Source organism: Flavobacterium procerum, assembly GCF_042431625.1.
Taxonomy (GTDB): Bacteria; Bacteroidota; Bacteroidia; order Flavobacteriales; family Flavobacteriaceae; genus Flavobacterium; species Flavobacterium procerum.
The window spans coordinates 1-115,343 of record NZ_JBHLYW010000011.1 but is presented as its reverse complement, the minus strand read 5'-3'; the positions used below and the strand labels follow the sequence as shown (position 1 = coordinate 115,343).

General features: G+C 33.2%; 110 protein-coding genes (1 of these 110 running past the window's edge). 88 read left to right on the top strand and 22 right to left on the bottom strand.

Translation table 11 applies throughout. The features are described 5' to 3' along the window. The 7 genes from ACFFLS_RS18325 to ACFFLS_RS18295 form a co-directional block, all read left to right on the top strand. Positions 1–117, top strand: partial view of a hypothetical protein gene (locus tag ACFFLS_RS18325; protein ID WP_379683561.1) — the 3' portion only. 696 nt of this gene lie to the left of the window's left edge; only the last 117 of its 813 coding nucleotides appear in the window; the start codon falls outside the window, past its left edge; its stop codon occupies positions 115–117. Positions 118–134: 17 nt separating this feature from the next. Next, complete coding sequence (locus ACFFLS_RS18320; protein WP_379683560.1) at positions 135–1,382, top strand: ATP-grasp domain-containing protein; 1,248 nt, start codon at positions 135–137, stop codon at positions 1,380–1,382. Between the two features lie 7 nt (positions 1,383–1,389). Then, positions 1,390–2,304, top strand: coding sequence for a glycosyltransferase family 2 protein (locus ACFFLS_RS18315; RefSeq protein WP_379683559.1), 915 nt, complete (start codon positions 1,390–1,392; stop codon positions 2,302–2,304). A 3-nt stretch (positions 2,305–2,307) separates the two neighbouring features. After that, a complete protein-coding gene (locus ACFFLS_RS18310) occupies positions 2,308–3,507 on the top strand; it encodes a phenylacetate--CoA ligase family protein (RefSeq protein ID WP_379683558.1) in 1,200 nt (399 codons plus the stop codon). A 232-nt stretch (positions 3,508–3,739) separates the two neighbouring features. Next, on the top strand, positions 3,740–5,002 hold the full coding sequence (locus ACFFLS_RS18305; protein WP_379683557.1) for a cation:proton antiporter: 1,263 nt from the start codon (positions 3,740–3,742) through the stop codon (positions 5,000–5,002). A 206-nt stretch (positions 5,003–5,208) separates the two neighbouring features. Then, positions 5,209–6,384: a hypothetical protein gene (locus ACFFLS_RS18300; RefSeq protein ID WP_379683556.1), complete on the top strand. Its 1,176-nt coding sequence runs from the start codon at positions 5,209–5,211 to the stop codon at positions 6,382–6,384. A 2-nt stretch (positions 6,385–6,386) separates the two neighbouring features. Next, positions 6,387–6,875 carry a hypothetical protein gene (locus ACFFLS_RS18295; protein ID WP_379683555.1) on the top strand — a complete coding sequence of 163 codons (489 nt, stop codon included), beginning with the start codon at positions 6,387–6,389 and terminating at the stop codon, positions 6,873–6,875. Between the two features lie 33 nt (positions 6,876–6,908). Here the strand turns inward: ACFFLS_RS18295 and ACFFLS_RS18290 are convergent, their stop codons facing one another. The 11 genes from ACFFLS_RS18290 to ACFFLS_RS18240 form a co-directional block, all read right to left on the bottom strand. After that, positions 6,909–8,318, bottom strand: coding sequence for a hypothetical protein (locus ACFFLS_RS18290; protein WP_379683554.1), 1,410 nt, complete (start codon positions 8,316–8,318; stop codon positions 6,909–6,911). 129 nt (positions 8,319–8,447) lie between these two features. Further along, complete coding sequence (locus tag ACFFLS_RS18285; protein ID WP_379683553.1) at positions 8,448–9,107, bottom strand: SanA/YdcF family protein; 660 nt, start codon at positions 9,105–9,107, stop codon at positions 8,448–8,450. Between the two features lie 125 nt (positions 9,108–9,232). Further along, the gene (locus ACFFLS_RS18280) at positions 9,233–11,260 is read right to left on the bottom strand and encodes a M3 family metallopeptidase (RefSeq protein ID WP_379683552.1); all 2,028 of its coding nucleotides are present in this window, start codon (positions 11,258–11,260) and stop codon (positions 9,233–9,235) included. 324 nt (positions 11,261–11,584) lie between these two features. Further along, positions 11,585–11,812, bottom strand: coding sequence for a hypothetical protein (locus ACFFLS_RS18275; protein ID WP_184165664.1), 228 nt, complete (start codon positions 11,810–11,812; stop codon positions 11,585–11,587). Between the two features lie 161 nt (positions 11,813–11,973). Next, on the bottom strand, positions 11,974–12,459 hold the full coding sequence (purE, locus tag ACFFLS_RS18270; protein ID WP_073418297.1) for a 5-(carboxyamino)imidazole ribonucleotide mutase: 486 nt from the start codon (positions 12,457–12,459) through the stop codon (positions 11,974–11,976). An 86-nt stretch (positions 12,460–12,545) separates the two neighbouring features. After that, positions 12,546–13,121: a hypothetical protein gene (locus ACFFLS_RS18265; protein ID WP_379683551.1), complete on the bottom strand. Its 576-nt coding sequence runs from the start codon at positions 13,119–13,121 to the stop codon at positions 12,546–12,548. Positions 13,122–13,123: 2 nt separating this feature from the next. Then, on the bottom strand, positions 13,124–14,431 hold the full coding sequence (locus ACFFLS_RS18260; RefSeq protein ID WP_379683550.1) for an AAA family ATPase: 1,308 nt from the start codon (positions 14,429–14,431) through the stop codon (positions 13,124–13,126). An 81-nt stretch (positions 14,432–14,512) separates the two neighbouring features. Further along, positions 14,513–15,670: a 5-(carboxyamino)imidazole ribonucleotide synthase gene (locus tag ACFFLS_RS18255; RefSeq protein WP_379683549.1), complete on the bottom strand. Its 1,158-nt coding sequence runs from the start codon at positions 15,668–15,670 to the stop codon at positions 14,513–14,515. Positions 15,671–15,931: 261 nt separating this feature from the next. Further along, entirely contained in the window at positions 15,932–16,483 is a 552-nt protein-coding gene (locus ACFFLS_RS18250; protein ID WP_379683548.1) for a HEAT-like fold family protein, read from the bottom strand. 24 nt (positions 16,484–16,507) lie between these two features. After that, positions 16,508–18,553: a TonB-dependent receptor gene (locus tag ACFFLS_RS18245; RefSeq protein WP_379683547.1), complete on the bottom strand. Its 2,046-nt coding sequence runs from the start codon at positions 18,551–18,553 to the stop codon at positions 16,508–16,510. A gap of 397 nt (positions 18,554–18,950) precedes the next feature. After that, the gene (locus ACFFLS_RS18240) at positions 18,951–20,222 is read right to left on the bottom strand and encodes a PQQ-dependent sugar dehydrogenase (protein WP_379683546.1); all 1,272 of its coding nucleotides are present in this window, start codon (positions 20,220–20,222) and stop codon (positions 18,951–18,953) included. A gap of 183 nt (positions 20,223–20,405) precedes the next feature. On the opposite strand from ACFFLS_RS18240, the gene hpt reads away from it, so the two are divergent. From hpt to obgE, 4 genes are all read left to right on the top strand, one after another. Next, positions 20,406–20,936, top strand: a complete 531-nt coding sequence (hpt, locus tag ACFFLS_RS18235) for a hypoxanthine phosphoribosyltransferase (RefSeq protein ID WP_379683545.1) — start codon at positions 20,406–20,408, stop codon at positions 20,934–20,936. A 66-nt stretch (positions 20,937–21,002) separates the two neighbouring features. Continuing rightward, a complete protein-coding gene (locus tag ACFFLS_RS18230) occupies positions 21,003–21,575 on the top strand; it encodes an adenylate kinase (protein WP_379683544.1) in 573 nt (190 codons plus the stop codon). A gap of 201 nt (positions 21,576–21,776) precedes the next feature. Next, positions 21,777–23,051 carry a hemolysin family protein gene (locus tag ACFFLS_RS18225; RefSeq protein WP_379683543.1) on the top strand — a complete coding sequence of 425 codons (1,275 nt, stop codon included), beginning with the start codon at positions 21,777–21,779 and terminating at the stop codon, positions 23,049–23,051. Positions 23,052–23,138: 87 nt separating this feature from the next. Continuing rightward, positions 23,139–24,140 (top strand): GTPase ObgE, encoded by a 1,002-nt coding sequence (gene obgE / locus ACFFLS_RS18220; RefSeq protein ID WP_379683542.1) that lies wholly within the window; start codon positions 23,139–23,141, stop codon positions 24,138–24,140. A gap of 74 nt (positions 24,141–24,214) precedes the next feature. On the opposite strand, the gene ACFFLS_RS18215 is transcribed toward obgE, so the two are convergent. Then, complete coding sequence (locus ACFFLS_RS18215; protein ID WP_379683541.1) at positions 24,215–24,745, bottom strand: outer membrane beta-barrel protein; 531 nt, start codon at positions 24,743–24,745, stop codon at positions 24,215–24,217. 489 nt (positions 24,746–25,234) lie between these two features. Between ACFFLS_RS18215 and ACFFLS_RS18210 the strand changes: the two genes are divergently transcribed. Further along, entirely contained in the window at positions 25,235–27,379 is a 2,145-nt protein-coding gene (locus tag ACFFLS_RS18210) for a S46 family peptidase (protein WP_379683540.1), read from the top strand. A 78-nt stretch (positions 27,380–27,457) separates the two neighbouring features. On the opposite strand, the gene ACFFLS_RS18205 is transcribed toward ACFFLS_RS18210, so the two are convergent. Next, a complete protein-coding gene (locus ACFFLS_RS18205) occupies positions 27,458–33,787 on the bottom strand; it encodes an alpha-2-macroglobulin family protein (protein ID WP_379683539.1) in 6,330 nt (2,109 codons plus the stop codon). A 133-nt stretch (positions 33,788–33,920) separates the two neighbouring features. Between ACFFLS_RS18205 and ACFFLS_RS18200 the strand changes: the two genes are divergently transcribed. Then, positions 33,921–34,607 carry a tetratricopeptide repeat protein gene (locus ACFFLS_RS18200; protein ID WP_379683538.1) on the top strand — a complete coding sequence of 229 codons (687 nt, stop codon included), beginning with the start codon at positions 33,921–33,923 and terminating at the stop codon, positions 34,605–34,607. Between the two features lie 58 nt (positions 34,608–34,665). Here ACFFLS_RS18200 and ACFFLS_RS18195 read toward each other — a convergent pair whose 3' ends face one another. Beyond that, entirely contained in the window at positions 34,666–41,130 is a 6,465-nt protein-coding gene (locus tag ACFFLS_RS18195; RefSeq protein ID WP_379683537.1) for an alpha-2-macroglobulin family protein, read from the bottom strand. 219 nt (positions 41,131–41,349) lie between these two features. Between ACFFLS_RS18195 and ACFFLS_RS18190 the strand changes: the two genes are divergently transcribed. Beyond that, a complete protein-coding gene (locus ACFFLS_RS18190; RefSeq protein ID WP_379683536.1) occupies positions 41,350–42,705 on the top strand; it encodes a UDP-N-acetylmuramate--L-alanine ligase in 1,356 nt (451 codons plus the stop codon). A gap of 113 nt (positions 42,706–42,818) precedes the next feature. On the opposite strand, the gene ACFFLS_RS18185 is transcribed toward ACFFLS_RS18190, so the two are convergent. Continuing rightward, positions 42,819–43,448: a DUF1287 domain-containing protein gene (locus tag ACFFLS_RS18185; RefSeq protein ID WP_379683535.1), complete on the bottom strand. Its 630-nt coding sequence runs from the start codon at positions 43,446–43,448 to the stop codon at positions 42,819–42,821. A gap of 96 nt (positions 43,449–43,544) precedes the next feature. Here ACFFLS_RS18185 and radC point away from each other — a divergent pair, with 96 nt between their 5' ends. Genes radC through ACFFLS_RS18170 form a run of 3 tightly spaced genes read left to right on the top strand, consistent with a single transcriptional unit; the run spans position 43,545 to position 45,685 of the window. Further along, positions 43,545–44,234: a RadC family protein gene (radC, locus tag ACFFLS_RS18180; RefSeq protein ID WP_379683534.1), complete on the top strand. Its 690-nt coding sequence runs from the start codon at positions 43,545–43,547 to the stop codon at positions 44,232–44,234. A 3-nt stretch (positions 44,235–44,237) separates the two neighbouring features. Beyond that, entirely contained in the window at positions 44,238–44,924 is a 687-nt protein-coding gene (locus ACFFLS_RS18175) for a YjjG family noncanonical pyrimidine nucleotidase (protein WP_379683533.1), read from the top strand. Positions 44,925–44,926: 2 nt separating this feature from the next. Continuing rightward, a complete protein-coding gene (locus tag ACFFLS_RS18170; protein WP_379689574.1) occupies positions 44,927–45,685 on the top strand; it encodes a hypothetical protein in 759 nt (252 codons plus the stop codon). 27 nt (positions 45,686–45,712) lie between these two features. Here the strand turns inward: ACFFLS_RS18170 and ACFFLS_RS18165 are convergent, their stop codons facing one another. Next, positions 45,713–46,990, bottom strand: coding sequence for a replication-associated recombination protein A (locus tag ACFFLS_RS18165; RefSeq protein ID WP_379689568.1), 1,278 nt, complete (start codon positions 46,988–46,990; stop codon positions 45,713–45,715). Between the two features lie 144 nt (positions 46,991–47,134). Between ACFFLS_RS18165 and ACFFLS_RS18160 the strand changes: the two genes are divergently transcribed. Further along, positions 47,135–47,902 carry a rhomboid family intramembrane serine protease gene (locus tag ACFFLS_RS18160; RefSeq protein ID WP_379683530.1) on the top strand — a complete coding sequence of 256 codons (768 nt, stop codon included), beginning with the start codon at positions 47,135–47,137 and terminating at the stop codon, positions 47,900–47,902. A gap of 62 nt (positions 47,903–47,964) precedes the next feature. Further along, positions 47,965–48,468, top strand: a complete 504-nt coding sequence (locus ACFFLS_RS18155) for a hypothetical protein (RefSeq protein WP_379683529.1) — start codon at positions 47,965–47,967, stop codon at positions 48,466–48,468. Positions 48,469–48,472: 4 nt separating this feature from the next. Here the strand turns inward: ACFFLS_RS18155 and ACFFLS_RS18150 are convergent, their stop codons facing one another. The 5 genes from ACFFLS_RS18150 to ACFFLS_RS18130 all read right to left on the bottom strand — a co-directional run bounded on the left by ACFFLS_RS18150 (position 48,473) and on the right by ACFFLS_RS18130 (position 56,499). After that, complete coding sequence (locus ACFFLS_RS18150; RefSeq protein ID WP_379683528.1) at positions 48,473–49,264, bottom strand: DUF2490 domain-containing protein; 792 nt, start codon at positions 49,262–49,264, stop codon at positions 48,473–48,475. Between the two features lie 54 nt (positions 49,265–49,318). Continuing rightward, positions 49,319–50,053, bottom strand: coding sequence for a 23S rRNA (guanosine(2251)-2'-O)-methyltransferase RlmB (gene rlmB / locus ACFFLS_RS18145; RefSeq protein WP_379683527.1), 735 nt, complete (start codon positions 50,051–50,053; stop codon positions 49,319–49,321). A 78-nt stretch (positions 50,054–50,131) separates the two neighbouring features. Then, positions 50,132–51,577 carry a SusD/RagB family nutrient-binding outer membrane lipoprotein gene (locus tag ACFFLS_RS18140; RefSeq protein WP_379683526.1) on the bottom strand — a complete coding sequence of 482 codons (1,446 nt, stop codon included), beginning with the start codon at positions 51,575–51,577 and terminating at the stop codon, positions 50,132–50,134. Positions 51,578–51,588: 11 nt separating this feature from the next. Next, positions 51,589–54,834 (bottom strand): SusC/RagA family TonB-linked outer membrane protein, encoded by a 3,246-nt coding sequence (locus ACFFLS_RS18135; protein WP_379683525.1) that lies wholly within the window; start codon positions 54,832–54,834, stop codon positions 51,589–51,591. Positions 54,835–54,918: 84 nt separating this feature from the next. Next, positions 54,919–56,499, bottom strand: a complete 1,581-nt coding sequence (locus ACFFLS_RS18130) for a BamA/TamA family outer membrane protein (RefSeq protein ID WP_379683524.1) — start codon at positions 56,497–56,499, stop codon at positions 54,919–54,921. Between the two features lie 295 nt (positions 56,500–56,794). Between ACFFLS_RS18130 and rpsL the strand changes: the two genes are divergently transcribed. The 37 genes from rpsL to ctlX all read left to right on the top strand — a co-directional run bounded on the left by rpsL (position 56,795) and on the right by ctlX (position 80,392). Continuing rightward, the gene (gene rpsL / locus ACFFLS_RS18125) at positions 56,795–57,178 is read left to right on the top strand and encodes a 30S ribosomal protein S12 (RefSeq protein WP_007136570.1); all 384 of its coding nucleotides are present in this window, start codon (positions 56,795–56,797) and stop codon (positions 57,176–57,178) included. A gap of 24 nt (positions 57,179–57,202) precedes the next feature. Next, positions 57,203–57,679: a 30S ribosomal protein S7 gene (rpsG, locus tag ACFFLS_RS18120; RefSeq protein WP_026727879.1), complete on the top strand. Its 477-nt coding sequence runs from the start codon at positions 57,203–57,205 to the stop codon at positions 57,677–57,679. An 11-nt stretch (positions 57,680–57,690) separates the two neighbouring features. Continuing rightward, positions 57,691–59,847, top strand: a complete 2,157-nt coding sequence (gene fusA / locus ACFFLS_RS18115; protein ID WP_379683523.1) for an elongation factor G — start codon at positions 57,691–57,693, stop codon at positions 59,845–59,847. Positions 59,848–59,858: 11 nt separating this feature from the next. After that, a complete protein-coding gene (rpsJ, locus tag ACFFLS_RS18110; protein WP_007803605.1) occupies positions 59,859–60,164 on the top strand; it encodes a 30S ribosomal protein S10 in 306 nt (101 codons plus the stop codon). Positions 60,165–60,569: 405 nt separating this feature from the next. After that, positions 60,570–61,187 carry a 50S ribosomal protein L3 gene (gene rplC / locus ACFFLS_RS18105; RefSeq protein WP_135222812.1) on the top strand — a complete coding sequence of 206 codons (618 nt, stop codon included), beginning with the start codon at positions 60,570–60,572 and terminating at the stop codon, positions 61,185–61,187. Further along, positions 61,187–61,816 carry a 50S ribosomal protein L4 gene (rplD, locus tag ACFFLS_RS18100; RefSeq protein WP_379683522.1) on the top strand — a complete coding sequence of 210 codons (630 nt, stop codon included), beginning with the start codon at positions 61,187–61,189 and terminating at the stop codon, positions 61,814–61,816. The genes rplC and rplD overlap by 1 nt, the downstream gene beginning before the upstream one ends. Before the next feature lie 7 nt (positions 61,817–61,823). Further along, complete coding sequence (rplW, locus tag ACFFLS_RS18095) at positions 61,824–62,114, top strand: 50S ribosomal protein L23 (RefSeq protein ID WP_379683521.1); 291 nt, start codon at positions 61,824–61,826, stop codon at positions 62,112–62,114. A gap of 9 nt (positions 62,115–62,123) precedes the next feature. Next, positions 62,124–62,948 carry a 50S ribosomal protein L2 gene (rplB, locus tag ACFFLS_RS18090; protein WP_379683520.1) on the top strand — a complete coding sequence of 275 codons (825 nt, stop codon included), beginning with the start codon at positions 62,124–62,126 and terminating at the stop codon, positions 62,946–62,948. Between the two features lie 6 nt (positions 62,949–62,954). Beyond that, on the top strand, positions 62,955–63,233 hold the full coding sequence (gene rpsS / locus ACFFLS_RS18085) for a 30S ribosomal protein S19 (RefSeq protein ID WP_008464288.1): 279 nt from the start codon (positions 62,955–62,957) through the stop codon (positions 63,231–63,233). A gap of 6 nt (positions 63,234–63,239) precedes the next feature. Then, on the top strand, positions 63,240–63,653 hold the full coding sequence (gene rplV / locus ACFFLS_RS18080; RefSeq protein ID WP_007803631.1) for a 50S ribosomal protein L22: 414 nt from the start codon (positions 63,240–63,242) through the stop codon (positions 63,651–63,653). Between the two features lie 5 nt (positions 63,654–63,658). Next, complete coding sequence (rpsC, locus tag ACFFLS_RS18075) at positions 63,659–64,417, top strand: 30S ribosomal protein S3 (protein WP_008464292.1); 759 nt, start codon at positions 63,659–63,661, stop codon at positions 64,415–64,417. Between the two features lie 19 nt (positions 64,418–64,436). After that, positions 64,437–64,862, top strand: a complete 426-nt coding sequence (gene rplP, locus ACFFLS_RS18070; protein ID WP_008464295.1) for a 50S ribosomal protein L16 — start codon at positions 64,437–64,439, stop codon at positions 64,860–64,862. Between the two features lie 12 nt (positions 64,863–64,874). Then, entirely contained in the window at positions 64,875–65,066 is a 192-nt protein-coding gene (rpmC, locus tag ACFFLS_RS18065) for a 50S ribosomal protein L29 (RefSeq protein ID WP_135222815.1), read from the top strand. A 17-nt stretch (positions 65,067–65,083) separates the two neighbouring features. Further along, positions 65,084–65,344, top strand: coding sequence for a 30S ribosomal protein S17 (gene rpsQ, locus ACFFLS_RS18060; protein ID WP_194140865.1), 261 nt, complete (start codon positions 65,084–65,086; stop codon positions 65,342–65,344). A 2-nt stretch (positions 65,345–65,346) separates the two neighbouring features. After that, positions 65,347–65,715, top strand: coding sequence for a 50S ribosomal protein L14 (gene rplN, locus ACFFLS_RS18055; protein ID WP_007803649.1), 369 nt, complete (start codon positions 65,347–65,349; stop codon positions 65,713–65,715). Positions 65,716–65,726: 11 nt separating this feature from the next. Further along, positions 65,727–66,041: a 50S ribosomal protein L24 gene (gene rplX / locus ACFFLS_RS18050; protein WP_008464300.1), complete on the top strand. Its 315-nt coding sequence runs from the start codon at positions 65,727–65,729 to the stop codon at positions 66,039–66,041. Positions 66,042–66,043: 2 nt separating this feature from the next. Beyond that, positions 66,044–66,595, top strand: a complete 552-nt coding sequence (gene rplE / locus ACFFLS_RS18045) for a 50S ribosomal protein L5 (RefSeq protein ID WP_379683519.1) — start codon at positions 66,044–66,046, stop codon at positions 66,593–66,595. Between the two features lie 3 nt (positions 66,596–66,598). Continuing rightward, complete coding sequence (gene rpsN, locus ACFFLS_RS18040; RefSeq protein WP_008464305.1) at positions 66,599–66,868, top strand: 30S ribosomal protein S14; 270 nt, start codon at positions 66,599–66,601, stop codon at positions 66,866–66,868. A gap of 77 nt (positions 66,869–66,945) precedes the next feature. Next, positions 66,946–67,344, top strand: a complete 399-nt coding sequence (gene rpsH / locus ACFFLS_RS18035; protein WP_008464306.1) for a 30S ribosomal protein S8 — start codon at positions 66,946–66,948, stop codon at positions 67,342–67,344. Between the two features lie 18 nt (positions 67,345–67,362). Continuing rightward, complete coding sequence (gene rplF, locus ACFFLS_RS18030) at positions 67,363–67,905, top strand: 50S ribosomal protein L6 (protein WP_379683518.1); 543 nt, start codon at positions 67,363–67,365, stop codon at positions 67,903–67,905. Between the two features lie 11 nt (positions 67,906–67,916). After that, positions 67,917–68,267 carry a 50S ribosomal protein L18 gene (gene rplR, locus ACFFLS_RS18025; RefSeq protein ID WP_379683517.1) on the top strand — a complete coding sequence of 117 codons (351 nt, stop codon included), beginning with the start codon at positions 67,917–67,919 and terminating at the stop codon, positions 68,265–68,267. A 3-nt stretch (positions 68,268–68,270) separates the two neighbouring features. Continuing rightward, positions 68,271–68,795 carry a 30S ribosomal protein S5 gene (gene rpsE, locus ACFFLS_RS18020; RefSeq protein WP_085949269.1) on the top strand — a complete coding sequence of 175 codons (525 nt, stop codon included), beginning with the start codon at positions 68,271–68,273 and terminating at the stop codon, positions 68,793–68,795. Positions 68,796–68,806: 11 nt separating this feature from the next. Beyond that, on the top strand, positions 68,807–68,989 hold the full coding sequence (gene rpmD / locus ACFFLS_RS18015; RefSeq protein WP_008464315.1) for a 50S ribosomal protein L30: 183 nt from the start codon (positions 68,807–68,809) through the stop codon (positions 68,987–68,989). Between the two features lie 11 nt (positions 68,990–69,000). Further along, the gene (gene rplO, locus ACFFLS_RS18010) at positions 69,001–69,453 is read left to right on the top strand and encodes a 50S ribosomal protein L15 (RefSeq protein ID WP_091496646.1); all 453 of its coding nucleotides are present in this window, start codon (positions 69,001–69,003) and stop codon (positions 69,451–69,453) included. 13 nt (positions 69,454–69,466) lie between these two features. Beyond that, the gene (gene secY, locus ACFFLS_RS18005; protein WP_379683516.1) at positions 69,467–70,813 is read left to right on the top strand and encodes a preprotein translocase subunit SecY; all 1,347 of its coding nucleotides are present in this window, start codon (positions 69,467–69,469) and stop codon (positions 70,811–70,813) included. A gap of 7 nt (positions 70,814–70,820) precedes the next feature. Then, positions 70,821–71,036, top strand: a complete 216-nt coding sequence (gene infA / locus ACFFLS_RS18000; protein WP_007136545.1) for a translation initiation factor IF-1 — start codon at positions 70,821–70,823, stop codon at positions 71,034–71,036. A gap of 12 nt (positions 71,037–71,048) precedes the next feature. After that, entirely contained in the window at positions 71,049–71,165 is a 117-nt protein-coding gene (gene ykgO, locus ACFFLS_RS17995) for a type B 50S ribosomal protein L36 (RefSeq protein WP_002987490.1), read from the top strand. Between the two features lie 2 nt (positions 71,166–71,167). Continuing rightward, the gene (gene rpsM, locus ACFFLS_RS17990; protein ID WP_026727867.1) at positions 71,168–71,542 is read left to right on the top strand and encodes a 30S ribosomal protein S13; all 375 of its coding nucleotides are present in this window, start codon (positions 71,168–71,170) and stop codon (positions 71,540–71,542) included. An 8-nt stretch (positions 71,543–71,550) separates the two neighbouring features. Next, the gene (gene rpsK / locus ACFFLS_RS17985; RefSeq protein ID WP_026727866.1) at positions 71,551–71,934 is read left to right on the top strand and encodes a 30S ribosomal protein S11; all 384 of its coding nucleotides are present in this window, start codon (positions 71,551–71,553) and stop codon (positions 71,932–71,934) included. 94 nt (positions 71,935–72,028) lie between these two features. Then, positions 72,029–72,634: a 30S ribosomal protein S4 gene (gene rpsD, locus ACFFLS_RS17980; RefSeq protein ID WP_111364450.1), complete on the top strand. Its 606-nt coding sequence runs from the start codon at positions 72,029–72,031 to the stop codon at positions 72,632–72,634. Between the two features lie 21 nt (positions 72,635–72,655). Beyond that, entirely contained in the window at positions 72,656–73,648 is a 993-nt protein-coding gene (locus ACFFLS_RS17975) for a DNA-directed RNA polymerase subunit alpha (RefSeq protein ID WP_026109818.1), read from the top strand. Between the two features lie 62 nt (positions 73,649–73,710). Further along, a complete protein-coding gene (gene rplQ / locus ACFFLS_RS17970; protein ID WP_379683515.1) occupies positions 73,711–74,202 on the top strand; it encodes a 50S ribosomal protein L17 in 492 nt (163 codons plus the stop codon). Between the two features lie 240 nt (positions 74,203–74,442). Next, on the top strand, positions 74,443–75,552 hold the full coding sequence (carA, locus tag ACFFLS_RS17965) for a glutamine-hydrolyzing carbamoyl-phosphate synthase small subunit (protein WP_379683514.1): 1,110 nt from the start codon (positions 74,443–74,445) through the stop codon (positions 75,550–75,552). A 112-nt stretch (positions 75,553–75,664) separates the two neighbouring features. Continuing rightward, on the top strand, positions 75,665–76,957 hold the full coding sequence (gene eno / locus ACFFLS_RS17960) for a phosphopyruvate hydratase (RefSeq protein ID WP_379683513.1): 1,293 nt from the start codon (positions 75,665–75,667) through the stop codon (positions 76,955–76,957). Positions 76,958–77,110: 153 nt separating this feature from the next. Then, positions 77,111–78,388 (top strand): citrate synthase, encoded by a 1,278-nt coding sequence (locus tag ACFFLS_RS17955; protein ID WP_379686329.1) that lies wholly within the window; start codon positions 77,111–77,113, stop codon positions 78,386–78,388. A 62-nt stretch (positions 78,389–78,450) separates the two neighbouring features. Next, positions 78,451–79,365, top strand: a complete 915-nt coding sequence (locus ACFFLS_RS17950) for a dimethylarginine dimethylaminohydrolase family protein (RefSeq protein ID WP_379683512.1) — start codon at positions 78,451–78,453, stop codon at positions 79,363–79,365. A gap of 91 nt (positions 79,366–79,456) precedes the next feature. Continuing rightward, complete coding sequence (gene ctlX / locus ACFFLS_RS17945) at positions 79,457–80,392, top strand: citrulline utilization hydrolase CtlX (protein ID WP_379683511.1); 936 nt, start codon at positions 79,457–79,459, stop codon at positions 80,390–80,392. 75 nt (positions 80,393–80,467) lie between these two features. Here the strand turns inward: ctlX and ACFFLS_RS17940 are convergent, their stop codons facing one another. Next, positions 80,468–81,097 carry a MarC family NAAT transporter gene (locus ACFFLS_RS17940; protein WP_379683510.1) on the bottom strand — a complete coding sequence of 210 codons (630 nt, stop codon included), beginning with the start codon at positions 81,095–81,097 and terminating at the stop codon, positions 80,468–80,470. A 153-nt stretch (positions 81,098–81,250) separates the two neighbouring features. Between ACFFLS_RS17940 and ACFFLS_RS17935 the strand changes: the two genes are divergently transcribed. The 32 genes from ACFFLS_RS17935 to rfbA all read left to right on the top strand — a co-directional run bounded on the left by ACFFLS_RS17935 (position 81,251) and on the right by rfbA (position 114,973). Next, the gene (locus ACFFLS_RS17935) at positions 81,251–81,616 is read left to right on the top strand and encodes a CoA-binding protein (protein WP_379683509.1); all 366 of its coding nucleotides are present in this window, start codon (positions 81,251–81,253) and stop codon (positions 81,614–81,616) included. Positions 81,617–81,719: 103 nt separating this feature from the next. Next, entirely contained in the window at positions 81,720–82,340 is a 621-nt protein-coding gene (recR, locus tag ACFFLS_RS17930; protein WP_379683508.1) for a recombination mediator RecR, read from the top strand. Between the two features lie 75 nt (positions 82,341–82,415). After that, on the top strand, positions 82,416–83,210 hold the full coding sequence (locus tag ACFFLS_RS17925) for a polysaccharide biosynthesis/export family protein (RefSeq protein WP_379683507.1): 795 nt from the start codon (positions 82,416–82,418) through the stop codon (positions 83,208–83,210). A 15-nt stretch (positions 83,211–83,225) separates the two neighbouring features. Then, positions 83,226–85,670, top strand: a complete 2,445-nt coding sequence (locus ACFFLS_RS17920; protein WP_379683506.1) for an exopolysaccharide transport family protein — start codon at positions 83,226–83,228, stop codon at positions 85,668–85,670. 5 nt (positions 85,671–85,675) lie between these two features. Continuing rightward, positions 85,676–86,656: an SDR family oxidoreductase gene (locus ACFFLS_RS17915; protein ID WP_379683505.1), complete on the top strand. Its 981-nt coding sequence runs from the start codon at positions 85,676–85,678 to the stop codon at positions 86,654–86,656. Positions 86,657–86,684: 28 nt separating this feature from the next. After that, the gene (locus tag ACFFLS_RS17910; RefSeq protein WP_379683504.1) at positions 86,685–88,076 is read left to right on the top strand and encodes a UDP-glucose 6-dehydrogenase; all 1,392 of its coding nucleotides are present in this window, start codon (positions 86,685–86,687) and stop codon (positions 88,074–88,076) included. A 74-nt stretch (positions 88,077–88,150) separates the two neighbouring features. Continuing rightward, positions 88,151–88,615 carry a UpxY family transcription antiterminator gene (locus tag ACFFLS_RS17905; RefSeq protein WP_379683503.1) on the top strand — a complete coding sequence of 155 codons (465 nt, stop codon included), beginning with the start codon at positions 88,151–88,153 and terminating at the stop codon, positions 88,613–88,615. 259 nt (positions 88,616–88,874) lie between these two features. Continuing rightward, positions 88,875–90,188 carry a nucleotide sugar dehydrogenase gene (locus ACFFLS_RS17900; RefSeq protein WP_379683502.1) on the top strand — a complete coding sequence of 438 codons (1,314 nt, stop codon included), beginning with the start codon at positions 88,875–88,877 and terminating at the stop codon, positions 90,186–90,188. A 21-nt stretch (positions 90,189–90,209) separates the two neighbouring features. Further along, the gene (locus ACFFLS_RS17895) at positions 90,210–90,632 is read left to right on the top strand and encodes an adenylyltransferase/cytidyltransferase family protein (RefSeq protein ID WP_379683501.1); all 423 of its coding nucleotides are present in this window, start codon (positions 90,210–90,212) and stop codon (positions 90,630–90,632) included. Between the two features lie 4 nt (positions 90,633–90,636). Then, on the top strand, positions 90,637–91,638 hold the full coding sequence (locus ACFFLS_RS17890; protein ID WP_379683500.1) for a mannose-1-phosphate guanylyltransferase: 1,002 nt from the start codon (positions 90,637–90,639) through the stop codon (positions 91,636–91,638). A 13-nt stretch (positions 91,639–91,651) separates the two neighbouring features. Next, the gene (gene rfbB / locus ACFFLS_RS17885; protein WP_379683499.1) at positions 91,652–92,698 is read left to right on the top strand and encodes a dTDP-glucose 4,6-dehydratase; all 1,047 of its coding nucleotides are present in this window, start codon (positions 91,652–91,654) and stop codon (positions 92,696–92,698) included. A gap of 3 nt (positions 92,699–92,701) precedes the next feature. Continuing rightward, a complete protein-coding gene (locus ACFFLS_RS17880) occupies positions 92,702–95,134 on the top strand; it encodes an SLBB domain-containing protein (RefSeq protein WP_379683498.1) in 2,433 nt (810 codons plus the stop codon). 7 nt (positions 95,135–95,141) lie between these two features. Continuing rightward, complete coding sequence (locus tag ACFFLS_RS17875; RefSeq protein ID WP_379683497.1) at positions 95,142–96,206, top strand: Wzz/FepE/Etk N-terminal domain-containing protein; 1,065 nt, start codon at positions 95,142–95,144, stop codon at positions 96,204–96,206. A gap of 133 nt (positions 96,207–96,339) precedes the next feature. Then, complete coding sequence (locus ACFFLS_RS17870; protein ID WP_379683496.1) at positions 96,340–97,881, top strand: lipopolysaccharide biosynthesis protein; 1,542 nt, start codon at positions 96,340–96,342, stop codon at positions 97,879–97,881. 4 nt (positions 97,882–97,885) lie between these two features. Then, on the top strand, positions 97,886–98,878 hold the full coding sequence (locus tag ACFFLS_RS17865; RefSeq protein WP_379683495.1) for a glycosyltransferase family 92 protein: 993 nt from the start codon (positions 97,886–97,888) through the stop codon (positions 98,876–98,878). Positions 98,879–98,886: 8 nt separating this feature from the next. Beyond that, positions 98,887–100,005, top strand: a complete 1,119-nt coding sequence (locus ACFFLS_RS17860; RefSeq protein WP_379683494.1) for an EpsG family protein — start codon at positions 98,887–98,889, stop codon at positions 100,003–100,005. A gap of 3 nt (positions 100,006–100,008) precedes the next feature. Beyond that, entirely contained in the window at positions 100,009–100,824 is an 816-nt protein-coding gene (locus ACFFLS_RS17855) for a glycosyltransferase family 2 protein (RefSeq protein ID WP_379683493.1), read from the top strand. 2 nt (positions 100,825–100,826) lie between these two features. After that, positions 100,827–101,717, top strand: coding sequence for a glycosyltransferase family 2 protein (locus ACFFLS_RS17850; protein WP_379683492.1), 891 nt, complete (start codon positions 100,827–100,829; stop codon positions 101,715–101,717). Between the two features lie 8 nt (positions 101,718–101,725). Continuing rightward, a complete protein-coding gene (locus ACFFLS_RS17845) occupies positions 101,726–102,772 on the top strand; it encodes a glycosyltransferase family 4 protein (RefSeq protein WP_379683491.1) in 1,047 nt (348 codons plus the stop codon). A gap of 2 nt (positions 102,773–102,774) precedes the next feature. Then, entirely contained in the window at positions 102,775–103,812 is a 1,038-nt protein-coding gene (locus tag ACFFLS_RS17840) for a polysaccharide biosynthesis protein (protein ID WP_379683490.1), read from the top strand. 44 nt (positions 103,813–103,856) lie between these two features. Further along, a complete protein-coding gene (gene wecB / locus ACFFLS_RS17835; RefSeq protein ID WP_379683489.1) occupies positions 103,857–104,978 on the top strand; it encodes a non-hydrolyzing UDP-N-acetylglucosamine 2-epimerase in 1,122 nt (373 codons plus the stop codon). A gap of 20 nt (positions 104,979–104,998) precedes the next feature. After that, the gene (locus tag ACFFLS_RS17830) at positions 104,999–105,844 is read left to right on the top strand and encodes a sugar nucleotide-binding protein (protein WP_379683488.1); all 846 of its coding nucleotides are present in this window, start codon (positions 104,999–105,001) and stop codon (positions 105,842–105,844) included. Next, a complete protein-coding gene (locus ACFFLS_RS17825; protein WP_379683487.1) occupies positions 105,844–107,046 on the top strand; it encodes a glycosyltransferase family 4 protein in 1,203 nt (400 codons plus the stop codon). The genes ACFFLS_RS17830 and ACFFLS_RS17825 overlap by 1 nt, the downstream gene beginning before the upstream one ends. Beyond that, positions 107,047–107,943: an NAD-dependent epimerase/dehydratase family protein gene (locus ACFFLS_RS17820; RefSeq protein WP_379683486.1), complete on the top strand. Its 897-nt coding sequence runs from the start codon at positions 107,047–107,049 to the stop codon at positions 107,941–107,943. 36 nt (positions 107,944–107,979) lie between these two features. Next, positions 107,980–109,098, top strand: a complete 1,119-nt coding sequence (gene gmd / locus ACFFLS_RS17815; protein WP_379683485.1) for a GDP-mannose 4,6-dehydratase — start codon at positions 107,980–107,982, stop codon at positions 109,096–109,098. A gap of 48 nt (positions 109,099–109,146) precedes the next feature. Next, the gene (locus ACFFLS_RS17810; RefSeq protein WP_379683484.1) at positions 109,147–110,079 is read left to right on the top strand and encodes a GDP-L-fucose synthase family protein; all 933 of its coding nucleotides are present in this window, start codon (positions 109,147–109,149) and stop codon (positions 110,077–110,079) included. Positions 110,080–110,096: 17 nt separating this feature from the next. Further along, positions 110,097–111,062, top strand: coding sequence for an MraY family glycosyltransferase (locus ACFFLS_RS17805; RefSeq protein ID WP_379683483.1), 966 nt, complete (start codon positions 110,097–110,099; stop codon positions 111,060–111,062). Next, complete coding sequence (locus tag ACFFLS_RS17800; RefSeq protein WP_379683482.1) at positions 111,059–111,487, top strand: WxcM-like domain-containing protein; 429 nt, start codon at positions 111,059–111,061, stop codon at positions 111,485–111,487. Before ACFFLS_RS17805 ends, ACFFLS_RS17800 begins: the two co-directional genes overlap by 4 nt. Continuing rightward, positions 111,477–112,613 carry a DegT/DnrJ/EryC1/StrS family aminotransferase gene (locus tag ACFFLS_RS17795; RefSeq protein WP_379683481.1) on the top strand — a complete coding sequence of 379 codons (1,137 nt, stop codon included), beginning with the start codon at positions 111,477–111,479 and terminating at the stop codon, positions 112,611–112,613. The genes ACFFLS_RS17800 and ACFFLS_RS17795 overlap by 11 nt, the downstream gene beginning before the upstream one ends. A gap of 22 nt (positions 112,614–112,635) precedes the next feature. Beyond that, a complete protein-coding gene (gene rfbC, locus ACFFLS_RS17790; protein WP_379683480.1) occupies positions 112,636–113,184 on the top strand; it encodes a dTDP-4-dehydrorhamnose 3,5-epimerase in 549 nt (182 codons plus the stop codon). Beyond that, positions 113,184–114,032: a dTDP-4-dehydrorhamnose reductase gene (gene rfbD / locus ACFFLS_RS17785; RefSeq protein ID WP_379683479.1), complete on the top strand. Its 849-nt coding sequence runs from the start codon at positions 113,184–113,186 to the stop codon at positions 114,030–114,032. Before rfbC ends, rfbD begins: the two co-directional genes overlap by 1 nt. A 56-nt stretch (positions 114,033–114,088) precedes the next feature. Further along, a complete protein-coding gene (gene rfbA, locus ACFFLS_RS17780; protein ID WP_379683478.1) occupies positions 114,089–114,973 on the top strand; it encodes a glucose-1-phosphate thymidylyltransferase RfbA in 885 nt (294 codons plus the stop codon). Positions 114,974–115,343: the final 370 nt, after the last annotated feature.

Here is a 115,343-nt window from a genome sequence, read left to right as displayed (position 1 = left end):
AAAGCGATGAATGTAGATCTTGAATCGTATGATTTAGGAGAAATAATCAGTGATTATTTAAACAAGAAAGCTACCGTAATGGAAGATGTTATGGAAGTTGAAGAAGTTAGTCTGTAACAACTATTTGCTGAAAAATGATTATTACAAGTAAAGAAACGACATCTCAAATTACACTCGAGAAAAACCAAATCGAAAACCAGGAAAAGTGGAATCTGCTTTTTTCGGAATATTTTAAAAATGATTCCGGATTAGATCGAAGTTTTTTTGCAGGTTCTTCGGTTAAAATTCCCGTAGCATATCACAACGAAATGCATCGTTTATGTTCTGTTCTAAATAAGGCTTGTAAGGCAATTGTTTTAAATTATTTTGAAGATAAAAGAATTCGAGACTATTATCAGCTCGATAAAGAACTCGAAGCTTTGTTGAAAAAATGCAGCAGCCAAATATATAATCAGGGTTTTTACCGCCCTGATTTTTTATATGATGAGAACAATCAAGCAAAAATTTGCGAAATAGGTGCGCGATATCCTTTAAACGGATGGATGATAAGCTATTATCTTCAGTTGATAAACGACCGAATCATCATTCATGAAAATGAAAAAATACAAAATACGAATCTTATAAATCTTATTGCTGATTTGCATCATCAATTTATTCCCGATAAAAAAATCGGACTTATTCACGATGACGAAAAAGGAACGGAAATTTTTTACCTGCAAAAGGAATTAGCAAAATTGGGGATTGAATTGATTTCTGCAAAACCCCAAGATTTGATGGCGTCAGATAATTCAATTTTGATAAATGGAGAACCGGTTTCAAAATTTATATTGGAAATGGATCGGGAAGAACTAAAAAAAATAAACCCAGAGGTTATCGATATTCTGATTGAACAGAATTCTTATTTCAATGATATCAGAACCTTGATTTTAATTCACGACAAAAGGGTTTTAGCCGTAATGTTTGACGAGCAGCTTATGGCCGATTATTTAGAAAAAGAAGATTACGAGTTTTTAAAAAAATATCTCATTCCGAGTTATGTAATCCAGCATTCCATTGATTGCGAACGTTTTATTTATTGTGAAGAAAATTTAATCTTAAAATTAAACAGTGGCGGAAGAGGAATTGGGGCTTATGTCAAAAACGATTGCACGCCTAAACAATGGGAAAAAATCATAAGAGAGAATTGGAATAAATACCTCGTTCAGCATTTTGTAGATCAGAAAGAATTTGACGATTTAGAAAACCAACGCAAAATTCATCTGGTTGGAATGTTGCTGTGCAAAGATGATAAAACCTATGGTTCGGGTTTGTTTCGTGGTTCAGACGAATCGATTGTAAATGTTCATCAAGGAAGAGCATTGATTTATCCAATATCAGATTAATAAAAACATGAAACATACTATTGTTATTCCGCTTTACAACAAAGAATCTTATATAGCTGAAGCAATTCGTTCGTTGGCTTTTCAAGAAAAAAAAGCATTTGAAATCATTATTGTTGACGACTGCAGTACAGATCAGAGTTTGTTTGTTTTAAAAGAGACGTTATCGTTTTTTGCTCCTCAGTTTTTGCAGACCATTATTAGAATCGTTGAATTGAAGGAAAACAAAGGCCCAGGAAACGCACGCAATATCGGAATTGAAAAAGCAGAAGGTGAATTGATCAGCTTTTTGGATGCAGATGATTATTATGCTCCAACTTGTTTGAAAGATGCTGATTTGCTGATGAAACAAGAAAATTTAGATGTTTTGGTACTCGGAATTTTATTGATTCCGTCACAGTGTTTTTTGCCCAAAATAAAATCTTTTGAAAACGAATTGACAGCACTTCCAGGTGATTTGTTTTTAATACCCGATATCCTGCATACTATCAGCGCTCCAGATTTTATTATGGGTGTTGGCAGTAATGTTATCATTAAAAGAGCATGTCTAGAAAATGTTCGATACGAAACAAATGAATCCCTTAACGAAGGAATTGATTTTTGGTATCGTGTCCTGAAAAATATGAAAAAAAAGCCACGTGCGGGCTTGCTGCATAGAGTCTGTATTGAAGTTCGAGAAGTAGAAGGCAGCCTGTCACGAATCAATTATAAAAAATGGAAAGAACTGAAAACTCCAGTTCTTTTAAAAAGATACCGTAAAAGTGCAGATCGATACGATCAACAATTAATGGGAATGTTGTCGCAACGATGGTTTAACCATGCCATGGAAAGACTTCCAAACTGGAGGCAAAAATTTTTATTTGCGTTTTGTCATGCCGAAAGACTGATTAAAAACTATTATTATTTCAAAAAAAGAAACCGCTAAACAATGCATTCAGTAAGTATTTACCCTGAAAAAGAATCTGTAGAATTAACGGATTATTTTGAATTGGCCAAAGAAAATCCTTTGTACATAGAATTTTATAAGGAATATAAAACAGCAGAAGAAGCTCCAATGTTGAGTAAAAAAGAACTGCTGCCTATTTTGAAAAATAAATTTAACATTCACAGTGAAAAAACCGGCGTGTATTTGGTGCGTTCGGGGGGTAGTACGCAGAGCCCGCTGGTTTTTCCTGTTGATATTCAAGAAAATCAGAAGCAGCGTTTGGCGTTGGCAGCCGAACTTACAAAGCATGATTTTTTTATGCCCAAAACGATTGCCTTAAATATTTTTGGCTATTCTGATATGTATCGTACAGCGGCCATTATGGATGATATTTTAGAAAAATGTAATTCGACAACATTGGCATTGAGCTCTCACGCAACTTACGAGGATATGGAATACGCAGCTCATTATTTTAAACCTGATTTTATAATGGGAACGCCTTCAAAATTATTATGCTTTGCTCAGTTTTTAGAAGAAAACAATCAAAAACTAGAAATAGAAAATCTGCTTTATGGAGGTGAATTTTTAAGACCTAACATTCAAAAGTTTTTGCAGAAAACATTTGGAACAAAGCAAATCTATTCGCTATATGGTTCTGCCGAAACCGGAATCTGGGCATGGTGTAATGTTACCGAAAATCCTTCCTTGTTTTCAGTTATTAAAGGAATCATCATCGAAATCATGAATCCAGATTCAGAGGGATATGGTACGATTGCGGTTACCAATACTTTTAGAAAAAGATTTCCTGTTTTTAGATATGCCATCGGTGATTTAGGCCGATGGACTATTGTAGACGGAAAGCCATTTTTAGAATTAAAATCAAGAGAAAGCAAATCTTTTATTGTCAGCGAACAACATTACGATTTAGAAGATTTTACTTTTTTAACAAAGGAAGCGACCGCTTTTCAAATTCAATTATCGTCGACTAAAGAATTAAAAGAATCTATTCGCTTGCTTTTGGTACAGGATGTATTGTCAAATCAGCTTCAGGATTTTCTTGAAGAGAAATCTGAAATACTAAAAAGAATACTAAATTTTGATGAGCGTTTTATGGAAGTGGAAGTCCTGCAGATTAAAGCATCCGATTTGTACATAGATCCCAATACAACAAAAGCGCCTTTGATTTTGGATTTGAGAATGTAATTCTAAAAGAGAGTGAAAGGTGTTTATATATTTTTTTAAAATTTGAAAAAGATTATTCATAAGCAATTACTTTTTGAAAAGAACGATAGTCGTTGTTTTTTTATTAGCAAAAAGGCTTTTATTTTGAGAATAATTTACAAATTGTCTTCTACGAATTATAAAATTATGTTAATTGCACAGTTGAAATTTTGATTAAGGAAATGGAAAGATATTTTTGTAAAAATCACATTTTATGGAATTATACTACACTTTCTCAGTACTCATCGTATTAGCTTCTTTCTTTGCTTATTTAAATCTAAGATTTTTAAAACTTCCAGGAACCATCGGAATCATGATTATTGCGATGTTGGTTTCGGTTGGAATTCGCCTTTTAGGAGATTCTTACTTTCCCGCAACAACCAAGCACTTTTTTGATTTGATAAAAGAATTCGACTTCAACGAAATCTTAATGGGAGCGATGTTGAACTTTCTTTTATTCGCTGGAGCGCTACACGTAAATATGGCCGATCTTAAAGAACAAAAAGTGCCAATCATGATTTACTCTACGGTAAGTGTCGTTTTATCAGCCTTAATTATTTCGATGCTTTTATATTACATCGCACCACTTTTAGGAATAAAAATACCGTATATCTTTTGTTTGGTTTTCGGAACCTTAATTTCTCCAACAGACCCAATCGTAGTTTTGGGAGTTTTAAAAGAAGCAAAAGTTCCTAAAAGAATAGAAACCAAAATTGTTGGTGAATCTCTGTTTAATGATGGAGTGGCGGTAGTAATGTTTGCCGTTGTTTTAAAAATGGCGACAGATCCAACATTTGATATGAGTTTTAGCTCAATCGCTTGGTTGTTTGCAAAAGAAGGTATCGGCGGGCTTTTATTAGGAGCCATTTTAGGATTTTCAGCTTCAAAAGTGATGAAGAAAATTGACGATTATAAAGTTTCTGTTTTAATAACGCTTTCTATTGTAATGGGAGGATTTTTGATCGCTCAAAGTTTGCACGTTTCTAGTCCGCTTGCAATGGTAGTTGCTGGATTAATTATTGGAAATTATGGTAAAAAAGTTGCCATGAGTGAAGTAACCAAAGATTATCTAGGTAAATTCTGGGAACTTATCGATGAGATTTTAAATGCTATTTTGTTCTTATTTATTGGTTTCGAATTATTATTGCTTCCAGATTTGAATAAACAATTGCTGACCGGTTTTGTCGCGATTTTCATAGTGCTTTTTTCAAGATTAACATCTATAGTTTTGCCTTGGAAATTCTTTGATATATTTAAATTTTTCGGAATCAGATCGGCTTATAATAAAGGATCATTAATGGTTTTAGTTTGGGGCGGAATTCGCGGAGGAGTTTCGATTGCGTTAGTACTTTCTATGCCAGAAGGAGAATATAAAAATTTGCTTTTGGAAGTAACTTATATTGTTGTTTTATTCTCAATTGTCGTTCAAGGATTGACAGTTGGCAAATTAGCAAATAGAGTTTTGGAGAAAGAATAAAAAAACTATAAGGATCTAAAAGCCGAAGCATAAAATGTTTCGGCTTTTTTTATGGTTTCAATCTTTAGAATTTGAAAGTTCACATTATGCCGTTTACATCTTATTTTTTTACTTTTTCGAATAAATGAAAACAAAGTTTGTTTTTGTAATAGATAGTTTGTTAATCTGTCTAAATTTCTATATTTGCGGATGAATAAAATAAATGTATGATAAACAATTTCAGATTAAATTTAAGAAATAGAAATTCGATTCTTTTTGTTTTCACCATAATTCTTTTTGGATGTCAACGCATCGAAAAGACTGCAGAAAACGAAGAATATCCTGGAAAGAAACTTGAAATTTCTCCTAAAGAAATACAAAGAATTCTGAACACAAAAGCAAATCTTGAAAGCGTTGAGGTTTCAGATAATTTGAAATTTAGTATTCCCGAAAACTATTATTTTGAGACTAGCACTATAAAAAAAGAAGATATTGAAGGAGCAGATATTAAATATGGTAAACTCGATTTAACAACAAAAGATAGTTATGATGTTGTACAAATTGTAAACGCTTTATTTAATGAAAATAAAATAAGTGAAGAAAATATAATTGTTGTAAAAGATGAAAACCCAAATCTGGTTACAATTGATGATCTGAAAGAACAATATAAAATCGACGCAATCTATTTTGAAGATAAAAATAGTATTGTTTTTAGCGAAGGAAAAACGTTTACAACACTACATTTTCAATACGATTTTAAAATTAAAAGTTACTTAATTTATTCAGGAAGTATTAGTTGGACTAAAGAATTTCCTAATGCAGATAAATTAAATTTGGCTTTTTACTTTTTGCGAAATGCTAAAAATCTTTTAAGTGATAATCTGACAAAACAAGAGTTTACATGGAAAGATTATCTGGATAACTCACCACAAATCGAAATAAATTTGATGAAGTTTTATTTTAAAGATTTCAAAAAAGAAATGGATGTGTTTTTAGAGGTAAATGAAACTTCCAGCCCTGTATATGACGGTATATCATTACTAACATTGTGTAGAATTCCTTCTAATGGAGATACTTTATTCTATCAGTTTTTGAACAATATTGAAACAGGAAATTATGAAGAAGCCAACAATTTTAAATGGGCAAATGGATTGATTTTTAGACAAGTTAGATATAAGATAATCCCAAAAGGAAATTCAACTGTTTTAGAAATTAATCAATTAAATTATGAAGGGGAAGTTTTTGATAAACAGTTTGTGGTTTTAACGATAATGAATCATAATAAAAAAACTTTTTTGCTGAAAAAAGCAAAGATCATGAATGAAAAAATAGCAGATTTTTATGTGAAAATGTTTAATTATTATGTAGAGAATTTAACTTTAGATGTAGTCAATAAAAAATAATTATGAAGAAAAGTATATTTGGTTTATTAGTATTAGCTTTAACTTCATGCAATCCAGTTGGAGAAAATTTAGGCGAAACAGCACTGTCTGATGAAGGAATTTCGTCAATAGAAAATTTAGATTTAAAAAAGGGTGATGAAGTAGTGTTTTGGTCTAAAATGGCAACACGAAAAGATTCAACATTTTCAAAGTTAAAGGTTAAGTACAGTATTAGTTGTAATAATAAAATAATAGAATTTGACAGTCTTTATATAGCAGAAGGAAATCACACCATAAATTCTAAAACAGAGATGAGTGAAGTTACTCATTTTACTTCAACAGGAAAAGATTCAATTGTGTACGTTAAAAATTGGGAATTTGAAATTGAAAACCAATCTTTTAAAATCCCTCAGGACGGAAAATATAATTTTGATTTTAAATTAGATACTCGCGAAGTCGATTTTACAGCAAAAAATAATACAAGTGCTGCTCTTATAATTAGGAAAAAATAATAAAAAAAATGGCTGTCATTCGACAGCCATTTTTTATTGAAATTGTTTGATGTTTTCTTCAAATTGTATTTTATCCTGATCTTGAAAATATTCGGTATAAAATGATTTATGAATGATATAATAGAAAACATAATACACCATACACACTGAGATCAAAGCTAACCAAAGGAATGAGAAAATTTTGTCTTGAATGAAAAACAAATATCCTTTTGTAAAATCAAAAATCTCCTTTAAGTCTTCAAAATAAGAAATAAGTACAATCACAAAAGGAATTATCTTAGTAGTAATTCGGAATCTTGTTAATAATATTACGGCTGTAATTAAGATTGGAATTTTATAAAAATCTTTTGTGTCTCGGTATTCTGCTTCTTTAGAAAAATAACCGTAGCATATTAGTAAAACAGCCAAAGAGCAGTAAATCAACAAGTGAATGTTTCTTTTTGTTTTTAGTTTATTAATGTAGTTTTCGATAGTTTCATTATTCTTTTTAGAAAACAATAAAATAAAAAAACTAATCAGATTAAATATCGGAAGTAAAGAAAGGGAGTTAATGATTCCGAAATACTTTTTGAGTGAATAATTTCTATATTGAATCAAGTTTCCAAGAAAACGTCCGCTTACAAACAGAACGAAGAAGCTCGATAGAAAAAATAAAACCTGCGTAAATTCTATATCATCAAAGGCAAAAAATGAGATGCTTAGAGCGTTCCTACCTAAATTTATAATAGAGATAAGTAGAATGGTATAACTAGTGATAAATCCCCATTTGAAAAATGAAGAGGAGATAGGTTGAACATCTATTGGATTGATTATTTTTTTTCTGAAATAAATTCGGTTTGAAATATAAAAATAACTTATTAAAACAAGGACCGTTTTTATTGAAACTAATAGAAGAATAAAACAAACAATAATATCTTGTTTGTATGGCGAATCACCAGCAAAAGACAAATAGTTATAAAACTGATCTACATCGCTCTCAATGGTGTAAGATAAAATAAGTGATAAGATTATTTGAAGCGAGAATGCTTTTAGTTTAGAAAGCCCCGTATTATGTTTTTCATTTTTGAAATACGAAACAGAAAAATAAACAATCGGTATAATAAATGTAACAAAATGGATGATGAGTCTAATAGTCGAACCAGTATCGATATCTAGATAATAATCTATTGTTAAGTATAAATCATCTCTTAAGATAGAATATGGCATGAATAGTAATTGTATAATGATTCCTTTTTTGATAAGGTCATTTTTATAGAAATACCATGAAAAAAGAAGACTGTGCAAAAGCCAATCTTGCACCCTGTAAATTTTATCTAAGAGAGTAGTTTCTGGTCCATAGAATGAAATAAAGTAATTACTGCAGGAAAAAAAAGCAATTAATACTGCTAAAATCCAAGATGACTTTAAGGCTTTTTTTTGTGATTCGGAGAATATTTCGGTCATTATTATTGTAAGGATGTTTTTAAAATTTAAACAAAAATAAATAATTATATTAGTAAGAAAAGTTTTGTTGCAAAAAGTTTTAACATTTTGTGATTTAATGATTAATTCCTTTTAATTGCTGATGAAAGTTTAGCGTTTATCCTCTTTAGAAAAATTAGAAGAACCGTTTATATCTATTTGAGTTCCTAAAAATTTAGGTTCTCGATTTCGCAAAACATCAAAATACGCTTTAAAAACCGAAAGATATTCTCTGAAACAACTATAATTATATCCTAGATATTCCCCATTATTGGCAGAATATCCAGAAGATTTAATTCCGAGTTTCTGCCCAATATAAATCGCACGATTCAGGTGGTATTTCTGTGAAATCAAAGTAGCTCTTTTGATTTTGAAAATATGTTTGGCTCTGTACATTGTCGAGTACGTATCAAAACCGGCATAATCAATAAATATTTTTGTAGTGTCTACACCGTGATTGTAACAGTAATTTTTCATTACAGTCAATTCATCATATTCATCGCGACCATTATCTCCCGAAAGCAGGATTTTATTGATTCGTTTTGCCTTCCAAAGCATAATTCCGGCATCCAAACGATCTTTTAAATATTTGCTTGGCTGATCTCCGTTTATTCCTGCTCCAAAAATAATTCCGACATCATTTTTAGGAAACTTTTTAATTGAATAATAAATATTCTTTTTGGTTGAAGATTTTACATGGTAATTTACCGAAACAATTGCAATCAAACCAATAATGGCAACATAAAGCGCTATTCTAAAATACTTTTTCACGGCTTATTTTTGTAAGATTAAGAGTGTGAAGATAGTTAAATTTATCATTTAACAAAGCATAAAAAAACCGAAGCATTAGTACTTCGGTTCCAGTATGTATTTAAATTTTAAGATACTTAGCAACTCTACAGCAATCCCGCTCTCTTCAACAAAGCTTCCGGTTTTGGTTCTTGGCCTCTAAAACGTTTGTACAAAATCATTGGATGTTCTGTTCCTCCTTTTGAAAGTACATTATCTTTGAATTTCTTCGCAATTTCTTCGTTGAAAATGCCATTTTCATGGAAATATTCAAAAGCATCTGCATCTAGAACTTCAGCCCATTTGTAGCTGTAATATCCAGAAGAATATCCACCTTGGAAAATATGAGAAAACGCTGTACTCATCGCATTTTCTTTTACATCAGGATACAATTGTGTGCTTGTAAATTGCTCTGTTTCGAATGCTTTTAAATCTGTAATAGCAGTTGGATCTTGTCCGTGCCAAGCCATATCTAACATTCCAAAACTTAATTGACGCAACGTTGCCAAACCTTCCTGAAAACTTGCACTTTCTTTAATTTTCTGAACATACTCGATCGGAATAATTTCTCCAGTTTCATAATGATTCGCAAACAAAGCCAAAGCTTCTGGCTCGTAACACCAATTCTCCATAATCTGACTTGGTAATTCTACGAAATCCCAATAAACTGAAGTTCCGGATAAACTTGGGTAAACCGTATCTGCCAACATTCCGTGCAATCCGTGCCCAAATTCATGGAACAAAGTTGTCACCTCATTAAAAGTCAATAATGAAGGTTTTGTCTCAGTTGGTTTTGTAAAATTACAAACGTTCGAAATATGTGGTCTTTCGTTTATGCCGTCTTTTACATATTGTGATTTGAACGAAGTCATCCAAGCGCCGTTTCTTTTTCCTTTTCTTGGGAAGAAGTCAGCATAGAAAATAGAAACTAAATTTCCATCAGCATCTTTTACTTCATACGTCGTAACTTCGTCGTGGTATTTATCGATATCAAAAACCTCATTAAAAGTCAAACCGAATAGTTTGTTGGCAACTGTAAAAGCGCCGTCTAAAACTTTTTCTAATTGAAAATAAGGTTTCAGTTTTTCATCGTCTAAATTAAAAAGCTGTTGTTTTAATTTCTCAGAATAATAAGCACCGTCCCATTTTTCTAATTGTTCGATTCCGTCTAACTCTTTTGCAAAAGCAGTTAATTCGGCAAATTCTTTTTGAGCTGCTGGTTTTGCTTTTGCTAATAAATCATTTAAAAAAGAAAAAACTTTCTCCGGACTTTCGGCCATTCTTTCTTCCAGAACAAAATGAGCATGTGTTTTATAACCTAATAAATTAGCTCTTTCATGACGAAGTTTGGCAATTTTCAGAACATTTTCTTCATTGTTGAATTCATTACTTTGAAAGCCTTTCGCGCCAAAAGCAATCGCCATTTTTTTACGCAATTCACGATTGTCAGCATAAGTCAAAAACGGAACATAACTTGGATAATCTAAAGTAAAAATCCAGCCTTCTTTTTCTTGATTTTTGGCTAATAATCTTGCCGCTTCGATTGTTCCTTCTGGTAATCCAGCTAAATCTTTTTCATTAGTTAAATGCAATTCGAAGTTATTGGTTTCTGCCAAAACATTTTCGCCAAACTGTAAACTCAATTTCGATAATTCTTTGTCGATTTCTCTTAATTGGTTTTTCTTTTCTTCTGGAAGATTAGCTCCGTTTCTTGAAAAGCTTTTGTATTTTTTATCCAATAAAGTAGTTTGTTCCGGGTTGAGGTTCAAACTTTCTTTTTGGTCATAAACTGCTTTTACTTTCGCAAACAAATCGGTATTTAAGCGAATGTCATTTCCGAATTCTGAAAGCCAAGGCGAAACTTCCTGAGCAATTTTCTGCATTTCGTCATTCGTTTCAGCCGAATTCAAATTGAAAAAAACACTTGTAAGACGATCTAAAATATCGCCTGAAAAATCCATTGCGACAATTGTGTTTTCAAAAGTAGGCACTTCCGGATTATTTACAATCTCATCAATTTCGGCTTTTGCCAAAGTTATTCCTTCTTGAAAAGCAGGAACGTAATCTTCGATTTTTATCTGCGAAAAAGGCGCTGTGTTATGTTTGGTGTTGAAATATTGGGTTAATACGCTCATATTATTTATGCTTTTTAAAAATATAAAATTAGGAAATCATAATTTGAATTTCTTCGTATCCTGAAAAGTATTCCAAAAACGAAGCAATTCTAAATTAGTGTTTTCGATACGGTAGTAAAGTGAAATGTGCTTGGTAATGACAATTTTGAAAACGTTTTTATAATTTGTTCTGAGAAATAAAACATTGTCATTTTTAAAAGTTCTATTGTGGTATTTACTTTTTCAATGAAATTTAGAGCAACTTTCTCAGACCATTCTGCTTCTAAATAATCGATATTGTTCCAAAAAAGTCTTGTTTAGCTTGTGGAGCCCAAATTACATTCATTATTTAAAGTATTTTGAATAACGATTTTTGGTTTCTTCCATAACCACATCATGAGAAATTCCTTCGTTATTATCTAAAGAATAAATCGCCTCATTTATTTTGCTTTTTTGTTCTTCTGAAAGACTTTCTTTAGATTGAATAAACTCCACAATTTCCTGAATTAAGTCAGGATTTTCAATGTCTAAAACAATTTTAGCGAGCTCTATTTTAGAAGTTTGAATGTTCATTTTTGCTTTTTTTCCAAAGTTAAGTTTTTCTTTTAGAAAATTTTATAATGATTCGTTAATTCTTGGAGAGGCTTATTTCGCAAAGTTTCACGAAGAAAAAAACACAGAGAATCACAAAAAAATTGCGTGTCTCTGTGTCTTCTTTGAATATCTCTTTGAAATTACTTTTTTAAACCTTCAGCAGCTTTATTAACTGCTGCTTTTAATTCTTCTTTATAAGAAATAATAGTATCTAAAACTTTTTTATCGTGGCTTCCGATGATTTGTGCTGCTAAGATTCCAGCATTTTTAGCTCCGTTTAAAGCTACAGTTGCAACGGGAACCCCGCCCGGCATTTGCAGAATTGATAAAACTGAATCCCAGCCATCAATAGAATTGCTTGATTTTACAGGAACTCCAATTACAGGAAGCGGAGACATCGAAGCTACCATTCCAGGTAAATGTGCCGCACCGCCTGCACCGGCAATAATTACCGAGATCCCGCGATTATGTGCGTTTTTACTGAAATCAAATAATTTTTCCGGCGTTCTGTGTGCCGAAACGATATCTACTTCAACTTCTACATTAAATTGTTTTAGTATGTCGATTGCATCCTGCATAACTGGCATGTCGGAGATGCTTCCCATTATAATAGCTACTTTGCTCATTTGTTTTTTGTTTATTTTGCTTCAGGTTTCAGGTTTCAAGTTGTTGGAAACTGTAAACTTCGATTTGAAACCATTTTTTATAATTATTACATTTCTGGAATCATATTCCAAATATCAATTTTAAATTCTTCTTGAATTGCTCTTAAGTATTTTAAGGATTCTATTTCGTTCTCTATTTTCTCAGTAAAATGATCAAAAGGAGTAATTCCTTTTTCAGCGATTCTTTCCTTTCTTCTTTGAATAAATCTTTTTCTGTTTTTTACAAAAATTTCATCATTCAAATTTAAAAGATCAATTAAGTTTTTTGCTTCAATATCTTCTGGATTATGAAGAAAATAACCATCATTATAGATTAATCTATTTTCAAAATTTTCATCGATTGGATAAAGAATTGGTTCAATCCAATTGGTAGTTTTAAGATTGTTAGGTTTGTGTTTTACCATAAACCAGTTTTCATAGGAATCGGTTTCTAAATATTTTAGTTTAGGATTAAAATGTTCTATATCGACAGCATCATTAATTCCAATATATTCTTCTGTATAAGCACAAAAGCTTTTTTGTTCTTTTAGAAGAATTTGAGATAATTTTTTATTGCTACCTTTTTTATAAACTATTTTTTGAACGACAATCTCTGAATTTGGATTTTTAAAAACTCTTCTCATATTTAGAAATTGTATTCATCACCTAATTTTTCTAACTGTTCTGAAATTTCTTCTTTCTTTTTTGGGTCATTTTCGAAGTAAATTTTTTGTTTTAAATCTAAATATTCCTGATATTTTTCTTGCCCATATTTGTTTATATAGTTAATCCCAAAATCATTATAAAGCATGTCATTTGGATCGTCTCCAATTGGAGAAGTGCCTCTTCTAACTACAACTTTTCCTTCGTTATCGAAATATAAAATGAAACGTTCATCTGGTTCGAATGAAGCTGCAATAAAAGGTGAATGTGTTGCAACGATAAACTGTGCCTGTGGAGCCAATCGTTTGTAATGATCCATTAATTCCATCTGCATATCTGGATATAAAGATCTTTCAGGTTCATCAATTAAAACTATTGAATCTGAAGTATCAAGTTTATATAAGGGTAGAAAAGATAATAATAATCCTTTAGTTCCTGTACTAGTATTTTCAATTGAAATAATTTCTTCTGTCTTTTTTTTCTTTAATGGAATAGGGTATTTAGTGTTAACTAAATCAACTTCTAATTGTAGTTTTTCTAAAAGGGGATTGAATTCTTTTCCAAATGATTCCACTTTATTAGGATTATTTTTTTGCCATTTTTTGATATTTTCCTCAATTCCTTTGAAGTTACCATTATTAATCAATTCAGACATTTTTTGAGTGAAATTTTTACGATATTCTAAAATTTCACTTAGAAGAAACAACCAATTTTTTGGGCTGACATTATCGTTAAAGAGAATATTTTGATGATTAAAACTTTTATCTAAAAAATTCTCAATATTAATTTCAGTAGTTTGTCGATACATTTCAATTAAATCTATTGGATTTTTTGTAAAAATATCAATGTTTTTATCTGAGATTAAGTTGGCTTTGAAGTAGAAGATACTTATATTTTCTTTTATTGGGGCTAGATTTTGAAGTTCAAAATCTGAAAGCTTTTCATTTGTTTGAGATTTGAAAAATATGACATCATTGTTAGATTTTTCTATTTCGAAAATACGAATTATAGTGTTGGAGATGAAATTAATTATTCCAGATGAAATGTTATCAGAATTGTTATAGCTCGGTGTTATGTTTTCTGTTATTTCTTCAAATCTAACAGCATTTTGTAATCTTGAAGATTCTTGATAAAGTAAATCTAATAATCCAGTTTTCCCAGTAGCACTCTGTCCAATAAAACATATTTTATCTAAAGGTTCACCTTTGCGTTCGCCACTTTGATAAGTAAAATCAAACTCTAGATTTTCTAAATGTCTAAATTGATTGATATGTAATTTTGAAATTTTCATTTATTGAATTTTTACAAAGCTAATTAAAAAACGATTGTGATTTTATATTGAATATTGCGACTAAAAACCGACCACTAAAAATTACTGACCACTAATCACTCTAATAGTATTCTTAACTTCCTGCGCAATTCTTCTCGCTTCAACCATATTTTCATTTACAATTGTCACGTGACCCATTTTTCTGAAAGGACGTGTTTGCTTTTTACCGTAAATATGCGGAGTAACACCGTCCCATCCTAAAATGGTTTCGATGTTTTCGTAAACCACATTTCCAGAATGACCTTCGGCACCTACTAAATTTACCATAATTCCGGCAACTTTGCTGTCAGTATTTCCTAAAGGAAGATCTAAGATTGCGCGTAAATGATTTTCGAATTGTGAAGTATAACTGGCTTCAATAGAATAATGTCCAGAATTGTGCGGACGTGGCGCAACTTCGTTTACCAAAATTTCGTCATCTTGCGTCTGGAACATTTCAACTGCTAAAAGACCAACGTGATTGAATTTTTCAGAAACATTCAACGCAATCGCTCTGGCTTTTTCAGCCACTTTATCATCTATTCTTGCTGGGCAGATTACGTATTCAACTTGGTTGGCTTCTGGATGAAATTCCATTTCGACAACCGGATAGGTTTTAATTTCTCCTGATGGATTTCTGCAAACAATTACCGCCAATTCGTTTTTGAACGGAACCATGGTTTCTGCAATACATTCTACATTTGGCAAATCATCCATATCAGAAATCTGGCGGATTACTTTTACTCCATTTCCATCATAACCAAACTCTGTGCATTTCCAAACAAACGGAATGGTGATTTCGTTGTTTCCAACCGATTTTTGTAAATGCGCCGGACTTTCAAATCGTAAATAAGATGCAGTCGGTATATTGCTTTGGGTGTAAAAATCTTTTTGAGTTCCTTTATTCTGAATTCCTTTTAAGGTTTTTGGAGACGGATATACTTTTACGCCTTCGTTTTCTAATTGCGTTAAAGCTTCAAGGTTTACCAATTCGATTTCGAAAGTCAAAACATCGACTTGTTTTCCGAAGTTGTAAACTGTTTCATAATCCATTAAATCACCTTGAAAGAATTTGTTGCAGGCGATTTTACTTGGCGCTTCGTCGCTTGGATCTAGAACGTAAGTTTGTATGTCAAATTTTCGAGTGTCAAACAAAAGCATTTTGCCTAATTGTCCACCACCTAATATTCCTAATTTAAAATCAGAAGAAAAATAATTCATTTTGAGTTGTGTTTTTGCAAAGATACTTTTTAATCTTTTTTTAGCCAAAATTTAGTTTTTCTGCAATGGATTGATAAAGTTTTGCCACAGATTAAAAGGATTAAAATGATTTTTCTCTGTGCGGGTTTTTGGTTGCCACGAATTACACGAATTTACACGAATTATTTTTTTCAAACTCACCTTAAAAATTAGTGCTAATTAGTGTAATTCGTGGCGAAAAAAAATCCTTTCTAATCCTTTAAATCTGTGGCTATCAAAAAACTATTTTATTTTCTTCAAAACTTCTTTGGCAACGGCTTTGTACGCGGCCGAATGATCTCCGAAATCTTTATCGATTATGACTTTTAGTTCAGGATGAATCCAGTCGTAATAATTTCCTAGAATATATAAGGTTCTGATAGAATACGCTTTTGTGGCAACTTTTGTGTCATTGATTAACCAGTCAAATGAAGCTTCAATGCAATCTTGCAGATTTTCCTCAGAAAGTTTAATGCCATTTTCGTTTTTCTTATAATGTGATTTTACCAAAAGCTGCGTCACTTTTGCAATTGGGCGAAGCGAACTTTCGTCTTTTAAAATTTTCAGGTTTGAACAGAAAAAGTCAAGATAAGGTTGGAGCCAATGTAATTCTTCGTAAGAAACAAATTCTAAAATCCAACAGGCTTTATGATTGTTTTTGTCTTCTGGTGAAAAGCAGATTGAAATTAATTCCTTAAATAAAGAAGGGTTTTCAAGAATTTCTTGTGCGCATTTTAAGCGATTTTCGCGATAAGCATTTACGTAGTCTAGTTTTTTCCGCAGTTCAGAAAGCATTGTTTTCGGATTTGAAATTCTAGACTAAAATAAGTAATTTAATGAGATAATTCCGTAATAATTTACTGGCAATCCTGGATAATAAAATCTTGGTTGTGCATTTCCGACTGCAGTTGCATTTGTTAAGATCATAGAAGCATACTTCTCATTCATGACATTATTGATTCCTGCGTCAAAATGAGCTTTTAAGCCCGATAAGATTTCAAATTGATATCCTGTTTTTAGATTTAGCAAAGAATAAGAATCTGAAAAATCGGCATTAGAATCGTTCATTGGAATTTTATCCGTAAACTGGAAATCGGCTGAGAAATAAAAACCTGAATTTAGGTTTAAAGTAAAACCTGCACTTGCTGTATTGGCTGGAACTCCAGTGAGTTTTTTTTCAGAAAAATCATTTTCTTTATCGACAAATTCTTTGAATTCATAATTTCCGATTGAAGTTCCGATATAAGAGTTGAGAGTAAAAGTTCGATTCATCTGCCAATTATGATTTAAGGAAATTTCAATTCCTTCATGAAACGTTTTTCCGGCATTTACACCTTCATATTGATCATCTCCAATTCTTTTGGCAACCAATAAATCTTTAATTTCCATTCGATAAACAGCAATTTCAGTGTACAGTTTTTTATTGAAAAAATGTAGTTTTCCGCCCAATTCAAAATTGTAACCTGTTTCGGGTTTAATATCAGAATTAATGTTTCCTGTTGAAGTTAAAGTTTCTTCGGTTGCTGGAAGAGAAAATCCTCGGCTTGCAGAAAAGTAAAAAGTCTGGATTTCATTTGGCTTGAACAAAAAAGAAAGCTGAGGCGAAAAAATTCCATCATAACTATATTTTTCCTTCGGATTATTCGCGGAAGCGGGAAAATCATTCTGCAGTTCGAATTTTGTTTTGTTATAATTTAAACCAGCCTGAACCTCAAAATGTTCCGAAAGCAAAGTTCTGATTTGAGAAAAAATATTATAAAAATCCCTTTTTTGATCGGTTGCCGAAAGTTGATCGCCTTGCAGACTCCCATTTCCATTATTCTGCTGATATAAATTCTGAAAAGTATTACCACTATAATTATCTCTGAAATATTCCAGTCCAACAATAAACTGATTTTTGATTTTTCCGATATTGAAATCTCCCGAAAACTGCGTTCGTACGCCCGAAGCAAAAGTATATTGACGCAAAACGTCAAAAGGACGCGGTTCGTTGCTGTCTTTATAATTGATAAAAACCGAAGTTGAATTTTGCAGATGATTGTTTAATTTAAAATCATAAGCCAATCCTGCCAAAGTCGATTTGTATTCTTTAAATCCTTTTGAAGCAACCCAAGTCGGCGCTCCAGCCTGCGGATTATTTTCGAAAGTTGTTTTATTGATTGAACTCGGAATATACCCTTTTAAATAAGTATAATTGGAAAAATACGTCAGTTTACTGTTTTCCTTTCGGAACAATTCTCCAGAAAGTGTAATTCCTTCGCGATTGTAAGCGCTGTTTTCTCTCCAGCCGTCGGTTTTTAAATTGTGATAACTTAGATTGAAAGAACTGCTTTTTTCATTCAAATCAAAACTGATTCTATTTTTTAATAATCCAAAAGAACCAAACACAGAACTTACTTCAGCCTGATAATTTCCTTTTTTTAATGTTTGAGGTGAAATTAAAATTGCTCCACCCAATCCAGCACCGTAAATACTCGAAAGCGGACCTTTTATTACTTCAATTTGATTGATGTTTTGAAGATCAATATCATCAATAACCGTTTCGCTGTTTCCAGAAGTGAGCGGAATATTTCCATAAAAAGCTCTGATTTTATTAGTTCCGTATGGAGTTCTTGCGCCAATTCCGCGAATCGAAATGCGGGTTGTCGTAATATTAGAAGATTGCATAAAAACACCCGGAATCGTATTGATGACATTGCTGATATCTGTGGTATTATTTCGAACTAATTCTTTTTCAGATAAAATGCCAATTGAAGCGGGACTATTTTGCAAATCGCGATTGATATGAAGCGGACTTATTAAAACTTCGTTTAATTTTTGAGTTTTGGTAGAATCAATAATTTGAACTCCTTTTTCCTGTGCCATTAGGTTTTGAAAAACCGAAAAAACAATAATTAGGAAAACATATTTTTTTAAAAACATATATTTGATGTAGCTATTACTGGGATTTGGAATTTTATCTGAACAAATTAATATTGGGATTTATTTTTAACACATAGAAACATAGCATTGATTGAGGCAAAAAAGGCGTTTCACTTGTCAAAAGCCACATAGAAAAACTATATGTGAAAACGAGTTTTCTTAGTAACATCTTTTTAAAACAAAAATTTATGTCTCTATGTGTTTAAAAATCTTTATAGTTTGTGCCGAAAGCAATTGGATTAAAAATTCGATATATTTTTTTAACCGCAAATTGCACAAATTCACACAAATTAATTTGCGAAAATTTGTGTAATTTGTGGTTAAAACCAAGTTTGTAGATTTAGTTAGCTGAAACTTTCCAAATAGTATTGCCACTGTCATCATTTACCAAAAGTGATCCGTCATTCATAACAGTAACCGCAACTGGGCGTCCGTAAACCTCGGCTTTATTTTCATCAGAAATAAAACCAGTTAAAAAATCTTCTGGTTTTCCTGAAGGTTTTCCGTCTTTAAAAGGAACGAAAAGTACTTTGTAACCCGAAATTTTAGAGCGGTTCCAAGAACCATGTTGGCCAACAAATGCTCCGTTTTTATATTTAGCCGGAAAAGTATTTTTAGTATAAAAAGCCAATCCAAGCGAAGCCGTATGTGCGCCAACAGAAACATCAGGAACAATTGCTTTTTCGACCAAGTCTTTTCTTTCGCCTTTCATTCTTGGATCCGGAATACTTCCAAAATAAGAATAAGGCCATCCGTAAAAACCATCTCTTTTTACGCTCGTAATATAATCGGGAACCAAATCGTCTCCCAAATCATCACGTTCGTTAACTGCTGTCCAAAGTTCTTTGTTCACAGGATTCCAATCCATTCCAACAGGATTTCGCAGACCCGAAGCGTAGATTTTTTCGCCCGTTCCATCAGGATTAATTTCAAGAATTCCGGCGCGGCGTATTTCTTTGTCAATACCATTTTCGGCGTTATTACTTCCTGAACCGACAGAAACATAAATTTTGCTTCCGTCGAGACTTGCTAATAAATTTCTAGTCCAGTGATTGTTGTAGCCGCCTGCAGGAAGTTCGAGGATTTTTTCGCCTTGAGTTTCCAGTTTCAGCGGATTGTTTTTATAAGGATAACGGTATAATCCGTCGGTATTAGCAATGTAGAAAAAGTCTTTTAAAACCAACATTCCAAAAGGTTTATTAAGGTCTTTGATAAAAACTTCACGCGTTTCATATTTTCCGTCTTTGTCTTTATCGCGTAAAACCGTAATCTGATTTTTACTGTTTCGTGTTCCGCTTTCCACTACAAAAATATCTTGATTTGGAGCGATGTAAGTCCAACGCGGATTTGTAAAACCGTCAGCAAATTTAGTTATCGTAAACCCTTTTGGCGCTTTTGGTGTTTTGCCCTCTGGCCAGCCAATTACTTTACTGTTGTTTCGGCTAGACTCGGTTGCGTAGGGCGGAGGAAGTGTAAGGTCTCCAATTGCGGTTTTTACAACATTTCCTGGTTGTTTGGCAAGTGCTTCTTTCTCTTCTTTTTTAACTTGGCCGTTGCACGAAGAAATTATCAATGAAACAAATGCCGAGCATAATATAATGGTGTTTTTCATTTTGATTTGGCTTAATTGATTTGCTTATAACAATTTATGAAATTCTAAGATAGAACGAAATGAATTTTTGTAAATATTAACCGATGTTTAACATTTGCAAAAAATTGTGTGGTGCAGTCGTTTTTCATCATTACTATTAAGTTGTAATTCTGTATCTTTGTCCATTGTTTTAAAAAGAAAATAATGATACAACTTCACGATAAACAATTTGTTCCGTTTATTTCGGCTAAAGAAATTGATTTTGCTTTAACTAAAATAGTGGCTCAGGTAGAAGACGATTTTGGAGATGATACACCAATTTTTATTGGAGTTTTAAATGGTGCTTTTATGGTGGTGTCAGATTTTCTAAAAAAATATAAAAAACCATGCGAGGTTTCATTCATCAAAATGGCGTCGTATGAAGGAACTGAAACGACAAATTCGGTTAAAGAATTAATCGGAATCAATCAGGACCTTTCTGGAAGAACCGTAATTATCATCGAAGATATTATCGATACAGGAAACACAATCGAAGAATTAAAGCATTTATTTAAAGCCCAAAATGTAAAGCATTTTAAAATTGCAACATTATTCTTTAAACCAGAAGCGTATAAAAAAGACATCAAAATAGATTATGTCGGAATTCGAATTCCGAATAAATTTATTGTGGGTTATGGTTTGGACTATGATGGATTAGGAAGAAACCTGACTGAGATTTACAAATTAGCAGAATAACAAAACACAACTATATATTCATTTTAAAACTTCTGAAAGACAGAAGTAACAACACTCATTTCAATTATGATTAACATCGTTTTATTTGGAAAGCCTGGTGCAGGAAAAGGAACTCAGGCAGAATTTTTAAAAGAAAAATACAATTTAACGCACCTTTCAACAGGAGATATTTTTCGTTTCAATTTAAAAAATGATACTGAACTAGGAAAAAAAGCAAGAGTTTTTATGGACAATGGAGAATTAGTTCCTTGCGAAGTAACAACTGCAATGTTAATTGATGAGGTAAAAAAACACCCTGACACAGCAGGATTTTTGTTCGACGGTTACCCAAGAACAATCAATCAGGCAGAAGCTTTAGACAAATTTTTGCCAACAATTGGTTCTAGCGTAACAGCAACAATCGCTTTAGAAGCTGACGACGAAATTTTAGTAGCGCGTCTATTAGAAAGAGGAAAAACAAGCGGAAGAGCAGATGACCAGGACGAAGAAAAAATTCGTGTGAGATATCAGGAATACAATGAAAAAACAGCTCCGCTAATCGATTATTATAAAGCACAGAATAAATTTCACGCTGTAGACGGTATCGGAGAAATTAAAGATATTACAGAGCGCTTAACGTCAGTTATAGATAATTTGTAGAAGCTTTTTCCAGCTGTACGTTACGAGTCCTCGCTAAAAAAACTATTTTTCCAAGCCATAAAACGAGCTTCTTTCAGTCGCTGTTTTCTGGCAGGAAAAATTAGTTTTTTTAGCTCCGGGCTCTTCACTTCCATCTGGGCTATTTAGATTACGATTACGAATTACATTAACGAGACTATTTTATAACGAATCCCCTATCAATTGGAAATACTAATAATATTTTTTCTAATTCTACTAAACGGAGTTTTCTCCATGTCTGAAATCGCTTTGATTTCGGCCCGTAAAAACAGGCTTGAAACTGCCGCGAAAAAAGGAAATAAAAGTGCTAAAACAGCACTCGATCTTGCCAACTCTCCAAACAAATTTTTATCGACAGTACAAATCGGAATTACCTTAATCGGAATTTTGACGGGTATTTATTCTGGAGATAAAATCACTGCCGATGTTGAGGTTTTTGTGACAGGTTTTGCAGTTTTAAAACCTTACGCACATTCCATAGCAGTCGGAATTGTAGTTGTAGTTTTAACTTTCTTCTCATTGGTTTTAGGAGAATTATTGCCCAAACGAATCGGATTAAATTATCCCGAAGCCATTGCTAAAATGGTAGCAATGCCGATGAAAGTGATTTCGATTATTACAGCGCCGTTTATTTGGTTATTAACGACATCGACAGATTTCTTGTTGAATATTTTTCAGATCAAACCAACCGCTGACGGAAAAGTGACTGAAGAAGAAATTAAAGCCATCATTAAAGAAGGAACCGAAGTTGGAGAAGTTCAGGAAATTGAACAAGATATTGTAGAGCGCGTTTTCCATATTGGAGATAGAAAAGTAAGTTCGTTAATGACACACCGTAAATCGGTTGACATGTTGCCGTTAAAAGCAGATAAAGAAAAGATTAAAGAATTGGTAGTTCAGGATCTGCATGCTGTTTATCCAGTTTATAATGATAATTACGATGATATTGTTGGAGTAGTTACACTTAAGAATATCTTCGCGAGCATCGAAAAAGATAATTTCGATTTGGCAGCAATAGTTTCTGATGCGCCTTATTTAATGGAACAGACAACGGCTTACAAAGCATTAGAGAATTTCAAGAAAACTGGAGTTCATTACGCTTTGGTTTCAGATGAATATGGCGTTTTTCAAGGTTTAATTACTTTGAATGACATCCTAGAAGCTTTAGTTGGAGATGCCTCTGAATTTTATAAAGATGAATTTCAGTTGGTAGAAAGAGAAGACGGTTCTTGGCTGGTAGACGGTCATTATTCGCTTCACGATTTCTTGACGTATTTTGAATTGGATGAATTGACAAACGATTACGATGTCAATACGGTAAGTGGCATGATTATGACTGAGCTTTCTCATATTCCAAAAGAAGGCGAAAAACTGGTGTGGCAGAAGTTTACACTAGAAGTTGTAGACATGGACGGAGTTAAGATTGATAAAGTGCTGGTTAAAGCACTAAAAGAGTAAAATTTGTTTCAAGTTTAAAGTTTCAAGTTGGTTGACGTTTTGTTAACTTGAAACTTGAAACATGAAACTACACATAAACAAGAAAAAATGACAGAAGGGAATTTTGTAGATTACGTAAAGATATATGTATCTTCCGGAAAAGGAGGAAAAGGATCTACGCATTTACATAGAGAGAAATTTATTGAAAAAGGTGGTCCGGACGGAGGAGATGGAGGTCGCGGAGGACATGTGTATTTAGTTGGGAATAAAGGACTCTGGACATTATTTCATTTAAAGTTTGCACGTCACATTAAAGCTGGTCATGGCGGAGACGGTGGAGGCGATCGCAGTACTGGTGCAGACGGAGATGATAAAATCATTGAAGTGCCGTTAGGAACTGTTGTAAAAGACAAAGAAACTGGTGAGACACTTTTTGAAATTACAGAGCACGGAGAAAAACAAATTTTGGCAAGAGGAGGAAAAGGAGGTTTAGGAAACTGGCATTTTAGAAGTTCGACAAACCAAACGCCTCGTTACTCACAACCAGGATTGCTTGGTGTAGAAATGGACATTATTCTAGAATTGAAAGTTTTGGCAGATGTTGGTTTAGTAGGTTTCCCAAATGCAGGAAAATCTACTTTATTATCCGTTTTGACTTCAGCAAAACCAAAAATTGCCGATTATCCGTTTACCACTTTAAAACCAAATTTAGGAATTGTAGCTTACAGAGATTTTCAGTCTTTTGTAATTGCTGACATTCCGGGAATTATTGAAGGCGCTGCCGAAGGAAAAGGTCTTGGACATTATTTCCTGAGACATATTGAGCGTAACTCAACTTTACTGTTTTTGGTTCCAGTTGATACGCCAGACATTCGTGCAGAATATGATATTTTGGTTAACGAATTAACTAAATATAATCCTGAAATGCTGGATAAAGAACGTCTTTTGGTTATCTCAAAATGCGATATGCTCGACGATGAACTCAAAGAAGAATTGAAAGCAGAACTGGATGTTACTTTTAAAGATGTTCCTTATATGTTTATTTCGTCTGTAGCACAACAAGGTTTGACAGATTTAAAAGATAAACTTTGGAAAATGCTTAACGAATAATACATCTTTATACAAATACAAAACCCGACAATTTATATTGTCGGGTTTTTACTTTTTAACTTAAATCGAAAAAATTATAATACGAAGTTTTTAGAAATCCCAATATTTAGCGTTTTTCCAAAATCAAAACCTATATGATTTTGTCTTAGGTCATTTTTGCCGTTAAGATTGTCGTAATTTATTCCTCCAATAGAAAAGTTTAAACAAAAGCCGTTTTTTATATCCATATAAACACCAGGTTCAAATCCCGCATAAATTCCTTTTGCATTGTTCAATGAAGTTTTTTGATATCCAACACCAAAATCTCCATAAAACGAAAACAATTCAGAAAGCGACACGGAATAACGAACAAAACCTCCAACTTTATATTTTTCGTTATTTTCTAAGCCCGTTACTTTAGCGTTCATTATTGAGCCTTGGAGACCTGCAGTCCATTTTTCTGAAAATTGATACCCAACTAAAGGAGAAAGTTCAAAATCAGATAGTTTTGAATCACCAATTTTTTCTGATGAGAATCCGACATTTCCTCCTACTAGTAATGAATTTTTTTGCGCGCTTGCAATAGTGGTAATTAATAAGGCAAATAAAAATACTAATTTTTTCATTTTTGTTTCATTTTTTAATTAGAAAGCGCAAATTTATATTTTTATTTAATGTAAGAAATAATTTATATTTATAATTTTTAAAAGAAAGTTAATTATTACAATTAAGTTATTGTTTTAATAAAATAATTTTTTATTTCTTATAATTTAAAGGTTTTAAGATTGTTATAATTTAGATTTTAATTCTATTTTGAAGCTTAATCAAATTATGAATTTTACAAAATCATCTTTTTCTTTTGTTACTCATAAATAATGACATTAAGAACGCAGATGCAACGGATTATTCCGTAAAGACCATGGATAAACACAGATTTAAAAAAATCAGTCTAAATCTGCTTCTTCGCGATAGCGAATCTGTTTAATCCGCGTCTTGTTTTTGTGTTAAATTCTTAATAAAAGGCTAAAAAAGCGAAAGCATGTGCAATTTTGAATTTGTTTTGAGTGGAATAATTATAAATATGAGCTATATTCGCAACACTTAAAATAAATAACATGAAAAAAATAGTTTTATTCTTAACCATGTCTCTTCTGACTTTTCCTGTAAAAGCAGATGAAGGAATGTGGTTCCTGATGTTTATCGAAAGATTAAATCACAGGGATATGCAAAAAATGGGTTTGCAATTGACAGCCGAAGAAATTTACAGCATCAATCATCACAGTTTAAAAGATGCGATTGTTCAGTTTAACGGAGGTTGTACTGCAGAAATCGTTTCTAAAGAAGGTTTGGTTTTAACAAATCACCACTGTGGTTACAATGCAATTGCAGAACTTTCGACTGCTGAGCAGAATTATCTTAAAGATGGTTTTTGGGCAAAAGACAAAAGTGCCGAAATGAAACCAAAATCGCTATACGTTCGTTTTTTTGTTCGTATGGATGATGTTTCTAAAAGAATCTTGTCTAAGGTAAACGACCAAATGACAGAAACAGAAAGAAACAAAGTTATTCAGCAAGAAATTAGCCTGATCGAAAAAGAAAACAACGAAGGCGGAAAATATACCGTTTCTGTTCGTCCTTTCTTTCAAGGAAATGAATATTACTATTTTGTTTACCAAGATTATACAGACGTTCGTTTAGTAGGAACGCCACCAGAAAGTGTTGGTAAATTTGGAGGCGATACAGACAACTGGGAGTGGCCTCGTCAAACAGGAGATTTCTCTATGTTTAGAGTATATGCTGACAAAAACGGAAATCCAGCTGCTTATTCAAAAGACAATGTGCCTTTGCAACCGAAGCATTATTTGCCAGTAAGCATTAAAGGTGTTAAAGAAAATGATTTTGCGATGATTTTAGGATATCCTGGAAGAACTAACCGTTGGATGCCATCTGGAGGAATTGAGCAAAATGTAAAATATGCTTATCCGGCATGGGTTGAAGGTGCCAAAACCGGAATGGATGTAATGAAAAAGTATATGGATAAAGATGCTACTGTTCGTTTGCAATATGCTTCTAAATATGCATCGACTGCCAATTACTGGAAAAACCGTCAGGGAATGATTGATGCGCTTACAAAAGCTGGAACTGCAGATGCCAAAGCTGAGCAGGAAGACAAATTCTACGAATGGGCAACAAAACCAGCTAATAAAGAAAAGTACGAAAATGTTATTCCGACAATCAACGAATATTATAGAGAAACCAATCTAAAAGCGACTCACGATAATTATCTGATGCAGCTTTTACGTACATCGAGTTATGCAACAGGCCCTGCAAATCTTGGAAATACGCTTATTGCTTATTTTAACGAAAATGACGCGAAGAAAGCAGAAATGTTGCCTAAGATCAATGCAATGATTGAGAATATTTACGGTGAATTTTACGAGCCACTTGAAAAAGATATTTTGGCAGCTCAGTTAAATTTATATGCTGCAAAAGGCGCAGAATACGGATTGGCAACTCAGGTTGCTAAAATGAAAGCAGCAAACAATGGTGATTTTACTACTGATGTTGCAAAAGCTGCTGAAGTAAGTTATTTTACTTCTAAAGAAAAAATCCAGGCATTTATGGCTAATCCTAAGCCATTGGCGATTGTACACGATCCGTTGTATATTATTTCTAATGATTTATTGACAAAATACCGTGCTAAAACAGACGATCAAGCTAAGTCAGAAGACGCTTTTGCAATTGCTTACCGCAAATTGGTTGAAGGTTTGAGAGAATCAAAATTAAACGCGATTCAGTATCCAGATGCAAACTCAACTTTAAGACTTACTTACGGAAAAGTTCGTGCTCTTCCTGCTGATCCTCGTAACGATGCTAAAATCAACAATTATACGACTATGGAAAGCATGGTGAAAAAGTATAAAGCAGGTGACGCAGAATTTGATCTTCCAGCTCGTTTGCTTGAATTGAACAAAGCAAAAGATTATGGTCAGTATGCTGATAAAGCGGGTTATATGCCAATCAACTTCTTGACAGATAACGATATTACTGGAGGAAATTCTGGTTCGCCAGTTTTGAATGGAAAAGGAGAATTGATCGGGATTGCTTTTGACGGAAACATCGAAGCAATGGCTGGTGACGTAATTTTCGATTCTAAATTACAAAGAACTATCAACGTTGATATTCGTTACGTACTTTGGATTATCGACAAATATGCAGGAGCTAAAAACATTATCAATGAATTGACGATTGCAAAATAATCTCAATTTCTTTATAAAATTAAACCCGACAGATTTAACCTGTCGGGTTTTTTAAATTATCGTTTTTTGGAATTTTCATCAATTCACTTTTACTTGAATTCCTTTTGTATGGCTGGTAAATTCAGGCGCATACATGCTTTCGATGGTTGTAATTCCGTTAGAGAATTCACCTTTGTTATTTACTCTTATATCGTATTCTAAAATATAAGTTCCTTTCATAATTTGGTCAAAGAAGAAATGTGTAGCCGCGTCTTTAGTACTCATATAATAGCCAAGCCTGTCTGCATATTGATATTGCGAGAGAACATTTACAGGTTCAAAACAAGAAGCACGCATGTCTTTTAAGTGAACATATTCGGTATTTTCTTTTGAAGTAATGATAAGGCGTACCGTAACTAAATCTCCGACTTTTAAAGGGTTTTTAGAAGTGATTTTTTGCAACTGCTCTCCTTTTACGGTTTTAGTCTTGATGTATAATTCTTTAGAAACGGATAATACAGCACCAGTATTATTTTTAATTTTATCCCAATCTTCAAAGTATTGCCAATAAATACCTCCAAATCCCGGAACATTTGACTTGTTCTGAATCCTTATTGAAGCCATTTCTTTCTTTACTTCATCGGCTTTCCAGATCATTTTGATGTAACCAGTTTCAGCTTCTTTTTCGTTTTCTGACAGTTTTTTGGTTGCAATTTTTTCATCTCCCACTTTAATAACGGTATTGTCTTTTACAGAAAGCCAATCAGTTCCTTGCATTAATAAAGCGTAGATGGCCTCGGTGGTTGATTTTGTGGTCGGCCAATTTTTGTTTTGTTTGTTTTTTAACAACCAGACTTTCATCGCATCTACCGATTTTGTGTCGTTTGTAATTTCGGCAAAAGCCTCAATCAATAAAGCCTGAGTTTCTATTGGAGCTTGGTACCAATACCAGCCCGATTTGTTGGCAATCCAGTACATTCCCCAATCTTCATTGTTGGATGAAGTTTCTTTTAGGCTTTCTAAAATCGTTTTGGCTGCCGCTTTTTCTCCGAAACGGTTTAGCGTTAAAGCTGTCATCCCTTTTTCGTAAAGAGAATAAGTAAGCCATTCTTTTTTGGCAGTTTCTAAATACAATTTAGTTGCTTTTTTCAAAGTATCAGAAAGCGGATATTTTTCTAGATAAAAACTTCTGGTATAAAGATAATGTAGGTCAGAGTAAGGATTGTACCAAGTTAATTTATCGCTCTTTTTCAAACCTTGAGTTCTGTTTTTATGATATTGTAAAAATTTAGAATCGATAAACGAAATACCACTTGATGCAATCTGTTCTAATTGAGATGATTTGGTGTTTCTTTGAAGTTTCTGCAAATGTCCGATACCTGCCAGAATATGTCGGGTCATATATTCGTTTTCATATCCGCCTTCAAACCATGAAAAAGCACCAGAAGATTGTTGTTTTCTTTTTAATTTTTGAAGAGCTGCTTCTTGAGATATTTTCATCTTCTCTAAATCAAATAGAATGGCGAGATTTCTCTTTTTCTCGTCTTCGTTTTTTATGTCATTTAGCCAAGGGGTTTCAGCTAAAATGAGTGATTTTAATTCTTCATTAGCTTCCAGTTTAGAATTCGGTTTGTCATTTTTCCTCCATTCATCAAAAATGGCAGCAATTTTCGGATTGCTTGAAATAATTTCCGAAGCGAGTGCATTTCCATAATAACGAGCAAAAGTCTGTTCGGCACATTCATGTTCATATTCCATTAAATAAGGAATTGATTGAATGGCAAGCCAAGTCGGATTAGCAGTATATTCTAATGCAAACAGATGGTTTTTTAAAGTCGTAGAATTATTGTTTTTTAAATTCTGAAAAGTATATTCTTTAGTTGAATTTTCACGAACCCAAATTGGAATGCTTTCTGTAACGAGCAGATTGTCGGTCAGGACAGGAAGTATGCTTTCTTCACCGTCTGAAAAATTACCAGCTTTTGCCACAATTTTATATTGCACACCTTGAAGGCCTTCAGGAATAGTAATCTTCCAGCTAACATTTGTATTTCCGAAAGCATCCATTGTAAAGTTTCTGATGTTTTTAGCATTAAGCATTTTAGAATCAATTGGCTGCATAGTTAAGGCGTCAAAAAACTGTAGAATTGCAATTCCGGTTTTGGCTTTGTCAGTAAGATTCGAAATTTTGGCATTGATTACAATAGCGTCTTTTTCTCTGAAAAATCTAGGAAAATTTGGCATGATCATTAATTCTTTTTGTGTAACAACACTTCTCTCCAGATAACCCGAAATGGCATCTTTATTATGTGCCATCAAACGCAGTTTCCAAGCGGTTAAAGCTTCAGGCGATGTAAAATTGAAACTTACATTTCCGGTCTCGTCTGTTTTTAGATGCGGAAAAAAGAAGGCCGTTTCAGAAAGATTTTTTCTGGTTTTTACTTGTGTCAATAATTCCATTGCTTTTTTTGTGGTGATAATGATGACACCATTTGCAGCTTTGCTTCCATAAGCAACTTTTGCTTTGTCTGCAGTTAAAAAATCTATAGACAGAATATCTTCAGGGTTTATTTTGTTGAAATCGCTTTCTGATGACTCGTCTCCATCAATTACATACAATGTTGATTTATTGACAACCATTGAGGTTAGCCCGCTTACGATTTTTTTGCCCGGAATAAATTTTAGTTTATCAGTCTGAAAGTAATATTCAGGATTATTCAAAGCATCACCTCCTTTAGAAATAACGGGCTTTATAAAACGTACTTTATCTATTTTCTTATCGGCTGGCGCAGCGTTGTAAACAGCATTATCTTCAGCTACCGAAGTTTGCACTGGTCCAGCACCAACGGGTTCATCAACAGCCAAAACAGCGTCTGGTTCCCCTTTAATCGTCTCGTATCCTAATTTCTTAGCTTTAATTTCTTCTAAAGTCATAGCGTAATCACCAAAACCACTATACTCAAAATTAAACCCAAACCAGTTTAGTTGTGTTTCTTCATCTTCATAATAGGGACCAATAAAATAGTCGTTAAGATTATTTACAGTCATATAAGTTTTATCGAAACCCAGATTGGTTTTAAAACTAACATTAGTGTAATTGCTGCGGTAAATATTCAGGTTCTGCCAATCTTTGACAATAAATTGGTCTAAAGAACTATTGTACATAGATGCTAGAACTTCAGCCTCTGTTTTTGTATTGATTCCGTTTAATTTAAAAGACCAGTTTTGCGGACTTCCAGGTTCAATCTTATTTCTGAAACTTTCAAAGGTCCATTCCAATTTTGAATCGACATCTTTAAGTTCTACATCAAGAGTTTCTGTAAAACTTGAATTTTCAAAAATACTTTGAAACCCTAATTTTATTTGGTTTTCAAACTCATCCTTTATCGGAATTTTGATTATTGTCTCATTATTTTCTAAATGAAAAATGTCTTCAAAGAAAACACTGCTTTGGTAATTTCCATTAGCCAAAATATAAAGGTCAGGAATAGGCGAGGTCACTTTTACCAATACAAAACCATCCTTTCTAGGATTGTCATTAATTCTTTTAACCGTTAGCAAACTTCCCCAATAAAACTTTTCTGCGCTTTGCTTAATTTGAAAGTAAGACGTGGTTTCGATAGGATTACTGAAACTATCTTTGGCAGAAAATGCCAATTTGTAATTGCCCGATTTATAGTTGGAAATGAAATCTAGAATAAGTTTTTTGTCTTTTTGAGTGTCTATCTTTTTGGAAAACACCAAGACTTCTTCAATTTTATCGTTGTTATTTTTATTGATTTCATAAGGAAATAGTTTTTCAAAATCTTCGTCTGAAATACTTTTTATCTCCGGCTGATCAAATATTCTTCTTTTAAATTTATTAGGAAATGAACTCAAGAAATACAATTTTACTTCGCCTTTGGCTGCCAAAAATTCTCCATTGAGATTGGTGCTCGATAATGTTATTTCGTTTTTGTCTTTAGTTTCTATGTTTTGAGGAACAGCGACATTCAGGATCAAATCGTGATAGCCGATTTTTACAGTGGTCTGCGCTGTATGTGTTTCTCCATTTATGTCTGTAACAGTTGCGTCTATTTGATAATTGAAAACCGGAAACTCTTTTTTCTTGTCGTTTTTAGAAGGAAGCGCTGTAAAGTCAATCGAGAATTTCCCAGAGGCATCAGTTTTGGTTTCTCCAGTGACCAAGGTTTCATTTCCTTCACGGTAATAACTTAGATAATAATTTGTATATCGAATTACAGTGTATTTTACCACAGCATCAGAAATAGAACTTCCTGCAAATGCCTTAGCGTTTCCTTTAACCTTAATAATCTGATTAAGTTTAAAAGATTCTTTTTTGGGTTCAAAAGTCACTTCAAATTTTGGACGTTTGTATTCTTCTACTTTGAAATAGACACTTGGAATATTAAAAATTATCTCATTCCACGACAATAATTTAGATTGTTCGTTTGCAGGAATACTAGCTTTTACCGCAGTAATATTAAAATTCCCAGTCAGACCATTTTTAGGGAGTACAAATTCTCCTGAAAAAGAACCAAATTCGTTGGCCGTAACTTCAATATTTTTTATGCGTTGATTATTGGCATCATAAACAATAACTTCAAACTTTCCATTTGGCACAACACTGGTTTTATTTTTGTTTTTCTGAAAAGCAATACCTTTATAATAAACAGTCTGACCCGGTCTGTAAATAGCACGGTCTAAGTAAAATTCTACTTTTCCATCTGTTCGGTTATTAGGTTTGTATTCTGAATTATATCGTGTATAATAATCTCTCCGAATAATTAAAGAGTCGCCGTCTTTTAAAAACTCAACAAATGAATAATCATGATTAGAAGGAATATTGTTAAAAAAAGCAGTGCCTTTTGCATCTGTTTGAGCAATAGAATCTTTAAATTTTATTAATACGTTTTCAACAGGTTTACCTGTTTTTCGATTCAGAATCTGATAGTTTTCGGTATCTTTTTGTTTAGATGCAAGTGCCATAAAATTGGAAACACAAATAATATCGCTTGTATAGGCTTTCTTATCTTTTGCATCTGAATCACTTTCGACAGCAATCAAATAGTTTCCAACTGTTAGCTTTGGCAATAAGACTTCTGTTGTGTAATCAAAGTAATCTTTTTTGTTTTGAAGGTCATAACTTTGCGAAACAACAGGTAGTCTAGCGGTGATTAATTTGAATAAACTATCTTGTCTTCTGCCGGTTTTAAATTCTTTTAATTCTGCGAGATTGATTTTAAAAAAGGAAATCTTGAAACGCTCTACATTTCGATAGTTTATAAACGCTCTTGTATTTTCATTTGGGTAATTAAATTCTTCAAGTTGCAATGACAATGATTTGGATAGAATTTCTGATTTTTTTTCCAAAGCATCATTCGCAGGATATGAATTTTCATTAATTTTTACAATCTCATCAACCAAAGCAAGGGCTTTAATATTGTTTTCTGGATAGTCTGTTTTGGATGCTTTTCTCACCAAGATTGAAATCTGTTCTAGTTTTATTTTCTGGATGAGAGATTTTTCTTTGGCTTCTTTCTCTATTTGATTTATGTAGGTTTCGAAACGATCATCTGAGTTCAAGAATGTTTCCTGACAGAATTTCGCTCTTTCAAATTGGTTTTCTAAAGAAGGATCGTTGATTTCTTTCTGTTGGTATAACCTTAGGGTGTATTCAAGGTTTAGCTCAGTAACAAAATCGAGATTCAATTTTGTAAAGACTTCAGAATTTCCGAAAAATTCCTCTTCAAAATTAAGTAAATCAAATTTTAAAATTTTCCAGCTCTTTATTTGAGAGGAAAAATATTCAATACTTTCGTTTAATAAATAGTCAAATAAACTCTGTGTTTTAAATTTTGAGTTTTCATGAAAGTAAAAAATAGTTTCATATTTGCTTAAAGGCGTGTTTTTTAAAATAGAGGCATTTTCTAATGTCTTTTTATAAAGTTTGGTAATTTCGTCTTCTACATTAAAATCAACCTCAATATAATCAGGGCTTGTCGAATTCGCATCCAATGTGTCCAATTCCGTCGTTTCGTAATCTACCACAGCTGCGGCACTATCAACCATTGTTTCGATATCGCCATAATCGCGATGATGAATCAAAAATTTTGCATAAACCAGATTTAAAAGTGCCTTTGATGGAACAGATACTCGATTAATGTCGCGTTTTAGATTAGCTAAAGTTTTCGTTTTAGCATCTTCATCTAAAGTATAAAGGTATTTTGAAGTATGAAAAAAGCATTTTATCATTTCTACTTCATTCTTATTGGAAACTGCTTTTTTGTAAATTCGATTTACGGCTCTATTGGCAGATTTAATTTTGCCAACGTTTTCAAGTGCCATGACTTTTTTCCATTCTTTGTCAGATTCTTGAGCGAAAACGGTTGCCGAAATCAATAAAAATAACAGTAAAATCTTTTTCATAAAAGGTGTTTTTAATATAAAGGAGTGTTTTTGTGGCGTAAAGGTTGGATTTAATTCAAAAATAAATTTCGTACAAATTAGTAATTTATCTCAAATGGCAAATGATACATTTATATTTCCTTATTTTTGAAACATGAAAAAACTACTGATTTTCTTTTTAATTGTTCCAATGTACTGTTGGCCGCAATCTAATTTTGAAAAAGCAGAGAAATTATTTCGTGCTAAAAAGTACGATGAAGCACAATTGCTTTTTGAAGGCATTCTTAAAAACAACCATTCAGATATCAAGACATTGGAATATCTGGGAGAAATAGAAGCGTATCAAAAATCATGGGTAAAAGGTGCGGCATATTTCAAAAGACTAAAAGAATTAAAACCAACAGTTTCCGATTATTTTTTTAAATATGGGGGATGTCTTGCGATGCATGCTGTAGAAGTCAATAAAATCAAAGCTTTTTCGATGGTTGGCGATATGAAAGAAGCTTTTGAAAAAGCAATTGAACTCAATCCAAAACATATTCAGGCACGATGGGCATTGATTGAAATATATTTGCAATTACCCGGAATTTTAGGCGGAAGCGAATCTAAAGCGATTTCATATTCTAATGAATTGGCTCAATTTTCTCCAATTGACGGTTATTTGTCAAGGGGAAGAATTGAAGAATATTTTAAAAGATATGATCTCGCCGAGAGAAATTATAAAAAAGCGCATGAAAGCGGCAATTCAAAAGTTACATTTCAAAAATTGTATAATTTATATTTGAATAAATTAAAAGACACAAAAAAAGCACAGGATTTAAAACGAAAATTCGAAGCTTAAAATGAAAAAACTCAAAAGACAAATTCTGTACTATCAGAATTTGTCTTTTGAGTTTTTTTTATTGAACTTTCACTCTGATTCCTTTTGTATGGCTTGCAAATTCTGGCGCATACATACTTTGAATCGTTGTGATTCCGTTTGAGAATTCGCCAATATTATTTACTCGAATATCGTATTCTAAAACATATGTTCCTTTGTTTATTTGGTTGAAGAAAAAATGTGTCGCAGCATCTTTTGTACTCCTATAATATCCTAAACGATCTTTGTACTGATATTCAGAAAGAACATTTACAGGCTCAAAACAAGAAGCGCGCATATCTTTTAAATGAACATATTCCATGTCTTCTTTAGAAGTGATAATTAGTCGAACTGTAACTAAATCTCCTATTTTTAAATAATTTTCCCTTGTGATTTTTTGTAATTCTTCACCTTTTAACGTGTTTTTCTTTAGATACAATTCTTTAGAAACAGACAAAACTGCACCCGAATTGTTTTTGATTTTATCTAAATCTTCAAAATATTGCCAATAAACACCACCAAACCCGGGAACCTTAGATTTGTTTTGAATCTTAATGGAAGCCATTTCTTTTTTGATTTCTTCAGGTTTCCAGTTTAGTTTGATGTAACCCGTTTCGGCTTCTTTTTCATTTTCGGATAATTTTTTGGTTAAGATTTTTTCGTCTCCCAATTTGATGACCGTATTGTCTTTTACCGAAAGCCAGTCGGTTCCTTGCATCAATAAAGCGTAAATTGCTTCGGTTGTTGATTTTGTTGTTGGCCAGTTTTTGGTCTGTTTGTTTTTCAAAAGCCAAACTTTCATCGCATCGACCGATTTGGTGTCTTGCGCGATTTCGGCGAAAGCTTCAATCAATAAAGCTTGAGTTTCTATCGGTGCTTGATACCAATACCAACCTGCTTTGTTGGCAATCCAGTACATTCCCCAGTCTTCATTGTTTGATGCTGTTTCTTTCAAGCTTTCGATGATTTTCTTAGCAGTTTCTTTTTCACCAAAACGATTCAAAGCCAAAGCGGCCAATCCTTTTTCGTAAATAGAATATTGCAACCAATCTATTTTGGCTCTTTCCAAATATAGTTTTGAAGCTTTTTTCAACGCATCAGACAAAGGATATTTCTCTAAATAGAAACTTCTGGTGTACAGATAATGCAAGTCAGAATACGGATTGATCCAGATTAATTTGTCAGTTGGCTTTAAGTTTTGGGTTCTACTTCTATAATATTCTAAAAACTTATTGTCTAAATACAGAATGCCGGTTTTAGCAATTTGATCTGTTTTTTCTTCATTGTCTTCAGATTGACTTAGTTTTTCTAAATGCCCCAAACCAGCGAGAATATGTCTTGTAATGTATTCGTTTTCTTCGTAGCCGTCAAACCAAGCAAAACCTCCAGATGCTTTTTGTTTCTTTTTTAATTTTTCGAAAGTAGCTTCTTGAGACCTTTCCATTTTCTCTAAATCAAATAAAAGCGCTAAGTTTTTCTTCTTTTCGTCTTCACTTTTTGCGTCGTTCAGCCAAGGTGTTTCGGCAAGAATAATTGATTTTAATTCTTCGTTTTCTTCTAGTTTTGAATGTAGTTTTTCATTTTTTCTCCAATTTTCAAAAATAGAAGCAATCTTCGGATTACTCGAAATAATTTCTGATGCTAACGCATTGGCATAAAATCGAGCAAAAGTCTGTTCGGCACATTCATGTTCGTATTCCATCAAATAAGGAAGCGACTGAATGGCGATCCAAGTTGGGTTCGAAGTATATTCAAGTGTAAACTGATGATTTCTTAAAGTTGAAGAATTGTTGTTTTTTAGATTTTCAAAAGTGTATTCTTTGGTTGAATTTTCGCGCACCCAAAGCGGAATACTTTCTGTAACGAGCATATTATTGGTCAGAACAGGAATAATGTTTTCTTCTCCATCCGAAAAATTACCTGCTTTTGCTACAATTTTGTATTGTACACCTTGTAAACCTTCGGGAATTGTAATCGTCCAGTTTGCGGTTGTGTTGCCTAATGCCGGAATTGTAAAGTTTTTGATGTTGTTTGTGTTTAACATTTTGGCATCGATAGGTTGCATCGTTGCCGCATCAAAAAACTGTAAACTTGCGATTCCGGTTTTCGCTTCGGCGGTAACATTTGAGATTTTAGCACTGATTACGATTGTATCTTTTTCTCTAAAGAATCTTGGGAAATTCGGCATAATCATTACTTCTTTTTGAGTAACAACGCTTTTCTCCAAATAACCAGAAACAACATCTTTATTATGCGCTAATAAACGAAATTTCCACGCCGTCAATGCTTCTGGCGAAGTAAAGTTAAAACTTATGTTTCCTTTATTATCTGTTTTTAAATGTGGGAAAAAGAAAGCCGTTTCCGATAGATTTTTACGTGCTTTTACTTTTGTTAATTCTTCTAACGCTTTTTTAGTTGTGATTATAATAGCGCCGTTTGCAGCTCCGCTTCCATAAAGCGTAGTTGCAGACTCATCTTTTAAAATATCAATTGATGCGATATCATTTGGGTTTAAATTATTTATATTGGCCATTATTATTCCATCAACTACATATATTGGTTGCATTCCCGAAGTAGATAATACTCCTCGGATTCGAAGACCAGCAGCGGTTTCGGATAGTGGGTCTGAAACTCCGGCAGTATTAAAAACCGTATTGTCTTCCATAACTGTTTCCGATTTAACCACTGCGCATACTGCCCCTGTGAGAGATTGTTTTTTTTGTGTTGCATAACCAACAACGACAACTTCTTCTAATTGATCGGAGTTTAGTTCTAAACTTTGATCTATAACTTTAGTGTTGTTTACTTTGACTGAAATTGTTTTTGAACCAATGTATGAGAAAACAAGTTCTTCTCCGACAGCAGCTTCAATTTCATAATAACCGTCAAAATCTGTAGTTGTGTTTCTTTGAGTTCCTTTTACCGTTATCGAAACTCCAGGCAGTTCCATCCCGTCGTTGTCTGTAACGATTCCCGAAATCATTTTTGCGTTTGCCGGTTTTCTTACTTTTTTAGAAAGCTGTTTTAAATATTGGCTTTGCTGATAAACAGAATTCGGATTGTTAAAATCAAAACCAAACCAAATTAAGTTGGTTGACTCGTTTGCAAACGTCATTCCTGAAATGTAACTATTTAAATTTTCAAACGTTTTATAGATTTGGCCAAAACCTAATATTGTTTTTCTATTTCCAGAATTACTATTGTACTCATATATCGTTGGTGAAGTCCAATTTTGAGTGGTGAATTTGTCTAAAGAACTATCGTACATTGAGGCTAAAACTTCGGCTTCTTTTTTAGTGTTTTGAGCTTTTAGTTGAAAAGACCAATTTTCGTTGCTTCCAGGTTCTATTTTGCTTCTAAAGCTCTCCGTTTTCCATTCTAATTTCTGGATTTCACTTTTTAGCGCAACGTTTAATTCTTCATTAAAAACTTGATTTTCAAAAACACTTTGAAAGCTTATTTTTAAGATTTTTTCAAATTCTGGCTTAAGCGGAATTTTAACAACAGTTTCATTGTTTTGAAGATGATTTGTTTCTTCAAAAAACACCCCATTTTTATAATTTCCTAGCGTGTTAATATACAATTCTGAGATTGACGAAGTTAGTTTTATCTCAACAAAACCGTCTTTTTTAGGATCTTCATTAATTTGCTGCGCAGTAAATAATTTGCTGGTAGTAAACTTGTCTTTGCTTTGTGTAAGTTCAAAATTTGTTTTTTCTTCAATTAGATTGCCAAAGCTGTCATTGGCACTAAAAACAACTTTGTAGTTGCCAGATTTGTAATTTGAAATAAAATCAAGTACAAGTTTTTTGTCTTTTTCGGTATTTACTTTTTGTGAATAAACTAAAGTTTCTTTCGGCTCATTTAAAAATTCTTTTCCTGTGATTTCAAAAGGAAATAATTTTTCGAAATCTTGATCTGAAATGGTCTCAATTTCGGGTTTTTCTAAACTTCTAAGTTTAAATTTATTCAAAAAAGGACGAACAAAATAGATTTTTATGTCACCTTTTGCAGCTTTAAATTCGCCGTTCAGGTTAGTACTGGTCAAGAAAATTTCGTTTTTGTCTTTAGTCTCGATTTTATTCGGCATTCCCAGTTCTAAAACCAAATCGTGATAACCCACTTCTACAGTTGTTTTAGAATCGTGTGTTTCACCATTGATGTCAGTAACAGAAACTTCAATTTCATAAGTAAAAATCGGTAGTTTTTCTTTTTCAGAATCTTCATCAGGCAATGCAGGAAACTCAATCGTAAATTTGCCAGAAGCATCGGTTTTTATTTCGCCATCGGCAATTTCTTCTTCGTCTTCTCTACCAAAATAATTATGATTGTAACTCGTATAACGCGTAACGATGTAACTTACCTTAGCATCAGAAACATTGCTGCCAGCAAAAGCTTTTGCAGCGCCTTTTACTTTTACCAATTGATCGATTTGAAAAGTTTCTTTTTTCGGGTCAAATACGATTTCAAATTTTGGACGTTTGTATTCTTCAACTTTAAAATGGGCTTGAGAATAGTTGAAATTTATGTTTTTCCAAAACGGATGTTTCTCTTTTTCCTTTTCATAATCAGCAGGTTTTTGAGCTGTAATGTTATAATTGCCAGTTAATCCCGTTTTAGGCAAAGTAAATTCTCCAGAAAAAGACCCAAATTCATTTGTTGTGACAGTAAACTCTTTTAGATTCGTAAAGTTGGGATCTTGAATTAAAATTCTGAAAACCGTATTTTGAACTACAGCTGTTTTTTCATTATTTTTCTGAAACGCAATTCCCTTAAAATAAATAGTCTGGCCGGGGCGATAAATGGCGCGGTCTAAATAAAACTCAACTTTAGCTTTTGAGTTTTCGGGCATGTTTTCTTGATAGACGCGATCACGCGAAAAATAATTGCGGGTAATCGTGAGACTGTCATTTTCAGATGAAACTTGCAGTGTTTCGTAATTTCGTTCGTTTGTTGTTTTCTGATAAGAAACCGTACCGTTTTTATCAGTTATAGCATTAAATCTCGATGAATTGACTTTTACATTTTTGAGCGGATTTCCTTTTTTTCGATTTAAGATTTGATAGGTCTGAATGTTATTTTTATCTGATGCTGCTATCGTGAAATTGGTTACAGTTACGGTTTCATAAGCAGTTGCTTTTTCATCTTTTGCGTCTTTTTCAGTCTCAAAATAAACAAGATATGATCCCGTTTTTAAATTTGGGAGCAATACTTCTGTCGTATATTCAAAATAGTCATTTTTGTTTTGTAGAGTGTACGTTTTTGTAATTTCTGGTTGTTGGTTTTTTACAATCGAGCTGGCTTCTGCATCTTTTGAGTTTTGAGGCATCATGAAGATTGAAACTTGTTTTTGATTGATTTTATAGAATGAAACCTTTAAGTTTTCTACATTTTTGTATCGAATAAAAGCACGCGTGTTTTCATTGTCATAAATATATTTTTGAAGTTGAACAGTCAACGATTTTGAAAGCACTTTTTGTTTTTGGCTTAAAGCTTTCTTTTGTTCGTTTGATCTATTGTTGACTTGGATAATGCTGTCTAAAATAACAAGCGCTTTATTATTGAAGTCAGGATGAAGGATTTTTGATGCAAATGGAAGAAAATAATCTACTTTTTCTAATTGAATTTTTTGAATCAATATTTTATCGCTGGCTTTTTTTTGAAGTTTGTTAAGTGCGGTTAAATAATCTTCATCAGCTTGAAACAAGTAATTTTTGGAAAAACGCAAACGTTCAAATTCATCTTCTACTGTCGGATTTTTGCTTTCTTTTTTTTGATATAATGAAATTACCAAACGCAGATTTTCATAGTGTATAAAATCTAAATTCAGTTTTGTAAATTCAGCAGCATCTCCGAAGAAATCTTTTATATAAGGTATAAAAACAAATTTCGGGATTTCCCAAGTGTTTAGTTTTTGCGTGTAAAATGCAATGTTTTCTTTTAAGACATAATCATACAAGTTTTCAGCTTTGAATTTCTCTAAAGAAACATAATCAAATAGCGATTCGTATTTATTCAGCGGCGTATTTTTCAGCAAATTTTCATTTTGCAACGTTTCTTTTAGTGCGGTATTTATTTGATTGTTAAAATCCTTTTCCGTCCATGTCAGGAAGTCAGCATCAGCTATTTCTAGATTTGTTCGCGTTCTAATTTGATAACTATTTTTGTTGAAATAAGCGCTCAGACATTTGGCATAAACAATGTTTAGAATTGCTTTTGAAGGAATAGAAACCTGACCAATAGTCGATTTTAAATTTTTTATAATCTTAGATTGTGCATCCTCTTCAAGAATTTGCATGTATTTAGATTGATAGAAAAAACATTTTATTATTTGTTCTTCGTCCTTTTTTGCTTTTGCATTTTTGTAAATGTCAGCGACAATTTCGCTAGCAGATTTAATTTTTCCTTCTTTTTCAAAAGCAATGATTTTGTCCCATTTTTTATCATTTTGTTGTGCAAAAATCGTTGCCGAAAGGAATAAGAATACAAACAATATATTTTTCATAAATCGGTTTTTCTTGTATAGAGGATTATTTTGTGGAAAAGGTTGGCTGAGATCAAAAATAAATTTCGTACAAATTAGTAATTTATATCAAAAAGCAAATGATACATTTTATATTTCCTTATTTTTGAAGAATATTCAAGACAAGTAATCGAAAGAAAACATAACAATCAATTGCCGGATTTCAGCTGGAATTTGGAATTTTAAAATTTGAAATTGTAAATGAAAACACATTTCATCGCCATTGGCGGAAGCGCTATGCACAATCTTGCATTAGCATTGCACAACAAAGGATATCAGGTTACAGGAAGCGACGATGCTATTTTTGAGCCTTCAAAATCTCGTTTGGAGAAAAAAGGAATTCTTCCTGCCGAAATGGGCTGGTTTCCTGAAAAAATCACGGCAGATATTGATGCGATTATTCTGGGTATGCACGCCAAAGCTGATAATCCTGAATTATTGAAAGCACAGGAACTGGGACTGAAAATCTATTCGTATCCTGAATTTTTGTACGAGCAGTCAAAAAACAAAACACGTGTGGTTATTGGCGGTTCGCATGGAAAAACAACCATTACTTCGATGATCCTGCATGTGATGAATTATCATAATATTGCCGTAGATTATATGGTAGGAGCACAGTTGGAAGGTTTTGATACAATGGTGCATCTTACCGAAGAAAATGATTTTATAGTATTGGAAGGAGATGAATATTTATCATCGCCAATTGATAGACGCCCGAAATTTCATTTGTACCAGCCTAACATTGCTTTGATTTCTGGAATTGCCTGGGATCATATTAATGTTTTTCCGACTTATGAAAACTATGTAGAGCAGTTTGAGATTTTTATTGCAAAGATTACAAACGGAGGTATTTTGGTTTACAACGAAAATGATTCTGAAGTAAAACGTGTTTCTGAAGCTGCAACAAATCCGATTAGAAAACTGCCTTATAAAACACCAAACTATACAGTAAATGATGGTGTGACACTTTTGGAAACTCCAGAAGGCGATATGCCAATTGAAGTTTTTGGAGCACACAATCTGAACAATCTTGCGGGAGCCAAATGGATCTGCCAAAACATGGGTGTTGATGAAGCCGAATTTTACGAAGCAATTGCGAGCTTTAAAGGAGCTTCTAAGCGTTTAGAGAAAATTGCCGAAGGAAAAGGAAAAGTAGCTTACAAAGATTTTGCGCATTCGCCAAGTAAAGTTGCCGCAACGACTAAAGCAGTAAAAGAGCAATATCCAAACAGAACTTTAGTGGCCTGTCTTGAATTGCATACCTACAGCAGTTTGAATGCCGAATTTTTGAAAGAATATGAAGGTGCTTTGGAATATGCAGACGTTGCAGTTGTGTTTTATTCGCCGGATGCTGTCAAAATCAAACAGCTTGAAGAAGTAACTTACGACCAGATTGCAAATGCTTTCAATAGAAAAGATTTGATAATCTATACAAATCCAACAGAGTTCAAAGAATATTTATTCAATTTGAATTTAGATAATTCTGCACTTTTATTAATGAGTTCAGGAAATTATGGAGGTTTGAATTTTGATGAAGTAAAAGGGTTGATTAATTAGATAATTAGTCAGTTTGAAAATTATATAATTAGCCGGTTGTTTTACAGTCGGCTTTTTTTATTGGAATTTGGAATTTCATTTTGAATATTGGAATTTTCTAATTGACAAACTATCTAATTATCTAATTGGAACATAAAATGCCCTACAATTTTATATTCAAAAAGACAATCTTCAAGAACTTGCCCGTTTCCAACATTATGGACAATCAGATTTCGTTTTCCGTCTTTAGATTTTTGGTCGGTTACAATTCCAATGTGTGGTAATTTATTATTGATCAACCAAGTTACTATTTCGCCGGTTTTATAATCTTCTGCATTTTGTGTAACAGGAAGTTTTGTACCCTTTCTTTCAAAAAAAACTTCTAAATTGGGTACTCTTCGATGATCTATATTGGTATCGGTTTTTCTCATACCCCATTTTTTAAGATTTGGATAACGCGAGAAATTTTTGATCATATCTTCATGAACTTCTTTCTGTAAATCAATTCCAAGTTTTCTGTAAGCTCGAATAATTACATCTGTACAAACTCCTTTGTTGGCAGGAACATCTCCATTTGGATATTTTATTGCAAAATAAGCAGGGTCATAATCTATTGAAGGATCAATTATAGAGATTGCTGCCTGAGATAATTTTTGACCAAAGCTTTTAGGCTCTTCATTTTTTACAAATGAAAAAGTTTTGGTTTCTTTTTGATTACATGAAATAAAGAGAATGAATAAAACGAAGAAGATTGAGTTTTTCATTTTTTCCTTAAATATACTAAAATAAAAATATTGAGTTATTTTTTTTTGAAAGATTTTTCTTCTTTTGCATATATTCGCTTTTGAAATCTTTATCTCATGGAACAATCTCATTTTCCGATTACCAATTGGTCTGAAGACGACAGACCTCGCGAAAAATTAATGCTTAAAGGAAAAAGTGTCTTAAGCGATGCCGAATTAATCGCCATTTTGATTGGTTCTGGATGCCGTAACGAATCGGCAGTCGATTTGAGTAAAAGAATTTTAAAAAGCGTAGAAAATCTTAATGCTTTAGGCAAAATGACTATTTCACAGCTGACCAATTTTAAGGGAATAGGAGAGGCAAAAGCCATTACGATTATTGCGGCACTTGAATTGGGTAGAAGGCGAAGAGAAGAAGATGCTGTTGAACTGAAAAAAATAACGTCTAGCAAGATTGCTTTCGAAATGATGCAACCTATTATTGGAGAATTGCCTCATGAAGAATTTTGGGTGCTTTTTCTTAATAATTCGAATAAAGTTATTTCGAAGTCGCAGTTGAGTAAGGGCGGAATCGCAGGTACAATTGTAGATGTACGCCTGATTTTTAAGCCTGCACTCGAAAACGGTGCTACAGGTCTGATTTTGTGTCATAATCATCCGTCTGGTAATGTTATGCCAAGTGAAGCAGACAGACAAATGACCAAAAAGATTAAGACAGCAGGAGAGAATCTAGATGTTAAAGTTTTGGATCATTTGATTATAACTGAATCAAAATATTATAGTTTTGCAGATGAAGGAATATTGTAATGTATGAATACCAAAATAACAGATATTTTTTTTGACTTAGATCACACACTTTGGGATTTTGATAAGAATTCGCAAATGGCATTTGATCGTATTTTTAAAAGTCAGTATCATGAAATCAATATTCATGATTTTATAGGGCATTATCTTCCAATAAATCAGGAATGCTGGAGGTTGTATCAAAATGATCAGATCACCCATCAGGAACTCCGTTACAACAGACTTAGATTTTCTTTTGATGCTTTAAACTATGTAATTTCAGACGAAAACATCAATCAGATTGCAAATGATTATATAGAATTTCTTACCGATAATAATTATCTTTTTGACGGTGCAATCGAGGTTTTAGAATATCTAAAGCCAAAATACAATCTACATATTATAACCAACGGATTTGCTGCTGTACAGGAAAAGAAGTTAAAAAATGCATCTTTAGGAAATTATTTCAGCACGATTACAAATTCTGAATCGGCAGGTGTAAAAAAGCCAAATAGTATTATCTTTGATTATGCAGTCAATCTTGCTGGAACAGCCAAAGAAAATAGCATCATGATTGGGGATGATTTGGATGCCGATATTAACGGAGCTTTAAACGCAGGCCTTGACGCTATTTTTTTTAATGATAAAAAGATAGAAATCACTCAAAATTTCAAACAAATAAACCATTTATTAGAACTAAAAAAATATTTATAATGATGAAAATTAAAATTTTACTAACTGCACTTTTTAGTTCAGTTATCGGTTTTGCGCAGTCTGTTAATGACTATAAGGCGGTTATTGTTCCGTTAAAATACGATTTTATAAAAGAAGACAATCAGTACAGACTAGCGACCTTAAGTAAATCTAATCTTCTGCAAGCTGGTTTTACAGCATTTTACACTAACGAAGAGCTTCCTGAAGGCTATAACGACAGATGTGATCTTTTATATGTTAACGTACGAAAAGACAATGCTTTTTTGGTGACCAAACTTTTTGTAGAGTTCAAAGATTGCTACGGAAGAGTTGTTTATACTTCTGAAACAGGAAAAAGCAGAGAAAAAGAATATGACGTAGCCTATAGAGAAGCCTTAAATGGTGCTTTTGTATCAGTTAAGGCATTACAATATAAATATAGCGGAAAATCTCCTGCTGCACCGACAAAAATAACAACAGCTGCATCATTACAAACTACAGCGTCGGCTCCAGCAGCGACTCAGCAAACAGTAACAGCTACACCTGTAGTAGATGTATCTGACCCTAACTTATTATACGCTCAGCCAACAGAAAATGGCTACCAGCTTATCGATAAAACGCCTAAAGTTGTAATGAAGTTATTGAAAACTTCACGTCCTGATTCTTTTATCGCAATAAAAGAAGGAGTACAAGGTTCGCTAAATGCAAAAGACAATCAATGGTATTTTGAATATTACCAAAACGATAAATTAGTTTCTGAAAAAGTTTCAGTTAAGTTTTAAAACAACAAACTGTAAACAACAAAGAGATTAATAACCATATTTATCTTTCCAACGGTTCTTTAGGAATTCACGGGTACTGTTCTCTCTAGAATTGTTCCCTGGATTGTAAAGAACCGTTCCTTTTACAGCATCAGGGAGAAATTCCTGTTCTGCAAAATTATTAGCATAGTCATGCGAATATTTATATTCTTCTCCATAGCCCAGTTCTTTCATGAGTTTTGTAGGCGCATTTCGTAAATGAATCGGAACAGGAAGATCTCCGGTTTGTTTTACCAATTGCTGCGCACTTCCAATTGCAAGATAAGATGCATTGCTTTTTGGCGATGTTGCCAGATAAACAGCGCACTGACTTAATATAATACGGCTTTCTGGATAGCCAATTGTTGTTACGGCCTGAAATGTATTATTAGCAATAACAAGAGCTGTCGGATTTGCATTTCCAATATCTTCACTTGATAAAATAAGCATTCTTCTTGCAATAAATTTTACATCTTCTCCTCCCTCAATCATTCTGGCAAGCCAGTAAACGGCGCCATTAGGATCGCTGCCACGAATTGATTTTATAAATGCCGAAATAATATCATAATGCTGCTCGCCAGTTTTGTCGTACAAAACCGTATTTTGCTGTACGAGTTCTAAAACCCTGGTGTTGGTAATAATCACTTCGTCACTTGCGGAAGCATTTATGACAAGTTCAAAAATATTAAGAAGTTTGCGTCCGTCACCTCCCGAAAGCCTCATTAAAGCTTCGGTTTCTTTAAGCTGGATATTCTTGGAAGCAAGATAAGTATCAGCTTTCATGGCACGAAGCAACAATGCCTCTAAATCGTCTTTTGTAAAAGCGTTTAAGACATATACCTGGCAGCGTGACAATAAGGCGGGAATAACTTCAAAACTTGGATTTTCGGTTGTAGCGCCAATTAAGGTAATCCATCCTTTTTCAACAGCTGCCAAAAGAGAATCCTGTTGCGATTTACTAAATCTATGAATCTCATCAATAAATAAAATCGGATTTTTGGCAGTAAATAGGCCTCCGCTTTGTTTCGCTTTTTCGATTACATCTCGAATGTCTTTTACTCCTGAATTTATCGCGCTTAAAACATAAAACGGACGTTTGGATTCTTGGGCAATAATTTCTGCCAAAGTAGTTTTTCCTGTTCCGGGTGGTCCCCAGAAAATCAACGAAGGAATTATTCCTTTTGAAATTTGCTGTGTTAAGGAGCCGTTTGGTCCAACCAAATGAGTTTGGCTAATATAATCTTCTAGTTTTCTCGGGCGGATTCTTTCTGCTAATGGTGCTTCCATTTTGTAAAATTACTATATTTTGAAGTTAAATTTTAGTCTTTTAACACTTAGAAACAAAATCGAATTCAGGTTTACTGACAAAATATCAGGCTGTCTTTTTTGGATAGTTTTTTGATTTAGAACTTTTAACAGATACCAAAAATTATGAATGACAGCCAGTTTAAATTTTCAAATTCAGTAGTTGCGCTTCCTGTTTTTTTTGTTTTATTGCTTTGGGTGGTTTACTGGATGCAAATTCGCTTCGATTTTGATTTTTACCAAAACGGAATTTATCCGAGAGATTTTGCAGGGCTTCAAGGAATAGTCTTTAGTCCTTTCATTCATGAAAATTTAGAACATTTATACAATAATTCTATTCCGTTACTGATTTTATTGGCCGCACTGCGTTTTTTCTATCCAAAACAAACCTTTAGTATTATCGTTTACGGAATTTTATTTTCAGGTTTGATAACTTGGATTATCGGCAGGGAAAATTTTCATATTGGTGCCAGCGGACTGATTTATGTTTTGGTGAGTTTTATTTTCTTTAAAGGCATTCAAACAAAATATTATCGACTCATTGCTTTGTCACTAAGTGTCATTTTGCTTTATGGAGGAATGATATGGTACGTTTTTCCAGGCGTTGATCAGTCGATTTCGTGGGAAGGGCATTTGTCTGGATTAATTACAGGTTTTGTTTTGTCTGTTTTGTACAAAACACCAGAATATTCCAAACCAATATTGTACGATTGGCAACATCCCGATTTTGATCCAGAACGTGATCCATTTATGAGGCATTTTGATGAAAATGGGAATTTTATCAGTAGAAAGGAAGAAGAGGAAGAATCGGATTTTAATTCGTCTTATTTTGATTCGAATTTGCCAGTTCGTTATTTTATAACTAAATCCGATTCTGAAGATAACCAACAGTAAATGAGTTTGTTTGGACTAAAAAGATTAATTTTGTTACAGCTTCTGATTTAATTTTTTGCTTTATGAAAAAAATTATCTTTTTTGTTTTCTTTGGATTTGCAGGATTCATCTTTCCGGTTTGTGCTCAATGTGAAATTAAGAATCGCATTCTGGCAGATGGCACTATGGTTTACTTTTTTGACCCTGCGGTTTTTTACACAACAAAATCTAAGTCATTAAAAATTAATATTATCACAGATAAAGAACAATATTTTATTGCATTGCAGCCAATGCCTTTTCCGGATAAAAAAGAAGGCAAGAAGGTAAAGGATGATTTAGTGATTTCTCTTTCAAACAATAAAGACTATAAATTGACTCATTATGATACTCAGTATCGTAATAATGATTCCGTAATGCAGGTTTTGTATTTAATAAAAGATAAGGACATTAATGATTTTGCCTCTTATGAGGCAGTTACTGCTAAGATTAATATGGAAGGAACAGAATTTATCCGTGATTACAATTTCAAGTTGCATAAAGCTGCTATTAAGAAACAGTTGCAATGTTTTCTAAAGAAAGAGGAATAGTTTGTTATTCGTCTGAGCCTTCATGATTGTGGGCAGCTGTTTTCTTTTGGATGTTCTCTAAAAGGTTGTTGAAGGTTATGGTTAAAGAAGCCGCATTTGTAGTCTGATTGCCCTTATTTCGTGGAAGATATTCATTGGCATAACATAACTCTACCTGAAAATCATCTGTAAATAGATAGCCAGCTCCAATGTTAAATCTGTTTCTGTCGAAGAAACTCTCTCCGGTTACTTTTGCACCGGATTTTAAATAAATTTCATCGGAGGCGATAGCGTAAAAGACACCAGATCTGAGTATTTTACTATTTATTGGTTGAAGGTATTTTAACTGCTGACGGTATCGAAAAACCAATTCATAATCATCGTCCTGATTTTTCATATGCCGAAATTCAGTACGCATTCTTGTAGATAAAGTATAGCCTGTTTTGTGAAAAAAATAAATTCCCTGTAAAGCAAAACGCCATTCCGGCGATTCAAACTGACCAATTTCTGGAACATCTTTATTACTGTAATAAGCAAGAAAAGAAGAAAGTTTCCATCTTGGGTTTAAGTAATAATGTCCCCAGCCGCGAATAGATCTCTGGACGGTATTTTCAAATAAATTTGAAGAAGATTCCGTACTGCTGTAAGCTGCGCCGATGTCCAATTCGGTAGACCATTTTTCGTTTAATGTTCTGCTGAATTGAATTTCGTTCCAGAATTGATTGTAAGTAGTACTTTGTCCGAAGCTTTTGTTGTTAAAAGCGACAGATAAAAGAAATAATGTAACCAGCGATATTGAATTAGATTTTGAAAACATTTGCTAAGTGTTTTAATTATTCATTCTAATCCTCACTTTCAGTCCATTTTTAGATTAACTTCTTTGTCGGACTGTTTCGTATAAAAAGGCGCCGCAGGCAACAGAAACATTTAATGATCCTATGGAACCGAACATTGGTAATTTTGCTTTTTCGTCTACAATTTTCAGAACAGACGGATTAATTCCTCTGTCTTCCGATCCCATAATAATGGCAACAGGCTCAGTAAGTGAAATGTCATAAATGTTCTGGTCTGTTTTTTCTGTAGCAGCTACAGTTTTAATCCCAGAACCCTGAAGATAAAAAATGGCATCCTTAATATGTTCTACTTTGCAGATAGGCACATTAAATACGGCTCCAGCAGAAGTTTTTACAGTATCTCCGTTTACTGGTGCAGAACCAGCTTTTTGTACAATTATTCCGTTTACTCCAGTGCATTCAGCAGTTCTGATTATAGCACCAAAGTTGCGCGCATCAGAAATCTGATCTAAGATTAGAAATAAAGGTTTTTTGCCCGATTCAATGGTTGACTCCACTAAATGTTCCAAATCGATAAATCCGATAGGAGAGATGGTTGCCACTGCACCTTGGTGGTTATTGGGTGTTAATCTGTTTAGTTTTTCAACGGGAACGTAAGAGAAGTTAATGTTGGCACGTTTCATTACCTTCATTAAATCTTTCATTAAATCTCCCGAAACTTCTTTCTGAATAAATACTTTGTCAACTTCTTTGCCAGCCTGAATGGCCTCTATAATGGCTCTAATGCCAAATATTTGGTGCTCTTTTTCCATAGAACAAATATAGGTATAATGTTTATAAAAAAAAACCGCTCTGTAATAGAGCGGCTTTTGTATGGTTTAGTTTTAGGATTAAAATTTATCCCAGAAAAGTTTCGTTGTTAGCAAATCTCCACCAATAGCTGTAGAAGCAGCTTTCCAGTTTGAGTTATTTGTTTGCTGCTCAAGTACTGGGTAAGCCATTCTTACTGGAACTTTACCACCAGCATTGTTAATTGCTGTTGGAGGAGCTAATAATACAGGGAAATCTAATCTTCTCCAGAAATTCCAAGAAGTTAAAGCTTGATTATACATCGCTACCCATGCTTGCTCTCCAATCGATTTTTTCCAGTTAATGGGGTCGTATGGATGTGTTGTAAGGTAAGCCGTCGCTTCTCCTGTTGTTCCACCCCATTCTAAGATTGAAGCTGTAACTGCTGCAGTGTAAGCTGCAGGTGCTGTGGCTGTATTCCAGCGAGCATTTGCTTCGGCAACATAAAAAGCAACTTCGGTATATGTTAAGATGTTTCCTGGAGTATCAGGTGTGTATGCATAATCTCCTGCATGAGAATAGTTTCCAAATTCACCACCTTCACCAATAGTAAGTCCCAGGTACTGACCACCTATTGTCGTGAAGTAACCAGGTCTTCTAGGGTCGTTAGAAGCATTCATGTAATCTACTAGAGTTTTTCCGCCAACAAAATCTTCTCTACCACTAGCTTCTAAGTTTTCATATAGAGGGTTGTAGTTTGGTGAATCTGGTAAATAAGGGAATTGTGCATTATTAGCTGGTGATGTCATTACTCCTGCCGCAATAGCTGCCGTTGCAGTAGTTTGTGCTAAAGTTGGATTTGAATCGGCAATTCCTATTGCAAGTTTTAATTTTAAAGAGTTTGCAAATGTAAGCCATTGCGCTGGATCACCTCCATATAATTTGTCACCAGAAGAAAATGTTGGGAAGCTGTTGGATGTTCCGCTACTTAACGAATTGATGTCAGTATTTATTCTCGTAATTAAATCAGCATAGATAGTTGCTCCATCATCATAAGCAGGTAGCGGATATTGTGTAAGATTAGCTGCTTGTGTGTATGGTATATTACCAAAAGTATCCACTAAAAGCTGAAACGTATAAACTTGCAAGATGTCAATAATGGCTAATTGCGTCTTTTTATTTGCAGGCCATTGAGCTAGTTCACTTGCAGTTGGCTGGTAGCCTTCAATTATAGATTTAGCTTTTCCAAGATTGTTTAATACGTTTACGTAGTTGTCTGAGTAAATTTGGTTAGAAACATTACGGTTTGTAAAGTCATAGTTACTTTCGTTTACGTAAGTTGTCTCTTGCCAATACTGCATTGTCAATCTAAAGTTATTTTCATTTACGCTTGGAGTATTAACATAATCGCTTAATTCTTTTTGAGCGTAAGTGACAAGCGATCCTGGCACAGTGTTATAAGCGCTGTTTGGGTCGGTATTTACATCTTCATTAACACAAGCTGTCAAGGACAGACCAATCGTTAATATTGTTATGATTTTTTTCATTTTCATTCTTTTTAAAAATTAACTTTGACATTAAAAGAAATATTTCTTGTTGTCGGCATAGGTCCTGATTGATAACCTTGAGTGTTACCTGAAGACAATCCTGCTTCTGGATCTGAATACGGTAAACTTTTGTCAATGATCCAAAGATTATTCCCTATTACGCTGAATGAAGCTCCTTTAATAGCACTTCCTAGAATGCTTGAAGGAAGATTATAAGTTAATACTACCTCTCTTAACTTTACAAAACCAGCATCGTATACAAATGCAGCTGCAGGAGGGTCAGTTCCTAAAACTTGACTTGATTGAGATCTATCTAATCTTGTTGTGTTTGTAATATATTGAGGTTGGCCTCCTCCAGGTGTGTATGCAGGGTTTAGCATTACACCTTGCAAGATTTGACCACCACCATTTGCTATTGTGTTTCTGATTGGGTTTCCTAAGTCGTTAGTTCCAACGGAATTAGCATATATACCTGTGCCGTATCCATAATATTGGTCAAGTGAGAATACACTTCCACCTTTTTTTACATCAATCAAGAAGCTGAATGAAAGGTTTTTATAGTTGAATTTGTTGTTAATACCACCAATCCAATCAGCTTGGTAAGTTCCTAGTTTGTTATCAGTTGTTGTAGAAACTTCGTATCCACCATTAGCACCGATAATTCTGTTGCCTGCATCATCTAATACGTAAGTCGTTCCCCAGATTTGACCATAATCTTGGTTTAAAGGAGCATTGATACTGATACCTCCTTGAAGAGAGTTGATGTTGATGTTTTCAATACCTGGTGCCAGTTCTGTAACTTTAGTGTTAGGATTTGACCAGTTAACACTAATATCCCAAGAAAAGTTATTTGTTTTAACTGGAGTTCCTGTAAGAGTAACCTCAAAACCTTTTGTTGTTAAAGTACCAGCATTGATTGTGTTGAAATTTGATCCAGTAGAAGTTGATACTGGTAATGGTAAAATTTGATCAAAAGCTTTGTTTTGGAACCAAGCAACATCAAAACCAAGTCTGTTGTTTGCAAATTGCATGTTTAAACCTACCTCTACGTTATCTAACTGCTGTGGTTTTAAATTTGCATTTTTTGCTGTAGTATTAAAAGAATATACAGGAGTTCCGAATGGAGTTCTAGCAGTATAGTTGTCTAATAATTGGTTTGGATCTGTATCAGAACCTACTTGAGCATAAGCAACTCTGAATTTACCAAAATTGATGAATTCAGCATTTTTAAGCCAGTTTGAGAATATTACACTTCCTGAAATTGCTGAATACCAATATGCATTGTTGTCCTGTGGCAGTGCAGAGGATTCGTCTCTTCTTACAGAACCTTCTAGATAGTAAGTTCCTTTATATCCCAATGTTGCTTGTGCAAATAAACCTAATACTTCTTTTCTCGTGTCTACAATTCTAGGAAGGGCAGGTGCAGATACTGAGTTAGAAATAGTGTATAATCCAGGAATGTATAAACCTCCTGATGTCATTTGCTGATTAGTAAATCTGCTTTGTACGTTGTAGTTTGTACCAAGAAGAAAATTAATATTGAAATCTTCGCTCAGGTCCTTTTTGTAAGTAGCTAAGAAATCATAGTTCTGCTCACTAAAATTATATAAGTCTAATGCATAACCAGATGGCTGAACAGGAAGATTTTGAAGATTGGAGTTAGACCCAAGAGTTGCTGGTGTGGAACCTGGAGCAATTCTATCTTCTGTTTTTAAATTGAAACCGTCAGTACCAATTCTACCTGTGAAGCTTAAGTTTTTATTTACATCATAAGTTAAACTAGCATTAGCTGCAAAACGCTGTCTGCTGTCGTTGTTGTAGTTTTCGTATCTTTGGAAATACGGGTTGTCCCAGTATGCAGGTGTAACATTTGTTGCACTTTTTATATTCCAAGTGTAATTTTGGCGGCTTGCGAAATAAAGGTCTCTCTGTTCTTTGATGTCAACATTATTAGCCCACCATTGTCTAAAACCAGCTAACTGGTTTCCTCCGTATCCGGTAGAGTTTCTGTTTCTTGTGTTTTGTGAAACATATGTAACATTGAAATTAGAGCTGAGTTTGTCATTAAATTTGTAGCTGGCAGCTCCGTTAAAGTTATTTTTGCTTAATAATGAATTTGGCAAAATGTCACTGCTGTTTGTATTAGCGTAAGTCAATCTATAAGTAGCTTTTTCAGTACCTCCGCTTAATGAAATGTTGTTGATAGTAGATATTGCAGTTTCAAAAAATTCTATAGGACCATTTTTTGCAGCAACCCAAGGAGTCTGTTTTCCGTAATTGGTAGATCCAGGGGTAAAAGCATCATATTGCCAAACCAAAGAGCCATCATATTTAGGACCATATGAAGCATCATCTCCTGATCTAGATCTTGGTTGTCCATTGTAAGATGAGAATGCTTGCCCGAAATATCCTTGGCCGTATTCAGTCTGATATTTTGGAAAAGTCGTTCTGTCTACAGTAGACATTGTGTAAGAAGAAGAAAATTCGACAGATAAATCAGTGCTTGATTTTCCTTTTTTAGTCGTAATAATGATTGCCCCGTTTTGAGCTCTAGATCCGTACAGAGCAGTTGCGGCAGCGCCTTTTAACACGTTAATTTCGGCAATGTTGTTTGGGTTGATGTCTGATGCAGCATTACCATAGTCATAACCGCCTCTACCGCTTTTTTGGTCATTACTGTTTACGTTGTTGTTCAAAATTGGCACACCATCTACGACAAATAAAGCCTGGTTGTCACCTAATAAAGATTTATAACCTCTAAGGACCACATTTGTAGATCCTCCAAAGTTAGTACCTTGAGTTACGCTAAGACCGGCAACTTTTCCTGATAAGTTGTTTGTGAAGTTACCAGTAGGAACTGTTCCAACTTGTTCTGCTGACACTGTCTGTGCAGAATAACCTAAAGATTTTTTCTCTCTTTTGATACCCAAAGCCGTTGTAACTACGACGCCTTCAAGTTCTTGAGCTGCTCCAGCCAGCTTTACATTAACTACTGAAGAGTTTGCTGCTATTTCCTGGGTTTTCATCCCAATGTAGCTAAATACCAATATTTGGCTTGATGATGCTTTGATGGTGTATTTACCATCAAAATCGGTTTGTGTTCCTGCTTTCGTTCCTTTAACTAATACACTTACACCTGGTAAAGGCATTCCTGTATTGTCAGAAACTGTTCCAGAAACAGCTCTTTCTTGCGCAAATGACAAATGCGCAGCTAGTACTAGTAAAAGCACTAAGAATCCATTGAACTTTAGTTTCATTTTTAAATATTTTGAATTAGTATCGCAAAACTCTTAATAATTTGTTAACTATCCAAGGGAAAAAAATAAAAATTTCGTTAAACACTAAAATTTAACATTATAACAGATGTTTATAATACTGTTATATAATTGTAAATCTTGGCTGTTTTCTGCGCCATTTGTAAGATTGATCCTTAAGATGCCGTTGGTTGTGTTTAACGTTGCGCCTATTCCAAAACCTGTTAAATTTTTGATTTTTTTGGGATTTGTTGAAGTTGTAAGGTCTTGGTATAACCCATAATCAATTATTGTGTTTATGTAGATATTTGGCGATAAAAGATATCGATATTCTGTAAGTATTAATGCAGTGAAATTTGCTTGAAGACTATTTTCTAAAAATCCACGGATAGAATTTATGCCTCCAAACCGAACTAGTTCGTTAACCAAATAGCTTTGGCTGTTTAGGATGTAATTTTGCGAATTGATGTTGATGAAGTTTTTCTTGTTTAATTCAAAATTGTATCCAAAGTTCAGATTGGCATAAAACTGTCGAACTGAGCTTGGGCTTTCAGAATTAGCGCTGTTTCTTTTTCCGTAACCAGTCATCAAGTTGAAAAAAGATTTTACGGGAAAGAGAATGTTGGAATAATCTCTTTTTTTATAATCAAACGAACTTGTGAGGTAGGAATTGTCAAAATCGCTGATCGTTGAATTGTTCTGGTTTTGAATATCGCTAGATTCTGTCGATTGGTAGCCCAGATATATTTTTGAATTGTAATTGAGGTAGTATCCTAAATCAATAGCGGTTTTGGTGTTCTGGAAAGTGCTGTCCTGTTTGAAAATGTTCAATTGTGCTTTTATGCCGAGAGGTGACTTAAATATATAAGGCACTTCTATTTTTGCATTAAAAGTTTTTTGTTGGTTTCCGTCGCTTTTCCAATAAAGAGAAAATTGTTCTCCGGACTTCAAAATGTTGAGAAGCGAGATGTCGAGATAGCCATTAAGATTTAATTTTTTGTCATCATCATTAGAAAATCCGATGTATCCGTCAAAGTTATTCGCTTTTCTTTTTTCAATATAAGTATAAATCTTTGTAGAATCGGTTGTAAATAGTATTTCAGGATATTTGGTTTGAGCAACAAATTCGAAGCTGTTAATGTCGTTATGTAATTCCTTAATTACGTTTTGGTTAAAAGTTTTGTTGAGGTATTTTTTGTTTAACTGTTTTAAGTGGCCTTCAGGAAAAAAGTCTTTTGAAGATTCGTTTGTGTAGTTGATTACGATTGAATTAATAGTTCTTTTTTTTTCAAGTTTGAAATTTAAATCAGCAAATACAATCGGTCCTTTCTTTTGAATGTTTTCGAGTTTTATTCTGCTCAATGCATAGCCGGCTTTTTCGGCAACCGATATTTTGGCATTAAAAAAAGACTCAAGTTCTGAATATGGGATCCTGACGGTGTCTTTTTCTGAGTGGGCGCCGAGGACTTCCTTGTTTTTACCTATATATATATGTATCTCCTTAACCTTGTTTTTTAATTCGATGATAGAAATATAAGTGCTGTCGTTGGTTTTTGCAGTTTCTAAGATTTTATGATCTAAATAACCTTTTTTTGAAAGTTTTTCAGAAGTGCTTTCTATTTCGTTGAAAAGAGATTTTAGATTGAGATGTTTTTGTGCATAGTCCAATGAATCAATAATTTGATTTTCTGTTTGATTGGTTCCAGTTATTTTTAAGTGAAAATTTTGAGCACAACAGCAAAAACTGAAGGAGAAAAAAACAAAAAAAAGGAAATAGTTGAGTGCAGGCTGTTTCATTTTCTAAAAATAAGGCAAATATCAGTTGTTTCACTTTAAAAACATAAGGATAAATAATGTTATTGAAAATTAATAGATTAACGTTTGTATAGTGAAATTTATTTTATACATTTGCAACCCCGTAAAAAGCGGGAATTTAATATCATATTAATTTTTAGTATTAATTATGCCAACAATTCAACAATTAGTAAGAACAGGAAGAACTCAGATCACTAAGAAGAGTAAATCGGTTGCTTTAGATTCTTGTCCTCAAAGAAGAGGGGTTTGTACGCGTGTTTACACTACTACACCAAAAAAACCAAACTCTGCAATGCGTAAAGTTGCGCGTGTACGTTTGACAAATGGTAATGAGGTGAATGCTTACATCCCAGGAGAAGGACACAATCTACAAGAGCACTCGATAGTATTAGTGCGAGGTGGAAGGGTAAAAGATTTACCAGGTGTTAGATATCACATCGTTCGTGGAGCGCTTGATACGTCAGGTGTTGCAGGAAGAACGCAAAGAAGATCTAAGTACGGTGCTAAACGCCCAAAAGAAGCAAAAAAGTAATTTAAAAACTTTTAAGAAAAAGACATGAGAAAAAGAGCGGCAAAGAAAAGACCACTTTTACCTGATCCAAGGTTTAACGACCAGTTGGTAACGCGTTTTGTAAACAACTTAATGTGGGATGGTAAGAAATCTACAGCTTTTAAAGTTTTTTATGATGCAATTGATATCATCGAAACTAAAAAGCAGAATGATGAGAAAACTTCATTAGAAATCTGGAAAGATGCTTTAACTAACGTTATGCCTCACGTAGAAGTACGTAGCCGTAGAGTAGGTGGAGCTACATTCCAAATTCCAATGCAGATCCGTCCAGACAGAAAAATTTCTATGGCAATGAAGTGGTTAATACTTTATTCTAGAAGAAGAAATGAGAAATCTATGGCACAACGTTTAGCTTCTGAGTGTTTAGCTGCGGCTAAAGAAGAGGGTGCTGCGGTTAAGAAAAGAATGGATACTCACAAAATGGCAGAAGCTAATAAAGCATTCTCTCACTTTAGATTTTAATTCGTAAAGAAATGGCTAGAGATTTAAAATATACAAGAAATATCGGGATTGCTGCTCACATTGATGCTGGTAAAACAACAACTACTGAGCGTATTCTTTTTTATACTGGAAAGTCACATAAAATTGGTGAGGTACACGATGGTGCTGCAACAATGGACTGGATGGCACAAGAGCAAGAAAGAGGTATTACAATTACTTCTGCTGCTACGACTTGTACTTGGAATTTTCCAACGGAGCAAGGTAAAGTTCTTCCAGAATCATTGCCTTACCACTTTAATATTATTGATACTCCTGGACACGTTGACTTTACTGTAGAGGTAAACCGTTCTTTACGTGTACTTGATGGTTTGGTTTTCTTATTTAGTGCTGTTGATGGTGTTGAGCCTCAATCAGAAACTAACTGGAGACTTGCTGATCAGTATAGAGTTCCTCGTATGGGATTCGTAAACAAAATGGACCGTCAAGGTGCTAACTTTTTAGCTGTATGCGGACAGGTTAAAGATATGTTGAAATCGAATGCGGTTGCAATTACTTTGCCTATTGGTGATGAAGCAGATTTTAAAGGTATTGTTGACTTAGTGAAAAATCAAGCTATTGTATGGCATGATGAAACACAAGGGGCTACTTTTGATATCGTTGATATTCCTGCTGATATGGTAGACGAGGTTAGACAATATCGTTCTATTCTTATCGAAGAGATTGCTACTTACGACGAGAATCTTTTAGATAAATACATGGAAGATGAAAACTCTATTACAGAGGAAGAAATCAACAATGCATTAAGGGCTGCTACTATTGATATGGCAATTATCCCAATGCTTGCTGGTTCATCTTTCAAAAACAAAGGTGTTCAGTTTATGTTGGATGCAGTTTGTAAGTATTTACCATCTCCATTAGATAAAGAAGGTATCGAAGGAATTCATCCTGATGATGCTGATTTATTAGAAGAAGACCAAACTAAAATCTTGCGTAAGCCAGATGTTAAGGAGCCATTTGCTGCTTTAGCATTTAAAATTGCTACTGATCCATTCGTAGGTCGTTTGGCTTTCTTCCGTGCTTACTCTGGACGTTTAGATGCTGGTTCTTATGTTTTAAATACTCGTTCTGGTAATAAAGAGAGAATTTCTCGTATTTACCAAATGCACGCTAACAAACAAAATCCAATCGAATTTATTGAGGCTGGAGATATTGGGGCTGCTGTAGGATTTAAAGATATCAAAACTGGAGATACTCTTTGTGATGAAAAGAATCCAATTATCTTGGAATCTATGAAATTCCCAGATCCTGTAATTGGTATTGCTATTGAGCCAAAAACAAAAGCTGACGTTGATAAAATGGGTATGGCTTTAGCTAAATTAGCTGAAGAGGATCCTACGTTTACTGTAAGAACTGACGAGGCTTCAGGACAAACTATTATTTCTGGTATGGGTGAGCTTCACTTGGATATCTTAGTTGACCGTATGAAGCGTGAGTTTAAAGTAGAGGTTAATCAAGGTGAGCCTCAGGTTGAATATAAAGAAGCGTTTACAAAATCTGCTCAACATAGAGAGACTTATAAGAAACAATCTGGAGGTCGTGGTAAATTCGGTGATATCGTGTTTACAATTGAGCCTGCTGATGAGGTTGATGGTAAAGTTCCGGTTGGATTGCAATTTATCAATGCTGTAAAAGGTGGTAACGTTCCTAAAGAATATATCCCTGCTGTTGAAAAAGGATTTAGAGAAGCTATGAAAACAGGTCCGTTAGCTGGATATGCTGTAGATAGTTTGAAAGTTACTTTAACTGATGGATCTTTCCACCCTGTGGATTCTGATGCTCTTTCTTTTGAATTAGCTGCAAGAATGGGGTATAAAGAATCTGGACGTGCTGCTGGAGCTGTTATTCTTGAGCCAATCATGAAAATCGAAGTTATTACTCCAGAAGAAAACATGGGTGATATCGTAGGTGACTTGAATCGTCGTAGAGGTCAGGTGAATGATATGGGTGACAGAAATGGAGCTAAAACTATTAAAGCTGATGTGCCTTTATCTGAAATGTTTGGTTATGTTACAACATTGAGAACATTGTCTTCAGGTAGAGCTACTTCAACAATGGAGTTTTCTCACTATGCAGAAACGCCTTCTAATATTTCAGAAGCGGTAATTAAAAAAGCAAAAGGTAACGCTTAATTCTTAAGAAAATGAGTCAAAAAATCAGAATAAAACTAAAATCTTACGATCACATGTTGGTAGATAAGTCTGCTGAAAAGATTGTAAAAACAGTAAAAACTACTGGTGCGGTTGTAACAGGTCCAATTCCGTTGCCAACTCACAAAAAACTTTTCACTGTGTTGCGTTCTCCGCACGTTAACAAAAAAGCGAGAGAACAATTTGAAGTAATGTCATACAAGAGATTGATTGATATTTATTCATCTTCATCTAAAACTATTGATGCTTTAATGAAACTTGAATTGCCAAGTGGGGTTGAAGTTGAGATAAAAGTATAATTTTTTGTTATATTTTATATAAAAAAAGCGAGGCAGAAATGTCTCGCTTTTTTTGTTTTTGATTGCGGTTTTTTTGTCTTTGGGTTCTTTCTGGTTTTTGTGTTCTTTTTTTTGCGATTCTTTGTAAGGTCCTTTGTTTTAAGGTGGTGGTGGTGTTTTTTGTTGCAGTTTTATTAAGCTATTGTTAAGGGTGAAGTGGTGATTTGGTAAAAAATGCGTTCTGGATTTTGTGGTATGCAGGGATGCTTTTGATAGAGGTTTAATGCTTGGATTTTGATAATGAGCGATTTAATTTTTGTAACTGTTTGGTATATTCATTTTTAATGTCTACTTTTGCACTCCCTGTTTGGAAATTTCTGTTATTTTCAAATTGAAGGGAGATTTAGTAATTAATAATTAATATTTATGTCTGGGTTAATTGGTAAAAAAATCGGCATGACTAGTATTTTTGATGAAAACGGGAAAAACATTCCTTGTACAGTAATCGAAGCTGGACCATGCGTTGTTACCCAAGTCAGAACCAACGAGGTTGACGGGTATGAAGCGTTGCAACTTGGTTTCGATGACAAAAACGAGAAACATTCTACTAAAGCTGCTTTAGGGCACTTTAAAAAAGCTGGAACTGTTGCTAAGAAAAAAGTCGTTGAATTCCAAGATTTTGCAACTGAACAAAAATTAGGGGATCTTATTGATGTTTCTATTTTTGTAGAAGGAGAATTTGTAGACGTGCAAGGTGTGTCTAAAGGTAAAGGTTTCCAGGGTGTTGTTAAACGTCACGGTTTTGGTGGTGTTGGACAAGCTACTCATGGTCAGCACAACCGTTTAAGAGCGCCGGGTTCTGTAGGAGCTTCTTCTTATCCATCTAGAGTATTCAAAGGAATGCGTATGGCTGGAAGAATGGGTGGAGATAATGTAAAAGTACAAAACCTTAGAGTTTTAAAAGTAGTTGCTGAAAAGAACCTACTTGTTGTTAAAGGGTGTATTCCTGGACACAAGAACTCTTACGTAATCATTCAGAAGTAATGGAAGTAAAAGTATTAGATTTCAACGGGAAAGATACTGGTAGAAAAGTGCAACTTTCAGATTCAGTATTCGCAATTGAACCAAATAATCACGCTGTATATCTTGATGTTAAGCAATATCTTGCTAATCAAAGACAAGGTACTCACAAGGCTAAAGAAAGAGCTGAAGTGACTGGAAGTACGCGTAAGATTAAAAAACAAAAAGGTACGGGTACGGCTCGTGCGGGAAGTGTTAAAAATCCTTTGTTTAAAGGAGGAGGAACAGTTTTCGGGCCAAGACCAAGAAGTTATTCATTTAAATTGAATAAAGGATTAAAGAGATTGGCTAGAAAATCTGCTTTTTCAATCAAAGCAAAAGAGTCGAATATTATCGTTCTTGAAGATTTTAATTTTGATGTTCCGAACACTAAAAATTTCATTAACGTTTTGAGAGCTTTAGGGTTAGAAAATAAAAAATCTCTATTTGTATTGGGTGAGTCAAATAAAAATGTATATTTGTCGTCACGTAATTTAAAGGCTTCTAATGTCGTAACTAGCTCAGAATTAAGCACTTACGCAATTTTAAACACTAATAATTTAGTGCTTTTGGAAGGTTCTTTGGAGTTAATTGAAGAAAATTTAAGCAAATAATAGGAGTATGAGTATCATAATTAGACCTATAGTAACAGAAAAAGTAACCAAAGAAAGTGAAGTTTTAAACCGCTTTGGATTCATTGTTGACAGAAAAGCAAATAAAATCGAAATTAAGAAAGCTGTTGAAGCTACTTATGGAGTGACTATTGTTTCAGTTAACACTATGAATGTGAGACCGGATAGAACTACAAAATACACTAAAAGTGGTTTAATCAGTGGAAAGACAAATGCTGTTAAAAAAGCTTTTGTACAAGTACAAGAAGGAGAAACAATTGATTTTTACAACAATATCTAAGATAGAAAAATGTCAGTAAGAAAATTAAAACCTATTACCCCGGGTCAGCGATTTAGAGTTGTGAATGGTTATGACGCTATTACAACTGATAAGCCGGAACGCTCTTTGATAGCGCCGATAAAAAACTCAGGAGGTAGAAATAGTCAAGGAAAGATGACCATGCGTTATACGGGTGGTGGTCACAAGCAGAGATATCGTATCATCGATTTCAAAAGAACTAAAGTTGGAATTCCAGCTACAGTGAAATCAATCGAATACGATCCAAATCGTACTGCATTTATCGCTTTATTAGCTTATGCTGATGGAGAGAAAACTTATATTATCGCTCAAAACGGATTGAAAGTGGGTCAGAAATTAGTTTCTGGACCAGAATCTCAACCAGAGATTGGTAATACTTTACCTTTAAGCAGAATTCCTCTTGGAACTGTTATATCTTGTATTGAGTTACGTCCAGGACAAGGAGCGGTTATTGCTCGTTCAGCTGGAACTTTTGCTCAGTTAATGGCAAGAGACGGGAAATATGCAACAATTAAAATGCCTTCTGGTGAGACGAGATTAATCTTGTTGACTTGTTCGGCTACAATTGGAGCTGTTTCTAACTCTGACCACCAATTAGTTGTATCTGGAAAAGCAGGTAGAACAAGATGGTTAGGAAGAAGACCTAGAACTAGACCAGTAGCGATGAACCCAGTTGATCACCCTATGGGAGGTGGTGAAGGACGTTCTTCTGGAGGGCATCCACGTTCAAGAAAAGGATTGCCAGCTAAAGGTTACAGAACTCGTTCTAAGAAAAACCCGAGTAACAAGTATATCGTAGAACGTAGAAAGAAATAATAAGATATGGCACGTTCATTAAAAAAAGGACCTTTTGTTCATTATAAATTAGATAAGAAAGTTCAAGAAAACGTAGAGAGTGGTAAAAATGCAGTTGTTAAGACTTGGTCTAGAGCTTCAATGATTACTCCAGATTTCGTTGGACAAACTATCGCAGTTCATAACGGTCGTCAATTTGTACCAGTTTACGTAACAGAAAACATGGTAGGTCACAAATTAGGAGAGTTTTCACCAACTAGATCTTTTAGAGGTCATGCTGGAGCAAAAAATAAAGGTAAAAAATAAGAAGCAATGGGAGTTCGTAAAAGAGAAACAGCAGATGCGAGAAAAGAGGCTAACAAGTCTATTGCTTTCGCAAAATTGAATAACTGCCCTACTTCACCTAGAAAAATGCGCTTAGTAGCGGACTTGGTAAGAGGTCAGAAGGTAGAAAGAGCACTTAACATTTTAAGATTCAGTTCTAAAGAAGCTTCAAGAAAATTAGAAAAACTATTATTATCTGCAATCAACAACTGGGAGCAGAAAAATAGTGAAGGTAATTTAGAAGAAGCTGGATTATTTGTTAAAGAGATCAGAGTAGATGGTGGAATGATGTTAAAAAGACTTCGTCCAGCTCCACAAGGTCGTGCACACAGAATAAGAAAACGTTCTAACCACGTAACAATCGTGCTTGGAGCTATCAATAACACACAAAGCAATTCTTAAGCAGCATGGGACAAAAGACAAATCCAATTGGAAATAGACTTGGTATCATCAGAGGATGGGACTCAAACTGGTACGGTGGAAATGATTACGGCGATAAATTGGCTGAAGATCACAAAATCAGAAAGTATATCCATGCTCGTTTATCAAAAGCTAGTGTATCTAAAGTAATCATCGAGAGAACTTTAAAGCTTGTAACCGTTACTATCACTACTGCTAGACCTGGTATCATTATCGGAAAAGGTGGACAAGAGGTAGACAAGTTAAAAGAGGAACTTAAGAAAGTTACTGATAAAGAGGTTCAAATTAACATCTTTGAAATTAAAAGACCTGAGTTAGATGCTTATCTTGTGGCGACAAGCATCGCTCGTCAAATCGAAAGCCGTATTTCTTACAGACGTGCAATCAAAATGGCTATTGCTGCTTCTATGCGTATGAACGCAGAAGGTATCAAAGTTTTGATTTCTGGTCGTTTGAATGGTGCTGAGATGGCACGTTCAGAAGGTTTCAAAGAAGGTAGAATTCCTCTATCAACTTTCAGAGCAGACATCGATTATGCTCTTGCTGAAGCTCATACTACTTATGGTAGAATGGGTATCAAAGTATGGATCATGAAAGGTGAAGTTTACGGTAAGAGAGAGCTTTCTCCACTTGCTGGAATGGACAAAAAACAGTCTGGTACAGGCGGAGGTAAAGGTGGGGATGCTCCTAGAGGCAAATCTAACTTTAACAAAGGCGGAAAACCGGATGCTCGTAAAAGAAAGTAAATTTTTAAACTAAAGAAAAATGTTACAGCCTAAAAGAACAAAATACCGTAAGGTACAAAAAGGTAGAATGAAAGGTAACTCTCAAAGAGGGCACGAGCTTTCAAATGGAATGTTTGGTATTAAATCTGTACATGAAGATGGAATGTTCTTAACTTCTCGTCAAATCGAAGCTGCACGTATCGCTGCAACTCGTTACATGAAAAGAGAGGGACAATTATGGATTAAAATATTTCCAGACAAACCTATTACTAAGAAGCCTCTTGAAGTACGTATGGGTAAAGGTAAAGGAGCAGTTGAATATTGGGCTGCTGTTGTTAAACCAGGAAGAATTATGTTTGAAGTTGGAGGAGTTCCGTTATCAGTTGCAAAAGAGGCTTTACGTCTTGCAGCTCAGAAGCTTCCAGTAAAAACTAAGTTCGTCGTTGCTAGAGATTTCGAAGCATAATTTATATTTATTATGAAACAATCAGAAATAAAAGATCTTTCTGCAGCGGAGTTGCAAGAAAAACTTAGTCAAACTAAGAAAGTATATGCTGACCTAAAAATGGCTCATGCTATTTCTCCAATTGCAAATCCACTTCAAATTAGAAGTTTGAGAAGAACAGTTGCAAGATTAGCTACAGAGTTAACTAAAAGAGAGTTACAATAATTGTATTCTGCTGAAAGATGGAAGAAAAAAGAAATTTAAGAAAAGAAAGAATAGGTGTTGTTACTTCAAATAAGATGGATAAATCTATCGTTATTGCTGAAGTAAGAAAAGTAAAACACCCATTATACGGTAAGTTCGTGTTAAAAACTAAAAAATACGTTGCACACGACGAAAAAAACGACTGTAACATTGGAGATACTGTAAGAATCAGCGAAACGCGTCCTTTAAGTAAAACAAAATGTTGGAGATTAGTTGAAATCTTAGAAAGAGCTAAATAATTATGGTACAACAAGAATCAAGACTAAAAGTAGCAGATAACACGGGAGCTAAAGAAGTTTTAACTATTCGTGTTTTAGGAGGTACTAAAAGAAGATATGCCTCTGTTGGTGACAAAATTGTAGTTTCTATCAAAGATGCAACTCCAAACGGAAACGTAAAAAAAGGAGCTGTTTCAACTGCAGTTGTTGTACGTACCAAAAAAGAAGTGAGAAGAGCTGATGGTTCTTATATCCGTTTCGATGACAATGCATGTGTTCTTTTGAATGCAGCAGGAGAAATGAGAGGGACACGTGTTTTTGGTCCGGTAGCAAGAGAACTTCGTGAAAAACAATTCATGAAAATTGTATCATTAGCACCAGAAGTGCTTTAATTCGTTTTAAGATGATAAAGCTAAAAATAAAATCAGGAGATATCGTAAGAGTTATTGCTGGAGACCATAAAGGTGCTGAAGGTAAAGTTTTACGTGTTTACCGTGAGAAAAACAAAGCGATAGTTGAAGGTGTAAACTTGGTTTCTAAACACACTAAGCCAAGTGCTAAAAACCCTCAAGGTGGTATCGTTAAGAAAGAAGCTTCTATTCAAATTTCTAACATTGCTTTAATTGATCCTAAAACTAAGGAAACAACTAGAGTAGGTATCAGAGTAGAAGGAGATAAGAAAGTAAGATTTTCAAAAAAATCTAATCAAGTACTATAGTAATGGCATATACACCTAGACTAAAAGAAGAATATAAGAGTAGAGTGATTTCTGCTCTTAGAGAGGAATTCGGATATACAAACGTGATGCAAGTTCCTAAATTGGAAAAAATCGTTTTGAGCCGTGGAGTTGGTGCAGCTGTATCTGATAAAAAACTTATTGATTATGCAGTTGATGAGTTAACAAAGATCACTGGACAAAAAGCAGTAGCTACTATTTCTAAGAAAGACGTTGCTTCTTTCAAATTAAGAAAAGGAATGCCTATTGGAGCAAAAGTTACTTTACGTGGAGAAAGAATGTATGAGTTTTTAGATAGACTTATTACTTCTTCTTTACCACGTGTTAGAGATTTTAGTGGTATTAAAGCTACTGGTTTCGACGGAAGAGGTAACTACAATCTTGGAGTTTTAGAGCAAATCATTTTCCCAGAAATTGATATTGACAAAGTAAACAAAATTTCAGGAATGGATATTACATTTGTTACTACTGCAAAAACAGACAAGGAAGCAAAGTCATTATTGGCTGAATTAGGATTACCTTTTAAAAAGAATTAAGACATGGCTAAAGAATCAATGAAAGCCCGCGAGGTGAAAAGAGAAAAAACGGTAGCTAAGTATGCTGAAAAGAGAAAAGCTTTATTAGAAGCTGGAGACTATGAAGGTTTACAAAGATTACCAAAAAACGCTTCACCTGTTCGTTTGCACAACCGTTGTAAATTGACTGGAAGACCAAGAGGTTATATCCGTCAATTCGGAATTTCACGTGTAACTTTCCGTGAGATGGCAAACAATGGATTAATTCCAGGTGTGAAAAAAGCAAGCTGGTAATTTAAAAAAGTTTATAAATTGATTAAAGGTTCAGGAAGCGGGTGCTTCCTGAAAACCATAATCGCAATCAAATACATATGTATACAGATCCTATTGCAGATTATTTGACTAGAGTTCGTAACGCTGTGGCTGCAAACCACAAAGTTGTTGAAATTCCAGCTTCTAATCTAAAAAAAGAAATAACTAAGATCTTATTTGATCAAGGTTATATCTTAAGTTACAAATTTGAGCAGAACACAGTTCAAGGTTCTATCAAAATTGCTTTAAAGTATGATAAAGATACTAAAGAGCCTGTAATTAAAGATATCCAGAGAATTAGTAAACCTGGTTTACGTAAGTACGCAGGTGCTGCCAAATTACCAAGAATCCTTAATGGGTTAGGAATTGCTATTGTTTCTACATCAAAAGGTTTGATGACTGGAAAACAAGCTAAGCAGTTAAATGTAGGTGGTGAAGTAATTTGTTACGTATACTAATTTTAAACACTAGATAAGATGTCAAGAATAGGTAAAAGCCCAATTGTAATCCCTGCTGGTGTAACTGTAGAAGTTAAAGACGGTATTATTACAGTAAAAGGAAAAAAAGGTCAACTAGTTCAGGAGTTTTCGGACGTAAATGTAACTGTTGAAGGTGATCAGGTTTTAGTTGAAAGATCATCTGACCATAAAGACCACAGAGCAAAACACGGATTATTCAGATCTTTGATCAGTAATATGGTTGTTGGTGTTTCTGAAGGTTTCACAAAAGAACTAGAATTAGTTGGAGTTGGTTATAGAGCTTCAAACCAAGGTCAAAAATTAGATTTAGCTCTTGGATATTCTCACAATATTGTTTTAGAGATTGCTCCTGAAGTAGCTTTAGAAACAGTATCTGAAAAAGGTAAGAACCCAATCGTAAAATTAACATCATTTGATAAACAACTTTTAGGACAAGTTGCTGCGAAAATCAGAAGTTTCCGTAAGCCAGAGCCATATAAAGGAAAAGGTGTTAAATTTGTGGGTGAAGTATTAAGAAGAAAAGCAGGTAAATCAGCTTAAAATATAAGATTATGTCATTAACAAAATCTGAAAGAAGACAGAGAATTAAATTCAGAATTAGAAAATCGGTTAGTGGTTCTGCTGCAAGACCTAGACTTTCTGTTTTTAGAAGTAATAAAGAAATTTACGCTCAACTTATTGATGATGTAAATGGAGTTACTATATTAGCTGCATCTTCAAGAGAAAAAGAAATAGGAAAAGGTACTAACGTTGAAATCGCTGCTGCTGTTGGAAAATTAGTTGCAGAGAAAGCGTTACAAGCTGGGATTGATACCATCACTTTCGACAGAGGTGGATATTTGTATCACGGTCGTATTAAATCATTAGCAGAAGGCGCAAGAGCCGCTGGACTTAAATTCTAATATATTATGTCTAAATACAAAAATGTAGAATTGGTAAAACCTAGTGGTCTTGAATTAAAAGATCGTCTAGTTAGTGTTAATCGTGTTACTAAAGTTACAAAAGGAGGTAGAGCTTTTGGTTTTTCTGCTATTGTAGTTGTAGGTGATGAAAATGGAGTAGTTGGTCACGGATTAGGAAAATCTAAAGACGTTTCTGAAGCAATTGCGAAAGCAGTAGAAGATGCTAAGAAAAACTTGGTAAGAATTCCTTTGAACGGACAATCTGTTCCTCACGAACAAAAAGGTAAATTTGGTGGTGCACGTGTATTCTTAATTCCTGCCTCTCATGGTACTGGAGTTATTGCTGGTGGAGCTGTTCGTTCGGTTCTTGAGTCAGTAGGTATTCACGATGTATTGTCTAAATCTCAAGGATCATCAAATCCACATAACGTAGTAAAAGCAACTTTTGATGCTTTATTGCAAATGAGAAGCGCTCACACTGTTGCAAAACAAAGAGGTGTTTCTTTAGAGAAAGTTTTTAAAGGTTAATTCAGGAAATTATGGCTAAATTATTAGTAAAACAAGTAAGAAGCAAAATCAACTGTCCTCTTTCTCAAAAGAGAGGGTTGGAAGCTTTAGGTCTACGTAAAATTGGACAAGTTGTGGAGCATGAGTCAAATCCTGCTATCCTTGGGATGATAAACAAAGTTAAACACTTAGTTTCTGTAGAAGAAGCTAAATAACAAATACTGTTATGAATTTAAGTAACTTACAACCTGCTGAAGGATCTACACACAATCAAAACAAAAGATTAGGTAGAGGAGAAGGTTCTGGAAAAGGTGGTACCGCTGCGCGTGGACACAAAGGAGCTAAATCTCGTTCTGGTTATTCTAAAAAGATTGGTTTTGAAGGAGGGCAAATGCCACTTCAAAGACGTGTGCCTAAGTTTGGTTTCAAAAACATCAATCGTAAAGAATACGAAGGTGTTAATTTAGATACTCTTCAATTATTAGTTGATAACGGTGTAATTACTGATTCTGTTTCAATGACAGATTTCGTAGCAAATCGTCTAGCTTCTAAAAATGAAATCGTTAAGATTTTAGGTAGAGGAGAATTGAAAGCAAAATTAAAAGTAACTGCCCACAAATTTACTGCTACTGCAAAAGCGGCTATTGAAGCTGCAGGTGGAGAAGCTGTAACTATATAACTTATCTATTAAGATGAAGAAATTTATTGAATCAATAAGTAATGTTTGGAAAATCGAAGAACTAAAAAATAGAATCTTAATTACATTAGGATTACTTTTAGTATATCGTTTTGGAGCACACGTTACGCTTCCTGGAATTGACGCAACGCAATTGACTGGTTTAGCGGGACAAACTAAAAATGGTCTAGGATCTATTCTAGACATGTTCACCGGGGGTGCTTTCTCTAAGGCTTCAGTTTTTGCCTTAGGTATCATGCCTTATATTTCTGCGTCTATTGTTGTTCAGTTGATGGGGATTGCGATTCCATATTTACAAAAACTTCAAAATGATGGAGAAAGTGGTAGAAAAAAGATTAATCAAATCACTCGCTGGTTGACAATCGCTATCACATTGGTTCAAGGTCCAACTTATATCTATAATTTATACAGAACACTGCCTAGTAATGCATTTTTGCTGGGCTTTGATTCTCCTGAGTTTTTATTCTCGTCAGTGATAATTTTAGTAACTGGTACTATTTTTGCTATGTGGCTTGGAGAAAAAATTACGGATAAAGGTATCGGTAACGGAATTTCATTATTAATTATGGTTGGTATTTTAGCTCGTTTGCCACAAGCTTTTATTCAAGAGTTTACAACAAGAGTTACCAACAACAATGGAGGACCAATGTTATTAGTTATTGAAATTATTGTGTGGTTATTAGTGATCATTTCTTGTGTGTTGCTTACAATGGCAGTACGCAGAATTCCGGTACAATACGCTCGTCGTACAACAACTGGAGATTATGAGCAAGATTTGGCTGGTGGTAATAGACAATGGATTCCTCTTAAGCTAAATGCTTCTGGGGTTATGCCAATCATCTTTGCTCAGGCAATTATGTTTATTCCTGCTGCAGTAGCTGGATTGTCTAAATCAGATACATCACAATCTATTGTTGGTACATTTAGTAATATGTTTGGTTTCTGGTATAATTTTGTTTTTGCAACTTTAATTATTGTATTTACATTTTTCTACACTGCAATCACTGTACCTACTAACAAAATGGCCGATGATTTAAAGAGAAGCGGTGGTTTTATACCAGGAGTACGTCCTGGAGCAGAAACTTCTGACTTCCTTGATAAAGTGATGTCTTTAATAACTTTCCCAGGATCTTTATTCCTTGCTTTGATTGCTGTGTTCCCAGCTATTGTTGTAAGTATTATGGATGTACAACAATCTTGGGCAATGTTTTTTGGAGGTACCTCATTAATAATTATGGTTGGTGTTGCGATAGATACTATTCAACAAATCAATTCATACTTGTTAAACAAACATTATGATGGTTTAATGAAGACTGGTAAAAATAGAAAAGCAGTAGCTTAATATATTTATGGCAAAACAATCAGCAATAGAACAAGACGGATCAATCATCGAAGCATTATCTAATGCGATGTTCCGTGTAGAGTTAGAAAATGGACATATTGTAATTGCTCATATTTCTGGTAAAATGCGTATGCATTACATCAAATTATTACCTGGTGATAAAGTGAAACTGGAAATGAGTCCTTACGATTTGTCAAAAGCAAGAATTACTTATCGATATTAAAGGATATTCAATATGAAAGTTAGAGCATCAGTAAAAAAGAGAAGCGCCGAGTGCATTATCGTGCGTAGAAAAGGGAGATTGTACGTAATAAACAAAAAGAATCCTAGATTTAAACAAAGACAAGGATAATTATGGCAAGAATAGCAGGGGTAGATATCCCAAAAAACAAGAGAGGTGTTATAGCACTTACCTATATCTTCGGATTAGGAAAAAGTAGAGCTATTGAGATTTTAGAAAAAGCTCAAGTTAGCCAGGATAAAAAAGTTCAAGATTGGAATGACGATGAAATCGGTGCAATTCGTGATGCTGTTTCATTTTACAAAATTGAAGGAGAATTACGTTCTGAAATTTCTTTAAACATTAAACGTTTAATGGATATTGGATGTTACAGAGGTATTCGTCACAGATCTGGTCTTCCTTTAAGAGGGCAAAGAACTAAAAACAACTCTAGAACAAGAAAAGGTAAAAGAAAAACTGTTGCTAACAAGAAAAAAGCAACTAAATAATAAGTAATATGGCTAAAGCAACTGCAAAAAAACGTAAAGTTATCGTTGAATCAACGGGTGAGGCTCATATTTCTGCCACTTTCAACAACATTATCATTTCTTTGACTAATAAAAAAGGTGAAGTTATTTCTTGGTCTTCAGCTGGTAAAATGGGTTTCAGAGGTTCTAAAAAGAACACTCCTTATGCAGCTCAGATGGCAGCAGAAGATTGTGCTAAAGTAGCACTAGAGGCAGGACTTAAAAAAGTGAAAGTTTATGTAAAAGGACCAGGTAACGGACGTGAGTCTGCTATCCGTTCTATTCATAACGGAGGAATTGAAGTTACAGAAATCATTGATGTTACTCCAATGCCTCACAACGGATGTCGTCCTCCAAAAAGACGTAGAGTTTAATTTTTTTTATTATTTATAGTATAAACAAGGTAGAACATAGATTATCGAAGGATTAGACCTGAATTCATAATTTCTACCTTTAATTTTTTTTAAAATGGCAAGATATACTGGTCCTAAAACCAAAATCGCTCGTAAATTCGGCGAAGCAATCTTCGGAGATGATAGATCTTTCGAAAAAAGAAATTACCCACCTGGACAACACGGGATGGCTAAAAAAAGAGGAAAAAAATCTGAGTACGCTGTTCAGTTAATGGAAAAGCAAAAAGCTAAATATTCTTATGGAATTTTAGAAAAACAATTCAGAAATTTATTCGAAAAAGCATCAGCGACTAAAGGAGTAACTGGTGAAGTTTTATTACAATTATGCGAAGCAAGATTAGATAATGTTGTTTTTAGAATGGGAATTGCTCCATCTAGAAGAGGTGCGCGTCAAATCGTTTCTCACAGACACATTACTGTAAATGGAGAAGTTGTAAATATTCCTTCTTACCACCTTAAGCCTGGTGATAAAGTTGCAGTTCGTGAAAAATCTAAATCTTTAGAAGCTATCGAACGTTCTTTATCAAATTCAAGTCATGTTTATGAATGGATTACTTGGAACAATGATCTTAAAGAAGGAACTTTCGTTTCTGTACCTGCAAGACTTCAAATTCCAGAAAACATTAAAGAACAATTAATCGTAGAGTTGTACAACAAATAATAATTGACTTAGTCGAAATTTATGGCAATATTTAATTTTCAAAAGCCCGATAAAGTTATCATGATCGATTCAACCGATTTTGAAGGTAAATTTGAATTCAGACCTTTAGAACCTGGTTACGGATTGACAGTTGGTAATGCACTTAGAAGAGTTTTGCTTTCAGCATTAGAAGGTTATGCAATTACATCTGTTCGTATCGAGGGTGTGGATCATGAGTTTTCTACTATTTCAGGTGTTGTTGAAGATGTTACAGAAATTATCCTTAATCTAAAACAAGTACGTTTTAAACGTCAAATTGAAGATATCGATAATGAAGCAGTTACTATTTCTGTTTCTGGTAAAGATCAATTGACAGCAGGTGATTTCCAGAAATTTATTTCAGGTTTTCAAGTTCTGAATCCAGATCTTGTAATCTGTAACTTAGATTCTAAAATCAAATTGAATTTCGATTTAACTATCGAAAAAGGTAGAGGATACGTTCCTGCTGAGGAGAACAAAAAACAAAATGCGGCAATTGGTACTATTTTTACAGATTCTATCTTTACTCCTGTAAAGAATGTAAAATACGCGATTGAAAACTTCCGTGTAGAGCAAAAAACAGATTACGAAAAATTAGTTTTTGAAATTAAGACTGATGGTTCAATCAATCCAAAAGATGCTCTTACTGAAGCTGCAAAAGTTTTAATTCACCACTTCATGTTATTTTCTGACGAAAGAATTACACTCGAGGCTGACGAAATTGCACAAACAGAATCATATGATGAAGAGTCATTGCATATGAGACAATTGCTTAAAACTAAGCTTGTTGATATGGATTTATCTGTGAGAGCATTAAATTGCTTGAAAGCGGCTGAAGTTGATACACTTGGTGATCTAGTATCGTTCAATAAAAATGACCTAATGAAATTCCGTAATTTCGGTAAAAAATCTTTAACTGAACTTGATGAACTTGTTGCAGTGAAGAATCTTACTTTCGGAATGGATTTAGCTAAATACAAATTAGATAAAGAATAATTTACTTCATATTTTGCTCTCCATAGTGGATTGTAGCAAGATGAAGATAAAAAAAACACGTCATGAGACACGGAAAAAAATTCAACCACTTAAGCAGACAGACTGGACATAGAAAAGCTATGTTGGCTAATATGGCTTGTTCTCTTATCGAGCACAAACGTATTAACACTACTGTTGCTAAGGCTAAAGCGCTTAAACAATTTGTTGAGCCTTTAATCACAAAATCAAAAGAAGATACGACTCACAACCGTCGTATTGTTTTTGCTTACTTACGTAGCAAATATGCTGTAACTGACTTGTTCAGAGACGTAGCTGCTAAAGTTGGTGACCGTCCAGGAGGATACACTCGTATCATTAAAGTTGGAAATCGTTTGGGAGATAACGCTGATATGGCGATGATTGAGCTTGTTGATTTCAATGAACTTTACAACGGAGGTAAAAAAGAAGTTAAAAAAGCAAAAAGCCGTCGTGGTGGTAAAAGTAAAAAAACTGAAACCGCTGCTCCAGAAGCTCCTGCTGCTGAATCAGAAACGACTACTGAAGCTTCAGAATAATTATGAAAGTAATAATTCTATAAAAATAAAGGATAGACTAATTTTTAGTTTATCCTTTTTTTTTGATTTTTTCAAAAACAAATTTTTAACTTATTTAAGTTTCAAGGTTTTATTTTTATGAATGAATTTTTTGAAAAACCTTGGAGGCACTCTTTTAAAGAATTAAATTTGCAAAATATCTAATTACAAATGAAGCTAAAGGTTTCATAAGACAATTAAAAAAACAATACAAATTAAAGAATGAAATACACAACACGACAAAGCGCCATTTTATTACTTAGTGACGGAACAATTTTTCACGGAAAATCTATCGGAATAAGCGGTAAAACTTTTGGTGAAGTTTGTTTTAATACGGGAATGACAGGGTATCAGGAGATTTTTACAGATCCTTCTTATTTTGGTCAGATAATGGTAACTACTAATCCACATATTGGTAATTATGGTGTGAATGACTTAGAAGTAGAATCAGAAAGTGTGAAAATTGCTGGTTTGGTTTGTAAAAACTTCAGCTTTAATTTTTCGCGTGAAGCGGCATCAGGAAGTTTAGAAGATTATTTTGCTAAACATAACCTGATTTGTATTTCTGATGTTGATACAAGAGCACTTGTAAGCTACATTCGTGATAATGGTGCAATGAATGCTGTAATTTGTACAGATGGCACCTCTGTCGAAGACTTAAAGAAAGAATTAGCAAATGTACCTAATATGGAAGGTTTGGAATTGGCTTCTAAAGTATCAACTACTGAACCTTATTTTATTGGGGATGAAAATGCGACTTACAAAATTTCAGCTTTAGATCTTGGAATTAAAAAGAATATTTTAAGAAATCTTGCAAAGAGAGACTGTTACATTAAAGTATTTCCGTATGATTCATCATATGAAGATTTAACAGCATTTAATCCAGACGGTTATTTCTTGTCGAATGGTCCTGGTGACCCAGATCCTCTTCATGGAGTAATCGATGTTGCTAAGCAAATCATCGCTAATGATAAACCTTTGTTTGGAATTTGCCTTGGACATCAGATTATCGCTCTAGCAAATGGTGTTCAGACCTATAAGATGTTTGGAGGACACAGAGGAATTAATCATCCAGTAAAAAATCTTCTTACTGGTAAAGGAGAGATCACTTCTCAAAACCATGGTTTTGCCGTAAAAAGAGAAGCATTGGAAGGACATCCTGAATTAGAGCTTACACATATCCACCTGAATGATAATACAGTTGCGGGTATGCGTATGAAAAACAAGAATTGTTTTTCAGTACAATACCATCCGGAAGCTAGTCCTGGTCCACATGATTCTTCATATTTGTTCGATCAATTTGTGGATAATATCAAAACTAGTAAAGCCTAAAACGATGTAGTTAATAAATAAAGGTGTTTAATGACTACAATGCGTTTTTAGTATTAAATATTTTTATAATTTCGAAAAAATATATATAATTTATTAATAAAAAATAAAAATAATGAGTATTATAATTAAAGTTCACGCAAGACAAATTCTTGATTCCAGAGGGAATCCTACTATCGAAGTTGATGTAGTAACTGAAAATGGTGTTTTAGGTAGAGCTGCTGTTCCATCTGGAGCTTCAACTGGAGAGCACGAAGCTGTTGAATTACGTGACGGAGGTAAAGCTTACCTAGGAAAAGGTGTTTTGAATGCAGTGAACAATGTAAATACTGTTATTGCTGAAGAATTAGTTGGAACTTCTGTTTTCGAACAAAACACAATTGACCAATTAATGATTGATTTGGATGGAACTCCAAACAAATCAAAATTAGGAGCTAATGCTATTCTAGGAGTTTCATTAGCTGCTGCTAAAGCTGCTGCTAACGAACTAGGATTGCCATTATACAGATATGTTGGTGGGGTTTCTGCTAACACGCTTCCTGTTCCGATGATGAACATCATCAATGGAGGTTCTCACTCAGATGCGCCGATCGCATTCCAAGAGTTTATGATTTTCCCAGTAAAAGCAACTTCTTTTACGCATTCTATGCAAATGGGAACTGAAATTTTCCATAGCTTGAAAAAAGTTTTACACGATAGAGGTTTAAGTACGGCTGTTGGTGACGAAGGAGGTTTTGCTCCAAACTTGGCTGGTGGAACTGAAGATGCTTTAGATACTATCAAATTGGCAGTTGAAAAAGCTGGATATACTTTCGGTGACGAAATTATGATTGCGCTTGATTGTGCTGCTTCTGAATTTTATGTAAATGGTAAATACGATTATACTAAATTTGAAGGAGAAACAGGAAAAATCAGAACTTCTGAAGAACAAGCTGAGTATTTAGCTGAACTTGCTGCTAAATATCCAATCATTTCTATTGAAGACGGTATGTACGAAGATGATTGGGATGGATGGAAAGCTTTAACTGAAAAAATTGGTGATAAAGTACAATTAGTTGGTGATGATTTATTTGTTACTAACGTTGCTCGTTTGTCGACTGGTATCGAAAAAGGAATTGCTAACTCGATTTTGGTAAAAGTGAACCAAATTGGTACTTTGACTGAAACAATTGCTGCTGTAAACATGGCTAAAAATGCTGGATATACATCAGTAATGTCTCACCGTTCTGGAGAAACTGAAGATAATACAATCGCAGATTTAGCTGTAGCTTTAAACTGTGGTCAAATTAAAACTGGTTCGGCTTCTCGTTCTGATCGTATGGCAAAATACAATCAATTATTAAGAATTGAAGAAGAACTTGGAAATACTGCTTATTTCCCAGGATTAAACGCTTTCAAGATTAAATAATCATAAGAGTTACATTAAGATAAGCCATTCGTTTTTTAACGAATGGTTTTTTTTTGGAGTTTTAACAAATTCATAGCAGTATTCTTTTTTTAATTAATGTTAAATTCATTAGATTTGGTAAATTATTATTTAAAGAATTATTTCCGAGATATTATGTCAAAAATAGCTACATTAGAAGTTGATGGTAAGAAAATTGAACTTCCTGTAATTACAGGGAGTGAAAATGAGTCTGCTATCGATATCAACAAATTACGTGATTTAACAGGTTTTATTACGATTGACCCAGGTTATAAAAACTCTGGATCATGTAAGAGTGAAATCACTTTCCTAGATGGTGAATTAGGAATTTTGCGTTACAGAGGATATTCAATCGAAGACTTGGCCGAAAAAGCCAGTTTCTTAGAAGTGTCTTATCTTTTGATTTTCGGAGAATTACCAACTACTGCCGAATTAGAAAACTTTGAAAACAATATTAAAAAACATTCTTTGGTAAACGAAGAAATGAAAAATATCATTGACGGTTTTCCAAAGACAGCGCATCCTATGGGAGTTTTATCAGCGTTAACAAGTGCTTTAACGGCTTTTAATCCTAAAGCGGTAAATGTTGATAACGAAAAAGAAATGTATGAAGCTATTTGTAAAACAATGGCTAAATTTCTAGTGATTGCTACATGGACTTACAGAAAATCTATGGGGTATCCTTTAAATTATTACGACAATACTAAAGGGTATGTTGAGAATTTTATGCAGCTAATGTTTCAATTGCCTACAGGACCTTACAAAGCAAGCCCTGTTGTAATTGATGCTTTAGATAAATTGTTTATTCTTCACGCAGACCACGAACAAAACTGTTCCACTTCTACAGTAAGAATGGTAGGTTCTTCACACGCTGGATTATTTGCTTCAATATCTTCAGGAGTTTCTGCTCTTTGGGGACCTCTTCATGGAGGTGCAAATCAGGCGGTACTTGAAATGCTAGAAGAAATTAATAAAGATGGTGGAGATACAGATAAATTCTTGGCAAAAGCTAAAGATAAAAATGATCCATTCCGTTTAATGGGATTCGGACACAGAGTTTACAAAAACTTTGATCCAAGAGCAAAAATCATCAAAAAAGCAGCTCAAGAAGTATTAGAGACTTTAGGAGTTGAAGATCCAATTTTAGATATTGCAAGAAAATTAGAGACTGCTGCTTTAGAAGATGAATACTTCAAATCAAGAAATTTATATCCAAACGTTGATTTCTACTCTGGAATTATCTACAGAGCATTAGGTATTCCTACTGATATGTTTACAGTAATGTTTGCTATTGGAAGATTGCCAGGATGGATTGCACAATGGAAAGAGATGCGCGAAAATAAAGAGCCAATCGGAAGACCAAGACAAATTTATACTGGACACGCTTTACGAGAGTTCAAGTCTAATAAATAAAAAACGAAAGCTTCACTTAACTGTGAAGCTTTTTTTATATTTGCTCAAAATACAATAAAGTTATGTTGCAATTAAATGTAAAGAACGAAACATCGCGGCTTCGCGCCGTAGTTTTGGGTTCTGCTGTTCATAATGGGCCAACTCCAACCATAGATGAGGCTTATGACCCTAAATCGTTGGAACATATTAAAGCAGGTACTTATCCTGTAGAAAAAGATATGGTTGCTGAGATGGATGCTTTTAGTAAAGTATTTCAGAAATACGATGTAACTGTTTACCGTCCGGAAATAATTGAAAATTACAATCAGATTTTTGCAAGAGATATCGGTTTTGTCATTGAGGATACTTTTGTGAAATCTAATATTCTCCCTGATAGAGAACGCGAACTGGAGGCAATTCAGTTTGTCATTGATCAAATGGATTCTCTGAAAGTTGTCCGTCCACCCGAAGAAGTGCATATCGAAGGTGGAGATGTGATGCTTTGGAATGACCATATTTTCATTGGAACTTATAAAGGAAGTGATTATAAAGACTATATAACAGCCAGAACCAATATGCATGGTGTTGATTATATCAAATCGCTTTTTCCAAATAAAATTGTAAAAGAGTTTGATTTAGTGAAATCTAAATTGGAGGCTAGAGATAATGCACTTCATCTTGACTGCTGTTTTCAGCCAGTTGGAAAAAACAAAGGAATAATTTATAAAAGAGGTTTTAGAGAAGAAGCAGATTATCTGTATCTAGTTAATCTTTTCGGGAAAGAAAACTTATTTCATATCGAAAGAAACGAAATGTACAATATGTTTTCGAATGTATTTTCGATAGATGAAAATGTAGTGGTTTCTGAAAAAAACTTTACAAGGCTTAACAACTGGCTTCGTGCAAACGGCTTTATAGTTGAAGAAGTCCCATATGCTGAAATTGCAAAACAAGAAGGCTTGTTGCGTTGTTCAACTTTACCTTTAATTAGAGACTAAATAATTGTTTCAAGTTTCAAGTTTTTGCAAAACATGAAACAAGACACGAGGCTTTGGCCGAATTGGCGAAGCAAACAAAACAAATAAAAAAATGAGACAAACAACAAATGCAATCGTAATGATTCGGCCAGTTGCTTTCAGAATGAATGAACAGACAGCTGTAAATAATTACTATCAAAAAGTATTAGATGGTTTATTGCCAAGTACTGTAAATGCAAAAGCACAACAGGAATTTGATGCTTTTGTTGACAAGTTGAGAGCTGTAGGTGTTGATGTGACAGTTGTAGAAGATACATTAGAAACCGATACGCCTGACAGTGTTTTTCCAAACAATTGGGTTTCGTTTCATGAAAATGGAGTAGTTGCCCTTTATCCTATGTTTGCAGAAAACCGACGTCAGGAACGCAGGGAAGATATTTTGGACGTTCTTGAAGAAAAAGGTTTTGAAATTACCGATATCATGGATTATACCTCTGCAGAAGAAGATGGTATTTTCTTAGAAGGAACAGGAAGTTTGTTGTTGGATAGAGCCAACGGAAAAGCATATTGCGCCTTATCGCCAAGAGCAGATGAAGAATTGTTTATCGAATTCTGCGAAGATTTTGATTATGCGCCAGTAATTTTTGAAGCTTTTCAGACGGTAAACGGCGAACGAAAATTGATTTATCATACCAATGTGATGATGTGTCTCGGAGAAACATTTGCGGTAATTTGTGCTGATTGCATTGATGATAAGAAAGAACGCAAAATGGTTTTGGATAATTTGAAACAAGACGGAAAAGAAATCATTCTAATTGCGGAAGAGCAAGTAAATAATTTTGCTGGAAATATGCTTGAAGTTCGTGGGGCAAATGATAAACGTTATATTGTTATGAGTGCCTCGGCTCATCAAAGTTTGACTCCAAAGCAAATTGCTCAGTTAGAAAAACATGCAGAAATTTTGAGTTCTAGTCTAGATACAATCGAAGCTTGCGGAGGCGGCAGTGCAAGATGTATGATGGCGGAAGTCTTTTTGCCAAGAAGCTAGAATTGTCTTTTGAATAAAATAAAAAAAGGGATAGAACTGAATGTTCTATCCCTTTTTTTTCTGTAAGAAAATTTTTTACATCAAATTTCCTTTTATAATATTTACAATCGAACTCACGATATATTGAATTCCGATAGAGATAACAATAAAACCAACTATTCTCGAGATAGCAACAATTCCAGAAGCACCCAATATTCTGGCTAAATAATGTGCGCTTTTTAAAATCGCAAAAATAGCAACGGCAATAGCAATAATCGCCAAAGTCGAAATAATGATTTCATTTACCTCATGATGTTCCTGATAAAAAGCAATCAGTAAGGAAATGGAGCCGGGTCCAGCAAGCATTGGAATTGCAAGTGGTGTTAGCGCGATGTCATTTCGCTGGTGCGCTTCGTTTTCGATTTTTTTATTAATACCTCTTTTTTTGTTGAATTTTCCCGAAAGAAGAGAGAAACCAGAGTTTACGATTATAATTCCGCCGGCAATTCGAAGCGCATCAATACTGATTCCAAAAAAAATAAGAACATATTGTCCGATAAAATAAGAGACCAATAAAATGATGCAGACATTGATGGCGGTCCAAAGTGAAATCCTCGAACGTTCTTTCTGCGAATCATTCTGTGTTAATCCAACAAATATTGGAACGGTTCCAATTGGGTTTAGCACCGAGAAAAGTGCGGCAAATAAATAAATGAATAAATCCATAGAGTGGGGGTTAGTGAGGTAAAAATAGTTATTTTTTTATGGTTTTGGATGAATTTATGTTAGGATGTTATTTTTTAATGCGAATGATTCTCTATCAAATAGATAAAAAACACTCATTCTTTTTAGTTAATTTTGTAATTCTAAATTTAAAGAATGAAAAATAAAAAAACACTTGTTTTGGGAGCATCAACAAATCCGGAACGATATTCGTACAAAGCTGTAAATATGTTAGTCTCTAAAGGACATTCAGTAATAGCAATTGGGCAGAAAGCTGGAGAGGTTGCCGGAATTAGCATTCATACAAAAACAATTCCGGTCAAGAATATTGATACAATTACGTTGTATTTAAATCCATCCCGTCAGCGCGAATACTATAATTTTATCGTAGAAACAAAGCCGAAGAGAGTTGTTTTTAACCCAGGAACCGAAAATCCGGAATTCTATCAATTGCTGGAACCAAACGGAATTGAGGTTGAAATCGCCTGTACTTTGGTGCTTCTTGCAACTAATCAATATTGAGATAAATTGTCAATAAAATCAGCGGATAAAAATTCTTGACATATTTTATAATAGTGCAGGAATTGAGATTATAAAGCGATATTAAAGTATTACTTTTGCTGCCATGGAATTTTCATCAAAATTAATAGAAAAAGCGGTAAACGAAATGGCGCAGCTTCCAGGTATTGGAAAACGGACAGCGTTGCGGCTTGTGCTTCATTTGTTAAAACAGCCAAAAGAACAAACTGCTTTTTTGTCTCAAGCTTTGACGACTATGCGTGAAGAAATTAAATTTTGTGAAAACTGCCACAATATTTCAGACACGAAAGTATGTGAGATTTGTGCGAACCATGCCAGAAACCATCAAACGATTTGTGTTGTAGAAGATATTCGCGACGTAATGGCGATTGAAAATACTGGACAGTTTAAAGGAATTTATCATGTTTTGGGAGGTAAAATTTCGCCAATTGAAGGTGTCGGTCCTAGTCAGCTTACGATTTCAAGTCTGGTTGAAAAAGTCAAGTCAGGAAAAGTGGTTGAGATTATTTTTGCATTGAGCTCAACGATGGAAGGCGATACCACAAACTTTTATATCTATAAACAAATTGCAGATTCCGATATTATAATTTCGACCATTGCAAGAGGAATTGCTGTAGGTGATGAACTTGAATATGCAGACGAGATAACACTCGGAAGGAGTATTCTGCACCGTGTGCCTTTTGAAAAAACATTTAAAAATAATTAAACATAAGTCCCCAAATAAAACTTAGATTCCCTGATAATTAAAGGAAAAAGTTATATTTGCGTCAAAATTAAACTGATGACAAAAAACAGCTTTTATATCTTATTACTGGCAAGTGTATTATTTACGTCCTGTATTCCTCTAAAAGACTTGGTCTATTTGCAAGATAAAAACACTTCAAGCGAACAAAAATCAATAAGTGCAGTAGAAGCAAAACCTTACAGAGTGCAGGTGAATGATGTTTTAAGCGTTAACATTAAGGCAATTGATCCGAAATTAGTAGCAATTTTTAATACAAGCGAAAGCTCATCTACTCCCGCAGGTCGTTCTGAAACAGGTTTGTATTTTGATGGCTTTAGGGTAGATGACCACGGAAATATTAGGATGCCAATTTTAGGGGAGATGAATGTTATCGGCTTTACTTTAGAAGAAGTGAGAGTGAAAATAGAAAAGAAACTTCTTGAAGAATATTTCAAAACGGATGCAAATTTATTTGTTAATGTAAAATTGGCTGGTTTCAGATATACAATTAATGGTGAAGTTGGAGCTACTGGTACAAAAGTATTGTTTAAAGATAATGTAAATATTATGGAAGCAATTGCCAATTCGGGAGATATTACTACAGTTGGCAATAGAAAAGCGGTAGTGATAATTCGCCAGACTCCGACAGGTGTTCTGATGAATGAAATAGATCTTACAGATGTTAATGTAATGCAGTCCCCGTATTATAATTTACAGCCAAATGATTATATTTATGTAAAACCTTTAAGGCAGAAAACCTGGGGGACAGGACAGACAGGAATTCAGTCTATCGGAAGTATAATTACTTTGTTGTCACTTGCTACAACTGTTTATTTAATTGTCAGAAATTAAAACCCAATTTTCAAAATGTTAGATATAAAAGATTTTTCCTTTTTTGAAAATCATTCCAATTTTGATTTTAAAGGTTTTTTGTTAAAAATTGCCAGTTACTGGAAATGGTTTTTGGTTAGTTTAATTATTGCTTTTACAATTGCTTATCAGGTAAATATTCGAAAAGAGAAAATTTACGCAATGCGTACTATGATTTCAATTAAGGAGGAAAGCAATCCTTTTTTTACGTCTAATACAAGTTTAGTTTTTAACTGGGGAGGAATTTCGGATCAAGTTAACGGAATTTCGACTATCCTTCAGTCAAGATCGCATAACGAATTGGTTGTCGAAAAGCTTCAATATTATATTGACTATTTGGAGCAAGGAAAATATAATCTTATAGATTCTTATGGTGCCGTACCTTTTTATGTAGATATTGATAAGAATAAAGGACAGCTTGCCGGTGCATTAATAAAGATTAAGTTTGTGACTCAAAATGAATATCAAATCGAGATTCCTTTTGAAACAAATTCAGTTTCTGTAATTACTTATTCGACAAATGAATACAGTAAAACGGCAGTAAAACCGGTCAAATATGCATATCGATTTAAAGTAGGCGATCGAGTGACACTTCCTTTTTTAAATTGGAACCTTCAAATTACAGATAATCCTGGCTTATATGTAGGGAAAGAATATTTTGTAAGATTTAATGATTTTAATGGTACAGTATCTCGCTATAAAGGGGTCAATATTGATGGAGATAAAGCTGGTTCAATACTAACTTTGTCAATGCAGGGAACCAATAAGGCGCGTATGGTAGAGTATTTAAATGCGACTGTTAGAATGCTGATTAAAATTCAGCTTGACGGAAAAAATCAGTTTGCAACCAATACGATCAAGTTTATTGACAGTACATTGGTGGCAATGGAATCGCAATTGAAAGAAACAGGAAATGAACTGAAATCTTTTAGAAAAGACAAAAATATTTATGAGATTGAAGCCGGAGGTGAAAAAGTTTCCGAAAGAATAATGAACTTTGATGTAGAGAAAGATCAAATCACAAGAAAAATTGCATACTATAATTCATTAAAGTCATATTTAAACAATAGCCAGGATTATTCAAGACTTCCTGCGCCTACTGTAGCGGGAATAGAAGACCCTAATATTATGAATGGCGTTGGTAAACTAATTGCTCTTTCTACACAAAGATCCGAAATGGCTTATGCAGTAAAGAGCGAAAAGATTTTTAAAGATTTTGACAACCAAATGCAGGCAATAAAAAATGTTTTGTTAGAAAACATCATTTCTGCAAAAGCGTCTTTGTTAGGGGATTTAGCTTCTGTAAATTCAAAAATGGGACAAGCAGAAAGCGCCGTAAGAAGATTGCCAGAAGAACAGCAAGAATTGTTGAAGATTAAAAGGAAATATGACTTAAATGACAATATTTATACGGAATTTCTTCAAAAACGAAACGAGGCAGAAATTGTAAAAGCTTCAAATTTATCAGATATTCATTTTATCGATCCAGCAAAAGATATTGGAGGGGGCTTAATTGGTCCTAAAACTTCTGTCAACTATGTGCTTGCTTTATTTCTAGGACTTTTGATTCCGTTGTTATTTGTTTTTGGAATTTTCTTCATTAATAATTCAATTCAGAATACAGAAGATATCAATAAACTGACACAAATTCCTGTAATTGGTGTTGTCGGAATGAGTAAAAATTCAGGGAGTCTAGCTGTATTTGAAAAACCAAAATCGGCACTTTCTGAAGCTTTTAGAGGAATTCGATCTTCATTGCAATTTTTATACAAAAAACAGCAAGTTAGCGGTTCAAAAACATTAATGATAACTTCATCAATAAGTGGCGAAGGAAAAACGTTTTGCTCTATAAATATTGCTACAGTTTTCGCTTTAAGCGAAAAGAAAACAGTAATAGTAGGTTTGGATTTAAGAAAACCAAGATTGGCAGATGAGTTTAATTTGACAACATCTCTTGGGGTTGTAAATTATCTTATTAAACAAAATAGTCTCGAAGAAATTACAAATACTACCCAAATTCCGAATCTTGATGTAATACTTTCGGGACCAATACCTCCAAATCCGTCTGAGTTGATAATGAGTGAAGCGATGAAAGAGTTAATCGATGAACTTAAACAAAAATACGATTACGTAGTTTTAGATACTCCTCCTGTTGGTTTAGTTGCAGATGCACTCGAATTAGTACAATATGCCGATGTTGCTTTGTATATAGTGAGACAGAATTATACTAAAAAGGATATGATTACAGTTTTGAATACTAGAATCAAGAGAGGCGAGTTGACTAATGCAAGTATCGTTTTAAATGGTTATCAAAATAAAGCAAAGTATGGAGCCGTTTACGGATACGGATATGGTTACGGAACTTATGCAAACGGATATCATGAGGAAGAACCTGAAAAGGGATTCTTCTCGACAATATTTAATAAAATCAGAAAAAGATAATTGAGATGGATAATATAAAAAGTACAATATTGATTACAGGTGGGGCAGGATTTATAGGCTCGAATTTGTCTGAGTATTTTTTAGCATCCGGATATAAAGTAATTTGTCTTGATAATTTTTCTACAGGTCATCGACATAACTTAAAAGATTTTATAGAAAATCCAAATTACACCTTAATAGAGGGAGATGTCAGGAATATTGCTGATTGTGTCAAAGCTGTAGAGGGAGCTGATTATGTACTGCATCAAGCTGCTTTAGGGTCTGTTCCTAGATCTATAAAAGATCCGATAACAACTAATGATGTCAATGTTTCTGGTTTTTTAAATATGCTTACTGCGGCACGCGATGCAAAAGTAAAACGTTTTGTATATGCTGCAAGTTCTTCTACTTATGGTGATTCTGAAGGATTGCCCAAAGTTGAGGAAGTAATCGGAAAACCGCTTTCTCCATATGCAATTACAAAATATGTAAACGAATTATACGCGGAGATTTTCAGCAAAACTTATGGTATAGAAACTATCGGTTTGAGATATTTTAATGTTTTTGGAAGAAAACAAGATCCAAACGGTGCTTATGCTGCGGTAATACCGAAATTTGTAATGCAGTTTATGAAACATGAAAGCCCTGTAGTTAATGGAGATGGTAATTATTCTAGAGATTTTACCTATATTGACAATGTTATTCAGATGAATGAGCTAGCGATAACCTGTCAAGATTCTAAAGCCGTAAATACAGTTTACAATACCGCTTTTGGAGACCGCAATACTTTGAATGATTTGGTTGCTTATCTTAAAAAATATTTGTCTGAGTTTGATCCTGCCATTGCAGCTGTTCCTGTGGTTTATGGTGAAAACAGAGCGGGGGATATTCCACATTCGCTGGCTTCTATTGATAAGGCCAAAAGACAGCTGGGCTACAATCCAAAGTATTCTTTACAAGATGGATTAAAAGAAGCTATAAGCTGGTACTGGAATAATTTAAAATAATAAAAGGATCAAGATAACAAAAGATTAGATGAAAATTACAAAAATTTGCTGTATTGGTGCAGGATATGTAGGTGGGCCGACAATGGCGGTTATAGCACAGAAATGTCCTCATATTCAAGTTACGGTTGTTGATTTAAACGAACAAAGAATTAAAGATTGGAACGATCCTAATACAGAAAACATTCCGATTTACGAGCCTGGACTTTCGTCAGTTGTTGCTGAAGCAAGGGGAAGAAATCTTTTTTTCTCAACAGAAGTTGACAAAGCAATTGATGAAGCCGAAATGATTTTTATTTCTGTAAATACTCCAACCAAAACCTATGGAAAAGGAAAAGGTATGGCGGCTGATTTGAAGTATATTGAATTATGTGCAAGGCAAATTGCAAGGGTTGCAAAACAAAATAAAATTGTAGTAGAAAAATCGACACTTCCGGTTAGAACTGCAGAAGCAATCAAAAGTATTTTAGATAATACAGGAAATGGTGTTCAGTTTCAGATTTTGTCAAATCCTGAATTTTTGGCTGAGGGCACCGCTGTAACAGATTTATTAAATCCTGATAGAATTTTAATAGGAGGTGATACAACTCCAGAAGGCGAGACAGCAATCAAGGCATTGGTTGATGTGTATGCAAATTGGGTTGCAGAAGAGAAAATCTTAACCACTAATGTGTGGTCTTCGGAATTGTCAAAATTAACAGCCAATGCGTTCTTGGCGCAACGTATTTCATCTATCAATGCAATGTCTGAATTGTGTGAGAAAACCGGTGCAGATGTTAATGAAGTAGCAAAAGCTATTGGTATGGATAGCCGAATTGGTTCTAAATTCTTAAAAGCTTCAGTTGGATTCGGGGGGTCTTGTTTTCAAAAAGATATTTTAAATTTAGTTTATATAGCAAAATCATACGGACTTAATGAAGTTGCTGATTATTGGGAGCAGGTAATTGTTATGAACGACCATCAAAAAAGAAGGTTTTCAAATAAGATTGTTCAAACATTATACAATACGGTTGCCGATAAAAAAATTGCATTTTTAGGCTGGGCTTTCAAAAAAGACACCAATGATACGCGTGAATCTGCGGCAATTTACGTTGCTGATGATTTGATTAACGAGCAAGCAAAAATTGCTGTTTATGATCCTAAAGTTTCAGAGCATAAAATAGTAAATGATTTAGATTATTTAGAAACAAGATCAGGACAAGATAATAAAAGCGCAGTTGTAGCGTTTGAAAATGCTTATGATGCCTGTAAAGATGCACATGCGGTTGCAATTTTAACAGAATGGGATGAATTTGCTTCTTATGACTGGAAGAAAATTTACGACAACATGCATAAACCTGCATTTGTTTTTGACGGGCGAAATATTTTAAACGCTAAGGAATTAGAAGAAATAGGATTTGTATATCAAGGTATAGGTTCATAAACGGTTTCAATTGAAGTAAATTGGATGTCGAAAAATGTTGGTGAGAAAAATTTTATTTCAATAAATAAGAAATTATGAATTGGTACGTTATTTATACCAAACCAAAATGGGAAAAAAAAGTGGCAGAAAAACTCGAGCAGTCAGGAATTGATTGTTACTGTCCAATAATAACCCAGATTAAGCAATGGTCTGATCGAAAAAAGAAAGTAGAAGTGCCTCTTTTTAATTCGTATGTTTTTGTTAGACTGGAAGAAGCTGATAGGAACTCAGTCTTTCAAGTTTCAGGTGTTGTGCGATATCTGTTTTGGCTTGGAAAACCAGCAATTGTTAAAGATGAAGAGATTGAAATTATAAAATCAAGTCTTAAATCGCCAAATATTGCAGATGTAACGGTAACGTCAATTCAAGTTGGTGACAAAATAAAACTAGAATCAGGCGCTTTTAGTAATCAGGAAGCGATTGTTCAAGAGGTGTCGAATACGCATTATATTTTAATTTTGGAATCATTAGGCTGTGTTCTCAAAATAAAATACAAATAATGTCGTTTGATGTTATCATATAGAAGAGAGTTTAATCATTTGATATGTTTAAGCTCTCTTTTTTTTTGTAAATAAAATTTTTGATCGTTGATTAAGAGTGTTTTATTTATTTAGAAAAAATTAATACGAATTTCTTTTTAGTTATACGAGAAACCGTATTGATAAAGTAATGTGAATAACCTATATTTGCGGGAAAATCATTTATTTAAAGCGTCTGAGTTGTGGTTTGTGGCTTAGAAAGGCGAAGCCGTGAATTGTAATGACTGAAAATAATAGAGAGAAATTGAGAGTAGAAGAAAATATAAAAATAGCGGTTATTGGTCTAGGTTATGTTGGCTTACCTCTGGCTAGATTATTTGCGACAAAATATCCGGTTGTGGGTTTTGATATTAATGAATCAAGAGTCAAAAGTCTAAATTCAGGAATTGATAGTACATTAGAAGTAGATGTTGACACATTAAAAAATGTATTGGTAGATAGTCCTACTAACAATTCGGGATTATATTGTACAAGTTCTTTAAATGATATTTCAGACTGTAATTATTTCATTGTTACAGTTCCAACTCCAGTTGATAAAAACAATCGACCAGATTTAACTCCTTTGTATAAATCGAGTGAGTCTGTTGGAAAAGTTTTGAAAAAGAATGATATTGTTGTTTATGAATCGACGGTTTATCCTGGAGTTACAGAAGAACAATGTGTGCCAGTTTTAGAAAAATTTTCTGGTCTTAAGTTTAACGAAGATTTTTTTGCAGGATACTCACCCGAAAGAATAAATCCTGGAGACAAAGAACATACAGTAGAAAAGATTTTAAAAGTAACTTCTGGCTCAACAGAAGAAATTGGACTAAAAGTAGATGCTTTGTACAAGTCAGTTATCACTGCAGGAACACATTTAGCTCCAAGTATAAAAGTTGCAGAAGCAGCCAAAGTAATTGAGAATTCTCAAAGAGATATTAATATTGCTTTTGTAAATGAACTAGCGAAGATTTTTAATTTGATGAACATCGATACGCAGGAAGTTCTAAATGCCGCGGCAACAAAATGGAATTTTTTACCATTTAAACCAGGACTTGTAGGAGGACATTGCATAGGTGTAGATCCCTATTATTTAGCACAAAGAGCACAGGAGTTTGGTTATCATCCTGAGATTATTCTTGCAGGTCGTCGCTTAAATGATAGTATGGGAGAATATGTTGCTTCACAAATCGTCAAATTGATGATTAAAAAAGGAATTTCTGTTAATGGAGCTGAGTTGTTAATGCTTGGAATAACATTTAAGGAAAACTGTCCAGATGTTAGAAATACTAAAATTGTTGATGTTGTAAAGGCATTGAAAGAGTATGGAATTTTAGTCACAATATTTGACCCTCTAGCAAATGGGGATGATGTAAAAAAAGAATATAATTTAGTAACATCGGGCTCTATTCCCAACAATAAATTTGACGCGATAGTTCTAGGCGTTTCTCACAAAGAGTTTTTAGAATTAGACTTTGCTGGATTGCAAAAATCAAATAGTTTAATATATGATGTTAAAGGAGTTTTGGGATCAATTGCCGATAACAGGCTGTAGATATAATTTTAAAATTAAATTATGAAAGTAGGAATAACTTTTAGTGCTTTTGATTTACTTCATGCTGGACATGTTAAAATGTTAGAAGAAGCGAAAAGAGAATGCGACTATTTAATAGCAGGTTTGCAAATAGACCCAACATTAGATCGTCCAGAAAAAAATAGCCCATCGCAAACAGTAGTTGAAAGATACATACAACTAAAAGGTTGCAAATTTGTTGACGAAATAGTTCCCTATTCAACTGAGCAAGATTTGGAAGATATTTTACGTTCGTTTAAAATTGACGTTCGAATTATTGGCGATGAATATCGTGAAAAAAATTTCACAGGTCGCTCTTACTGTGAACAAAAAGGAATAACATTATATTTCAATGTTAGAGATCATAGATTTTCAAGTAGTAATCTTAGAAAAGAAGTGGCTGAAAAACAATTAAAAAAAATATAATGTCATGAATTCATCAATAATACATGTAATCTTAACAGGCGGTATTGGGAGCAGATTATGGCCTCTGTCGCGTAAAAGCCAGCCAAAACAATATTTAGAGATATTCGAAGGGAAATCCCTATTTGAAATGACTGTCGAACGTAATAGTCATTTAGCGAATAAAGTAATGGTTATCGGAAATGTCGATAATCATCATTTAAGCGAAAAAGTGATGAGCAAGACCAATACAGAATATTTAAATGTGGTTGAAGCTACGCCAAGAAATACAGCAGCAGCGATAGCTTTTGCCGCTTTTGCAGCCAAACCAGATGATATTTTGATTATTACCCCTTCAGACCATATTATTGATTTAATGGATAATTACAATAATGCTATCAGCGAAGCCGTATCGAAGGCAGAAGAAGGTTTTATTATAACTTTTGGAGTTATACCAACAAAACCAGAGACTGGGTATGGATACATTGAGGCTAAAGGGGATAAGGTAATATCTTTTAGAGAGAAACCAAATGAAACAACTGCAAAAGAATTCATTGCCAGAGGAAATTTTTTATGGAATAGTGGAATGTTCTGTTTTAAAGCTGGAGTCCTGTTGGAGGAATTAAAACAGTATCAGCCAGATGTTTATGAAAAATCTAAAGCAGTTTGGGAAGCAGCAAAAGATGGGTTTCTAGATTTGGCTTTATCTATGGAAATTCCATCAATAAGTATTGATTATGCCGTGATGGAACGAAGTAAAAAGATAAAAGTAGTTCCTGCATCGTTTTCATGGTCAGATTTAGGTTCTTTTGAATCAGTTTATGAATATTTGGTGTCAAAAGGGCATTCAATAGATTCAAATGGAAATATGGTTATAGGATGCGAATGTCATACAACATTTTTAGGATTAAAAAATACAATTTTTGTTCACACTGTTGACGCAAATTTGATTTTGCAAAAAGAAAGTTCTCAGGATGTTAAGGATATATATAACGAATTAGAAAGACAAAACTCAGATTTATTAAATTAATAAAATCATCAAAATGAAAAAAATTCTTATAACTGGTGGTGCCGGTTTTATTGGTTCTCATGTCGTAAGACGTTTTGTAAACAAATACCCAGAATATCAAATTTTTAATTTAGACGCCTTAACATATGCAGGCAATCTCGAAAATATAAAAGACATTGAGGATAAGTCTAATTATACTTTTGTAAAAGGAGATATTGTTGATGAGAATTTTATTAATGAACTTTTTGCAACCCATAATTTTGATGGCGTTTTGCATTTGGCAGCAGAATCACATGTTGATCGTTCGATAGAAGACCCTTTGGCATTCGTAAAAACAAATGTAATTGGCACGATGAATTTATTAAACGCTGCTAAAAATCAGTGGAAGAATAGTTTTGAAGGAAAAAGATTTTATCATATCAGTACAGATGAAGTTTATGGGTCTCTAGGAACTGAAGGATTGTTTACAGAAACTACTCCATATGACCCAAATTCACCTTATTCTGCTTCAAAAGCAAGTTCAGATCATTTTGTAAGAGCCTATGGAGAAACTTATGGACTACCTTATGTTTTAACGAATTGTTCCAATAATTATGGCTCATTTCACTTTCCAGAAAAATTAATTCCATTATTCATCAATAATATTATTAATAATAAGCCTCTTCCGGTTTATGGAGATGGAAATTATACTCGTGACTGGCTATTTGTGGAGGATCACGCTATTGCTATTGATTTAGTTTTTCATGAAGGGAAAAATCACGAAACTTACAATATTGGAGGGTTTAACGAATGGAAAAACATTGATTTGGTAAAATTATTATGCCAGATTATGGATGGAAAGTTAGAAAGAGAAAAAGGAACATCTGAAAAGCTAATTACATATGTTAAAGACAGGCCTGGTCATGATTTACGATATGCTATAGATGCATCCAAAATTAATAAAGAATTAGGATGGAAACCTTCTGTTACTTTTGAAGAAGGACTTGAAAAAACTATTAATTGGTATTTGAATAATAAAGAATGGCTGGAGAATGTAACTTCTGGGGCTTATAAAGAATACTACCAAAAACAATATTCATAATATATGAAAAAAGTAACATACGTTCTTTTATTGCTTTTTGCGCTTACAATGTCTTTAAGTGTTAAGGCACAAGATATAATGAAGTCTAAAGATTTAAGTACAGTTAATGTCGATTATTTATCTGATGATGATTTGGCGAAAATTAGTGCACAATTAAAAAGCAATAATGCAACAATTGATCAGGTTGAGCCAATGGCATTGTCTAAAGGAATGAGTCAGGCAAATTTCAATAAGTTGAAGATTAAGTTGAATGAGTATGCAAAGAAAAATGCCAATCCTTCAGAGAATGTTGAAAAAGTTGAAAAAGGGGAAAAAAAATCTGATTCAGGCAGAAAGCAAGACGCAATCAAAAATGTCAAAGTAAAAGATTCGGCAAATGCTATTATTTTTGGATCAGAACTGTTTGATAATCCTACTCTAAACTTCGAACCGGATTTGAAAATGGCTACTCCGATGAATTATGTTTTAGGTCCGGGAGATGAAATTCAGGTTACAGTATATGGAGTACAAGAATATAATGGGACTTTGCCTGTGAGTGTAGAAGGAAAAATCTCTATTGAATACGTGGGGCAGATTGCTGTTTCTGGAATGACAATAGAAGCAGCAACACAAAAAATAAAAGCAGCGATAGCAAAAGTTTACAGTACAGTTAGATCTGGGCAATCACAGGTAAGTGTAAGCTTAGGCAAAATCAGAACAATAAAAATTACAGTAGTAGGTGGAAAACAACCAGGTAATTATTCCCTCTCTTCTTTAGCAACAGTTTACAATGCATTACATTTGGCGGGCGGACCTGGAAAAAACGGGAGTTATAGAAATATCGAATTGATTAGAAATAATAAAGTTTATAAAAATATCGATATCTATAGATTTTTAGTAAAAGGAGACCAGTCAGATAATGTTAGTTTGAAAGAAAACGATGTTATAAGAATTCCGGCTTATACCCAAAGAGTTACTGTTGAAGGAGAGGTAAAACGGCCAGGCGTTTTTGAAATGAAGAAAGGAGAAACGTTTGCCGATTTATTAGGTTTTGCTTCGGGATTCAATGAATTTGCATATACAGCTTCAGTTAATGTAGTTCAAAAAACTGGAAAAGAATTTAAGGTTCACGATATAAACGAAAGTGAGTTTAAAACATATCAACCACAATCTGGAGATGTTTTTAGAGTAACCAGAATATTAAATCGCTTCGAAAATCGTATAAAAATCGAAGGAGCAGTTTTCAGACCAGATTATTATTCATTTACAGAAGGAATGCGAGTTTCTGATCTTATAACAAGAGCAGAAGGTTTAAAAGAAGACGCTTACAGTAAGCGAGCACGAATTATTAGGCTAAAAACAGATTTAACTACGGAAATTGTAAACGTTAACTTAGAGGCTGCGTTATCTGGTGATTTAAGTGCAGATATTGAATTAAAGAGAGAAGATATTGTTACTGTTTATTCAATTTTGGATTTTAGAGAAGAATATAAAGTTATAATTGATGGTGAAGTTAAAAATCCAGGAGAATACGAGTACTATGAAAATTTAACTTTAAACGATTTAGTTGTACAAGTGGGAGGCCTAACAGGTTCAGCATCTAAAAGAGTTGAGATTGCCAGAATGGTAAAATCCGATGAAATTGATGACGCAGACCCAAAAAGAGTCGAATTAGTAGAACTTGAAATTACTGCGGATAATAACGAGCAGGTTAAAAATTTTATACTAAAGCCATTCGATGTAATTAATATTCGAAGAATGGCTGTTTATGAAAAACCTCAAATGGTAACGATTAGCGGAGCGGTAAGTTATCCAGGAAAATATGTTCTGGCTAATAAAAAAGAGACTGTGTATAATGTTGTAATGAGAGCTGGTGGACTGACTTCTATTGCAAATCTTGACGGAATGAAAATTAAGAGACCAATAAAAGAAGAGCAAATCGAAACTTTAGAGCGCATAGATTTAAATTTAGATAAAAGTGACACACTGAAAGGAAAGCTTGCAAAAAAATTGAAAGAAGATTTAAAGTTTGCGACAATTCCTGTAAACTGGGAAAAAATTGTAAAAAATAAAAATCATTTTTCTAATGTCACATTATTTCCAGGTGACGAAATTGAAGTTGCGGTATATAATGAGGGTGTAAAAGTCACTGGAAATGTTTTGCTAACTTCTGAAATTCCGTATAGAAGTGGTAAAGGGTTTAAATATTATTTAAATGCCGTTGGAGGTGTAGACAATAAAGGCTGGAAAAGGAAATCATATATAATCTATCCAAATGGAAAGGCTGATGTAACAACTTCATTTTTGTTTTTTAGATCTTATCCAAAAGTAGAGCCAGATTCCCAAATTGTGGTGCCAGAAAAACCAGAAAGAAAGAAAATGACAGCAGGTGAATGGGTAGGTATAGGGAGTGTGATTTCGAGTTTGGCTTTATTAATTCTAACTGCTTTTAAATAGATTTTTAATGAATAATACACCTATGGTAAATGATGAAATATCGTTAAAAGAATTAATTCATAAAGTAAAAGAATGGTATAAGTATTTGCTTTCTAAATGGAAAATTGTTTTTTTAGCAGGAGTTATAGGTGGAGTATGTGGTTTTGCATATTCTATAATTAAAAAACCAATTTATACAGCAACTTTAACATTTGCGTTGGAAGATGAAAAAGCAGGTGGAGGACTTGGCGGGGCTTTAGGTTTGGCAAGCTCTTTTGGATTCGATTTAGGGGGTGGTAATGGAGGAGTATTTTCTGGCGCTAATCTGGCAGAATTATTTAAATCTCGTAGTATGGTAGAACAAACTTTACTTACCCCTGTTACTGTCAATAATAAAGTAATTTCTTTGGCAGAAATGTATATCCAAAATAATAGTTGGAGAGATAAATGGAGTAAGAATCCGAAATTAAATGAAATACAATTTTTACCTTATGCGGATCGTAAGAATTTTACTCGAGCCCATGATAGTATACTAGGGACTATTTATCAAGATTTATTTAGAAATTCTTTGTTTGTAGCTCAAAAAGATAAAAAAATTTCTATTATTAGCATAGATATGTCTTCAAATGATGAAATGTTTTCTTTTTATTTTTGTAAAGCATTAGCAAAAGAGGTAGGGCAATTTTATATTGATACAAAAAGCAAAAAAGCTCGTATGAATATGAATATTTTAGAGCGTCAAGTTGATTCTGTACGTAATGAGCTTAATGGAGCTATTACTGGCGTTGCAATTGCAACTGATAATACCTTTAATTTGAATCCAGCCTTAAATGTTCGAAGGACTCCTTCAGCTAGAAGACAGGTTGATGTGCAGGCAAATACTGCTATTCTTACTGAATTGGTAAAACAAAGCGAATTGGCTAAAGTTACCCTGAGAAGAGAAATGCCTTTAATTCAAATAATTGATAAACCTATTTTACCATTACCAAAAAATCGTTTGGGTAAGTTAAAGGGAATTATATTGGGAGCTGGATTAGCAATTGTGATTGTCACATTAACTTTAATTTTGCGTAGGTTTTTTAGAAGTTTATAAAATTAAGCAATGAAGAATATATCTCATCTAAATTACTCTGAAGATTCACTTAATCATTAAAAAATGATAAAAGTTATCTTTTAATATCGATATGAGTAAAAAAGAATAAATAATAGGGCTCTATGCTAAATTTATGAAAGACAATTCTAGAGTAAAAAAAAGTCTAAAGAATGCAAAGTTTGCGTTAGTTTTTTATTGTTGCAATTTAATACTTCAATTTTTTTATAGAAAAGTATTTTTAAATTATTTGGGGGCTGAAGTTTTAGGTTTGAATACAACTGCAATGAATTTATTACAGTTTCTTAATTTAGCAGAACTTGGAGTAGGTGCGGCAATTAGTTATTCACTATATAAACCATTAGGAACTGATGATCATAAACAAATAAATGACATTGTATCTGTTCAAGGATATTTATATAGCAGAATAGGTATTGTAGTAGCGATACTGGCTATTGTACTAATGTTTTTTTTTCCTTATTTTTTCTCTGATATAAAAGTTCCGCTTTGGTATGCATATGCGACATTTGGAGTCTTGTTATTGTCTGCATTAATAGGTTATTTCTTAAATTATCAGCAAATAGTTTTAGTGTCTGATCAAAAAGAATTTAAGTTAAACTATGCATTGCAAGGTGTGAAAATTCTTAAAGTAATTATTCAAATATTATTTATATGCTTCTTTAGTAATGGATATCTATGGTGGCTTTTTTGGGAGCTGATTGCAATTTTGGCAACCGTTTTTGGGATAAAATATATTCTCCATTTAGAATATCCATGGTTGGTAACTAGTATTTCCTCAGGAAAAAAAATGTTAAATGAATATCCTCAAATAACTCATAAAACGAAACAGTTAATTACTCATAAAATAGCTGGCTTTGCATTAAATGAAAGTGGACCTCTGATAATATTTGCATTTACAAGTTTGTCATTTATTGCAAGTTATGGGAATTATTTGTTAATTATTGCAGGAATTACAGCTCTATTGGGAGCTGTCTTTAATAGTACAAATGCTGGAGTTGGAAATTTAGTATCTCAAGCAGATATTAATAGGATTTCGGTGGTTTTTGAAGAATTATTTACATTAAGGTTTTTTTTAACTAGTATAGCATGCTATGGTGTTTTTAAGTTCACGCCAATTTTTATCACATATTGGGTGGGAAAAGAATATTTATTAGAAAAGTCAAATTTAATATTATTGGTAATTATAATGTTTATCAATATTACGAGGCTTACTGTTGATTCTTTTTTAAATGCGTATGGTCTTTTTAAAGATATTGCCGCTCCAATTATTGAAACCATTATTAATATAGGTGTATCTATTTTGTTAGGATATTTTTATGGTATTAATGGAGTTTTGATAGGAGTAATATCTAGTCTTTTCATAATTGTTTTATTGTGGAAACCAATTTTCTTGTTTAAAAGTGGTTTCAAATCGAGTGTAAGTATTTATTTTTTGATGTATTTAAAATTAACAATTATTGTATTTGCAGTTTTTGTTGTAACTCAATATTGTAGCGGTTTTATAGGAATCGATCCATACTCATCAATCGTAAATGGTCTACTTTATTGCTTTATTACAACTTTAATTTTTTTTACATTTTTAACAGTTTTATTTTTTTTGTTTGCAAAAGGCATGAGACAGTTTTATTTCAGATGCAAAATGTATTTAACCAAATAATATTATGACACAAGATATTCAAGATTATTATATAAATGGTAATTTTATTACTAGGGAAAGATTAAAACAAACTTTGTTTAAAAACTATTTTACTCGTTTTATTGCATATTGTTGTAAATCTTTTTTTATCTATATAATAATATTGATTAATAGCTTATTTAAGCGACAGAATATGAATTTTAAATACTCAGTTAGTTTTTGCTGTATATTTAAGAATGAAGCAAGCTATCTTGATGAGTGGATACAATATCATTTAGTGACAGGAATTGAACATTTTTATTTGTACAACAATAATTCAGATGACAATTACTTAGAAATCTTGCAACCATATATAAAGGAAGGTATTGTTGATTTGATTGATTGGTCATTTGAACATTCTCAAATGATTGCTTATGAAGATTGCTATAAAAAGCATAAGAAGGATACAAACTGGTTAGCTTTTATTGATGTAGATGAATTTGTTTGCCCTCTATCTACAAATAATATTTCTTTATGGTTAAAATCGTATAAAAATTATCCAGGTGTGGCAATTTATTGGAAGCAATTTGGTTCACAAGGTAAGTTAGAGCATGATAAAAATAAGTTGGTTATAGAACAGTATACCCAATGTTGGCCTAAGCCAAGTGTCTTTACAAAGATGTTTTGTAATATGAATTTTCCCATATCAGAATTTGATAATCCACATTCTATTAGTTCAAAAATTTTTGGAGTGAAAGTACCGCCTGTAAATCAATTTAAAAATTTCATGAGTTTTGGGATACATCTTTGGCTTCCTTTTCAGCCTTTAACTATACAAATTAATCATTATTGGGGTAAAGCTTATGAATGCTTTGTTGAAAGCAAAATCAATAGAAGCGATGTTTATCATAAAGATAACTTTAAGATGGGACAGGCTAGAAAAAAATTACTAAAATCTCATGAATCAATGTGCACAGTTAGAGATTATTCTATTCAACGTTTTCTTTTGTATACTAAGTTAAGAAATAATCCAAACTAGTTAAATAAATGATTTTTTATATCATTCCTTTCATAGTATCATTTTTTGCTGCAATTGTATTTGATGTTTGTAAATATAAAGATAGTGGTGAATATTTTGTTTGGTTTGGTCTCTACATTTATTTGTCTGCAATTATAGGCTTGCGTTATATGGTTGGAGGGGATAGTTATTTTTATATGTTGTATTTTAATAATATTTCTGCCAATAATATATTAGATTTTTCCTGGGATTCTGAATATCAGCCACTTTTTACCATTTTAAATTCTCTCGCTAAAGCGGTTTACCCTAGTTTTACAACTTTTCAAATTTTTCATGTATTAATAATTAATAGTTGTCTTTTTTATTTTATATGGAAAAATTCAAGACTTCGTTTTAGTGTTTTGTTTTTGTGTCTATTAATGTTTTATATCAATTTTACAGTTGAAATTTTACGTGAATCTCTTGCAATAATGGTTTTTGTAATTAACTACAAAAATCTTGAGAATAACAAGTGGATTCGATATTATATAGGTGTTTTTATTGCAATTCTGTTTCATCTTTCGGCTGTATTTTTAATAGTTTTACCATTTTTGAAATTTTTGCGCATTAATAGAAATTATATTCTATTGTTGATTGTTGTTTTACTGGCTCTAAATCAACTAAATTATCTTTTTACTTTTTTTGAAAATGTTGATAAAATTAACAAAAAAGTTAATGATTATTCAGAAGCTTCATATGGTTGGAAGTCTACCTTTTTATTCTTTGCTACTAGGACTCTTATTCCAATAGGCCTTTTTTATTGGGCAAAGAGTAAATTTGATATCTTAATAAGATATGAGTACTTAATTTGTGTATTTGGTTTATTAGGAGTTTGTTCAATTTTCAATACTATAATTTTTACTCGATTTACTAACTATATAATGTTATTTTACTGTATTTCATTAGCAGATGTATTGATTCCATTTTTTAGACAAAAAATTATTACCTCAAGCAAACTAATTGTTGTAACGACATTTATTTTTATTTTGTTTACAAGTGGTTATACATCATTTTATTGGCCAGCAGGCTATTATATGAAATGGATTCCTTATTATTCAGTTTTTAGTTATGAATCTGAGAGTGATAAATTTATTGATAGAGATTATTAAATTATGATAGCAATACTATTGTCAACCTATAATGGAGAGAAATACTTGCGTGATCAATTGGAAAGTTTGTATTCCCAAACATATAAAGAATTCCAATTATTCGTCAGGGATGATGGTTCAACTGATTCTACAATAAGTATTTTAGAAGAATATGAAAGTAAATACTCAAATATTAAGTTGTTTGAGAGTGAAACGACAAATTTGGGAGCCTGTGAAAGTTTTATCTGGTTGTTAAAAAATGTAAAGGCAGAATATTATATGTTTTGTGATCAGGATGATATTTGGTTTCCTTCTAAAGTGCAAATTAGCTTAGATGCTTTAGAATCTGAGAGTAAAAGATCTAATGAAAAAGCAATAATAGTACATACCGACCTTGTAGTTACAGATAATAATTTAAATATTACTGCTAAGTCTTTGTGGGAAAATGATAACATAAACCCGTCAAAAATAACGAGAAAATATTTGAAATTGGTGAATTATGTGACAGGATGTACAATGATGTTTAACCGTAAAGCAAGGGATTTATCTATAGATTATACCGGAAATATTTTAATGCATGATTTTTGGATAAGCCTTTGTGTAGATTCTTCTAATGGGGCAATCGTATCTTTACCCATTCCAACGATTTATTATAGACAACATGCTAATAATACTATCGGAGCCTCCAGTAAAAAGTATAGATTTCCTATCCTTCAAAGATATTTTCATATGCCGGATTTTACCTATTCTAATAATTTATATAAAGTAATTCGTGCAAAGTATGGTATTGGTTTTGTTAAGTATTTGATTATTAGGATTAGCTATTATCTAAAGTTTTAAAGATGGATGGAGTGAATGTTTCTGTGGTAATTGTAAATTACAATACTCTTAAAATGACGAATGAATGCATAGAAAGTTTGCATAAGTTTACTAAAGATACTGTTGTAGAAATTGTACTAGTTGATAATGCGTCAACAGATGGAAGTAAAGATTTTTTTTCAAATGACAAACGAATTAGATATTTATATTTGGAAGAAAATATTGGTTTTGGTAGAGCAAATAATGTTGGAGCAGAAGTGTCTTATGGGAAATACATTTTTTTGTTAAACTCAGATACTATTCTTTTAGATGATGTGATTAGTAAGCTTTTTAATTTTGCTGAAAAGCATTTAAAGGATGATTTAGGAGCAGTCGGAACATGTTTGATTAATTCAAATAAAGAAGATGCTCTTTCGTTTGGACAATTTGTAACTTCTAAGAGAATTTATAGAAGATTATTAGAGACCTTTAAAATATATAAAAATAAATTTGAACTAGAGACATATGCAAAGCTTAATGAAAAGGGATTTTTAGAAGTTGATTTTGTGTCAGGAGCTGATTTGTTTATTCCTAAAACTGTATTTAATAAGATAAATGGTTTTGATCATGATTTTTTTATGTATTATGAAGAAACAGATCTCCAAAAACGTATGTCTAAATTAAATCTAAAGAGATATATCATTAATGTTAGAGATATAATTCATTTAGAAGGAGGGAGTTTTGAAGAAAAGTTGCCTTTTAGAAGAAAAATGATGATGACAAAGGGAATGAAACTTTATATTAATAAACACTTTAAGGGAATTTATAAATTTCAAATTATTATTCTTTCATTTTTAATTTTATTAAAAGATTTATTTAAACTTAATTACACAGTATCTCAAAAAATTTCTTTGATAAGAGAAGTTTTTAAATAAAAAATATTATGAAAATAGCTTTTATATTGCCCAGTTTAGTAAATACAGGGCCAATTGTTGTAGTACATAATATAGTTAATCATCTGAAAGATAAAGTTGATTTGATTGATGTTTACTATTTAGATGATGATTCTTCAACATTGAATTTTGAGTGTAATGTTTTTAAGATTGATAAAAATAACCCTGTTAAATTTGATGATTATGACGTAATTCATAGTCATACGCTAAGAGCAGATTACTATGTTTATAAATGGAGAAAAAGAATTTCTCGTGCAAAAATTATAAGCACAATTCATCAAGATACGTTCAAAAGTTTTTCCATGGAGTATAATAATTTTGTATCTTTTTTTTTAACTCATTATTGGTGTCATATTCATCGAAGATTTGATGGTGTTATATCTATATCTAATCAGATAAAAGATAAATACAATAATTTGTTATCGAATAATTTAACAACAATTTATAATGGATGTACAATAGATAACATAGATACAGATGCAGCAATAGAAAAATCAATTACTAAATATAAAGAGGAAGGGTATAAAGTCCTTGGAGCATATGCCTATATTACAAAAAGAAAAGGGCTTTCACAAGTTGTTAAAGTTTTAGAACTATTACCTAATTATGTTTTTGTTTTGATAGGGGATGGTCCAGATTTAGTAAAAATAAAAGAGATTGTAAAAAAACTAAATCTATCAGATAGAGTACTGTTTTTACCTTATATGCATGCGCCATATTCATATTTAGATTTTTTTGATATTTATATGATGCCTTCTTATTCTGAAGGATTTGGTTTAGCAATGGTAGAAGCTGCTTTAGCTAAAAAATCTATAGTTTGTTCTAATTTACCTTCTTTTAATGAGATTTTTAATTCAGAAGAAGTGTGCTTTTTCGAATTAGACAATTTATCATCGCTACAAAAATCTATTGAAACTGCCTATTTAGAGCGCCATCAAAGAGGAGAACGTGCAAACTCTAAAGCTGTTATGTTTTTTACCGCAGAAAAAATGGCAGAAAACCACTTGTCATATTATAAAAAAATATTAAAAAATTAATTATGCCTACTTTTAAACATAAAACACTTTTAATTACAGGAGGAACCGGATCTTTTGGACATGCAGTTCTTAATCGTTTTTTGCATACAGATCATTTTAGCGAAATACGTATTTTTTCTCGCGATGAAAAAAAACAAGATGACATGCGTAATCAGTTAAAAAATGATAAATTAAAATTTTACATAGGAGATGTTAGGGACTATAATAGTGTTGAACGTGCAATGCGAGGTGTGGATTATGTATTCCATGCGGCGGCTCTAAAACAAGTTCCTTCATGTGAATTTTTTCCTTTAGAAGCAACAAAAACCAATGTTTTTGGAACTCAAAATGTTATTGACGCGGCAGGAATTAATAAAGTTAAAAAAGTAATTTGTTTAAGTACGGACAAAGCAGCTTATCCTATAAATGCTATGGGCATCTCTAAAGCTTTAATGGAAAAAGTTGCCATTGCCGCAGCTAGAAACCTCACTGATACAACTGTTTGTTTAACAAGATATGGAAATGTAATGGCATCTCGAGGATCTGTTATTCCTTTGTTTTTAAAACAAATTAAAGAAGGTAATCCAATAACAATTACAGACCCAAAAATGACACGGTTCTTAATGTCGTTAGATGAGGCAGTAGAATTAGTGTTATTCGCTTTCGAGCATGGGAATCCTGGAGATTTGTTTGTGAATAAAGCTCCCGCTGGAACAATTGGTGATTTAGCTCAAGCATTAAAAGACTTATGTAAGGCCGATACAGAAATTAAAATTATCGGAACACGTCATGGTGAGAAGCTATATGAAACGTTATGCACTAGAGAAGAAATGATAAAAGCGATTGATATGGGAGATTTTTATTGTATTCCTGCCGACAATCGTGATTTGAACTATGCCAAGTATTTTTCAGAAGGTGAAGAAGAGATTGCTACTGCAGAGGATTATCATTCCCACAATACAGAACAACTTGGAGTACAAGGAATGAAAAAATTGTTGTCAAATTTACCATTAATCCGAAAAGAAGTTTTCGGAGAAGATATTTTTGTTTCAGCGAATTAGAAATATGAATTTTTTATAGAGAAATATTTTAAGTAAAAACGAATATGAAAAAGATTAAAGTGGCAACTATAATGGGGACTCGTCCTGAAATTATTAGATTGGCAGAATGCATTAAATTATGTGACCAATATTTTGAACATATAGTCATACACACAGGACAAAATTATGACTATGAGTTAAATGAAATTTTTTTTGAAGATTTAGAACTTAGAAAACCTGATTTTTTCTTGAATGTTGCAGGAGAACATTTAGGTGAAACTATTGGTAATGTTATTTCAAAATCTTATGAAATACTTGCACAAGAAAAACCAGACGCTTTGTTAGTATTAGGGGATACAAATAGTGTTTTAAGTACAATTGCCGCTAAGAGATTAAAAATACCAATTTTCCATATGGAGGCTGGGAATAGATGTTTTGACCAAAATGTTCCCGAAGAAATTAATAGAAAAATTTCAGATCATATTTCAGATATAAATCTTACTTATACAGAACATAGTCGAAGATATTTATTGAGTGAAGGTTTTAGAAAGGATCATGTATTTGTTACAGGCTCACCATTGTTTGAAGTCTTGAGAAAAAATGAAACTAAAATTCAAAGTTCAAATATTGTTGAAAAGTTAAAATTAGAAAAAGGAGAGTACATTGTTGTCAGTGCGCATAGAGAGGAAAATATTGATTTGAAAAATCATTTCGAAATTTTAGTAGATTCATTAAATACAGTTGCTGAAAAATATAAAATGCCAATTGTTTTTTCAACACACCCAAGAACGCGAAAAAGAATAGAGAATTCGAATATCGTTTTTAATCCTTTAATTGTAAATGTTGCTCCTTTAGGTTTTTTTGATTATGTTAAGTTGCAACAAGATGCATATGTAGTTTTGTCCGATAGTGGTACAATTAGTGAAGAGGCAGCTATGATGGGGTTTCCAGCTGTAAGCATTAGAACAAGTACCGAAAGACCAGAAGCGATTGATGCAGGGACAATTGTTTTAGGAGGTATTACTAAAGAAAGTATGATTAACTCAATTGAAATTACTAAAGGTCTTTCGATCGGTGATAATTCACAATTGCCATTTGAGTATACCATCAATAATACTTCAGAAAGAGTAGTAAGAATAATTCAAAGTTATACACCAATAGTGAATAAAGTTATTTGGGATAAATAATTATCTTTAAATCATTTAAGATGAAGAAAGTATTAATAATTGGTATTAAGGGAATGGCAGGACATATATTGTTTAAAATGTTGCCAACTTTGGGAGAATACGATGTTTATGGAATTGCAAGAAATATTGAAGCGACCAATAAAATTTTTAACCTTGATGTGTACAATACAGAAGAATTAAAAAAAATCATCGATATCAATTTTGACATAATAATTAATTGTATTGGAATTTTAAATAAAGATGCAGAGAACAACCCAGATAAAGCAATTTGGTTTAATAGTTATTTTCCACACTTGTTAGAATCAATTACTAAAAATACCAAAACAAGGGTAATTAGTATTAGTACAGATTGTGTTTTTTCAGGAAAAAAAGGAAACTATACAGAGTCAGATTTTAAAGACGGGCAAGGTTTCTATGCAACATCAAAAGCCTTAGGCGAGATTGTTAATGACAAAGATTTAACAATCAGAACATCGATTATTGGGCCGGAGTTAAATAGAGAAGGGATAGGACTATTTCACTGGTTCATGCAACAAAAAAATGAAGTCAATGGATATTCACAAGCTTTTTGGTCCGGAATAACAACGGTTGAATTGGCAAAGGTGATTCATCAATCAATTTTGCAAAACATAACGGGCTTAATAATTATTTCAGGAACAAACAAAATTGATAAATTCAGTTTGCTAAAAATTTTTAATAAAGTCTTTAAAAATAATTCACTCACTATTTTAGAAAATGCCAACTATAAAGTTGACAAAAGCATGGAAAGTTCTAGGAATGATTTTATTTACGAGGTTTTGCCTTATGAAGAAATGATTTTAGAAATGAAACAATGGGTAGATAGCGGTAATTATGATTATAACTAATGAAAATATTAATTGTTACGCAATATTTTTGGCCAGAGAGTTTTAAAATTAATGATTTAGCATTAGGGCTAAAAGAGAGAGGACACGAAGTTTCAATTTTAACAGCTATACCGAATTATCCCAAAGGTGATTTTTTTGATAATTATTCATTTTGGAAAAATAATGATGAAGATTGGAATGGAATCAAAATTTATAGATCTAAAATATTTTCTAGAGGCAGTGGGAGCGTAAGATTATTGTTGAACTATATTTCATTTGTTTTCTTTTGCAGTATAAAGGTCTTTTTTATAAAAGAAAAGTTTGATAAGATATTCGTTTATGAGCCTTCTCCCATAACAGTTGGGATTCCTGCAATTGTGGCGGGTAGAAAAATGAAAATACCATTTTATTTTTGGGTTCAAGATTTATGGCCAGAAAGCTTGTCTGCAGCTGGCGGAATAAAAAATAAATTTGTTTTAAATTTTTTTGATAGAATTACAAAGATGATATACAGTAAATCGAAAAAGATTTTAGTTCAATCAAAAGGCTTTGAAGATTATATTAATGCGCAAGGAAACTTTAAAGACAAACTTATTTACTATCCCAATTCTGCTGAAAAATTATACAAACCTGTGGCTCCAACTTTAGATTATGAATCTAAGTTACCTAAAGGTTTTAAACTTTTATTTGCGGGTAATTTAGGTGAAGCACAAGGTATCGATACCTTGATTGAGGCAGCAAAGATTGTTAAAGAAAAAAAGGTTGAAGTAAATTGGGTTTTTTTAGGAGATGGACGTCAAAAAGAATATTATATAAATAAAGTAAAGGAAAAAGATTTGGAATCTAATTTCTTCTTTCTTGGTTCATTTCCATCTGATACAATGCCCAATTTTTTTTCTTGCACGGATGCTCTAATTGTGTCATTAAAAAAAGATAAAATATTTTCTCTCACTATTCCTTCTAAATTACAATCTTATTTAGCTTGTGGGAAACCTATCTTGGCTTCATTAGATGGAGAAGGTGCAAAAATTGTACAAGAAGCAAAAGCAGGTTTTTCTTCACCGGCTGAAGATGCAACATTATTTGCAGAAAACGTTATTAAATTTTATAATTTATCTTTAGAGCAAAGAGTTCAAATGCAAGATAATGCTTTGAAATATTTTAAGAATGAATTTGAAAGAGAAAAATTGATAGATAAACTTCTTGAAATATTAAAAAATTAAATGGAAATAGTTATATCTGGGGCTTCAGGTTTTGTTGGGAAAAATTTAACAAATTATTTGTCTAGTTTTAATTTTTCAATCAAAAGTATTTCATTGAGAAATAATGGCTGGAAAGGAAATTTGCAAAGTAGTGCGATAATTCATTTAGCTGGTAAAGCTCACGATACAAAAAACACAAGTGATGCTTCAATTTATTTTGAGGTAAATACAAATTTAACAAAGGAATTATTTGATGTTTTTTTAGAAAGCGAAATTAACGATTTTATTTATTTCAGCAGTGTAAAAGCTGTTGCAGATAAAGTTCAAGAAGTTTTGTTTGAGGATGTAAATGGAAATCCAAAAACACCTTACGGACAGTCTAAGTGGCAAGCTGAAGAATATATTTTGTCAAAAGAAATTCCTGTAGGAAAGAGAATTTTTATCATTAGGCCTTGTATGATTCATGGTCCCGGAAATAAAGGAAACTTAAATTTACTTTTTAATGTAGTTAAGAAAGGAATTCCGTATCCTTTAACATCTTTTTATAATGAAAGATCATTTTTAGGTATTGATAATCTCAATTTTTTAATTAAAGAAATTCTTGAAAATAAAGAAATTCCTTCTGGAGTTTATAATTTTTCTGATGATGAATTTTTATCTACAAATGAAGTAGTTAAGGTTATATCATCGGTCTTAAATAAAAAAGATAAATCAATTGCAGTTCCTAAAACAATCATCACTACTATAGCAAAAGTGGGGGATTTAATACGATTTCCACTGAATTCAGAAACTATTCAAAAATTAACTGAAAATTATAGGGTTTCAAATCAAAAAATTAAAACAGCCATTGGAATTGAAAAGCTTCCATTTACGGCTAAAGAAGGACTCACAAAAACAATTAAAAGTTTTGTAAAATAAGTAATAATTCAAAACTTTTAAGTTAATTATAAAAAAATGAAGGTAGCACTTATAACAGGAATTACAGGTCAAGATGGATCATACTTAGCAGAATTATTATTAGAGAAAGGATATATGGTTCATGGTGTAAAAAGAAGAGCTTCTTCTTTTAATACCCAACGTATTGATCACATTTACCAAGATCAGCACGAAGCTCATGTAAATTTTAAATTACATTACGGAGATTTGACCGATTCAACCAATGTTATTAGGATTATCCAAGAGGTACAACCTGATGAAATCTATAACTTGGGAGCAATGAGTCATGTTAAGGTATCTTTTGATTCTCCAGAATATGTTGCCAATGTTGATGGTATAGGGACGCTTAGAATTTTGGAAGCAGTTCGTATTTTAGGTTTAGAAAAGAAAACACGTATTTATCAGGCATCGACGTCTGAATTATATGGTGGTTTGGCTGAAAATAAAAATGAAAAAGGATTTTATGATGAGAACTCACCGTTTTACCCACGTTCTCCATATGGCGTAGCAAAGATTTATGGTTTTTGGATTACTAAAAATTATCGTGAAGCTTACAATATGTATGCATGTAACGGAATTTTATTTAATCACGAGTCTCCACGTCGTGGAGAAACTTTTGTTACTCGCAAAATAACTATGGCTGCTGCTGCAATCGCCCTTGGTGAACAAGACTGTTTGTATTTAGGTAACTTAGATGCACAACGTGATTGGGGACATGCTAAAGATTATGTGGAAGCTATGTGGCGTATTTTACAGCAAGATGTTGCAGAAGATTATGTTATTGCAATGGGTGAAACTACTTATGTACGTGACTTTGTAAGAATGTCATTTGCAGAGCTTGGTATTGAAGTCGAGTTTAAAGGCGAAGGAGTAAATGAAAAAGGCTTTGTTGCTTCTTGCAGTAATCCGGCTTATGAAATTGAAGTTGGAAAACAGATTATTGCCGTTGATCCAGAATATTTCCGTCCGACGGAAGTAGATTTGCTTATTGGAGATCCAACGAAATCTAAAACTAAATTAGGATGGGTGCCAAAATATGATTTAGCTGGATTAGTTAAGGAAATGATAGCATCTGATCTTCAGTATGTACAGAAAGAGAAAATGATAAAAGAAGTAAGATCAGCTATTCGATATTAATTTTAAAAATACAACCTAGAGTATTTTAGATTTAAGAAAAGAAATATTATGAATTTACAAGATAAAATATATATAGCTGGACATAGGGGTATGGTAGGTTCAGCAATTTTACGTCAATTAAAAGAAAAGGGATATTCGAATTTTGTATTGAAAACTTCTTCAGAATTAGATTTAAGAAATCAGCAAGCGGTAGCAGACTTTTTTGCTGAAGAAAAACCGGATTATGTTTTTTTAGCCGCCGCAAAAGTAGGAGGTATCATTGCCAACAATACTTATAAAGGTGATTTTATTTATGAAAACCTGATGATTCAGAATAACGTTATTCATCAAGCCTATTTAAATGAAGTTAAGAAATTAATGTTTCTTGGTTCTTCGTGCATCTATCCAAAAATGGCACCACAGCCATTAAAAGAAGAGTATATGCTTACAGGAGAATTGGAGCCAACAAACGAACCTTACGCAATTGCAAAAATTGCAGGTATAAAAATGTGCGACGCTTATAGAGATCAGTTTGGATGTAATTTTATTTCAGTAATGCCTACCAATTTGTATGGACCAAATGATAATTACGATTTAAAGAATTCTCATGTACTGCCGGCAATGCTTCGAAAATTTATTATTGCTAAAAGAAATGGAGATGCATCTGTCACAATTTGGGGAACAGGAAGTCCGAAAAGGGAGTTTTTGCATGCCGACGATCTTGCTGAAGCTTGTGTATATTTAATGAAAAATTATGATGAACAAGGATTAGTAAATATTGGAGTAGGTGAAGATATCTCTATTTTAGATTTGGCTATTTTAGTTAAAAAAGTTGTTGGATTTGAAGGAGAAATTTTAACTGACACTTCTAAGCCAGACGGTACCCCACGTAAGCTTATGGATGTTTCTAAACTTAATAGTTTTGGATGGAAAGCTAAAACTTCCTTAGAAGAAGGCATTCAAAAAGTTTATGATGAAATAAAAGATACTAATTGGGAGTAATCTCATTAAGATAAATAATGGAATTTATACTACTAGGACTAATATTAATGATTTTAATGCTCCTCTATTTTAGAGTGGCTGACCGCTTTAATATAATTGATAAACCAAATTTACGAAGTTCACATACTGAGATAACTCTAAGAGGAGGCGGAATTATTTTTTGGTTTGCCTCTTTAATTTATTTTCTGCAACATCATCAACATAACTATTTGTTTTTTACAGGAATCACTTTAGTTAGTTTGATAAGTTTCTGGGATGATATTCAAAGTTTGTCAAATAAAATCAGAATATCAATCCATTTTCTGGCTATTTCATTGATTTTTTTTGACCTTGGAATTTTCCAGGTTTTACCCATTTGGCAGATTATTGCTGTATATATTCTTTCCATAGGTTTAATCAACGCCTATAATTTTATGGATGGAATAAATGGTATAACTGGTTTATATACTTTGTCAGTAATGGGAGCATTATTATATGTAAATACAAAAGTGCAGCTCTTTGTAGATGGAAGTTTCATAAAATATGCTATGATTGCAAGCTTGGTATTTCTGTTCTTTAATTACAGAAAAAGAGCTAAATGTTTTGCAGGAGATGTGGGAAGTATCGCCGTTGCATTTTGGATTATTTACTTGGTTCTGAAACTTATTTTGAATACAAGCTCTTTAATATGGCTTTTGTTTTTAGCTGTTTATGGAGTAGATGCGATTTGCACTATTTTACATCGTTTATATTTAAAACAAAATATTTTTGAAGCTCATCGCTTACATCTTTATCAGGTTTTAAGCAATGAGTATAAAATACAGCACAGACTTGTTTCGCTTTATTATGCTGTAGTCCAAAGTGTAATTTCATTTTTAGTAGTATCTCTTTATCAGAAAGTAGAAGATGCAATTTTATTTGCAATTGTAATTGTTCCATTATTAATAGTATATTCATCAAAGTTTTATTTGTTGAATAAATACAATATGAAAGTAAACGTATGAATCCAAAAGTAATTCAGGGAGGAAATTTTTCAGATCATCGAGGAAGCATTTCGTATGTGAACGATTTTACTTTTGAAGATATTGAACGATTTTACATTATAAGTAATTCTGATGAAAATCCCATTCGTGCATGGCAGGGGCATAAATTAGATGCAAAGAATTTTTATTGTTTAACAGGTTCTTTTAAGATTCATTTTGTAAAAGTAGATAATTGGGAAAATCCCTCTAAAGATTTGCCGATTGAAACAGTTGTAGTTTCAGAATCAGACAGTAAAGTTGTTCATATTCCTGCCGGCTATGCTAATGCAATTGAGTCTCTAGAATCAAACTCAAAATTAATTTCGTTTTCGACTCTTCCATTAACAAAAGTTAGTGAGGACGATGTTCGATATGAAAGTAATTATTGGAAAATAAATGCACAATAAAAGAATTTACCTTTCACTGCCCAAACAAAGCGGTTCTGAACAGAAATATATTAAAAATGCATTTGAAACCAATTGGATTACTTCTGGTGGACCAAATGTTGAAGAGTTTGAACACAAATTAGAAAAATATTTTGAAGAGAAATCATTTGTAACTGCATTAAATTCGGGAACTTCTGCTATTCATCTGGCTTTGATTTTACTAGGAGTAAAAGCAGGCGATGAAGTTATTTGTCAAAGCATGACTTTTTCAGCGTCGGCAAATCCAATTTTATATCAGGGAGCTGTTCCAGTTTTTGTAGACAGCGAAAGTGATACATGGAATATTTGTCCACAATTTTTAGAAATAGCAATTCAGGATAGAATCAAAAGAGGCAAAAAACCAAAAGCAATAATAACTGTACACCTCTACGGAAACCCATATAAGGTTGAAGAAGTACACGCAGTGGCTAATAAATACGATATTCCAGTAATAGAAGATAGTGCAGAAGCTTTAGGGAGCAGTTTTAAAGGACAGAAATGTGGTACTTTTGGTAGTTTGGGGATTTTATCGTTTAACGGAAATAAAATTATAACAACTTCAAGCGGCGGAGCACTAATTTCAAATTCTGTAGCTGTCAAGAATAGAGCTTTATTTTTTGCGACTCAAGCCAAAGACAAAGCAGTTCATTATCAGCATAGTGAAATTGGTTATAACTATAGAATGAGTAATGTTTGTGCAGGAATTGGACTTGGCCAAATGGAAATTTTGCACAAAAATATTGAGGCGAGAAGAGAAACAAACGCTTTTTATAAAGAGCTTTTTAGGAATATTGATGAGGTGACGGTTTTTGAAAATCTAAACCAGGATTTTTTTTCGAATTGCTGGCTGACAACGATTCTAGTTGAAGCTCAAAATAAAAAAAATAGCAATAGGGAAAATTTAAGAATGGCATTTGAAGACGCAAATATTGAATGTCGCCCTCTTTGGAAGCCGATGCATCTGCAACCTATTTTTGAAAAACATCCTTATTATGGTGAAAATACTGCAGAAGAATTATTTGATAAAGGATTGTGTCTTCCATCGGGAAATCTATCGCTAGAAAATAAAAACAGAATAAAAGAAGTAGTTCTAAACTTCTTTGTGTAATAAATATATTTGAAAAGTTAATATGAAAATAGAAGAAACATTTATAAAAGATTTAGTAATTGTAGAGCCAACCGTTTTTGGTGATGAAAGAGGTTATTTTTTTGAATCATACAGTAAAACCAAATTTGAAGATTTAGGAATTAATATTGATTTTGTTCAAGACAATCAATCCTTTTCAAAAAAAGGAACTTTAAGGGGGTTGCACTATCAAAATCCTCCTTTTGCGCAGACAAAATTAGTTCGTGTTTTAGAAGGAGAAATTATAGATGTTGCAGTTGATTTAAGAAAAGATTCTCCGACATATGGAAAATCATTTAGTGTTTTGTTATCTTCAGAAAACAAAAAACAATTATTAGTTCCTCAAGGATTTGCACATGGATTTTCTGTTATCAGTGAAACAGCTTCGGTTATGTACAAATGCGATCAATTTTATAACAAAGCTTCTGAAGGTGGAATTAAATACGATGATTCTTCGTTAAATATAGATTGGGGTATGGATTTAAATGATGCTATTGTTTCTGAAAAAGACCAAATATTACCTTCTATTGAAAATTGTAATAGTTTATTCTAATGAAGAAAATTCTTGTAACTGGAGCAACAGGCCAATTAGGATCTGAACTTAACCTTTTATCTTCTTCTTATTCTCAGTATGAGTGGATATTTGCAGGTCGTACAAAAGCGACATTGGATGATTTGGAATTGCTTCAAACTCAATTAAATGAAATTAAACCCGATATTGTCTTTAATTGCGGAGCTTACACAGCAGTAGATAAAGCGGAGTCTGAAAGAGATTTGGCTTTCAAAATAAATCATTTAGCAGTAGAATTACTTGCAAAATATACAGCGAAAAATAATGCTAAATTAATTCATGTTTCGACAGATTACGTTTTTGATGGAACATCATCTGTTGCTTTAGATGAAAAAGCAGAAACAAACCCAATAAATGTTTACGGAGAAAGTAAATTAGAGGGAGAAAAGGCGTGTTTAAAAGAAAATCCAAATTCGATTATCATTAGGACTTCATGGGTTTATAGCAAGTTTGGAAATAATTTCGTGAAAACGATGCAACGATTAATGCAAGAAAGAGATTCCATTAATGTTGTAAATGATCAGATTGGTTCACCAACACATGCTGCAGATTTGGCGCAGGCAATGATTCATATAATCGAATTTTCGGAATGGATTCCTGGAATTTATAATTATTCAAATGAGGGTGAAATAAGCTGGTACGATTTTGCGTTGTCAATTAAAGAGATGGGGGACTATAAATGTAATATTAGTGGGATTCCATCATCGTCATATCCAACGCCAGCAAAACGTCCAGAATTTTCATTGTTGGACAAGAAAAAAATTAAAAGTACTTACAACCTAAAAGTGCCAGATTATAAAGAAAGTTTAAAGAGAATTTTTGTAGAATAGCGTATTTTGATTATCGATAATGTTAGAATCAAAAATCTAAAACTAAAATGAGTTTTATGAAAGGAATTATATTAGCCGGAGGTTCCGGAACAAGATTACATCCATTAACGTTAGCAGTAAGCAAGCAATTGATGCCGGTTTATGATAAACCAATGATTTATTATCCATTATCAACGTTGATGATGGCTGGAATTAATGAAATTTTGATTATTTCAACTCCTCATGATTTGCCTCATTTTAAAAAACTCCTAGGAGATGGAAGTACAATAGGTTGTAAATTTAGTTACGCAGAACAGCCAAATCCAAATGGACTAGCGCAGGCTTTCGTAATAGGAGAAGAATTTATTGGAAAAGACAAAGTTGCTTTGGTTCTTGGAGATAATATATTCTTTGGAACCAATATGCAACAATTACTTAAGGACAATGCTGACCCAGATGGAGGTGTTGTTTTTGCTTATCATGTCGCTGATCCTGAAAGGTATGGTGTAGTAGAGTTTGATGAAAATAAAAATGCTATTTCAATAGAGGAAAAACCACTAGATCCAAAATCTAATTATGCAGTTCCAGGTTTGTATTTTTACGATAATTCGGTAGTTGAAATTGCAAAGAACATCAAACCAAGCGCTCGTGGAGAATATGAAATTACTGATGTAAATAAAGTTTATCTTGAAAATGGGAAACTAAAAGTAGGTATTTTAAGTAGAGGAACAGCTTGGTTAGATACTGGAACATTTAGTAGTTTGATGCAAGCTGGACAGTTTGTTCAGGTTCTAGAGGAAAGACAAGGACTTAAGGTAGGTTGTATTGAAGAAATAGGATGGAGACAAGGTTTTATTAGTGACAATCAACTACAAAAATTGGCAGAACCGTTAATTAAATCTGGATATGGAAGCTATTTATTAGGGCTCTTGAAACAAAAAACAACCGGAGGGAAAATTTAACTTTTACAAATTGACTATAAATTAACACGGTAAAATATGTTTTTTGATTTACCAATTGCAAGATTAGAAATACTATTGCCAAAATTAATGGTTAATTTTATTAGTTCAATTTTTAATAACAAATAGAATTGTTATAGTTTAATTTTAATAGAAACACTTTTTTAACATCTTTAATTAGTACTTTTGTAAGTACAGATTAAATTATCACACCTAACTAAACCAAATTGAATACAGAAAAGCCGACTAGTTTAGCCTCTATATTATATAATACTTTTTCGCCAAGAAATCTGAGAGCTAATATTAATAATCTAAGTTATCTACCTAGGTGGATTATCGTGGCTATTGATGTAATGGTTCTTTTCTTTTCTTT

Coding starts and splice junctions, on each gene's coding strand:
- ACFFLS_RS18320 (WP_379683560.1), top strand. CDS start 135: ATGATTATTACAAGTAAAGAAACGACATCTCAAATTACACTCGAGAAA.
- ACFFLS_RS18315 (WP_379683559.1), top strand. CDS start 1,390: ATGAAACATACTATTGTTATTCCGCTTTACAACAAAGAATCTTATATA.
- ACFFLS_RS18310 (WP_379683558.1), top strand. CDS start 2,308: ATGCATTCAGTAAGTATTTACCCTGAAAAAGAATCTGTAGAATTAACG.
- ACFFLS_RS18305 (WP_379683557.1), top strand. CDS start 3,740: ATGGAATTATACTACACTTTCTCAGTACTCATCGTATTAGCTTCTTTC.
- ACFFLS_RS18300 (WP_379683556.1), top strand. CDS start 5,209: ATGATAAACAATTTCAGATTAAATTTAAGAAATAGAAATTCGATTCTT.
- ACFFLS_RS18295 (WP_379683555.1), top strand. CDS start 6,387: ATGAAGAAAAGTATATTTGGTTTATTAGTATTAGCTTTAACTTCATGC.
- ACFFLS_RS18290 (WP_379683554.1), bottom strand. CDS start 8,318: ATGACCGAAATATTCTCCGAATCACAAAAAAAAGCCTTAAAGTCATCT.
- ACFFLS_RS18280 (WP_379683552.1), bottom strand. CDS start 11,260: ATGAGCGTATTAACCCAATATTTCAACACCAAACATAACACAGCGCCT.
- ACFFLS_RS18275 (WP_184165664.1), bottom strand. CDS start 11,812: ATGAACATTCAAACTTCTAAAATAGAGCTCGCTAAAATTGTTTTAGAC.
- purE (WP_073418297.1), bottom strand. CDS start 12,459: ATGAGCAAAGTAGCTATTATAATGGGAAGCATCTCCGACATGCCAGTT.
- ACFFLS_RS18265 (WP_379683551.1), bottom strand. CDS start 13,121: ATGAGAAGAGTTTTTAAAAATCCAAATTCAGAGATTGTCGTTCAAAAA.
- ACFFLS_RS18260 (WP_379683550.1), bottom strand. CDS start 14,431: ATGAAAATTTCAAAATTACATATCAATCAATTTAGACATTTAGAAAAT.
- ACFFLS_RS18255 (WP_379683549.1), bottom strand. CDS start 15,670: ATGAATTATTTTTCTTCTGATTTTAAATTAGGAATATTAGGTGGTGGA.
- ACFFLS_RS18250 (WP_379683548.1), bottom strand. CDS start 16,483: ATGCTTTCTGAACTGCGGAAAAAACTAGACTACGTAAATGCTTATCGC.
- ACFFLS_RS18245 (WP_379683547.1), bottom strand. CDS start 18,553: ATGGCACAGGAAAAAGGAGTTCAAATTATTGATTCTACCAAAACTCAA.
- ACFFLS_RS18240 (WP_379683546.1), bottom strand. CDS start 20,222: ATGAAAAACACCATTATATTATGCTCGGCATTTGTTTCATTGATAATT.
- hpt (WP_379683545.1), top strand. CDS start 20,406: ATGATACAACTTCACGATAAACAATTTGTTCCGTTTATTTCGGCTAAA.
- ACFFLS_RS18230 (WP_379683544.1), top strand. CDS start 21,003: ATGATTAACATCGTTTTATTTGGAAAGCCTGGTGCAGGAAAAGGAACT.
- obgE (WP_379683542.1), top strand. CDS start 23,139: ATGACAGAAGGGAATTTTGTAGATTACGTAAAGATATATGTATCTTCC.
- ACFFLS_RS18215 (WP_379683541.1), bottom strand. CDS start 24,745: ATGAAAAAATTAGTATTTTTATTTGCCTTATTAATTACCACTATTGCA.
- ACFFLS_RS18210 (WP_379683540.1), top strand. CDS start 25,235: ATGAAAAAAATAGTTTTATTCTTAACCATGTCTCTTCTGACTTTTCCT.
- ACFFLS_RS18205 (WP_379683539.1), bottom strand. CDS start 33,787: ATGAAAAAGATTTTACTGTTATTTTTATTGATTTCGGCAACCGTTTTC.
- ACFFLS_RS18200 (WP_379683538.1), top strand. CDS start 33,921: ATGAAAAAACTACTGATTTTCTTTTTAATTGTTCCAATGTACTGTTGG.
- ACFFLS_RS18195 (WP_379683537.1), bottom strand. CDS start 41,130: ATGAAAAATATATTGTTTGTATTCTTATTCCTTTCGGCAACGATTTTT.
- ACFFLS_RS18190 (WP_379683536.1), top strand. CDS start 41,350: ATGAAAACACATTTCATCGCCATTGGCGGAAGCGCTATGCACAATCTT.
- ACFFLS_RS18185 (WP_379683535.1), bottom strand. CDS start 43,448: ATGAAAAACTCAATCTTCTTCGTTTTATTCATTCTCTTTATTTCATGT.
- radC (WP_379683534.1), top strand. CDS start 43,545: ATGGAACAATCTCATTTTCCGATTACCAATTGGTCTGAAGACGACAGA.
- ACFFLS_RS18175 (WP_379683533.1), top strand. CDS start 44,238: ATGAATACCAAAATAACAGATATTTTTTTTGACTTAGATCACACACTT.
- ACFFLS_RS18170 (WP_379689574.1), top strand. CDS start 44,927: ATGAAAATTAAAATTTTACTAACTGCACTTTTTAGTTCAGTTATCGGT.
- ACFFLS_RS18165 (WP_379689568.1), bottom strand. CDS start 46,990: ATGGAAGCACCATTAGCAGAAAGAATCCGCCCGAGAAAACTAGAAGAT.
- ACFFLS_RS18160 (WP_379683530.1), top strand. CDS start 47,135: ATGAATGACAGCCAGTTTAAATTTTCAAATTCAGTAGTTGCGCTTCCT.
- ACFFLS_RS18155 (WP_379683529.1), top strand. CDS start 47,965: ATGAAAAAAATTATCTTTTTTGTTTTCTTTGGATTTGCAGGATTCATC.
- ACFFLS_RS18150 (WP_379683528.1), bottom strand. CDS start 49,264: ATGTTTTCAAAATCTAATTCAATATCGCTGGTTACATTATTTCTTTTA.
- rlmB (WP_379683527.1), bottom strand. CDS start 50,053: ATGGAAAAAGAGCACCAAATATTTGGCATTAGAGCCATTATAGAGGCC.
- ACFFLS_RS18140 (WP_379683526.1), bottom strand. CDS start 51,577: ATGAAAAAAATCATAACAATATTAACGATTGGTCTGTCCTTGACAGCT.
- ACFFLS_RS18135 (WP_379683525.1), bottom strand. CDS start 54,834: ATGAAACTAAAGTTCAATGGATTCTTAGTGCTTTTACTAGTACTAGCT.
- rpsL (WP_007136570.1), top strand. CDS start 56,795: ATGCCAACAATTCAACAATTAGTAAGAACAGGAAGAACTCAGATCACT.
- rpsG (WP_026727879.1), top strand. CDS start 57,203: ATGAGAAAAAGAGCGGCAAAGAAAAGACCACTTTTACCTGATCCAAGG.
- fusA (WP_379683523.1), top strand. CDS start 57,691: ATGGCTAGAGATTTAAAATATACAAGAAATATCGGGATTGCTGCTCAC.
- rpsJ (WP_007803605.1), top strand. CDS start 59,859: ATGAGTCAAAAAATCAGAATAAAACTAAAATCTTACGATCACATGTTG.
- rplC (WP_135222812.1), top strand. CDS start 60,570: ATGTCTGGGTTAATTGGTAAAAAAATCGGCATGACTAGTATTTTTGAT.
- rplD (WP_379683522.1), top strand. CDS start 61,187: ATGGAAGTAAAAGTATTAGATTTCAACGGGAAAGATACTGGTAGAAAA.
- rplW (WP_379683521.1), top strand. CDS start 61,824: ATGAGTATCATAATTAGACCTATAGTAACAGAAAAAGTAACCAAAGAA.
- rplB (WP_379683520.1), top strand. CDS start 62,124: ATGTCAGTAAGAAAATTAAAACCTATTACCCCGGGTCAGCGATTTAGA.
- rpsS (WP_008464288.1), top strand. CDS start 62,955: ATGGCACGTTCATTAAAAAAAGGACCTTTTGTTCATTATAAATTAGAT.
- rplV (WP_007803631.1), top strand. CDS start 63,240: ATGGGAGTTCGTAAAAGAGAAACAGCAGATGCGAGAAAAGAGGCTAAC.
- rpsC (WP_008464292.1), top strand. CDS start 63,659: ATGGGACAAAAGACAAATCCAATTGGAAATAGACTTGGTATCATCAGA.
- rplP (WP_008464295.1), top strand. CDS start 64,437: ATGTTACAGCCTAAAAGAACAAAATACCGTAAGGTACAAAAAGGTAGA.
- rpmC (WP_135222815.1), top strand. CDS start 64,875: ATGAAACAATCAGAAATAAAAGATCTTTCTGCAGCGGAGTTGCAAGAA.
- rpsQ (WP_194140865.1), top strand. CDS start 65,084: ATGGAAGAAAAAAGAAATTTAAGAAAAGAAAGAATAGGTGTTGTTACT.
- rplN (WP_007803649.1), top strand. CDS start 65,347: ATGGTACAACAAGAATCAAGACTAAAAGTAGCAGATAACACGGGAGCT.
- rplX (WP_008464300.1), top strand. CDS start 65,727: ATGATAAAGCTAAAAATAAAATCAGGAGATATCGTAAGAGTTATTGCT.
- rplE (WP_379683519.1), top strand. CDS start 66,044: ATGGCATATACACCTAGACTAAAAGAAGAATATAAGAGTAGAGTGATT.
- rpsN (WP_008464305.1), top strand. CDS start 66,599: ATGGCTAAAGAATCAATGAAAGCCCGCGAGGTGAAAAGAGAAAAAACG.
- rpsH (WP_008464306.1), top strand. CDS start 66,946: ATGTATACAGATCCTATTGCAGATTATTTGACTAGAGTTCGTAACGCT.
- rplF (WP_379683518.1), top strand. CDS start 67,363: ATGTCAAGAATAGGTAAAAGCCCAATTGTAATCCCTGCTGGTGTAACT.
- rplR (WP_379683517.1), top strand. CDS start 67,917: ATGTCATTAACAAAATCTGAAAGAAGACAGAGAATTAAATTCAGAATT.
- rpmD (WP_008464315.1), top strand. CDS start 68,807: ATGGCTAAATTATTAGTAAAACAAGTAAGAAGCAAAATCAACTGTCCT.
- rplO (WP_091496646.1), top strand. CDS start 69,001: ATGAATTTAAGTAACTTACAACCTGCTGAAGGATCTACACACAATCAA.
- secY (WP_379683516.1), top strand. CDS start 69,467: ATGAAGAAATTTATTGAATCAATAAGTAATGTTTGGAAAATCGAAGAA.
- infA (WP_007136545.1), top strand. CDS start 70,821: ATGGCAAAACAATCAGCAATAGAACAAGACGGATCAATCATCGAAGCA.
- ykgO (WP_002987490.1), top strand. CDS start 71,049: ATGAAAGTTAGAGCATCAGTAAAAAAGAGAAGCGCCGAGTGCATTATC.
- rpsM (WP_026727867.1), top strand. CDS start 71,168: ATGGCAAGAATAGCAGGGGTAGATATCCCAAAAAACAAGAGAGGTGTT.
- rpsK (WP_026727866.1), top strand. CDS start 71,551: ATGGCTAAAGCAACTGCAAAAAAACGTAAAGTTATCGTTGAATCAACG.
- rpsD (WP_111364450.1), top strand. CDS start 72,029: ATGGCAAGATATACTGGTCCTAAAACCAAAATCGCTCGTAAATTCGGC.
- ACFFLS_RS17975 (WP_026109818.1), top strand. CDS start 72,656: ATGGCAATATTTAATTTTCAAAAGCCCGATAAAGTTATCATGATCGAT.
- rplQ (WP_379683515.1), top strand. CDS start 73,711: ATGAGACACGGAAAAAAATTCAACCACTTAAGCAGACAGACTGGACAT.
- carA (WP_379683514.1), top strand. CDS start 74,443: ATGAAATACACAACACGACAAAGCGCCATTTTATTACTTAGTGACGGA.
- eno (WP_379683513.1), top strand. CDS start 75,665: ATGAGTATTATAATTAAAGTTCACGCAAGACAAATTCTTGATTCCAGA.
- ACFFLS_RS17955 (WP_379686329.1), top strand. CDS start 77,111: ATGTCAAAAATAGCTACATTAGAAGTTGATGGTAAGAAAATTGAACTT.
- ACFFLS_RS17950 (WP_379683512.1), top strand. CDS start 78,451: ATGTTGCAATTAAATGTAAAGAACGAAACATCGCGGCTTCGCGCCGTA.
- ctlX (WP_379683511.1), top strand. CDS start 79,457: ATGAGACAAACAACAAATGCAATCGTAATGATTCGGCCAGTTGCTTTC.
- ACFFLS_RS17940 (WP_379683510.1), bottom strand. CDS start 81,097: ATGGATTTATTCATTTATTTATTTGCCGCACTTTTCTCGGTGCTAAAC.
- ACFFLS_RS17935 (WP_379683509.1), top strand. CDS start 81,251: ATGAAAAATAAAAAAACACTTGTTTTGGGAGCATCAACAAATCCGGAA.
- recR (WP_379683508.1), top strand. CDS start 81,720: ATGGAATTTTCATCAAAATTAATAGAAAAAGCGGTAAACGAAATGGCG.
- ACFFLS_RS17925 (WP_379683507.1), top strand. CDS start 82,416: ATGACAAAAAACAGCTTTTATATCTTATTACTGGCAAGTGTATTATTT.
- ACFFLS_RS17920 (WP_379683506.1), top strand. CDS start 83,226: ATGTTAGATATAAAAGATTTTTCCTTTTTTGAAAATCATTCCAATTTT.
- ACFFLS_RS17915 (WP_379683505.1), top strand. CDS start 85,676: ATGGATAATATAAAAAGTACAATATTGATTACAGGTGGGGCAGGATTT.
- ACFFLS_RS17910 (WP_379683504.1), top strand. CDS start 86,685: ATGAAAATTACAAAAATTTGCTGTATTGGTGCAGGATATGTAGGTGGG.
- ACFFLS_RS17905 (WP_379683503.1), top strand. CDS start 88,151: ATGAATTGGTACGTTATTTATACCAAACCAAAATGGGAAAAAAAAGTG.
- ACFFLS_RS17900 (WP_379683502.1), top strand. CDS start 88,875: ATGACTGAAAATAATAGAGAGAAATTGAGAGTAGAAGAAAATATAAAA.
- ACFFLS_RS17895 (WP_379683501.1), top strand. CDS start 90,210: ATGAAAGTAGGAATAACTTTTAGTGCTTTTGATTTACTTCATGCTGGA.
- ACFFLS_RS17890 (WP_379683500.1), top strand. CDS start 90,637: ATGAATTCATCAATAATACATGTAATCTTAACAGGCGGTATTGGGAGC.
- rfbB (WP_379683499.1), top strand. CDS start 91,652: ATGAAAAAAATTCTTATAACTGGTGGTGCCGGTTTTATTGGTTCTCAT.
- ACFFLS_RS17880 (WP_379683498.1), top strand. CDS start 92,702: ATGAAAAAAGTAACATACGTTCTTTTATTGCTTTTTGCGCTTACAATG.
- ACFFLS_RS17875 (WP_379683497.1), top strand. CDS start 95,142: ATGAATAATACACCTATGGTAAATGATGAAATATCGTTAAAAGAATTA.
- ACFFLS_RS17870 (WP_379683496.1), top strand. CDS start 96,340: ATGAAAGACAATTCTAGAGTAAAAAAAAGTCTAAAGAATGCAAAGTTT.
- ACFFLS_RS17865 (WP_379683495.1), top strand. CDS start 97,886: ATGACACAAGATATTCAAGATTATTATATAAATGGTAATTTTATTACT.
- ACFFLS_RS17860 (WP_379683494.1), top strand. CDS start 98,887: ATGATTTTTTATATCATTCCTTTCATAGTATCATTTTTTGCTGCAATT.
- ACFFLS_RS17855 (WP_379683493.1), top strand. CDS start 100,009: ATGATAGCAATACTATTGTCAACCTATAATGGAGAGAAATACTTGCGT.
- ACFFLS_RS17850 (WP_379683492.1), top strand. CDS start 100,827: ATGGATGGAGTGAATGTTTCTGTGGTAATTGTAAATTACAATACTCTT.
- ACFFLS_RS17845 (WP_379683491.1), top strand. CDS start 101,726: ATGAAAATAGCTTTTATATTGCCCAGTTTAGTAAATACAGGGCCAATT.
- ACFFLS_RS17840 (WP_379683490.1), top strand. CDS start 102,775: ATGCCTACTTTTAAACATAAAACACTTTTAATTACAGGAGGAACCGGA.
- wecB (WP_379683489.1), top strand. CDS start 103,857: ATGAAAAAGATTAAAGTGGCAACTATAATGGGGACTCGTCCTGAAATT.
- ACFFLS_RS17830 (WP_379683488.1), top strand. CDS start 104,999: ATGAAGAAAGTATTAATAATTGGTATTAAGGGAATGGCAGGACATATA.
- ACFFLS_RS17825 (WP_379683487.1), top strand. CDS start 105,844: ATGAAAATATTAATTGTTACGCAATATTTTTGGCCAGAGAGTTTTAAA.
- ACFFLS_RS17820 (WP_379683486.1), top strand. CDS start 107,047: ATGGAAATAGTTATATCTGGGGCTTCAGGTTTTGTTGGGAAAAATTTA.
- gmd (WP_379683485.1), top strand. CDS start 107,980: ATGAAGGTAGCACTTATAACAGGAATTACAGGTCAAGATGGATCATAC.
- ACFFLS_RS17810 (WP_379683484.1), top strand. CDS start 109,147: ATGAATTTACAAGATAAAATATATATAGCTGGACATAGGGGTATGGTA.
- ACFFLS_RS17805 (WP_379683483.1), top strand. CDS start 110,097: ATGGAATTTATACTACTAGGACTAATATTAATGATTTTAATGCTCCTC.
- ACFFLS_RS17800 (WP_379683482.1), top strand. CDS start 111,059: ATGAATCCAAAAGTAATTCAGGGAGGAAATTTTTCAGATCATCGAGGA.
- ACFFLS_RS17795 (WP_379683481.1), top strand. CDS start 111,477: ATGCACAATAAAAGAATTTACCTTTCACTGCCCAAACAAAGCGGTTCT.
- rfbC (WP_379683480.1), top strand. CDS start 112,636: ATGAAAATAGAAGAAACATTTATAAAAGATTTAGTAATTGTAGAGCCA.
- rfbD (WP_379683479.1), top strand. CDS start 113,184: ATGAAGAAAATTCTTGTAACTGGAGCAACAGGCCAATTAGGATCTGAA.
- rfbA (WP_379683478.1), top strand. CDS start 114,089: ATGAAAGGAATTATATTAGCCGGAGGTTCCGGAACAAGATTACATCCA.